This window comes from Dactylosporangium sp. NPDC005555, assembly GCF_040605635.1.
Classification (GTDB): domain Bacteria; phylum Actinomycetota; class Actinomycetes; order Mycobacteriales; family Micromonosporaceae; genus Dactylosporangium.
The window spans coordinates 1-98,123 of sequence record NZ_JBEXDG010000040.1; the positions used below are offsets into that span (position 1 = coordinate 1).

Below are 98,123 nucleotides of genomic sequence, written 5' to 3' on the forward strand. Positions count from 1 at the left end.
AACAACCCGGCCGCAAACAACGAAGCTGGACAGCAACCTTCACAGTCACCATCCAGCCCCATCCATCACCCTGAACGCTTAACTCACCGGCATTGACCCCTGACTACACGGACTCTTCCGGATCATGAGAAACGTCGGCGTCGTCGGTGGGAGTGGTGGAGGGGCGGGGGTTGCGGCCGGCCTGGCGCAGGGCCAGGCGCAGGGCGAACTCGATCTGCGCGTTGACGCTGCGCAGGTCGTCGGACGCCCAGCGGGCCACAGCGTCGTAGACCTGCGGGTCGAGGCGCAGGAGCAGCTTCTTGCGTTCGGCCACGAGCGGGGACCTCAGCTGTAGAGCGAGCCGGTGTTGACGACCGGCTGGACGTTGCGGTCGCCGCAGAGCACGACGAGCAGGTTGGCCACCATCTGGGCCTTGCGCTCCTCGTCCAGCTCGACGACCTCCAACTCCCGCAGCCGGTCCAGGGCGCTCTGCACCATGCCGACCGCGCCCTCGACGATTTTGAAGCGGGCGCCGACGATGGCGCTGGCCTGCTGGCGGGCGAGCATGGCCTGGGCGATCTCCGGCGCGTACGCGAGGTGGGTGATGCGCGACTCGAGCACCTCGACGCCGGCGAGGGCGGCGCGCTCGCTCAGCTCGACCGTGAGCTCCTCGCTGACGATCGTGCCCTCGCGGAGGCTGGTGCGGCCGTCGTCGTGGGCCTCATAGGGGTAGCTGGTCGCCAGGTGCCGGACGGCGGCCTCGGCCTGGACCGCGACGTACGAGATGTGGTCGTCGACGCCGAACGACGCCTTGAACGTGTCGACCACGCGCCAGACGACGACCGCCGCGATCTCCACGGGGTTGCCGTCGGCGTCGGAGACCTTCAGGCGGGCCGTCTCGAAGTTGCGCACCCGCAGCGTCACCCGGCGCTTCGAGCTGAACGGAACCGTCCAGTGGAAGCCGGTGCTCTGGATCGTGCCGATGTACCGCCCGAAGAACTGCACGACGCGCGACTCGTTGGGGTTGACCACCGTGAAGCCCGTCATGAGCAGCGCGGCAAGGGTGACCGTGACCGCGACGAGCGCGCCGGCGGTGTCCTCGGGCTGGCCGGCGACGAATGCGACCACGCCGCCGATCAGCACGAGCAGGGCGAGCAGGATCAGGAACCCAGGTGCGCGGAACGCTCGTCTTTCCATGACGATCCCCTAGCTATCGAAGTGATATCACAACGATACCGCACGATGCTGCCTCGTGGTGACCGCCGCCCAGCCGGCCGCGTAGACGAGCGTCACGGCGCCGCAGATCGCCACCAGGACGCGCGGGTCGACGCGGTCGACGAACGCGCCGACGATCAGCTGCGACACCGCGACCGACAGCAGCGCGAGCATCACGTCGGTGGCGAAGACCCTGCCCCGCAGCGCGTCCGGCACCTCGGCCTGCAGCGCGTAGTTGGACATCATCCAGTTGCCGCCGGCGGCCAGGTGCGCGAGCGTGACACAGGCCAGGACCAGCGGAAACCATGGCGACGTACTCGCGGCCAGGTAGGTCAGCCCGTACACCGACATCGACACGGCGAGCCCGGGCAGCAGCCACGAGGGGTGGGACAGCACCCGCCGCAGCACGAACGGGCCGATCAGCGCGCCGAGCCCCCGGGCGGCGAACAGCAGTCCCACGCCCAGCGGACCGACCCCGTAGGCGGCGGCGAGCAGCGGAAAGGTGGTCAGGACGCCGTTGCCGAGGCCGACGGCGGCCTTGACCGTGACCAGCGAGGCGACTTTCGGGTGTCCGCGGATGTACCGCACCGCCTCGCCGATCTCCGGTTTCACCGCCGCCAGCTGGACCTGCAACGGGCGGCGTACCCGCGCGACCTGGAGCGCGGAGAGGAAGCACAGCGCGCTGGAGACGGCGAAGCACCAGTACGCGCCGACCAGCGCCGACGCGATGCCGCCCAGGGACGCCCCGACGACGAGCATCGTGCCCCATGCCGACCCGGACAGGGCGTTCGCCGCGGGCAGGTCCTCGGCGTCGACCACGTTGGGCAGCGCCGCCGCCGCGGCCGGCACGAAGAACGCCTTCGCCACCGCGATGACCGCGATGGCGGCGACCGCCAGCCAGGCCGTCTCCGCCGTCCGCACCAGCAGCAGCGCGAGCGTGGCGACGGCCATGGCCAGCTCGGCGGCGACGAGGATCCTGCGCCGGTCGACCCGGTCGGCGATCACCCCGGCGTACGGCTGCAGCAGCGCGATCACGCCGACGTCCGCGGCGAGGATCAGCGCGCCCCACAGCCCGGACCCGGTCAGCTGCAGCAGCAGGGTGAGCAGCGGGATCTGCACGAACCAGTCGGCGCCGAGCCCGATCAGGTCCGCGGAGAACAGCCGGCGGAAGTCGCGGTTGCGGACCAGGATCGACAATGTGGGAGGCACCCGGCCCACCCTAGGGCGCGCTCCGGAAGCCGTGATCTCATTATCGGCATGGCCCTGCTGCCCACTCCCGTCACCGTCCGCGTCCCCGCGACCAGCGCGAACCTCGGACCAGGCTTCGACGCGCTCGGGCTGGCGCTGTCGCTGTACGACGAGGTCGAGGCGCGCGTGACCGGCGGCGGTGTGACCGGCGGCGTGACCGTCGAGGTGGTCGGCGAGGGCGCCGGCGATCTGCCGGGTGACGAGACGCACCTGGTCGTGCAGGCCATGCGGCGTGTGTTCGACGAGCTGGGGGAGCGGCCCGCCGGCCTGGCCCTGCGCTGCCGCAACCGCATCCCGCAGGCGCGCGGCATGGGCTCGTCGTCAGCGGCGATCGTGGCCGGGGTGACCCTGGCCAGAGCGCTCGTCGACGACGGTGCGGAGCGGCTCGACGAGGGCGGGCTGCTGCGCGTCGCCGCCGAGCTCGAAGGACACCCGGACAACGTGGCGCCGTGCCTGCTGGGCGGGATGACGATCGCGTGGACCGAGGACGCCGGTGCCGCCGCGGTGCGGGTGGAGCCGGCCGCGGCGGTCCGCCCCTTCGTCTTCGTGCCGGAGGAGCGCGGACTGACCCATGTGGCCCGGGCCGCCCTGCCGGCGACCGTGCCGCACGCCGACGCCGCCCTGAACGCGGGCCGCGCCGCGCTGCTCGTGCATGCGATCACCGTCGATCCGTCGCACCTGTTCGCGGCCACCGAGGACCGGCTGCACCAGGGGTATCGGGCGGCGTCCATGCCCGGTAGCGCCGACCTGGTCGCGGCGCTGCGGAGCGAGGGCGTCAGCGCCGTCATCTCCGGCGCGGGACCGAGCGTCCTGGCGCTGGCGACCGGCGGATGGGCGCCGTCACCGCTGCCCGGCTGGCGGGTGCTGCCGCTCGATGTCGATCTGGTGGGTGCGCTCGTCGGGGTTGACCTGGTGTGGGGTACGCTGGAACACGCCGATCGGGACCCTGTTGCCGCTGGCTAGGCGAGTTGATTACTCTCTAGTCCTACAGCAGCCGCTCCGTGCGGCGATCTCATGCGGGGCGGCGTGCTCCGATTTCCGTGGCACCCCTTACGCACGCCCGGCCGCCAACCCGCGTCTCCTGTGGTCGCGTGCGCACGGCTGGGCCAGGCCGCAGATGGTGGCGTCCGGCTCACCGCACAGTGCTGCAACACCTTCCGCACCGCCGCTGCAAGGCAGCGAGGCGGGAGCCCCCGGGCCGCCCGGCCACCGTGTCTCGTCTCCGGGCATCCCGGCCTAACGAGGGAAGGAATCCATTGAGCGACACCACCGACGTCACGTCGGATGTCTCGAGCGACCGCGCGGCGGTCGAGACCGACGGCACCGAGACCGGGGCGACGCGTCGGCGCCGCTCAGGCACCGGGCTGTCCGGCATGCTGCTGCCTGAGCTGCAGAGCCTGGCCGCCTCGTTGGGCATCTCCGGCACCGCGCGGATGCGCAAGGGCGAGCTGGTGACGGCGATCCAGGAGCGTCAGGCCGGCGACTCCCGGCCGGCCGCCGAGGCCGCTCCCGCCGCCAAGACCGCCTCCACGCGCGCCGCCCGCGCCGAGGCGCGCGCCGCCGAGCCGTCGGAGCAGGACTGGCCGTCCGCCACGCAGGGCGCGGCCGAGGCGCCCGCCGTCGTCACCCGGGCCCCGCGCCGGGCCACCCGGGCCGCAGGGCCGCCGGAGCCGCGTGCGGCCGCCGCCGAGGCTCCCGCCGCCGCGCCCGTCACCGAGCAGGCGCCCGCCGAGCCGGCCGCGGAGGCCACCGAGCGTCCGGCCCGCACCCGCGGCACCCGGGCGGAGCGGACCACCGTCGACCGGGCCGAGCGCACCACCGCCGACCGGGCGGAGCGGACCACCGTCGACCGGGCCGAGCGCACCACCGACCGCGTTGAGCGGGCCGAGCGTCCGGAGCGCACCGAGCGGGCCGAGCGTCCGGAGCGGGCCGAGCGCACCGACCGTGGCGATCGGGCCGAGCGCACCGAGCGCGCTGAGCGCACCGACCGGGCCGAGCGCACGGACAGGGCCGAGCGCACCGATCGGACCGACCGCAACGACCGGGCCGAGCGCGCCGGCGAGCGGACCTCGGAGCGCGGCGACCGCAACATCGGCGCTGACCGCAGCAGCGGCGGCGACCGCGCGGCCGGCGACCGCAACCAGCGCGGCACCTTCAACGCCGACGACGACGGCGACGACGACGGCACGGGCCGCCGCGGGCGGCGCAGCCGCTTCCGGGACCGCCGCCGGGGTCGCGACCGCGACGGCGAGCAGCTGCAGCCGACCGGCGCCGCGAGCGCCCGCGGTGGCAACGAGCCGCAGGTCAGCGACGACGACGTCCTCGTGCCGGTCGCCGGCATCCTCGACGTGCTCGACAACTACGCGTTCGTGCGGACCACCGGCTACCTGTCGGGCTCCAACGACGTGTATGTCGCGATGTCGCAGGTCAAGCGCTACGGTCTGCGCCGCGGTGACGCCGTGACCGGTGCCGTGCGCCAGCCGCGCGACGGTGAGCAGCGGCGGGACAAGTACAACCCGCTCGTGCGCCTCGACACGGTCAACGGCATGGACCCGGAGGAGGCCAAGCGCCGCCCCGAGTTCTACAAGCTGACCCCGCTCTACCCGCAGGACCGCCTGCGGCTGGAGACCGAGCCGCACATCCTCACCACCCGCGTCATCGACCTCGTCATGCCGATCGGCAAGGGTCAGCGGGCGCTCATCGTGTCGCCGCCGAAGGCCGGCAAGACGATGGTGCTGCAGTCGATCGCCAACGCGATCACCCGCAACAACCCCGAGTGCCACCTGATGGTGGTCCTGGTCGACGAGCGGCCCGAAGAGGTCACCGACATGCAGCGGTCGGTGAAGGGTGAGGTCATCGCCTCCACCTTCGACCGCCCGCCGACGGACCACGCCACGGTCGCCGAGCTGTCGATCGAGCGGGCCAAGCGGCTCGTCGAGCTGGGCCACGACGTCGTCGTGCTGCTCGACTCGATCACCCGGCTCGGCCGCGCGTACAACAACGCGTCGCCGGCGTCGGGCCGCATCCTGTCCGGTGGTATCGACTCGACGGCGCTCTACCCGCCGAAGCGGTTCCTCGGCGCGGCCCGCAACATCGAGAACGGCGGCTCGCTGACGATCATCGCCACGGCGCTGGTCGAGACCGGCTCCACCGGTGACACGGTCATCTTCGAGGAGTTCAAGGGCACCGGCAACGCCGAGCTCAAGCTCGACCGGAAGATCGCCGACCGGCGCATCTTCCCGGCGATCGACATCGACCCGTCCGGCACCCGTAAGGAAGAGATCCTGCTGGCGCCCGACGAGCTCGCGATCGTCATCAAGCTGCGCAAGGTGCTGCACGCGCTCGACTCGCAGGAGGCGCTCAACCTGCTGCTGGACCGGCTGAAGAAGACCCGGACCAACGTCGAGTTCCTCATGCAGATCGCCCAGACCACGCCGGGCGAGTAGCGAACCGCGGAAGCCCCCGTAGGACGTGTCCTACGGGGGCTTCCGGGTATCCGGTCCCATATGAGACGTGGAGACAAGATCCGCTGGCGCTCGCACGGCAAGACGGTCAACGGCACCGTGATACGCAAGGTCACCGGTCGGACCGAGGCGGCCGGCCGTACCGTCGCAGCCTCCGAGGACGAGCCGCAGTTCGTCGTCAAGAGCGACAGGACCGGCCGCGAGGCCGTCCACAGGCCGGAAGCGCTGAGCTAGAAGTTTCCTTCCGCGACCTGGAAGACGGTCAGGCCGAGGGCCCGCCACATCCGCACCACCTGCTGGCGGTCGTCGAAGACGCCCACCACGTGGTAGCGGCTGCGGATCTCCTTGTCGAAGATCTCCTGCTTCACGATGCTGTCGCGACGCTGGTCGCCGGTGACGCGCATGAACAGGCCCGCGTAGGGCACGCCCACGTGCTCCCGCAGCCACGCCGCCGTGTCGTCGCGGCAGTCGTCGGTGCGACCGGAGCAGAACACGATCTCGTGCCCTGCCGCGTGCATCGCCCGGACCGCCGCGATCACCGGCGCGTTGGGCAGGTCGAAGCGGACCCGGCTGACGTCGTACGGGCTGCGGTCGTTGATCAGGGCGACCGTGCCGTCGATGTCGACCAGGACCACCCGCGGCGCGTCCGGCGGTGGCTCGTACGTGACACCCGCGGCGTCGAGCACGGGCAGCGGCAGCGGCAGGACGCGGCCCGCCAGGTACCGCTGGTGCATCGAGCGGATGACGTCCTCGCCGACGTGGCCCGGCCCCTCGCGCAGCGCGTCGCGCCGGACGCACTCGTCGACCGGGACCTCGGTGAAGTCGCGCACCGTGAACGCCGCGCCGTGCTTCGCGGCCAGCTCCGCCAGCTCGCGCACGACCCGGCCGCGCAGGTTGGTGTCGTCGCAGACGACATGGGCCCCGCCGAGCAGCAGCGCGTCGATCGCCGCGTGGTGTGCCTGCGTGACCTCCTTCTCGGCACGCCCGCGCCGCGCGTCGTCGTCGATCCGCCCGCCGTGCATCATCGCGCGCAGGTCGTCGCGGTTGACACGGACAAGGCCCGCCTGGCCGCGCGCCCAGGTGGTCTTGCCCGAGGCGGGCAGGCCCCGGGTGATCGTCAGCGACGCCATCAGCTCTCCTCCGTCACCTTGGGCCGGATCCGCTGCCACAGCAGACCCCGGTAGTCCTTGTCGTCCAGCCGCAGGAACAGGCAGCTGCGCGCCGGGTGCTTCGCGACGGCGATCGCGAACTCCTTGCGCCCCCAGCCCTCCGGCAGGGCGGCGACCGTCGCCTCGTACGCGGCCTCGACGTCGGCGGCGAGCGCGGCCGCCTCCTCGCGCAGCCCGGTGGCGATCTTCGTCGCCCACGCGTGGAACTCGTCGGGCAGGGGCTCCAGCAGCACGTCGAGGGTGCCGTCCCCGGCCGCCTCCCACACGACGCGGGCGTTGAGCCCGGTCACGATCCGGTGCAGCCGCACGTACTCCGCATACTTGATCTTCAGCCGGGTGTCGGGGCCGGTGAAGTGCACGACCATGCCCTCGCGGTTGTCGCGGGGCGGCGCGGCGAGCGCGTCGGCGAGCGTCGCGTGGGCGAAGGTGTCCACGACCGGGCCCGGCCACCCCGGCACCGCGTCCGGGCCGTGGCTGCGCCCGGTGACGATGTCGACCGCGCCGAGGAGCACGAGGTCGTCGAGGCCGCCGTAGTCGAGCACGATCCGGTTCGACGGGTAGATGATCTCCACCAGCACCGTGAGACCTTCGGGCGGCGTGAAGCTGCCGGCGTACCGCGCACGGAACAGCGCCGTCGCGTGCCGCGCCTGCTCCGAGTCGAACGAGCCGCGGGTCGCGAACGCCCAGCCGTCCCGGGTCGGGTACATGATGCCGAGCGAACCGTCGGCCTTGTCGGTGACGCGGACCGGACCGTCGAAGTCCATCTCCGGCACGCCCGGCTGGCCGTGGTTGAAGAACTTCGTGAACGGCCGCGCGAGGACCTGGCCCGTCTCGGCGTGCACGACGAGGCCCCGGCACGCGAGCGTCGCCGCGTTCCAGACGTTGTCGTACTGCGCCTTTTCGGTGTAGTTGTGGATCAGCAGGGGCAGCGTGGGGTGGCGCTGGGTGCGCACGAAGCCGCCGCCGGCCATCTCGGCCAGCAGCGCCGGGTCGCACAGTGCGTCGATGTGAAGTGCGTCGTGGAGGTCCATAGCACGGGCCAGCGTAGGTGGGCCCGCCAACGGTCGCGACGGGTTAACGGGGCGGGAATGCGGGCGGGGTGGGTGGCGTTACAGACACCGGTTGAGGTGTCATGACCCGCTCATGGCAGACTTGACCGACGGCCAGACCAGGTTCCGGTTCACGCCATATGGCGACCCGGCGACCACCGACGAAAGGACCGCGGCCATGAAGCCGGACATCCACCCGCAGTATGCGACCACCGAGGTCACCTGTTCCTGCGGAAACGCGTTCACCACCCGCAGCACCGCCAAGGGCGGCGCGATCCATGTGGAGACGTGCTCCGTCTGCCACCCGTTCTACACGGGCAAGCAGCGCGTGCTCGACACGGCCGGCCGGGTCGCGAAGTTCCAGCAGAAGTACGCGAAGGCCGCCGCCAAGAAGGCCGAGAGCGGCAAGTAGCTGCACGTCCGGCGCCCGCACCGCCCCGTTTCCCCGGGGTTCGGTGCGGGCGCCGACTTCGTCCTTGGCTACTTCTCCTTTCCGGTTCTTCGTTTGGGGCGCGCGAGACATGAGCACCGACACCTCCTCCGGACAGCGACTGCAGGCGCTCCTCGCCGAGTATCAGGAGCTCGAGCAGAAGCTCGCCGACCCGAGCATCCACGCCGACCAGGCCCTGGCCCGCAAGACCGGCCGGCGCTTCGCCGAGCTGTCGCCGATCGCGAAGACCTCCGGCGAGCTCGACGCGGCCCGCGAGGACCTCACGGCCGCCCGCGAGCTGGCCGCGGAGGACCCGGCGTTCGGCGGTGAGGCCGACGAGCTCGAGGCGCGCATCCCGCACATCGAGGAGCGCCTCGCCGAGCTGCTCGCCCCGCGCGACCCCAACGACGCCAAGGACGTCATCCTCGAGGTCAAGGCGGGGGAGGGCGGCGAGGAGTCCGCGCTGTTCGCCGGCGACCTGCTGCGGATGTACATGCGGTACGCCGAGCGCCACGGCTGGCAGACCGAGCTGCTCGACTCCCAGGAGTCCGACCTCGGCGGCTTCAAGGACGTCGCCGTGTCGATCAAGACCCGCGGCATCCCCGACGCCGGCAACGGCGTCTGGTCGAGGCTCAAATGGGAGGGCGGCGTCCACCGGGTCCAGCGCGTGCCGGCCACCGAGTCCCAGGGCCGCATCCACACCAGCGCCGCCGGTGTCCTCGTGACCCCCGAGATCGAGGAGGCGGGCGAGATCGAGGTCGACGCCGGCGACCTGCGCATCGACGTGTTCCGCTCCTCCGGCCCGGGCGGTCAGAGCGTCAACACCACCGACTCGGCGGTCCGCATCACCCACCTGCCGACGGGCATCGTCGTCTCCTGCCAGAACGAGCGCTCCCAGCTGCAGAACAAGGACCGCGCGATGCGCATGCTCAAGGTCAAGCTGGCCGCCCTCGCCGAGGAGCAGGCCGCCGCGGCCGCCGGCGACGCCCGCCGCTCCCAGGTGCGCACCGTCGACCGCTCCGAGCGGATCCGGACGTACAACTATCCGCAGAACCGCATCTCCGACCACCGGATCGGTTACACGGCGTACAACCTGGACCTGGCCATGGCCGGCGACCTCGACAGCGTCCTGGACGCCCTGGCAGACGCCGACCGCAAGGCCCGGCTCGCGGGTGACGACCAGCTCAGCCGAGGGTGATGCGGGTCTAACGCAGACGTCACATAGCGGAAACGGTGCAGCGGCACGCTGGGTTCAGGTAGCGTTTCGACCCGAACGACCTTACCGATCGTGATCACCGCTGCCACCAGAGCCTCCGGAGGGACGCTATGTCATCGACGCCTGTCGACCTGTCCGCAGCCCCGCGCGTAGTGGTCGGCACCGCTGCCGACCTCATCTACAAGGTCGGCCTGTCGATGCTGGGCGCCGACCGCGTCCCCACCGCGAAGGCCAACGCGTGGGCCGCGGTGTGCGCCGACCAGGAGCGCGCCCGGATCCGCGAGGACAACGCCCGCATCCTGCACGCCACCCGCTGAGCTTCCGCGCCGTATTTCCGCCCCACCGCAAGCGGCGGGTGCCGCCCTTCTCGTGATCCGGAAGACCTTGTGTCGCCAGGGCGACGAGAACTCTTCCGGATCATGGGGAACCTCTGCCCCCTTCTCCGGCGGCGCAAATCCGAAATGTCGGTCAAGCAACAATGACATGACACCCGCTCTCGGCGGCACGCGGCGCAGTGGCCCCTGATCGCTCAGGATGCGGCGCGCGGGCGGGGGGTTTTCGCGCGGAGCATGGCGTGGTCGGCGGCCTCGAACGCCTCGGCGACCGACTCGAAGTCCTCGCCCGACAGGCCGGCCCAGCCGATCGTCACCCCCACCGGCGTGCCGGGCACCAGGGAGTGCCAGTCCTCGGCGGCGATGGCGGCGACGATGCGGCGCTGGATCTCGCGGGCCTCGGCCGCCGACGTGGTGGGCAGGACGACCACGAACTCGTCGCCGCCGTACCGCGCCACGAAGTCGCCCTTGCGCATGACGCGGTTGAGCACGCCGGCGACGCGCTGGAGGACGAGGTCGCCGGAGAGGTGGCCGTGGCGGGTGTTGACCTGTTTGAAGCCGTCCAGGTCGCAGACGCCCAGGACGGCGTGGCCGCCGGCGGCCACGAGCTTCTTGACGTGCTCCTCCAGGTACCGGCGGTTGGGCAGCCCGGTCAGGGGGTCGGTCTGGGCCTCGCCGCGGTGGAAGTCGACGCGGCGGACCAGGTCCTCGTGGTCCAGGAGCGCGGCGACGCCCTCGACGAAGAGGTCGCGGAGCCGGTCGGGCTGGATGTTGGCGACGTGGAAGGCGGCGCGGTCGGCGTGATACGCGGCGCGGTAGTCGCCGGTGCCGAGATGGGCCAGCGCGCGCAGGCGGTGCTGCTCGGCGGCGCCCAGGGAGTCGTCGCTGACGTGGGCGGTCTCCAGGCGGGCGACGGCCTCGATCGGGCGGCGCTCGGCGATCGCCTTGCACACGGCGCCGAGGGTGCGCAGGTCGCGGGCGCGGGTGGACATTCCGGCGGACTCCAGCAGCGGCCACGGGTCGACGTCGGTGACGAGGTCCTGGATGCCGAGGGTGCCCAGGCGCAGGACCGCGTAGCCGAGCGCGCCGCGGGCGATGGGGCGCAGCCGGTCGAGGTCGTTGTCCTTGTGCTTGCGCTCGAGGTCCATGACGACGTCGCGGAGGATGCGCCGGCAGCCCTCGCTGTCGCCGCGGTGGTCGAGCTCCACGGCGTGCAGGAGGCGGATCTGCGGGGTGGCGAAGTCGGTGTTGGCCGTGGCGACCCCGACCTCGGCGGCGACCTCGCGGGCCTTCTCCATCGCCGCGTTCGCGTGCTCGTGGAAGCCGGTGTACGAATACGCCATCGCCAGGTTGTGCCACGCCCAGGCGGTGGCCTCGTCGGTGAGCTCGACGGCGCCGAGGGCGCGGGAGCCGTGCACGAGGGCGCGCACGCAGCGGTCCAGGGAGCCGGCCCGCAGGGCGACGATCGCGGCGAGGGCCTGCAGCTCCCCGTACTGCGCGGGGTTCTGGACCTGACGGGCGGCGGCGAGACCGGTGTCGAGGGCGCCGGGATAGTCGTCGGCGCGGCCCATGTTGATCAGCGCGATGAGCCGCAGGGTGAGCGCCTCTACGCGGTCGTGCGGTGACTGGTCGCCGTCGAGGACGCGGTCGATGACCGTCATCGCCTCACCGAGGCGGTCGTCGAAAATCATCCGCCGGGCGCGGGACAGCTCCGACGTGCGGTCTGCCACCGCCATCGGACCCTCCTTCCGCGCGCCCCATGATTATGGGGTGCACAGCACCGAAGATGACATGCCCGGACCCCTGTTGCCCACGCTTTCCGTGGTGATCACATCCGCGACCGCCGTGCTGCGTGGTGCGGGGGTGGCCTCGCCGCGGGTCGACGCGGAGCTGATCGCCGCGCACGTGCTGGGGATCCCCAGGTCGCGCCTGCTGACGGCGCCGCCGCCGGACGCCGCGCAGGCAGCCGGGATCGACGAGTTGATCAAGAGGCGGGCCGAGCGGATCCCGCTGCAGCACCTGACCGGCACCGCCCCGTTCCACGGGCACGAGATCGCGGTCGGCCCGGGAGTCTTCGTCCCACGGTTCGAGACGGAGCTGCTCGTGGAGTGGGCGGGGCAGGAGAAGGCCAACCGGATCGTGGACCTGTGCGGCGGATCGGGCGCCATCGCGATCGCCCTCGAGACGCAGGACGCCGAGGTGTACTGCGTGGAGAAGAGCCGGGCGGCCCTGGTCTGGCTGCGGCGCAACGTCGCGGCGCTGGCGCCCGGGGTGCGGGTGGTCGAGGGCGACGTGACCGACCCGGCGACACTGCGCGACCTCGACGGGACGGTCGACCTGGTGGTGAGCAACCCGCCCTATGTCCCGGAGGGCGCGCCCGTCGATGTCGAGGTGGCGGCGCACGATCCGCATGACGCCGTGTTCGCCGGCGAGGACGGTCTCGCGCTCATGCCCGGACTCGTCGCCCGCGCCGCCGGCCTGCTGCGCCCCGGCGGCCGGCTGGGGATCGAGCACGACGACAGCCACGGCGAGTCGCTGCCGGCGCTGCTGCGGGCGACGGGGCACTTCGACGACGTGACCGACCACCGGGATCTGGCCGGGCGCCCGCGATTCGTCACCGCCAGGAGAAGTCACCGCCACGCGGGTGGCAGACTAGCCGCGTGATGCTCTACGACTGCAGCCAGCTTGCCGAGCGCGAGCGCGGAATCGCCGCCGCGATCGAGGCGGTGGGCCGGGGCGATCTCGTCGTCCTGCCGACCGACACGGTCTACGGCATCGGCGCCGACGCCTTCAAGACCTGGTCGGTCACCGCGCTCAACAATGCCAAGGGCAGCACCGCGCCGGTGCCGGTGCTCGTCGGGTCCCGGCACACCCTCGACGGCCTGGTCTTCGGGCTGCCGCAGGCGGCGCGGGACCTCGTCGACGCGTTCTGGCCGGGCGCGCTGACGATCGTGGTCGAGCACGCGCCGAGCCTGCAGTGGGACCTCGGCGGCGGCGACGGCACGGTCGCGGTGCGCATGCCGCTGCACCCGATCGCCCTCGAGGTGCTGCGCGAGACCGGCCCGATGGCGGTGTCGTCGGCCAACAAGCTGGGCCAGCCGGCGGCGGAGACCGCGACCGAGGCCCGCGACCAGCTGGGCTATGCGGTGAGCGTCTACCTGGAGGGCGGCCCGTGCCCCGAGCCGGTCGCCAGCACGATCATCTCGGTGACCAACAGCGAGCACCGGGTGCTGCGGGCCGGCGCGATCCCCGTCGAGAAGCTGCGTGAGGTCGTGCCGAGCCTGATCGGTCTGGACTGACGCCGGGATGAGCATGGCGCCGTTCAGCGTCCTGTGCGTCTGCATGGGCAACATCTGCCGGTCGCCGATGGCCGAGCGGCTGCTCGTCGCCGACCTCGCGGCCCTCGGCGCGGACCCGGACCTGGTCTACGTCCACGGCGCGGGCACCGGCGGCTGGCACGCGGGGCACCCGATGGACCCGCAGGCCGCGCGGCAGGTCGTCGCCCGCGGCGGGGACACGACCGGCTTCCGCGCCCGCAAGCTCCTGGCCGAGCACGTCGACGCCTCCGATCTGGTGCTGACCGCGACCGCCGAGCAGGTCGACTTCGTGGTGTCGCTGCGACCGGACGCCGCCGGGCGGACCTTCGTGTGGGGGCAGTTCGCCCGCCTCCTGCCGGCGGTGACCGCGCAACTGTCGTCGACCGGGGATGTCTACGAGCGGGGAGTGGCCCTGGTCGACCTGGTCGACAAGGCCCGCGACGAGGTCCGTGGCGAGGACGACCTGGCCGACCCGTGGGGACGCCCGGACGACTTCTTCGGCATCGTCGCCGACCAGGTCCAGGCCCTGACCCGGCCCCTGGCGAAGGCGCTGCTCAGCCGCTGACCATCTCCAGGGCCGGCTCCTTCTGCGCGGAGCGGGCGATGTTGCGCGCCATCCCGCCGAAGACGACCGCGTGGAAGGGAGCCACGGCCAGCCAGTACAGGTGCCCCGCCAGGCCGCGCGGCAGGAAGACGGCGCGCTGCTCGTACACCGTGCGGCCGTGCGGATCGAGCGCGACCCGCATCTCCAGCCAGGCCCTTCCGGGCATCTTCATCTCGGCGCGCAGCCGCAGCAGCTCGCCCGGCACGATCTCCTCCACCCGCCAGAAGTCCAGCGCCTCGCCGACGAAGAGGCGGTGCGGGTCGCGGCGGCCGCGGCGCAGCCCGACCCCGCCGACGAGCCGGTCCATCCACCCGCGGATCGACCAGGCGAGCGGGAAGGAATGCCAGCCGTTCCGCCCGCCGATCGCCTCGATGACGCGCCAGACCCGCTCAGGTGCGGCGTCGACCGGCCGGGTGCGCTCGTCGCGGTACACCGTGCCGCCGGACCAGGCAGGATCCGAGGGCAGCGGGTCGCTGGGCGCGCCGGGCAGCACCGCGTTGGCCCAGCGGGTCTCGACGTCGGCGTCGCGGATCCTGCGCAGGGCGAGGCGCACCGCGAGGTCGAAGCCGGCGAGCCCGTCGTGCGGGTCGGGCACGTATGCGGCGATGTCGTGCTCGTGGCAGACCGCCTCGTGGATGAGGCTGCCGACGAGCGGCCGGGCGATCCGGTTGGGCACCGGCGTCACCAGGCCGACCCAGTGCGACGACAGCCACGGCGTCAGCGCCCGCACCGGCAGCAGCACGCGCGGCGGGAGACCGGCGACCCGCGCGTAGCGGCGCATCATGTCGGCGTACGTGAGCACGTCGGGCCCGCCGATGTCGAACGCCCGGTTGAGCGGCACCGGGAAGACGGTCGCCGCGGCGACCAGGTAGCGCAGGACGTCGCGGATCGCGATCGGCTGGATCCGGTTGTGCACCCACCGCGGGGTGACCATCACGGGCAGCCGTTCCGTGAGGTACCGCAGCATCTCGAACGACGCTGAGCCCGACCCGATGATGACGGCGGCCCGCAGCACGACGGTCGGCACGCCGCTGCGCAGGAAGATGTCGGCGACCTCGCCACGGGACCTCAGATGCGCGGAGGCCGTTTTGTCGGGGACCGGTCCGCCGAGGTACACGACGCGCCGCACCCCGGCGTCCAGCGCGGCGACGGCGAGGTTGAGCGCGCTGAGCCGGTCGACGTCCTCGAACGCGGCCTGGCCGAGCGCGTGGACCAGGTAGTAGACGACGTCGACGTCGCGCATCGCCTCGGCGAGCCCCTTGTCCTCCGCGACGTCACCGGTGGCGATCTCGACCCGGCCGGCCCACGGCACGTCGCGCAGCCGCCGCGGGTCGCGGGTCAGGCAGCGCACGTCGTGCCCGGCGGCGAGGAGGCGGGGGACCAGCCGGCCGCCGACATAGCCGGTCGCGCCGGTCACGAGGCATCGCATGACTTCATGCTTACCCTGCGTGGCTGGGCCCTAGACTCGTTTTCATGGGCGACACCTACTGGGGGCCGGACTTCGACGCGCTCCGCGAGACCGACCCGCAGATCGCGGACGTCGTCCTCGACGAGCTGCGGCGGCTGCGTGGCGGCCTGCAGCTCATCGCGAGCGAGAACTTCACGTCGCCGGCGGTCCTCGCCGCGCTCGGCTCGACGCTGACCAACAAGTACGCGGAGGGCTATCCGGGCCGCCGCTACTACGGCGGCTGCGCGGCCGTCGACCGGGCCGAGGAGCTCGCTGTCGAGCGGGCCAAGGCGCTGTTCGGCGCCGAGCACGCCAACGTGCAGCCGCACAGCGGCGCGAGCGCCAACCTCGCCGCGTACGCGGCACTGCTCATGCCCGGCGACACCGTCCTGGCGATGGAGCTGCCGCACGGCGGGCACCTCACCCACGGCAGCAAGGTCAACTTCTCCGGCAAGTGGTTCAACACCGTGGGGTACCCGGTGCGCCGCGAGGACGAGCTGATCGACTACGACGGGGTGCGCGACCTGGCCCTCACCCATCGGCCCGCGATGATCATCTGTGGCGCCACCGCCTATCCGCGGCTGATCGACTTCGCCCGCTTCCGCGCGATCGCCGACGAGGTCGGCGCCTACCTCATGGTCGACGCGGCGCACTTCATCGGCCTGGTGGCCGGCGGGGCGATCCCGTCGCCGGTCGAGCACGCCGACGTGGTCAGCTGCACCACGCACAAGGTGCTGCGCGGCCCCCGCGGCGGCATGCTGCTGTGCCGGGAGGCGCTCGCGCAGCGCATCGACAAGGCGGTCTTCCCGTTCACGCAGGGCGGGCCGCTGATGCACGCGGTCGCGGCGAAGGCGGTCGCGCTGCACGAGGCCGCCCAGCCGGCGTTCGCGGACTACGCGGGGCAGGTCGTGCGCAACGCGCGGGCGCTCGCCGAGGGCCTCTCGGCGCAGGGGATGCGCCCGGTGTCCGGCGGCACCGACACCCACCTCGCGCTGATCGACCTGCGCGGTCTCGGCATCACCGGCCGCGACGCGGAGGAGCGCTGTGACGCGGCGGGCATCACCTTGAACAAGAACGCCATCCCGTACGACCCGGAGAAGCCGATGACCGCGTCGGGGGTGCGGGTCGGCACGCCCTCGGTCACCACGCAGGGGATGGGCGAGGCGGAGATGGCCGAGATCGCGTCGCTGATCGGTGCGGCGATCCGCGGCGAGCGGGTCGGCGACCGGGTGACCGACCTGGTCGGCCGGTTCCCCGCGTATCCTGCTCCTTCATGAGGAAGCGGCTGCAGCATCTGCCCACTGCGTTGATCGCGATGGGCATCCTGCTCGTGGTCGCCGCGCCCCTGGGCGGCTGGCGCGACGGCGCCGACGGCGCGCTCGGCGCCCTCGCCGGCCTGGGGCTGGTCGCGCTGAGCTACACGGCGTCCAGCCTGATCGTCGCGGTGACCGACCTGAAGGCCAGGCACATGCTCATGCCGGTGGCGCTCGGCACGTACATCCTGAAGTTCGCGATCATCGGTGTGGTCATGTGGATCGTCGCGGAGACCGGCTGGGGCGGGCTGCCGTGGCTGGGCGCGACGGTGATCGCCGGCACGCTGGTGTGGGTCGCCGCGCAGGCCGTCTGGGTCTGGCGGGCGAAGATCCCCTACGTCGAGATCGAGCCGTCCTAACAGGGATCCCTGCGTTCGCCGCTCTCGTCGGACAGCGGGGTGCTGCGCCTGGCGTCGAACACGGACGCCTCGACCAGCGTGCGGAACGTGCCGGCCGCGCAGGCGGCGCTCACCTTCCGCGTCCTGGCCGCCGCGGACTCCTCGCGGGTCGTGTAGACCGAGTTGCTGACGAAGGTGTCCTTGGCCACGGTGGTCCAGCCGCCGGCACCGCCGCGCTGCAGGTGCACGGTGACGGTGAGCCCGTCGGGGCCGGGGGAGTCGCAGCGGAACTGCGCCGCGGCGACGATCCTGCCGTCCTTCTCGACCGGACGCTGCGGTGAAACCGAACACACCACACGGCCGCTGCCGCCGCCCGTGGCCGCGCTCGGCCTGCTTTCGCCGCCGGTCTTCGTGACCACCACGGCCGCGAGAATCAAGAAAAACGCGATGACGGTGTTGCGCAAGGTCATCACCCCAGTACGCATTGTTATCCTGAGGCTTCAGCTAACCCTCTGGGGGTGACCGTGCGCAACATTCACTCACGCATCAGTCGTGTACTTGACGTTCGCCAAGCGTTCGGCGTAGTAACGTTGACGGCCGTCGGTTGATGGCATCCGGCCCTCAGAGCAACCCCCGCGCGACGAGCACGCGGGGGTCGATGCACGGGTGCCCCCGGCAGGCTGATATGGTCACCGCGTCATGGCCGGTAACCCGACACCCAAGCAGTCCGGATCGAGTGGCGCCAACGAAGGTTGGGCCGCCGTCGGATACCTCATCTCGGGCATCGCCGTGTGGGGCTTCGTCGGCTGGCTGATCGACGAATGGCTCAACGCCGGCGGCATCATCACGGCGATCGGGTGCGTGCTCGGCGCTGTTGGTGGCATCTACCTGGTCGTCAAGCGCCTCGGCGCCTGACGCATCGGTTGAATCGATAACGAGAGGGACGTGGTGAGCGGTCTGGTTTTGGCGGAGACGCCTTTCCCGCCCAGCGTGGAAGACATCTTCCCCCCCAGTCTCTGGGATGCGGCACCGTGGCTGACCAAGTTCAGCCTCTTCCTGTGGCTTGCCGTCGCGCTGGTGCTGATCTACTTCCTGGTGTCCTACCGTGAGCCCAAGATCGTCCCGACGAAGAAGCAGTGGCTCGCGGAGTCCATCTACGGATTCGTGCGGGAGGGCGTCGCCAAGGACGTCATCGGTCATCACGGGCTGAAGTTCGCGCCCTACCTGACCTCGCTGTTCTGCTTCATCCTGGTCGGCAACGTCTTCTCGATCATCCCGTTCATCCAGGTCTCGCCGATGGCGCACATCGCGTTCCCGGCCGCCCTGGCGATCTGCACCTATGTGCTGTACCTGTTCCAGGGCATCAAGAAGCACGGCTTCGCCGGTTACATCAAGCACGCCGTCTATCTGCCCGCCCCGTGGTACATGCAGTTCCTGCTGATCCCGATCGAGTTCCTGCAGGCCTTCATCCTCCAGCCGGTCACGCTTGCCCTGCGTCTGTTCGCCAACATGTTCGCCGGGCACATGCTGCTGCTGGTCTTCACGCTCGGCGGCTTCGCGCTGCTCAACGCGGAGAGCTTCTTCCTCAAGCCCATCTCGCTCGTGTCGTGGGCGATGACCATCGGGCTCACGTTCTTCGAGCTGCTGATCGCGGCGCTGCAGGCCTACGTCTTCACGCTGCTGACCGCCAACTACCTGGCCGGCGTCCTCGCCGACGAGCACTGAGCCGCTATACCCCCCCCGCTTTCGATAGCGAACAGCACCACCTTTTTCAGTTGTCCCGCGTGTGCGTCACGCGAGATCTCAGGAGGAATTCCACATGATCCTGGCAGCAGTCAACGGCAGCCTCAGCGCCATCGGCTACGGCCTCGCCGCCATCGGCCCCGGCATCGGCGTCGGCATCATCTTCGCGTCGTACATCCAGTCGACGGCTCGCCAGCCGGAGTCGGCCGGTCTGACCCGTACCTACATGTTCCTCGGCTTCGCCGTGGTCGAGGCGCTCGCCCTGCTGGGTATCGCCTTCGGCTTCGTCTTCAAGTAAGCCCCCGCCTCCACCAACATTTAGAGCGGGAGGTTTCCCATGCTGTTCCTCGCAGAAGGGGCAGAGCACAACCCGATCATCCCGATCTGGCAGGAGATCGTCGTCGGCCTGATCGCCTTCGGCGTCCTCTGCTACGTGCTGATGAAGTTCGTCTTCCCGCGCATGGAGGAGACCTTCCGCGCACGGGTCGACGCGATCGAGGGTGGCATCAAGCGCGCCGAAGAGGCGCAGGTCGAGGCGAACCGGCTGCTGGAGCAGTACAAGCAGCAGCTCGCCGAGGCCCGCACCGAGGCGGCCAGCATCCGTGACGAGGCGCGCGCCGACGCCACGGGCATCCGTGAGGACATCCTCGCGAAGGCCCGTGAGGAGAGCGACCGCATCATCGCGGCGGGCCGCGAGGCCCTGCAGACCGAGCGGCAGAGCATCGTCCGCCAGCTGCGCGCCGAGATCGGCTCGCTCGCGGTCGACCTCGCCGGTCGGATCGTCGGGGAGTCCCTCGAGGAGGAGGCCCGCCGCCGTGGCACGGTCGAGCGGTTCCTCGACGAGATCGGTGACAGTCCTGCCGGCACCGCAGGGCGGCGTTGATGGACACCATCAACCGGGAGTCCTACGGAGCCGCTGCCGACAAGCTCGCCGCATTCGCGGCGAGCGCTGACGTTCAGCGGGTCAGCGCGACCGCCGAGGAGATCCTCGCGGTCGCCGGTCTGCTGGGGCGTGAGCGGCGGCTGCGCCGGGCCCTGGCCGACCCGGGCCGCTCCGGCGAGGACCACGCCGCGCTCCTTCGCTCCGTCCTGACGGGCAAGGTGAGCGACGAGGCCCTCGACATCCTCGCGGCTCTGGTCACGGGCCGCTGGTCCGGCCCCGGTGCACTCCTGGACGGCGTCGAGCTGCTCGGGGTCACCGCGCTGCTCTCCGGCGTCGACCGCGCCGGCGACCTCGCCGACGTCGAGGACGAGCTCTTCCGGTTCGGCCAGATCGTCTCCGGCGACTCCCGCCTCGCCTCGGCGCTCGCCGACTCGACGTCGCCGCTGGAGGCGCGGGTCCAGCTCATCCAGGACCTGCTCGGCACCAAGGCCAAGCCGGCGACGGCGCGGCTGGCGGAGCTGGCGGCCGCCGGGTTCGGTGGCCGGGGCTTCGAGAGCTCGCTCACCCGCCTGATCGAGCTGGCCGCGAAGCAGCGCGACCACTCGGTGGCCTATGTGACGACCGCGGTCCCGCTGACCGAGGCCGACGAGCAGCGCCTGGCCGACCGGCTCGCCGAGCTGTATGGCCGGCAGGTCTCCCTGAAGGTCGACGTCGATCCGCGCATCATCGGTGGCGTGCGGGTCAAGGTCGGTTCGGACCTGTATGACGGCACGGTGTCGCGTCGTCTCGCCGAGGCGAAGACGGCACTCGCCAACTAAATCCCCGAAGCTTGATTCACTTCCAGATAGAAGGTTGAGGAATGGCCGAGCTGACCATCTCCTCGGACGACATTCGGGGCGCACTCGAGCGCTACGTGTCGTCCGTTGATTCACGGATCTCCCGCGAGGAGGTCGGCGTCGTCTCGTACGCCGGCGACGGCATCGCCCAGGTCGAGGGCCTTCCCTCGACGATGGCCAACGAGCTGCTCGAGTTCGAGGACGGCACGCTCGGCGTCTCGCTCAACCTTGACGTCCGCGAGATCGGTGTCGTCGTCCTGGGCGACTTCGAGAGCATCGAGGAAGGCCAGCAGGTCAAGCGGACCGGCCGGGTGCTCTCGGTCCCGGTCGGCGACGCCTTCCTGGGCCGCGTGGTCAACCCGCTCGGCGAGCCGATCGACGACCGCGGCGAGATCGCCAACGAGGGCTTCCGCGAGCTGGAGCTCCAGGCGCCCAACGTCATGGCCCGCCAGCCCGTCAAGGAGCCCCTGCAGACCGGCATCAAGGCGATCGACGCCATGACCGCCATCGGCCGGGGCCAGCGCCAGCTGATCATCGGTGACCGGAAGACGGGCAAGACCACGGTCGCGCTCGACACGATCATCAACCAGCGCGACAACTGGAAGTCCGGCGACCCGAAGAAGCAGGTCCGCTGCATCTACGTCGCCATCGGCCAGAAGGCCTCGACGATCGCCGCCACCCAGGGCATCCTGGAGGAGCAGGGCGCGATGGAGTACACCACCATCGTCGCCTCCCCGGCGTCCGACCCGGCCGGCTTCAAGTACCTCGCCCCCTACGCCGGCTCGGCCATCGGCCAGCACTGGATGTATGGCGGCAAGCACGTCCTGATCGTCTTCGACGACCTGACGAAGCAGGCCGAGGCCTACCGCGCCGTGTCGCTGCTGCTGCGCCGCCCGCCGGGCCGCGAGGCCTACCCGGGTGACGTCTTCTACCTGCACTCCCGGCTGCTGGAGCGCTGCGCGAAGCTGTCCGAGGAGCTCGGCGGCGGCTCGATGACCGGTCTGCCGATCATCGAGACCAAGGCCAACGACATCTCGGCCTACATCCCGACCAACGTCATCTCGATCACCGACGGTCAGGTCTTCCTCGAGTCCGACCTGTTCAACCAGGGTGTGCGTCCCGCCATCAACGTCGGCACCTCGGTGTCCCGCGTCGGCGGCTCGGCCCAGGTCAAGGGAATGAAGGACGTCGCCGGCCGCCTGCGGCTGGACCTCGCGCAGTACCGCGAGCTGGAGGCCTTCTCGGCGTTCGCGTCCGACCTGGACAAGGCGTCGCGGGCCCAGCTGGACAAGGGTGCCCGCCTGGTCGAGCTGCTCAAGCAGCCGCAGTTCTCCCCGTTCGCGGTCGAGGACCAGATCGTCTCGGTGTGGGCCGGCACCACCGGCCAGCTCGACGACATCCCGGTCAGCGAGGTGCGTCGCTTCGAGGCCGAGTTCCTGCAGTTCCTGCACAGCAACCGCAAGGACCTCATCGGCGGCATCGCCGAGTCGAAGAAGCTGCCGCAGGACGCGATCGACGGTCTGACCGACGCGATCAAGCACTTCAAGCAGAGCTTCGCGGTCAAGGGCGCGGACGCGTCGGTCAACGAGGCCCCGGCCAAGGCGCTGCAGGGTGAGCAGGCTCGCGAGACCGTCACCCGCCAGGTCCGGAAGTCGGGCTGAGCCATGGCCGGTCAGGTACAGGCACTGCGTCGGAGGATCCGCACGGTCAAGTCGACCAAGAAGATCACCAAGGCGCAGGAGCTCGTCGCCACGAGCCGCATCGGTAAGGCGCAGGAGCGGGTCGCCGCGTCGCGCCCCTACGCCGAGGCGATCACGGGCGTGCTGACGGCACTGGCGAGCAACACCAACGTCGACCACCCGCTGCTGGTGCCCCGCAACCCGGTCCGCCGGGCCGGGGTCCTGGTGGTGACCAGCGACCGCGGACTCTGCGGCGGCTACAACGCCAACGCGATCCGCCAGACCGAGCAGCTCATCGCACGTCTGCGCGCCGACGGCAAGCAGGTCGCGCTCTACGTCTCCGGGCGCAAGGGCGTGGCGTACTACCGGTTCCGCGGTCGCGAGATCGCGGGCAGCTGGACGGGCTTCTCCGAGCAGCCGCGCTTCGAGAACGCGCGGGAGATCGGCGAGACCCTGATCCAGGCCTTCGTCAACGGTGCGGACGACACGGCGGAAGGCCCCGGCCCCGACGGCATTTACGGTGTCGACGAGCTGTACATGGTCCACACCGAGTTCCGCTCGCTCATGACGCAGACCCCCGTCGCGCGCATCGTCGCTCCGATGGAGGTCGAGGAGCAGCAGGTCTCCGGGCCGCTGCCGGCGTACGAGTTCGAGCCGGAGGCCGAGGAGCTGCTCGAGGCGCTCCTGCCGAAGTACATCAACACGCGGATCTTCGCGGCGTTGCTGGACTCGGCGGCGAGTGAGTCGGCGGCCCGCCGTCGCGCCATGAAGAGCGCCTCAGACAACGCCGACGACCTGCTGAAGCGGTACACGCGCGAGATGAACTCCGCGCGGCAGGCGGCGATCACCCAGGAGATCAGTGAGATCGTCGGCGGCGCCAACGCGCTGGCGGCGGCGGGAAGTGATGTGTGATGACTGCACCAGCGAAGACCGCGGTCGGCCGCGTCGTCCGGGTCATCGGCCCGGTCGTCGACGCCGAGTTCCCGCGCGACGCCATGCCCGAAATCTACAACGCGCTGCACGTCGAGGTGACCCTCTCCGAGGGCACCAAGAAGCTGACGCTCGAGGTCGCGCAGCACCTCGGTGACAACCTGGTGCGTGCCATCTCCATGCAGCCGACGGACGGTCTCGTCCGCGGCGCCGAGGTGCGCGACACCGGCTCCGGCATCTCGGTGCCCGTCGGTGACATCACCAAGGGCCATGTCTTCAACGCCCTCGGCGAGGTGCTCAACGCCGACGAGTCGAAGCTCGAGATCAACGAGCGGTGGGAGATCCACCGCAAGGCTCCGGCCTACGCCGAGCTCGAGCCGAAGACCGAGATGCTGGAGACCGGCATCAAGGTGCTCGACCTGCTCGCGCCGTACGTGCGCGGTGGCAAGATCGGTCTGTTCGGTGGTGCCGGCGTCGGCAAGACCGTCCTGATCCAGGAGATGATCATCCGGGTCGCCCGGAACTTCGGTGGCACCTCGGTGTTCGCCGGCGTGGGCGAGCGCACCCGTGAGGGCAACGACCTCATCCTGGAGATGGCCGAGGGTGGCGTTCTGGACAAGACCGCCCTGGTCTTCGGCCAGATGGACGAGCCGCCGGGCACCCGTCTGCGGGTCGCGCTGTCCGCGCTGACCATGGCGGAGTACTTCCGTGACGTGCAGAACCAGGAGGTGCTGCTCTTCATCGACAACATCTTCCGGTTCACGCAGGCCGGCTCGGAGGTCTCGACGCTGCTCGGCCGTATGCCGAGCGCCGTTGGCTACCAGCCGACCCTGGCCGACGAGATGGGTCAGCTCCAGGAGCGCATCACCTCCGTCCGGGGCAAGGCCATCACCTCGCTCCAGGCGATCTACGTGCCCGCCGACGACTACACCGACCCGGCGCCGGCCACCACGTTCGCCCACCTGGACGCGACGACCAACCTCGAGCGGTCGATCTCGGACAAGGGCATCTACCCTGCCGTGGACCCGCTGGCGTCCTCCTCGCGGATCCTCGCGCCGGAGTACGTCGGCCTCGAGCACTACACGGTCGCCCGTGAGGTCCAGCGGATCCTGCAGAAGTACAAGGACCTGCAGGACATCATCGCCATCCTCGGTATGGACGAGCTGTCCGAAGAGGACAAGGTCACGGTCGGCCGTGCCCGGCGCATCGAGCGGTTCCTGTCGCAGAACACCTACGCGGCGGAGCAGTTCACCAACGTCCCCGGTTCGACCGTCCCGCTCAAGGAGACGATCGAGTCGTTCAAGAAGATCTCCGAGGGTGAGTACGACCACTTCCCCGAGCAGGCCTTCTTCATGTGCGGTGGGCTCGAGGACCTCGAGCGCAACGCGCACGAGCTCATGAAGTGACGTATTGATCTGATCGCAGAGGGCGCCCCGCTGTCGTGGGGCGCCCTTTCTGCTGCTTTTCAGCGAACTCCCCATCGCGAGGGCGTGACGTGCGTCACGCTCTGAAGTGTTGGACGCCGTCCCTCTGCCGATTCGCCGACCGCTACCGCATCGGCATTTCAGGACTCGTGCCAACGTGGTGAGGCCCACTGCTCGCCGCGCCGGATCATTGACTACACTCGGCAAAACCAATCGCGCACACCTTTCGTGCACACAAGGAGTAACTAGCGTGGCGAGGCAGCTGCACGTCGAGCTCGTAGCCGTCGAGGAAAAAGTCTGGTCCGGTGACGCCGACATGGTCATGGCGCGCACGACGGAGGGCGAGCTCGGTGTGCTTCCGGGCCACGCGCCGCTCCTCGGTCAGCTCGCCGAGCCCGGTCAGGTGCGCATCAAGCACTCCGGTGGGCAGGAGATCGCCTTCGACGTCTCGGGCGGGTTCCTCTCCGTCACGGCGACCGGGGTGACGGTGCTCGCGGAGACCTGCACCCCCGCATCCGCGCAAGCCGCGCACTGACCCGCGGGCGGCGTCGGTGAGGATCGTCGAGGGAATCGGCATCGGGGTCCTCATCCTGCTCGCCGCTCTGGCGCTGCTCTTCCTGCGCCGCGTGGTCATCGCCCGTCAGGGCGGCACGATCGAGCTGGGCGTCCGGCTGAGCACCATGGTGCCCGGCCGGGGCTGGTCCGCGGGCCTGGCCCGGTTCGCCGGCGACGATCTGCGGTGGTATCGCATCTTCAGCTTCTGGCCGGGCCCACGCCGGGTGCTCTCCCGGCGTGGGCTCTCCGTCGACCGCCGCCGCAGCCCTGATCCGGCCGAGCTGCTCGTGCTCCCGCCCGACTGGGTGATCGTGCGGTGCGTCAGCCGCCAGTCGCCCGTCGAGATCGCGATGGCGGAGCGGGCGCTGACCGGGTTCCTGTCCTGGGTCGAGGCGGCGCCTCCGGGTGAGTCGACCCCGGAGACGCGGCCGTACCGGTACCGCACCAACTAGACGCGGTTCGCTCCCGGCACCCACTTCACGTCGCCGTCGGGATTGGCGATCCTGCCGAGGATGAACAGCAGATCCGACAGCCGGTTGAGGTATTTCACGGCCAGCTCGTTCGTGTGCTCGGCGTCGACCTCCATGAGCGCCCACGCGCTGCGCTCGGCCCGGCGGGTCACCGTCCTCGCCACGTTGAGCAGCGCCGCGCCCGGGGTGCCACCCGGAAGGATGAACGAGTCGAGCTTCGGCAGCCGCTCGTTGAAGTCGTCGCACCAGCCCTCCAGGCGCGTCAGGTACTCCTCGGTGACCCGCAGCGGTGGGTACTCCGGGTTGTCCGTGACCGGATTGCACAGGTCGGCGCCAACGTCGAACAGGTCGTTCTGCACGACGGTCAGCACCGTGCGCAGCTCATCGGCCAGCCCGCCCATCGCCACGGCGACCCCGATCGCCGAGTTGGCCTCGTCGACGTCGGCGTACGCGGCGATGCGCGGATGGGTCTTCGACACCCGGGAGAAGTCGCCCAATCCGGTCGTGCCGGTGTCGCCGGTCTTCGTGTAGATGCGGGTGAGGTGAATGGCCATGGCCTTCACCGTACGGAATGCCCCTACGATGACCGACGTGGACGTGATCCGTGTGATGGGCGGCGCCAGGCTCGCCGGTGACGTGTCGGTGGTCGGCGCGAAGAACTCGGCCTTGAAGCTCATGGCCGCCGCCCTGCTGGCGACCGGGCGCTCGACGCTCACCAACGTGCCCCGCATCACCGACATCGCCATCATGGCGGAGGTGCTGCGCCGCCTCGGCTGCGAGGTCGAGCAGGACGAGGACCGCGTCATCATCGACGTGCCCGAGCAGCTCGGCACCGAGGCCGACTACGACCTCGTGCGCCGCCTGCGCGCCTCGATCTGCGTCCTGGGCCCCCTGCTGGCCCGCTGCGGGCACGTGCGCGTCGCGCACCCCGGCGGCGACGCGATCGGCTCCCGCGGCCTCGACATGCACGTTGAGGGCCTGCGCCGCATGGGCGCCGACATTTCCGGCGAGCACGGCTTCGTCATCGCCACCGCCCCGAAGCTGCACGGCGCCACCATCTGGCTCGACTTCCCGAGCGTCGGCGCCACCGAGAACCTGTTGATGGCGGCGGTCCTGGCCAACGGCCGCACCGAGATCGACAACGCGGCGCGCGAGCCGGAGATCGTCGACATCTGCCGCATGCTCACCGACATGGGCGCCGACATCTCCGGCGCCGGCTCCTCCCGCCTCGTCGTCGAGGGCGTCGCCGAGCTGCGCCCCGTCCTGCACCGCACCGTCGGCGACCGCATCGTCGCCGGCACCTGGGCCTTCGCCGCCGCCATGACCCGCGGCGACGTCACCGTGCACGGCATCGACCCGAGCTTCCTGGAGATCGCGCTGGACAAGGTCGCCACCGCCGGCGGCCAGGTCGACACGTCCGCCGACTCGTTCCGCGTCCGCATGGCCGACCGCCCCCGCGCCGTCGACGTGGTCACCCTGCCGTTCCCCGGCTTCGCCACCGACCTGCTGCCGATGGCGGTCGGCCTCGCCTCCGTCAGCGAGGGCTCGTCCCTCGTCACGGAGAACATCTTCGACGGCCGTTTCATGTTCATCAACGAGATGTCCCGCCTCGGCGCCGACATCCGCACCGACGGCCACCACGCCGTGGTCCGCGGCGTCGAACGCCTCTCGGGCGCCCCGGTCACCGCCACCGACATCCGCGCCGGCGCCGGCCTCGCGATCGCCGGTCTCTGCGCCGACGGTGTCACCGAGATCCGCCACGTGCACCACATCGACCGCGGCTACCCGAGCTTCGAGTCGGACCTCCGCGGCCTCGGCGTCGAGGTCGAACGCGCCGCCGCACCCCCCGACCAGTTCGACTTCTGATTCCCGCCTTTCGCCTTCGGCGACAGTGCTGTTACCCGCCTGTCGCCTTTCGGCGAGAGCTCGCCGCCCCACGCTCCGCGCGGGTCCCGCCGGGGGATTCTCACCCCGGACCCCCAATGCGCCGCGAGCGGCGCACTGCCGGCTTGCGCGGCAGCTTCCTGCGCATGCGCGCACCATCCGGTGGCTGGCCGCCGCGCAGTTCCCGTGATCCGGAAGACATTTCGTCGCCCTGGAGCCTGTTGCGAAATGGCCGTCTCACGTTCCGTGCTGAGAAAAACACGGCTGTGCGAGCCGGTCGCGGCCGATCGGTAGCCGTCGAGGGTCGCGACGACCGTCGACGAGACAGTTTTCCGCCAAAACGCAACAGGCTCCCTGGCGACATCAACTCTTCCGGATCACGGGAACTGTCGGCCTGACCGCTCCGCTCTCGACACTCCGCACGGCGCCGCTGCGCGGGGTCACCCGTGATCCGGAAGAGCCCGTGATCCGGAAGACTTCGTGTCGCTAGAGCAGCAAATAGTCTTCCGGATCACGGGAGACCGCACAGATCATGGGCAAGGCCGCCGCGGAGGTCGGCCACCGATGATGCCGCGTGAGCGGATCCCAGCCAGCGCGGCACGCGCGGACTGTGCGTCGCGCAGCGGCGCATTGGGGGGCTCCGGGGGTGAGAATCCCCCCGGCGGGACCCGCGCGGAGCGTGGGGCAGCCAGTTACTGCGCCAGTAGCAGGCGGGCGCGGTCGTACTCGTCGGCGAAGACGAGGACGCGGACCATGCCGTCGTGGCCGGTGGCCAGGGTGGCCCGGACGCCGTTGCGGCGGAGGCGGTCCCTGACGTCGCGGGCGAAGGCCAGGTCGCCGATCAGGGAGACCGAGCGCAGCAGGCCGTAGTCCGGGGTGGTCTCCGGGGAGGCGAAGCGGACGCCCGGGGGGCCGGCCCGTCGTTCGCCGATGCGGAGCAGCCGGATGATCAGGATCAGGGTGGCGAGTGCTCCGGCGGACGCCGCCCATCCCGCGAGGTACATGAGGGGCACGCTGACAGTCTGCCACTAGATGATCACCCTTCGGAGCCGGATAAGGTCAGCGGGTCGAGACGATGCGAAAGGGAGTCAAATGGCGGGTCGACTGGCGGTCATCGGAGCGGGGCTGATGGGGTCTGGCATTGCCCAGGTCGCCGCGCAGGCCGGGTGGGAGGTGACGCTGCGGGACCTGACCGGCGAGGCGACCCGGCGCGGTGTCGACGGCATCGAGAAGTCGCTGACCAGGTTCGCGAGCAAGGGCGTGATCGCCGAGGGCGACGTGCAACAGGCCCTCGCAAGGATCACCACCACCACGGACCTCGACGCGGCGGCGGAGGCCGACATCGTGGTCGAGGCGGTGTTCGAGCGGCTGGACGTGAAGCAGGAGCTGTTCGGCACGCTGGACAAGATCTGCCGGGCCGACGCCGTGCTGGCGACGAACACCTCCGCGATCCCGGTGACGCAGATCGCGACCGCGACCGCTCGCCCGGAGCAGGTCGTCGGGACGCACTTCTTCAGCCCGGTGCCGGTCATGAAGCTGTGCGAGCTGGTGCGCGGGTACAAGACCAGCGACGCGACGCTGGCCACCGCGAGAAGTTTCGCCGAGGAGATCGGCAAGACCTGCATCGTGGTCAACCGCGACGTCGCCGGGTTCGTCACCACCCGGCTCATCGCCGCGCTGGTCGTCGAGGCCGTGCAGTTGGTGGAGAGCGGCGTGGTGAGCGCCGAGGACCTGGACCTGGCCTGCAAGCTCGGCTTCGGCCACGCGATGGGGCCCCTCGCCACCACCGACCTGACCGGCGTCGACGTGCTGTACCACGCGGCGAAGAACATCCACACGGACACCGCCGACGCGAAGTTCTTCCCGCCGGAGCTGCTCGCCAGGATGGTCGTCGCCGGCGACCTGGGCCGCAAGACCGGGAAGGGCTTCTACGAGTATTCGTGAACGCCCACCGCGACGGATGCCCCCGGCAGCGTGAAGCTGAAGCGGCTCCCGCCGCCGGGGTTGTCCTCGACGGCGATCGAGCCGCCGTGCCGGTCGATGACGCGGCGGCAGATGGCCAGGCCGAGGCCGGTGCCGCCGTACGACTGGCCCGTGTGCGCCCGGTGGAACGACTCGAACACGTACGGCTTGTCGGCGTCGGGCACACCGATGCCGCGGTCGGCCACCTCGATCCGGACCCATCCCGCGCCGGCCGGTGACGCGCTGACGTCGACCTTCGGCGTCCGGCCCGGTTGCACGTACTTGAGCGCGTTGCCGACCAGGTTGTCCAGCACGTGCCGCAGCAACGCCGGATCCGCCTCGACCCAGGGCAGCGGGCCGACGTAGATGTCCGGCGGGGCAACGAGGTGGTTCACCCGTTCGCCGACGACCTCGACGACGAGCGCGCCCAGGTCCAGCGGGGCGGTCCTGAGGGCGGCGTCGCGGGCGGTGGTGTAGGCCAGCAGGTCGTCGATGAGCCGCCGCATCCGCACGACCCCGGCGCTGACCCGATCGACGCTGGCGCCGGCCTCCCGGGCCGGACCCGAGTCCACCAGCAGCGGCTCCAGGACGTCCCGCGCCATCTCGGCGTGCGCGGCGATGACGGTCAGCGGGTTCTTCAGGTCGTGCGCGACGATCCCGGCGAAGGCCCGCAGGTCGCCTTCACGCTCCCGTACCTCCGTGATGTCATGGAACACGGCAATGGCACCGCGGTGTCCGTCGACGTCGAGGGGCCGCCCGCTGACGGACAGCAGCGTGCCCTCGGGCCGGGCGGGGTTGCGGATGACCATCTCGACGCGGTCGGTCGACTCGCCGGACAGCGCGCGCACCAGGGGCAGCTCCTCGACGGGGAACTCGGTCACGCCGTCGGGCCGGAAGATGCCGTAGTGCGCATGCCAGCCGTCCACGCCGCCGGCGTCGTGATCGACACCGAGCATCGCCTTGGCCGCCGGGTTGTGCACCAGGAACGCGCCGCGCTCGTCGATCACGCCGACGCCGTCGCTGATCCGGTCGAGGATGCCGTTGAGCAGCGCCACCTGCCGCCGGGCGGTGCCCTCGGCGTCGCGGAGCTCGGCGGTGGCGGCGACGACCCGGGCCTCGGCGCGGGCCCGGCCGCCGGCGAGGGCCCACAGCATGAACACGACCAGCAGGGTCAGCATCGAGCCGCCGGTGCCGATGGCGACCGGGGCGGTGTTGGCGGGTCCGGTCAGCCCGGCGAGCCGGCCGGCGTCGGCGGTGGTGACGAGCCGCCACTGCCGGTTCGCGATCGGTATCGTCACCTCCCGGCGCAGGTCAGGGTCGGGCACCCGGTGCAGCGACGCGACGCGGGTGTCCTGGCCGCCGCCGTTGCCGGCCCACAGGTCGGCGTCGACCTTGCCCTGGGTGGCGTGGTCCAGGACCCCGCCGACGAAGTTCTGGCCGCGCAGGCCGAAGACGACCCAGCCCTTGAACGTCTTCGTGCCGGCGGCCGTCGGGTTGCCGTACACGGGAGCGGCGAGCGCGAACGAGAGCTGCTGCTGCGCGACGGGCAGGGACCGGTCCCGAAGCAGCACGTAGGTGTCGGAGACGGCCGTGGCGCCGGAGCGGCGGGCCTCGTTGAGCGCGGCGGTCGGCTCCGCGGACTGGGACAGGTCGGTGCCGGCCGCCGTGCCGGGTGCGCCGTCCAGCGGCCGGGAGAAGATCACGAAGAGGTGCTCCCGCCCGTTGCCCTTCGCGGTCAGGTCGAGGCCGGTGACGCCGCGGTCGCGCCAGTACCGCTCGACGTCGCCGAGCTGCCCGTCCTGTGCGGGCACGACGAAGACCATCGAAGTGGCACCGGGCAGGCCGGCGTCGCGCAGCGGGGCGGTGGTCGTGGCGAAGTCGTCGAAGGTCAGCGTCTCGTGCGCCCCGATGGCGGCAGCGATGGTGCGCAGCGTGTCGAGGTACCGGTGGACCTCGGTGCGCACGGCCGCCTCGGCGAGCGACGTGTCCCGGTCCATGACGGCGTTGGCGCGCGCCTGCTGGTTGCGCCGCAGCGAGTCGGCGGCGTGCCAGGACGCGGCCAGCCCGAGGGCGAGGACGGCCAGGATCGCCAGGATGCCGGCCGTGCCGGCATGCCGGACCGCCCTGGCCAGCCGACCCATCACCATGCCCTGATCGGCACCCGCCGGACAACCCTGAGAGGAAGGCGACCGCGACCGGCCCTGAGAGGAAACTAGCCCCGGTCGGTCCAGCGGAACGTGAAGATGCACAGCGCCAGGCCGATGACCACCCACGCCCCGAGCGCGATCGCGACGTGCCCGAGGTCCCAGGCCCCGCCGACCTCCTGCGCCGCGAACGAGTCCGGCAGGAACACCGAGCGCATGCCCTGCGTCATCCACTTCAGCGGGAACAGTGACGCGATGGTGCGCATCCAGTCGGGGATGCTCGTGTACTGGAAGAAGACGCCGGAGATGAACTGCAGCACCAACGCCACCGGGGTCACGACCGCCGGCGCGCCGCGTCCGGTGCGGGCGAGCGAGGAGAACGCGATCCCGCACAGCGTGCAGGCGCTGATCCCGAGCACCGCCACCCAGGCGAACGTCGCCCACTTCGCCGCCGTCGAGGGCAGCGGCAGGTCGTAGAAGACCGACGCGGTCACCAGCAGCACCAGGGTCTCCGCCGCGCCGATCGCCAGGACCATGACGACCTTGCCGATGAAGTACGCGGTCCGCGGCATCGGCGTGCCCCGCAGCCGCTTCAGGATGCCCTTGTCGCGCTCCATCGGGATCTGGATCGCCAGGGACTGGAAGCCGGTGGTCAGCAGCCCGGCGGCGATCATGCCCGCCGCGAAGTACTGGGTGAACGACACGCCGGGCGCGATCTCGGCGTCGAACACCGACCCGAAGATGACGAGCAGCAGCAGCGGGAAGAACAGCGTGAAGATCACCGACTCCCGGCTGCGCAGGAACTGCCTGATCTCCAGCCCGCCGCGGGCGAGGCCGAGCCGCAACGTGGTCATTCGCCGGCGCCGATCATCCGCAGGTACACGTCCTCGAGACTGGGTCTGGTGACGGTCAGGCCGGGCACCTCGCCGCCGAACCGTGCGGCGAGCCGGGCCACGACCGCGGTCGGGGTGTCGGTCTGCTCCTGGCGCGGCCCGTCGGGCTCGTCCCAGGCGACGGTCGCGGCCGAGGTGCCGCGGTTGCCGAGCCGCGCGGGGGTGTCCACGGCGATGAGCTTGCCGCCGACGAGCACGCCGACCCGGTCGGCGAGGGTCTCGGCCTCGTCCAGGTAGTGCGTGGTGAGCAGGATCGTGGTGCCGGCCGCGGCGAGTTCGCGGATCAGGCCCCAGAACTCGCGGCGCGCCTCCGGGTCGAAGCCGGTCGTCGGCTCGTCGAGGAACAGCAGCTCGGGCCGGCCGATGATGCCGAGCGCCACGTCGAGGCGGCGCTTCTGACCGCCGGACAGGACCCGGGTCCGGGCGCCGCGCTTGTCCGCGAGCCCGACCCGGTCGATGACGGCGTCCGGGTCGTCGGCGTTGCGGTAGTACAGCGCGAAGTGGTGCACGACCTCGCGCACGGTCAGGTCGTCGAACTCGCCGGTGCTCTGCAGCACGATGCCGACCCGCTGCTTCCACGCCGCGTCGCCGTGCTGCGGATCGACGCCGAGGACCGCCGCCTCCCCGGAGGTGCGCTTGCGGAACCCCTCGAGGATCTCCACGGTCGTGGTCTTGCCCGCACCGTTCGGGCCGAGGAGGGCGAACACCTCACCGCTGCGCACATCGAGGTCGACGCCATCGACGGCGACATGTCCCCGGTACCGCTTGTGGAGTCCGCGCACGGTGATCGCATCCGTCACGGCGTTCACTATAGGCACCGGGGGTCCGGTGAGGATTTTCACCGCCCGGTCCAAATTACCGTTCAGTAAGGTGCAGTTATGGCGAAGCTCCCCGAACGCGACCGCCCATGGGTCATGCGCACCTATGCCGGCCACTCATCGGCGGCCGCCTCCAACGCGTTGTTCCGGCGCAACCTCGGCAAGGGGCAGACCGGCCTGTCGGTCGCGTTCGACCTGCCCACGCAGACCGGCTACGACCCCGACGCCGAGCTCGCCCGCGGTGAGGTCGGCCGGGTCGGCGTGCCGGTCTCGCACCTCGGCGACATGCGCACGCTGTTCGACGGCATCGACCTCGGTCTCGCGAACACCTCGATGACCATCAACGCCACCGCGATGTGGCTGCTCAGCCTGTACGTGACGGTCGCACGCGAGCAGGGTGCGCCGCTGGCGGCCCTCGCCGGCACCACGCAGAACGACATCGTGAAGGAATACCTGTCGCGGGGCACCCACATCTTCCCGCCGGGGCCGTCGCTGCGGCTGACCACCGACACGATCGCGTGGACCGTGGCGAACTGCCCGAAGTGGAACCCGGTCAACATCTGCTCGTACCACCTCCAGGAGGCCGGCGCGACGCCCGTGCAGGAGCTGGCCTTCGCCCTCGCCACGGCGATCGCCGTGCTGGACGCGGTCCGCGACTCCGGGCAGGTGGACGACTTCGCCGCCGTCGCCGCCAGGATCTCGTTCTTCGTCAACGCCTCGGTCCGCTTCGTCGAGGAGACCGCGAAGATGCGGGCGTTCGGCCTGCTGTGGGACCGGCTGCTGACCGACAGGTACGGCATCGCCGACAGGTCCGCGAAGCGCTTCCGCTACGGCGTGCAGGTCAACAGTCTCGGCCTCACCGAGTCGCAGCCGGAGAACAACGTCCAGCGCATCGTGCTGGAGATGCTCGGCGTGACGCTGTCCCGGGACGCCCGGGCCCGCGCGGTGCAGCTGCCGGCGTGGAACGAGGCGCTCGGCCTGCCCCGGCCGTGGGACCAGCAGTGGTCGCTGCGCATGCAGCAGGTCCTCGCCTTCGAGTCCGACCTGCTGGAATACCCCGACCTGTTCGAGGGCTCGCACGTCATGGCCGCCCTCGTCGACGACCTCGTAGCCGGCGCGACCGCCGAGCTCGACCGGGTCCTTTCGATGGGTGGCGTCGTCGCCGCCGTCGAGTCCGGCTATCTCAAGAGCGCCCTGGTCGCCTCGCTCGCCGAGCGGCGCGGCCGGATGGAGCGCGGCGACGACGTGGTGGTCGGCGTCAACCGCTTCCCCGAGACCGAGCCGTCGCCGCTGGTCGCCGCCGGAGCCGCCGCGATCGAGCAGATCGACCCCGCCGTCGAGGCCGCCGCCGTCTCGTCGCTCGCCGCCTGGCGCGCCGCTCGTACCGACGCGGACGTCGAAAACACGCTGGCCGAGCTGCGGACCGTCGCGGGCGGCACCGGCAACCTCATGGAGGCCACACTCGACTGCGTCCGCGCGGGCGTGACCACCGGCGAATGGGCGGCCGTGCTGCGCGAGGTCTTCGGCGAATACCGCGCGCCCACCGGCCTGAGCGCCGCCGTCTCCGCCGGGACGCCCGGCACCGCGCTGGTGGCGGTCCGCGAACGGGTCCGGCGCACCGCCGAGGAGATCGGCGCCGGCCGGTTGCGGATGCTGGTCGGCAAGCCCGGCCTCGACGGGCACTCCAACGGCGCCGAGCAGATCGCCGTCCGCGCCCGCGACGCCGGCTTCGAGGTCGTCTACCAGGGCATCCGCCTGACCCCGGCGCAGATCGTCGCGGCGGCCGTCGAGGAGGACGTCGACCTCGTGGGCCTCTCGGTCCTGTCGGGTTCGCATCTGGCGGCGGTCGCGTCGGTCCTGGCGGGCCTGCGCGCCGAAGGGCTCGACGACCTGCCGGTGGTGGTCGGCGGGATCATCCCGCCCGAGGACGCCGTCGTGCTGCGAGCCTCCGGGGTGGCCCGCGTCTTCACCCCCAAGGACTTCGCGATCACCGACGTCGTCGACGAGCTGGTGACCGTCGTGCGGGAGGCGCACAAACTTCCCTGACCGCGTGCAACCTTTCCCCGGTTCGCCCCGTCGTAGCGCGGGGAAAGGGGGAGGTCGATGCACGAGGACTTCCGCGAGTTCGTGGCGGCGCGGATGGACCGCTGGCGCCGCACCGCGTTTCTGCTCTGCCGTGACTGGCACGCCGCCGACGACCTGGTGTCCATCATGGTCGGCAAGCTGTACTGGCACTGGGCCAAGGTCAGCCGCGCCGACAACCGGGACGCGTTCGCCCAGCGGGTGCTGACCCGCACCTGGCTCGACGAGCGCCGGAGGCCCTGGTCCCGGGAGCGGGCCAGCGGGCACCTGCCGGAGCCGGTGCACCGCCCGCACGACCGGGTCGACGACCGGGCCGCGCTCGACGACCTGTTCGGCTCGCTCGGCCCGCGCCAGCGCGCGGTGCTCGTGCTGCGCTACTACCTCGACCATTCCGTGGAGGAGACCGCCGACCTGCTCGGCGTCTCCATCGGCACGGTCAAGAGCCAGTCCGCTCGCCTGCCAGCGGTTGACCTACATCCTGCCGTCCTGCGGCCGGGTCGACGACGCGGTCCGTCCGGCACTGGGCCTGACCCGTCCCGGCTGGGAGCTGCGGTGCGCGCAGCGGGGCGGCCGGGCCGTGTCGATCCTCGTCACCAACCAGACCGGTGCGCCTGCCGACCCGCTGCCGCAACCGGAGCCGCCGACGACGCCGGAGCCGATGCTCCCGATCGTCACCGCGCTGCTGTCCAGCGTGCAGTGAGCCCCTGCGGTCAGGTGGGCCGGTAGCCCTGGGACTGGGCCCACCTGGCCGCGGCCTGCTCCTCCTTGCGCCGCTTCCGGCGCCGCATCATCCACCAGAACGCCACGAACAGCAGCACGATGAACAGCAGCACCAGCACCGGCAGGATGATCGCGACCAGCGACATCGACACGGCGGCGATGTCCTCGATGGTGCTCGCCACCGGCGCGCCGAAGCCCGCCGTGCTGGCGTTGATCACCGGTCTGGCCGCCGCCTTCATCCCGTGCACGCCGAGCGATATCGCCCCGCCCACCACGATCGGCACCCATTGGTTGCTGCTGAAGAACGAGCCCGGATCGGTCACCGTCACCGTCTCGGAGCTCGACGCCGCGCCGAACGCGAGGCCGCCCGCCGTCGGCCGCACGAACGTCTGGATCACGTCGTTGACATGGTCGACCACCGGCACCTTGTCGGCGACGAACTCGATCGCCAGCAGCACCGCGACGATCGCGAGCGTCCACCCGTTCTCCATCCACGACCAGTTGCCCGGCAGCGTGATGAGATCGGTGTACCTCGCCAGCACGCCGATGGCGAGCAACGGGATATAGGCGTTGAGCCCGGCCGACGTGGCCAGGCCGAGGCCCGTCAATGACTCCAGCACGCCCCAAGCATGACATCGACACGCCACTTCGGCGCTGTGGCCACCGCCGGGCTAGGCTGTCGCGCGTGCGTCTCGTCATCGCCAAGTGCTCGGTCGACTACATCGGCCGGCTCACGGCCCACCTGCCGCCCGCCATCCGCCTCATCATGGTCAAGTCCGACGGGTCGGTGCTCGTGCACTCCGACACCGGCGGCTACAAGCCTCTGATGTGGATGACCCCGCCCTGCCGGCTCGAGGAGGCTCCGGGTCTCTGGCGCGTGCTCAACAAGGGCGGTGAGGAGCTGCAGATCACCGTCGAGGAGATCCTGCACGACGGCGCGCACCCCCTCGGCATCGACCCCGGCCTGGTCAAGGACGGTGTCGAGGCCCACCTGCAGGTCCTGCTCGCGGCCCACCCGCAGACCCTGGGCGAGGGCTTCACGCTCGTGCGCCGCGAGTACATGACCGCGATCGGCCCCGTCGACCTGCTCTGCAAGGACGCCCTGGGTGCCTCCGTCGCCGTCGAGATCAAGCGCCGCGGCGAGATCGACGGCGTCGAGCAGCTCACCCGCTACCTGGAGCTTCTCGGCCGCGACCCGCTGCTCGCCCCGGTCCGCGGCATCTTCGCCGCCCAGGAGATCAAGCCCCAGGCAAGGGTCCTCGCCGAGGACCGCGGCATCCGCTGCGTGGTCCTCGACTACAACACCCTGCGCGGCATGACCAAGGACGAACTGACCCTGTTCTAGCTGTTTCCCGCCTGTCGCCTTCGGCGATAGCTCGCTGCCCCACGCTGCGCGCGGGTCCCGCCGGGGGATTCTCACCCCGGACCCCCAATGCGTCGCTCCGCGACGCACTGCCGGCTTGGCGCGGCAGCCTCACACGCATGCGCGTGGCATCCTCGGTGGCTGGGCGCCGCCCGCCGCTTTCCTATGATCCGGAAGACTTTTCGCTGCTCTGGCGACGAAATCTCTTCCGGATCATGGGTTACGCGGGCGGGGTTACTTGGAGCGGCCGTGGACGAATTTCATGACCTTCAGGACCTGGGCCATGGTCTTCGGGGTGCGGTCGAAGGTCATGATCGCCAGCAGGGTCGGGCCGCGGCGCTTCACGATGGCCTTCGCCCTGGTGAACTCGCGCAGGCCGTCCTCGCCGTGGATGCGGCCGAAGCCCGAGCCGCCCACGCCGCCGAAGGGCAGGGACGGCATGCCGGCGAAGGTCAGGGCCGAGTTGACCGAGGTCATGCCGGAGCGGACGCCGCGGGCCAGCTCCAGGCCGCGGGACTTGGAGAAGATGGCGCCGCCCAGGCCGTAGCCGGTGCCGTTCGCCAGGGCGACGGCCTCGTCGGCGTCCTTGACCCGGGCGACGGTGAGCGTCGGGCCGAAGGTCTCCTCCTGCACGGCGGCGGCGTCCTCCGGCACGTCGACCAGGATCGTCGGGCTGACGAAGGGCGGCCGGACCGCCTCGGCGCCGCCCAGCACCGCCCGGGCGCCGCGGGTCAGCGCGTCCTCGATGTGCCGGCGGATGATGTCGATCTGCGAGGGCATGGTGATGGGGCCGATGTCGGCGGTGCCCTCCTCGCCGACCGTGAGCTTCGCCGCGCGCGCCACCACGCGGCCGAGGAACTCGTCGTAGACGCGGTCCGCCACGTACACCCGCTCGATGCCGACGCAGGTCTGACCGGCGTTGGTCAGGCCGCCCCAGACGCAGGCGTCGGCGGCGGCGTCGAGGTCCGCGTCGGCGGCGACGATCATGGCGTCCTTGCCGCCGCACTCCAGCAGGACCGGGGTGAGGGACTCGGCGGCGGCCGCCATGACCTTCTTGCCGGTCGCGGTCGAGCCGGTGAAGGCGATCTTGTCGACCCCGGAGCGGCACAGCGCCCCGCCGACGTCGCCCATGCCGTGCACGATCTGCAGGACCGGGTGCTCCGGCACCACCTCGGCGAAACGGTCGACCATCCACTGGCCGACCGCGGGCGTGTACTCGCTCGGCTTGAACACGACGGCGTTGCCGGCGGCCAGGGCATACGCGATGGAACCCATCGGCGTGAGCACCGGGTAGTTCCAGGGTCCGATGACGCCGATCACGCCGAACGGGAGGTATTCCAGGTAGGAGCTGTGCTCGGCGAGCAGGATCGACGAGCCGACCCGGCGCCGGCCGAGGACCTTCCGGGCGTGGTGCGCGGCCCAGGCGACGTGGTCGATCGCGGCGATCGCCTCGACGAGCCCGTCCGCGGTGGGCTTGCCGCCCTCGCGGTGCATCAGCTCGGCGAGCTCCTCCAGGCGGTTGGTCAGCACGCTGCGGAAGGCGAGCAGCCGCTTGCGGCGACCGGCGAATCCGAGTCCGGCCCACCAACCGGCCGCGTCCCGGGCCCGGCTGACCGTGTCGGTGACATGATCGGGGGAGGCCACGGGGAAGCGGCCGACCTCTTCGCCGCTGGCGGGGTTGGTCGAGATCAGCGAGCCCTCGTCGATGGCGGGGACGCCGGGAGTTCGCGTGGCGGTCATGGCGCGAGTGTAAACCCGGAAATTACTCACGAGTAGCCCCGAAATCCATGTCGAGAGCGCCTGCGCCGCGACGACCATCGGGCACCTGCCACAAGGAGGAATCATGAAGGTCGAAACGCTCACGGTGCCCGGGGCCACCCTGCGCTACGAGGTCCGCGGCAACGGCCCGGTCCTGCTGCTGATCTGCGGCGGCGTGTACGACGCGGAGGGCTTCGCCGGCCTCGCCGAGGCGCTCGCGGAGGACCGTACCGTCGTCACCTACGACCGGCGGGGCAACTCCCGCAGCCCGCTGGACGGACCGCCCGCGGTGCAGTCGGTCGAGGAGCACGGCGACGACGCGTACCGGCTGCTCGCCGCCGTCGGCGTCACCGAGGACGAGCCGGCCGAGGTGTTCGGCAACAGCTCGGGCGCCGAGATCGCCCTGGAGCTCGCCGCCCGGCATCCCGAGCTGGTCCGCACGGTGGTGGCGCACGAGCCACCCGCGTTCGAGCTGCTCGCCGACGCCATGCGCTGGCGCGACCTGATGCGCGAGGTGGAGGCGACATTCCACCGCGACGGCTGGGGCGCGGCGATGGCCGTCTTCGGCGAAGGCATGGCGATGGCGGGGGAGCCGGCCGCCGCCCCTCCGAGCCCGGAGTTCATGGCACGGATGCAGGGCAACCTGCCGTTCTTCGCAGGCTACGAGGTGCCGGCCTTCGGCGTGTGGGTGCCCGACCTCGACTCGCTGCGCGCAGGCCCCGTCCGGGTCGTGCCGGCGGTCGGCGCGGCCAGCGCCGGCGAGCCGCCGCATCGCGTCGGTGTGGAGCTCGCGGACCGGCTCGGGGTCGAGGTCGCGCAGTTCCCAGGCGGCCATGGCGGCCACGGCAACCCCGCCGCCTTCGCCCCCCGCCTGCGTGAGGTCCTGAGCGACTAAGGGGCGTGCTCCTTGAGGATCCGCTCGGCGACGGTCATCGGATCGGCGAGCCGGCCCTCGGCGTGCGCGTCGATCCACCGCTGCTGGCCCGGGAAGTAGGTGCCCGAGGCGGCGGCGCGGCGGATGCTGCCCTGCATGCCGGTGTCCATCTGCCCGGGGTCGACGCTGGCGACGGTGATCCGCTCGTCGCCGGCGACCTGCGAGGCGACCGCCTCGAAGAACGTCTCGCCGCCGGCCTTCGTGGTGCAGTAGAGCGACCAGCCGTCGATGATCCGGTGCGCGGCGCCGGAGGAGATGAAGAGCAGCCGCAGCCGCGCGTCACGGGGTGCCGCGCGCAGGAAGCTGTTGGTCAGCACCACCGGTGCGGTCAGGTTGACCGCGATCGCGTGCGTGATCGCCTCGGTGCTGAGCTTGCCGACGGCGCCGATCGGCTCGACGACGGCGGCGTTGTGCAGCAGCACCGCCTCGTCCGCGTCGCGCAGGAAGCCGCGCAGCGTGTCGTGGTCGGGCAGCCAGTGCGCGTCGGCCACGTCGGTCGAGAAGAGCGTGATGTCGCCGGGCCGGTCGTCGCGGCTCTGGTGCTGCTCGGGCCTGAAATGCCTGCCGACCGCCAGGATCCGGTCACCGCGCGCGTTGCACACATCGAAGAGGGCGGCGCCCAGGCCGCGGGACACTCCAGTGATCACGACGGCACGCATGCGGTCACTCTATTCCTGTCCGGCCGCGCGCCGACAGGCTCTGTGGTTCCGATGCTGTGACGGCTTTCCGCTCGCACAGCGTGGTCACCCGGAGTGACTTCGGCGGCGGGTGTACGACCGGCGCAAAGGCCGCTCAGGCACGCGCCTTCGGCACCGGCGGACCCTTGGGCGCACCGGGACAACTGGAGCCGAGGTTGTCGGCGACCGCTCCGAGCGCGTCGGCGAGCGCCTGCGTCTGTGCCTCGTCGAGGTGGTCGAAGATGAGCCGCCGCACGTCGGCGAGGTGGGCGGGGGAGACCTCCTCGGCGCAGCGGCGGCCCGCCCCGGTGACCCTGGCGATGCTGACCCGCCCGTCGCACGCGTCGCCGGTGACCTCGACGTAGCCGAGGTCGACGAGCTTGCGCATGCGGTGGCTGAGCCGGCTCTGCGACATGTTCATCTGCGCCGCGAGCTCCGACAGGCGCAGCCCCTCGTCCTCGCCGCTGAGGGCCGCGAGCAGCCCGTACTCCACGTGCACCAGGCCGTGCGGGCGGAACGTGCGCTCCAGCTCCGGGAACCCGACGAGCACGACGGCCAGCAGCGACATCCAAGCGCGCCGCTCGGTGTCGTCCAGCCATCGTGTCTCGTCGTTCATGCCCTCCATGGTGCCTTCCATGGTGCCCTTTTGTCAGAACCGGCCGATCGCGATGACCAGGGCGATCGCGCCGAGCACCAGATTGACCGGGACGACGCCGTACTCCTTGGCGCGCACGTGGTCCACGACCGCCAGCAGCATGATGACGAGCAGGCCGACGGCGGCGATCGGGGTCAGGACGGGCGCGATGCCGGTCGCCCACGGCAGGATCAGGCCGAGGCCGCCGAGCAGCTCCGTCACACCGATGAACTTGATGGTCCCGGCGCCGTACCGCTGGGTCCACGTCATGTTCGCGGGCAGCTTCTCCTTCGGCTGGGTCGCCTTCATCAGCCCGGCCGCGATGAAGGCGGCGCCGAGCAGGCCCTGCAGGACCCACAGCACGATGTTCATGGTCGTCGTCTCCCTAAGTGTTTGAACCTTCAAGCAGATGATGCGGGGTTGGTACTTGAAGCGTCAAGCACTGACTTCTGCATCCCCGGCGGGTGAGTGGGGTTCACCTCTGGGCGGCACACGGTGGGCCGCATGAGTACGACATCGACAACGGGACGCCAATCGGGCTGGGTCACCGGCTTCGCCGTCTTCGGCGGCAGCATGATGGTCGTCATCGGCATCTTCCAGATCGTCGTCGGCCTGACGGCGATCTTCGAGGACACCTTCTACGTGCTCACCGACAACTACCTCTTCGGCTTCGGCGTCGAGACCTGGGGCTGGATCCACCTGGCGCTCGGCGTGCTGGTCGCCGCCGGCGGCGTCGGGGTACTGGCCGGCCAGGTGTGGGCGCGGGTGCTCGGCATCGTCCTCGCCGCGATCAGCGCGGTGGCCAATTTCCTGTTCCTGCCGTACTACCCGCTGTGGTCGATGCTCATCATCGCGGCGGACATCGCAGTCATCTGGGCCCTCACGAAATACGACCGGAACATGTGGGCCGACACCATGTGACAGGCAAATCGAGGGTGCCACGATGCGGTGATGCACGTCACCACCCGTGGCCCGGTCGACGGCCCTCCGGTCCTGCTCATCCACGGCAACTGCTCGTCATCCGGGTTCTGGGAGCCCTTGCTGCGCCACCTGCCGCAGGACTGGCGGATCGTCGCGCCTGACCTGCGGGGGTACGGCGCGAGCCCCACCCTCCCCGTCGACGCCACGCGGGGCGTCCGCGACTTCGCCGACGACCTCGTGCCGCTGCTGCTGGGGTTCGACCGGCCGCCGGTCGTCGTCGGACACTCGCTGGGCGGCGGGGTGGCGCTGCAGCTGCTGCTCGATCACCCTTCTTCGATCGCGGCGCTGGTACTGGAGGCGCCCGTCTCCCCGTACGGCTTCGGCGGCACCCGCGACCTCACCGGCACTGCGACCACGCCGGACTTCGCCGGTACCGGCGGAGGATCGGCCAATCCGGACTTCGTGCGGCTCCTGGCGGCGGCGGACCGCGGCACCGACGAGCAGGCCTCTCCGCGCAACGTGATGCGCGCCTTCTACGTCGCCGACCCGTCGTCCCTCGGCGACGACGAGGAGCTGCTGCTGGACACCATGCTCAGCACCGCCGTCGGTTCCTCGAACTACCCGGGCACCGGGTCCACCAGCGACAACTGGCCCGGTGCCGGGCCCGGCGAGCTCGGCGTGCTCAACACGCTGTCACCGCGCTGGCTCAACCTCTCCGGCATCGTCGACCTCCCGGTCAAGCCCCCGATCACCTGGATCCGCGGCGACCAGGACGCGATCGTGTCCGACGCCTCGTTCTTCGACCTCGCACAGCTCGGCAAGCTCGGCCTCGTCCCCGGCTGGCCCGGCGAGGAGGACTGCCCGCCGCAGCCGATGATCGGGCAGACCAGGGCCGTGCTGACCGCGTACGGGCCGTACACCGAGATCGTCTACGAAGGCTGCGGCCACTCGCCGCACGTGGAACGCGCCGCCGATTTCGCCGCGGCGCTCGCCTCGGTCGTGGCCTCCGCGTAGCGCTGGCGCCAGTGGTCGCCGCCGCCTAGCCTGACCATCGTGGATGTGACCGACAGCTCCGGGCTCGTGGCCTTCATCTCCGGCGCCGCGGTGCTGATCGGGGTGCTCGGCGTCGTGATCCCCATGCTCCCCGGCCTGCTGCTGTGCTGGGCCGGGGTCATGGTGTGGGCCGTCTTCGGCGGCCACGGCGCCATCGGCTGGACCGTCGCGGCCGCGGCCACCGTCGTGCTGGGCCTCGGCTTCGCCGCGAAATACCTCGTCCCGGGCCGCAACCTCAAGCGCGCCGGCGTGCCCAACCTGACCCTGTTCCTCGGCGGCGTCCTGGGCATCATCGGCTTCTTCCTGATCCCGGTCGTCGGCCTCGTGATCGGCTTCGTCCTCGGCGTCTTCATCGTCGAGCGCATCCGCCAGAAGGACAACAGCCTCGCCTGGCAGTCGACCAAGCACGCGCTCAAGGCCGCCGGCGTATCGATGCTGATCGAGCTCGCCACCGCCCTGATCATCGGGGGGATCTGGATCGGCGGGCTGCTCGCCGCCTGACGGTTTTTGTCGGTGGGTCGGCCTAGCATGTCGGCATGGAGATCGGGCAGCACATCGATGCGCTGGAGCGTGCCGGGCTCGACTTCGTCGACGCGGCAGAGAAGGCGGGCCTCGACGCCCCCGTGCCGACCTGCCCAGACTGGACGGTCCGCGACCTGGTCCAGCACGTGGGCTATGTCCACCGCTGGGCGACGGCCTATGTCCGCGACGCCCGCCCCGCCGTCCTCACCGACGACGAGGAGGAGCACGCCATCGGCGCCATGCCCGCCGACCCTGACCTCGTCCCCTGGTTCCAGGCCGGCCACCTCGCCCTCGTCGACCAGCTCCGCGCCGCCCCCACCGACCTGACCTGCTGGCACTTCCTCCCCGCCGACTCCCCGCTGTCCTTCTGGGCCCGCCGCCAGGCCCACGAGACGATCATCCACCGCGCCGACCTCCACGCCGCCGCCGGCCGGCCCGACGGCGTCGACCGCGACCTCGGCGTCGACGGCATCGACGAGCTGCTCATGGCCTTCTATGCGGCCCGCGGCCGTCGCCTGCGCACCGACGAGCCCGCCACCCTCGCCGTCGAGGCTGCCGACGCCCCCCACTCCTGGACCGTCCGGATGGGCCCCACCGGCGCCGAGATCACCCGCGGCACCCCCACCACCGCCGACTGCACCCTGCGGGGCCCCGCAGGCGACCTGTATCTCGCCCTGTGGAACCGCCGCACCACCACCGACCTCCACGTCCGCGGCGACGAGTCCGTTTTGTCCCTCTGGCGCGAGCGAGCCACCATCCGCTGGACCTGAGTCGCCGCCTCCGCGTCACCGCTTCCGTCCCACCGCGGCTGTTTCCGGTTTTCTGGCCGGCCGCTTCAGGTGGTCGAGCCCGCCGGCCCGAAGATCACTGCCCGAACCCGGGTACTCCCCGGTCCGGCCATCGACACTTGCCTATTTATCATGATCCGGAAGAGATGTTGTCGCCCTGGCGGCGAAAAGTCTTCCGGATCATCAAAGAGGGCGACGACGACCTCGAGATCGACGGGGCGCACGGCCGTGGTGCCACTCGTACGCCACCGAGGCGGACGTGACCGGATCCCAGCCTGCGCGGCACGCGCGGCTGTGCGCCGCTTGCGGCGGGGGTGGGCATCCCCGGTGCGGCGGCTTGCCGCCGCAGCCGGCAGAGCCAGATATCCCACAGCGCGTGAGGAGGGGATGACGTGGGAGACTCGCCAGTAACCTGAGCGGTCGTTAGGGAGGTCGTGCGATGGGGCGCGAGTTTGGTTCCGTGGGCGTGGTCGGGCTGGGCACCATGGGCGCCGGCATCGTCGAGGTCTTCGCGCGCAGTGGGCTGGCGGTGACCGCGGTCGAGATCAGTGACGTCGCGCTGCACCGGGGTGAGGCGACGATGCGCGGGTCGCTGGACCGGGCCGTCGCGAAGGGCAAGCTGTCCGCGGACGATCGGGACGCGCTGCTGGGGCGGGTGACGTTCGCCGTCGGGTTGGCCGCGCTGCACGAGGTGGACCTGGTGATCGAGGCGGTGCCCGAGCATCTGGACCTCAAGCAGCGGATCTTCGCCGAGCTCGACCGGGTGTGCAAACCCGAGGCGATCCTCGCGACCAACACGTCCAGCCTGTCGGTCACCGAGATCTCGGTGGCGACGGGCCGGCCGAACCAGGTGATCGGCATGCACTTCTTCAACCCGGCGCCGATCATGAAGCTGGTCGAGGTGGTGCGGACGGTCGTCACGTCGCAGGACGTGGTGGCGGACATCGAGGCGCTGTGCGAGCGGCTCGGCAAGGTGGACGTGACGATCACGGACCGGGCCGGGTTCATCGCCAACGCGCTGCTGTTCGGGTATCTCAACCAGGCCGTGTCCATGGTCGAGGCGCGGTATGCGACCCGCGAGGACATCGACGCGGCCATGAAGCTCGGGTGTGGGCTGCCGATGGGGCCGCTCGCGCTGATGGACCTGATCGGGCTCGACACGGCGTACGAGATCCTCGACACGATGTACCGGCGCGGCGGCCGCGACCGCAGGCACGCCCCGGTGCCGCTGATCAAGCAGATGGTGACGGCGGGGCTGCTCGGGCGGAAGTCCGGGCGGGGGTTCTACACGTACGAGAAGCCGGGCTCGCCGGTCGTCGTGGCCGACGAGCTGACGCCGTCGAAGGACGCCGAAGCGGGCCAGGCGGCACTGAGCGTCGCGAAGGTCGGCGTGGTCGGGTCGGGCACGATGGCGACAGGCATCATCGAGGTGTTCGCCAAGGCCGGGTTCGAAGTCGTCTCGGTGACCCGCGGGGCGGAGAAGTCCGCGAAGGTGTGCGAGCGGCTGAAGACGTCGCTCAACAAGGGCGTCGTGCGCGGCAAGCTCACCGAGCAGGACCGGGACGCCGCGATCGGGCGGGTCACGTGGTCCGCGACGCTCGATCATCTCTCCGACGTCGACCTGGTGGTCGAGGCGGTGGTCGAGGAGCTGTCGGTGAAGAAGGCGCTGTTCGCGTCGCTCGACGAGATCTGCAAGCCGGGGGTCGTGCTCGCCACGACGACGTCGAGCCTGCCCGTCATCGAGTGCGCGGTGGCGACCGAGCGGCCCGCGGACGTGGTGGGGCTGCACTTCTTCAACCCGGCGCCGGTCATGGGGCTGGTCGAGGTGGTCCGCACGATCCGGACGTCCGAGGCGACGGTGGCGACGGCGACCGCGGTGTGCCGGGCCCTCGCCAAGCACGCGGTGGTGTGCTCCGACCGGTCCGGGTTCGTGGTCAACGCGCTGTTGTTCCCGTATCTCAACGACGCGGTGAAGATGGTCGAGGCGTCATACTCGACCGCCGACGACATCGACTACGCGATGAAGCTCGGTTGTGGATACCCGATGGGGCCGTTCGAGCTGCTCGACGTCGTCGGTCTGGACGTCTCGCTCGCGATCCAGCGGGAGCTGTATCTGGAGCTGCGCGAGCCCGGCTTCGCCCCGGCGCCGCTGCTGGAGCACCTGGTGACCGCGGGGTACCTGGGCCGGAAGGTGGGCCGGGGGTTCCGCGACTACTCGAAACGGTGATCATCGGTACGCTGGAACGGTGAGCCCACGTCGCAACCATCCCCGCCGCGACGCCGCGCCCGAGCCGATCGATCTCGAACGGGTCAAGCGCGGCGTCGAGGGGGTGCAGACCTGGAGCGACGGCGAGTGGCAGGTGCGCAACATCCCGGCGAGCGCCGCGACGAAGGCGTACCGGTGCCCGGGCTGCGACCACGAGATCGCCCCGGGTGTGCCGCACCTGGTGGCCTGGCCCGCCGACGGCCGCGGCGACCTCGGCGACCGCCGCCACTGGCACACCGGCTGCTGGCGCGGCCGCGAACGCCGCATGCCCAACATCCAGCGCAGCCGCAGCGCCCCGCGCTACGGCTGACGGGTGTACGGTTCGTCCGCGGAAACGCGGCAAGGCCGAAGCCGGAAGGCCTGGTCGTATGACGCAACGCGTTGGGTCGATTACGAAACTCATGATTGTTTTTTCGGGAATGCTACGGTGAGAAAGCTCGCGTCCACCTCAACGGCCCTGGTGCGCCGCGGAAGTGACGGCCGAAGCCGGAAGCAGGAGAACCAGGAAGCGGAAGCCCGGTAAGCGGGGACGGCGAAATGCCGCCACGCACCTCGCGCCAGACTCTGGAACCCGCCGCGACCACCGACAGCGGGAAGCCCGGAAGTCGGAAAGCGGGTCAGTGGATGGGCTGGTCCGACTCCGAGTCCGCCGGGACGGCCGAGATCGGGGCGGGCAACGAAGGCGCGGGAATGTGGACGGTGCCGGTCGGGGCAGGCCAGCCGGACAGCCACGTCGCCCGCTGGCGCCACACCTCGCGCCAGCCTGCGCCGGGGATGGCGCGGAGCAGCACGCCGGCGGAGATGAGCAGGCGGGCGAGCCTGGCGCGGCCGGGGGACCACCGCAGGCGGATGAAGGTGGTCTTGCCGCGCAGGACCATGATGCGCTTGTTGACCGTGCTGGAGGCGGCGCCGCCGACGTGCAGGAGCTGGGCCTCGGGCACGAGGACGGGGCGGGCGCCCAGGTCTCGGGCGCGGGCGCTGAGGTCGATGTCCTCGCTGTACATGAAGTAGTCGGGGGTGAAACCGCCGAGCTGCTCCCACAGCGGCCGGTCGATCAGCAGCAGGCACCCGGACACGGCCGGCACCTCGCCGCCGATGGCGCGGTCCAGGCCGGGCAGCTCGTCGGGGTTGAACAGCGGCGAGGTGCGGCGCAGGGACGACAGCGCGGTCGCGAAGCAGACGTAGCCCCACAGGCTGGGCAGCGCGTGGACGGAGTGGCCGTCGTCGGTGTGGTCGGCGCGCAGCGTCCGGCCCGTGTAGATACGGTTCGAAGGGTGGCCGCCGGCGTACTCGACGAGGGTGCGGATCACGTCGCCGACGGGCTCGGTGTCGGGGTTGATGAGCAGGATCCAGCGGCCGGTGGCGTGTGCGGCGCCGAGGTTGACGGCGTTGCCGAAGCCGAGGTTGACCGGCTGGCGCAGGACCCGGACCTCCGGGTAGGCGTGCCCGATCGCGGCGGCGGAGTTGTCGGTCGACGCGTTGTCGACCACGATGATCTCGATCGGCACGGCGGTGCCCGCCTGCAGGCCCGCGAGGTTCTTGAGCGTCAGCTCGCGGGTGTTGTACGAGACGAGGACGACGCTGACGACTGGCTCAAGGCTCACTGTTGTGCTCCGACTGCTCCGCGGGTGGATGTGTCGTGGCCCCAGCCGACGTCGCGGCGGCGCGCGGCGCGCGACGCGGCGACGGTGAGTGCGACGTAGCCCACCGCCGCCGGCAGGAGCCAGGGCCGGGGGAGCACCACGTCGCGCAACCACGAGGAGCGCGCCGCCGGGCGGGCGGCACCTGCGGCGCGCAGGGCGGCGTTACCCGCTCGTACCCTGGCCAAACGCTTCACGAGGTCCGAAGTGCGCCGCGGCGTCTCGACGACGGCGACGACGGCGGGCGTCTCGGCCTTCTCGCCGGGGCCGAAGAGCCCGTCGAGGAAGAGATCGTCGGCGACCACCTCGGGGAAGGTGCCGAACCTGGCGCGGCCCGCCTCGGACAGCGCGATGACGCCGCGGCCGTAGAGCGCGTCGCGGTACGCGGGAAGCCGGCCGTTGATCGCGCTGTGCGCCTTCACAGCCAGCGGGCGGCCGCGGGTGTCCAGGGCCCGGTGCGCGGTCGCGGCGAGCAGGCCGGGTGTATCGGACAGGAAGCCCGCCAGCACGCGCAGATCCGCGGCGGTCAGCGGGATGTCGGCGTCGAGGTAGACGCGGGGGAAGCCCACGGCGACCGCGTCGCCGGCGTTGAGCGCGCCCGACTTGCCCGGCTCCGGGCGGTCGATGACCCGCACACCGGGGCGGCTCGCGGCGATCGCGGCCGTGTCGTCGCCGCAGCCGTTGGCGACGACGGTGATGTCGATGTCGGGGGCGAGGATGCCGTCGAGGCAGCGTCCGATGACCGCCGCCTCGTTGTGCGCGGCGATGACAACAGAGATCACCGAGGGCTCCGTTCGGGGCGGGACAAGGAGTTCTGGATGGGGCGGGGCGGGACGACGCAGATCACCGGAACGCTCCAGGAAGGATCAACGCTGCTGTTGCAGTGCGCCGACGGCGGCGCCGCGGGTGGTGCGGGCCGGGTGCGTGAAGCGCCACATCGCGCCGGCGGCACCGAGCTGCAGGGCGAGCACGACCACGAAGGTGCTGAACGAGAACGAGTCGAACGTGAGGCCGGTGAGGGCCGCGATGAGCGGCACCGCCGAGATCGCCGCGCACAGGTGCCGGTCGACCTCGTTCTCCGCCCGGCGGAACGCGATGATCGCGAGGAACACGCCGGAGAAGTGCAGCACGACCATCCCGGCGATGCCGAGGTAGCCGTTGTTCATGAGCGTCATCAGCCACTGGTTGTCCAGGTAGCGGTAGAGCTCGGGGATGAACGTGCCGGTGCCGCGGCCCAGCCAGGGCCGCTCGGAGGCGTACTGGAAGACGATGGCGTAGTCGTCGGTGCGGCCCTTGATGCTGGGGTCGTCCTCGGCGTTGCTGAACAGGGAGCGCAGCGTGCCGAGCAGACCGGGCCGGATCACGGACAGCAGGGCGAGCAGGCCGACGCTGATGACGACGACGTTGAAGCGGAAGCGCCAGTTCCACGCGGGCCACATGCACAGCAGCGCGATGCCGACGGCGAGGATGCCGGTGCGGGACAGCGCGAGGGGGATGGAGCCCGCGATCAGCAGCGTGGTGACGAGGAAGATGCGGCGCTCGAGCTTCGTGCTGGCGTAGCGGGCGTAGTGGATGCCCAGCGGCACCGCGAACGCCATGACGACGCTGAACTCGATGAAGTGCCCGGTGGTGCCCGCGACCCGGATGAGTCCGCCGCCGCCGCGGTCGGCGAGGCCGACCAGCTCGCCCTGCAGGGTCAGGCCGGGGATGACGATGCTCTGGGTCAGGTCCTTCTTGGTGACGAACTGCATGATGCCGAGCACGGCGTTGATGCCGGTGCAATACACCAGGACCCGTTGCACGTCGTCGAGGCGGTCACGGGTCGGCACGCCGTCGGCGGTCATGAAGACGATGCCCATGAACGCGAGCGCGCCGAGCAGCGCGCGGTCGGCGGAGTTGGCCTCCAGCACGGGCAGGCCGCGGAACTGCCCGGCCGCATAGGACAGCAGCAGCGTCAGCGCATAGACCACGAACGCCCAGCGCATCGGCTGCGGGCCGATCATCGCCAGGCGCGGGTGCAGCTTGGACAGCATCCACCAGACGGCGAGCAGGAGCCCGATCAGCAGGCCGGGCCGGCCGACCGAGGTCAGGTCCGGCACGACGAGCCGGGACGGCAGCAACTGGATCAGGATGACGACCAGGACCAGCAGCGACGCGGCGTCGATGTGGCTGCGCCGGCGGCGGGAGGCGTAGGTCCGCTCGTCGACGAGGACCGGCAGCAGGTCGGGGGAGGGCCGGTAGCCCTGGGCCCACTTCCGCTTCGGTTTGCGCTTGAAGATCCGCAGGTCGTCAGGCGCCACCGCTTGGGGCGGCGCCTGACGCGTGCGGCTCTCGCCGGCGACGGTGCTGGAGGTCAACGGTTACGCGCCTCGTTGTCCTTGTCGCGCCCTTCCCGGCCGGCCCATGGGGTGTTGCCGAGGGGCAGGATGATCGTGGCGTCGTCGGGCTCGACCCCGCGGCGGTCGTCGTCCGGGGCGATCTCGGGCTGCCGGTAGGCCACGGTGAGGCCCGGCCCGGCTGCGTTGCTGTTGTTGCCGTTGCTGGTCGCGACGGTGCTCTTGATCCGGCCGACGCTGAGCACCGCGGTCTCGTCCTGTTTCGCGACGGCTTCCCCGCCGCCGGGCGGTCCACCGGCGCCGTTGGCGCGGGGGGAGGGCAGCCGGTCGGTGTCGGCGATGAGGTCGTCGCCGTCGCCGGACTCGAGGTCGCCCTGCCGGCGGCGCAGCAGCTGGGCCCGCGCCCGGCGGCGCAGGATGTTGTCGCCGATGATGGTCACCGCGGCGGTGAGCAGCAGACCGACGCCGACGATGACGACCGCGGCGCGCTTGACCTTGGAGGAGACCACCTCGATGGTGTCGCCGCCGTCGAGGACCTGGGTGCTGATCGCGCGGCCCGCCTTGGGCTTGTAGCGCGCCTGCATCTCGTCGACCTCACGGGTGATCTGCTTCTGGAGGCGCTGCACCGTCGCCTGTGCGGCCGCGGCCGTGGTCGCCGTCGCGGTCACGGTGAGGATGCTGGAGCGGTCCTCGGCGGCCACCTCGAAGGTGGTCGAGAAGCCCTCGCCCTCGATCTCCTTGTGGGTCTGGTTGGTGTTCAGCGAGATCGACAGGGCCTTGGCCATGATGTCCTCGCCGACCTCCACCCACGTGTTGGTCGACTGGAGCTCGGCCGGGGTGAGAGGCGTGCGGTCGGCCGGCGGGATCAGCATGATCTGACCGGTCGATGTGTAGTCGGGTTTGATCGTCAGCAGCGCCCAGCTGGTCGCGGCGAGGGTCAAGATGATCATCGGCGCCATCAGGTACCAGCGGCGACCCATCAGCTTGGCGAGATCCCAGAGGTCCACGTCATCCCCTCATACAAGCGCGGTCGCCGGTCGGGCCGTATGCAATTGCGCTCATCACTGTCGTTGTTCTGCCTGACTGACGTCTGCGGGTGCGGCTTGCCGAACGATCGCCGATCCCGCTTTGTACCTCTCCCGGCGGGTGGACAGCAACTCATCCCATAGTCGGACATACGCCGCCGCCTGGTGCTCCCAGGCCAAGGTGTTGCGGAACCGCGCGAGCGCGACATTGCGCATCGACGCGCGAGCCACCGGGTCGTCGAGCAGGCGGTGCAGGGCGACGGCGAACTCCTCGGGGGTGCCGTTCGGGACGTAGACCCCGGCGTCACCGGCGCTGCGCCGGGTCTCCCGCATGTCCACGCCGACGACCGGGAGCCCCCGGGCGAGGTATTCGACGGTCTTGGCCATTGTCGACACCTCGGCGTGCGCGCTGCGCGGATCTGGCTGCAATCCGACGGAAGCGGTGCGCAGCAGCCGGTCGATCTCCTCGACGCCGAGCCAGCCGGTGAACTCCACGACGTCCTCGAGCTTCCGCTCGACCGTGAGTGCCTTGAGACTCTCCAGGCACTCACCGTCACCGGCGACGACCAGGCGCCAGCCGAGCCGGCCGCGCAGGTCGACCAGCCGCTCGGCGGCCAGGATCGCGTTGTCGACGCCGTCCTGCGCGCCGAGGACACCGAGGTAGACGATGGTGTGGTCGTCGATGTCGGCCGGGGCCGAGGCGACGGGCCGGACCTCGGCGGACGACGGGCCGTTGCGGACCACGACGACCCGGGACGGGTCGCAGCCGCCGCGGCTGATCGCGAGCTCCCGGTAGGACTCGTTGGTCGACACGACGGCCGAGGCGGCGCGCTGCGACCACTTCTCGAAGCGCAGCAGGATCCTGTCCAGCACCGAGCCGGGGCGGCCGCCGCGGGCCTGGTACACCTCAGGGGACAGGTCGTGGTGGTCGAACACCCACGGCCGGCCCAGCATCCGCATGAGCAGCGCGAGGGGGAAGAACACGTCCGGCGGGTTGCACACCTGGGCGGCGACGGCCCGGTCGCGGAGCACGGCGGCCAGCAGGTGCCAGCCGATGCACGCGAAGGACCAGGCGAACTCGATCGCGAAGGACACCGCGCCGCCGGACGACTCGTACATCTTGTAGGAGCGGACCTTGGCGTCGACGGTGCCGGGGACCTGGGTGATCTTCTGCCCGCCCCGGGGACAGATGACCGTCACCCGGTAGCCGGCCGCTTCGAGGGCCTTGACCTCGCGGATGACCCGCCGGTCGCGCTCGACCGGCAGATTCGCCACCGCGATCACGACGTGGAGTCGCGAATCCTTCACCGTGCCACCGATCGGTTGAAGACGACCCCGACGGTCCGCCAGAGGATGGTGATGTCGTACCAGACCGACTTCTTCTCGACGTAGAGGACGTCGAGCTCGAGGGCGGCCTTGAAGTCCAGGGTGCTGCGGCCGGACACCTGCCACAGGCCGGTCATGCCGGGCCGGGCCGCGAAGCGCCGCTCCGCCTCCGGCGGGAACAGGTCCGCCTCCCAGGCGAGCACCGGGCGCGGGCCGACGAGCGACATCTCACCGCGGACCACGTTCCACAGCTGGGGCAGCTCGTCGATGCTGGTGCGCCGCAGGAAGCCGCCGATGGGCGTGATCCGCGGGTCGTTGACCAGCTTGTAGACGCCCTGCTCGCCGCCGTCGACGTCGTCGTCGGAGGTGAGCATCTTCTTGACGAACTCGCGGTGCTGCGCGTCGCTGTTCTTGTTGCTCATCGTGCGGAACTTGATGATTTTGAACGTGCTGCGGTGCAGGCCCAGGCGCTCCTGCCGGAACAGCATCGGGCCCTCGCTGGTCCACTTGACCGCGAGCGCGACCACGAGCAGCACGGGCGACAGCGCGGCCAGGATCGCCAGGGCGACGAGCCCTTCCAGGAGCTGCCGCAGCGACCGCTTCGGGATGAGCGAGCGCCCTTCCCGGTGCCCCTGGATCAGGCCCCAGCCGCTGCCGACCTTGCGCAGCACCCGTTGCGGCATCGGTATCTCGACCGTGGCGTCATCGGCGACGCCCGGCTCGGCCGCGGGCTGCGGCAGGGATGAGATCACGACGGTGGCGTCGTCCGGGGCCTCGTCTTCGAGCGAGACGTCGGACGACGGGACATTGAGTGTTGCGTCGACGGCCTGTGGCGCGGTCAACAGCGACACCTCCTCACTGCACGTTGGTGCGACAACGAACGAGCGAGCTGATCAAGATCAGAGCGCGGTGATCGCCTTCGCGAGGTGGTCCGCGACGTAGGCGACCTCTTCGTCCCGCAGGTGGGGGAAGAAGGGAAGAGAGACGATCTCGGTGGCGGCCTGCTCGGCCGCCGGGAGGCTGACGGTCTGGTCGGTAGCGTATGCGTGTTGACGATGGCAAGGAACCGGGTAGTGGACCCCGGTGCCGATACCGGCCTCGTCGAGCTGGCGCCTGACAAATTCCCTGGCCGACTCACGGCCCTGGACCCGCGCCACGAGCAGGTGCCACGCACTGTCCACGCCGGGCAGCGGTGCCACCATCGGGATGCCGTGCGCGGCGAGCGCCTCCGTGTAGACCGACGCGACGCGCCGGCGCTGCCCGGTGGCGGTGTCCAGATCGGCAAGCTTGCGGCGCAGGACGGTCGCCTGCAACGCGTCGAGCCGGCTGTTGCGCCCGATGTAGCGGTGTTCGTAGTGGTCGGTGCCTTCGGACCGGCCGTGGTTGGCCAGCGACCGGATTCGCGAAGCGAGCTGCGCATCATCGGTGACGACCGCACCACCGTCGCCCCAGGCGCCGAGGTTCTTACCTGGGTAAAAACTAAAGGTTCCGGCGACGCCGTAGGAGCCGGCTCGCACCTTCTCACCCGGGGTGCCATCCTGAGCACTCTGCGGAGCCGGAGCGTTCGCGCCGTGCGCCTGCGCGGAGTCCTCGATCACGGCGAGGCCGTGCTTCGCCGCGAACGGCAGCACGTCGCCCGGCGGCACCATGTGCCCGTACAGATGCACCGGGATCACCGCGGCGGTCCGCTCGGTCACGCCGGCCTCCAGGGAGGCGGGCGTGACGAGGAGGCTGACCGGGTCGACGTCGACGAAGACCGGGGTGGCGCCCGTGGCCGCGACGGCGGAGGCGGTCGCGATGAACGTGTTGGCCGGCACGAGGACCTCGTCGCCACCGCCGATGCCGAGCGCCCGCAGCGTGAGCTCGATCGCGTCGGTGCCGTTGGCGACCCCCACGGCGTGCGTGGTGCGGCAGTACGCCGCGAAGTCCTGCTCGAAGGCCTCGACGGCCGGCCCGCCGATGAAGCGGGAGTTGCCGGCCAGCGCCCGCACCTCCGCGACGACGTCCTCGACGATCGACGCGTGCGGGGTGGCGAGGTCATTGAACGGGATGCGCACGGACGTGGAGTCCTTTCTCGACAAGGAAAACGGGTCAGACGGTCGCGGGCTGGGAGATGTCGACGGTCCGGCCGGTCGCCATCGACTCGGCGGCGGCCTCCAGGACCTCCACCACGGCCAGGCCGCGGCGGCCGTCGACCTGTGGGGTCCGGCCGGTCAGTGCCGACTGCACGAAGTCCCGGTCGACCTCGCCCAGCGGCTCGGTCATCGGGATGTGCGGCGCGGTGATGCCGCCGTAGCGGTACGACATCGGCACGGTGCCGTCCAGCGGGGCGCCCTGGACGCCCTTGTCGTAGATCCGCAGCCGGCCCTCGTCGAGCATGTCGTCGTAGACCGCCATGCGCTGGCTGCCGACGACCGTCACGCGTCGCACCTTCGACGGGTCGAGCCAGCTGACGTGGATGTTGGCGGTGGCACCGATCGCGCCGTACTCCAGGCGCAGGTAGGCGACGTCCTCGAAGGGCGTGCCGGCGTGGCTGGCGCCCCAGGCGCTCACCGCGGTCGGCGTGCTGCCCAGCACCATGTTGATGATCGAGATGTCGTGCGGCGCGAGGTCCCAGACGACGTTGACGTCGGGCTGGTAGAGGCCGAGGTTCAGCCGGGCCGTGTCGATGTAGTAGATCTTGCCGAGCTCCTCGGCGGCGACCATGTCGCGCAGGTGCTTGACCACCGCGTTGTGCTCGAAGGTGTGCCCGGTGGCGAGGGTCAGCCCGTTGGCGTCGGCCATCGCGACCAGCTCGCGGGCCTCCGCGGTCGAGGCGGTCATGGGCTTCTCGACCATGACGTGCTTGCCGGCGGCGAGCAGCCGCTTCGCCAGGGGTGCGTGCGAGCGCGGCGGCGTGGCGATGATCGCGGCGTCGATCAGGTCGATGACCTCGTCGAGGCTGGTGACGCAGAGCGCGCTTGGATACATCCGGCGCAGCGGCTCGATCCGCTCCGACTGCGCGTCGATCGCGACCACCAGGGACACCTCGGGAAGCGACGACAGCACCCGGACGTGCTTAGCCCCCCAGTAACCACAGCCGATGACGCCAACCTTCATGACCGACCCTGCTCCCGAAGAATGAATACGTCGCGGCGCGCCCCCCACGGGCAGTCGCCTAGCGACACTGGCGGATAACGCGTCAGCGGGGCAAGTGGGCACTGGCAAACTCGCCGTGTCGCATTCTTTACATGCCTCTTTTAACGAAACATGAAATGCCGCTTGACGCGTTTAAAAACAACAAAAAAGGCAATTAGTTCAATTGGTACCAAGGTTGCGAAACGGACAGAAGCGATCTCTTGTTTCGCAGCTCAGCGTACCTGTGGGCTCCGGAATGTGAATCTCGTTCCGGGGTGCAGTGACCTCCGTCGTTCCGACAGGCAAGCCTGTCCGAACGGTCGAGGAAAATCAGTCTTTAACTCTGGAGTGGATCATAGTTCGCCTGATAATTGCTTGTCCTGTGATGCCGACTTTGCGATGGGGTCATTTTCTGTCGACATAGTCACACGGCAGCGCAACGTGCCATCCGGGTGCCGCGAGCGGAGTCACCTCGACACTCACCGTCCCCGCCGGATCGGCCGCGCAGGCCGCCTCCGCACCCCGCAGACCCGTGTGCCAGTCCGGCCCGTCCGCCCTGGCGTTGTCCACCCGGAAGTTCACCGCGCACACGACCAGCAGCAGCGCCGCGAGCACCCGCACGCCGATCACGTCGTTGAGCAGAGCGACGAGGGTGACCAGCACCAGCAGCGCCGGCGCCACGTTGTACCGCGGGGTGGCGATGCCGCTCAGCGCGACCGGAGCGACGTAGACCAGCGCGCTGTGCACCCCGGCCGCGATCACCAGCGTCCAGCGCGGGCGGACGACCTTGCGCAGGCCGAGGACCAGCACCGCGCCGAGGAGCAGCCACGCGAGCGCGGCGAAGAGCAGGCTGCGGGTGCTGACCGTCTGACCGACCCAGCGCTCGCCGAACAGGGCCGTCGGCACCGCGCGCAGCACGAAGCCGGTCACCGCCCGCACCGGGTCCGGCGCCAGGCCCTCCCGCTCGCTCGCCCCGGTCAGCAGGCCGAGCACCTGCACCGCGAGCGGCACCACGAACGCGACGGCCTTCACCACGGCGTACCGGTCCCGGTGGAACCACAGCACGAACGCCACGAGCGGCAGGTAGACCCCGGTCAGGATGTCGCTGCCGACCACGAGCACGATCCCGGCGCAGGCGAGCACCTTCCCCGCGGTCGAGGCGGGCCGGCACAGCAGGAACCAGAACAGCACGTAGAGGCCGGTCCAGTGCAGGTTCGCCGGGGAGTTCAGCACGTCGCCCTGCGCCATCGGCAGCACCGCGACCGGCACCGACACCACCAACCGGCCCACGACCGAGCCGATGTACTCCCCGCTGAGGCCGTACGCGGCGATCGCGAAGACCGTGGTGACCAGCGCCGCGCCGATCGCGAGCGCGGCCGCGGCCTGCGCCGGCGGCACCAGCGCGGCGACGCCGGCGACGAGCCGGGCGACGAGGTGGTAGTAGCCGGCGTAGGACGTCGTGAACGCCCCGGCGCCGTCCCGCACCGCCTGGGTCAGGAAGATCTCGCCGTCCTCGGCCCAGATCGTGTCGAGCGCGCCGGGCCCCGGCTGCCGCAGGATCGAGGCGACCGTCCCGGCCGCGAGCGCTCCGACGACCAGGGCGGCCTTGAGCAGAGGGCGCCCGGGGCGCTGGACTTCTTCCCGTTGTTCGAGGACTGCGACCACGGGTGTACCCCTTAGACGTAAGGGCGGAAGACGGGCTTCACGGCGCGGCCGACCAGATACGCCTCGACGCCGTCGCTCAGCGCCTTCGCGTAGACGGCCAGGGCGCCGTCGACCGCCTCGATCGTGCGGTCGATGTCGGCGTCGGTGTGCGAGTAGCTGACCACGAACGACGGGGCGATCACGCCGCGGCGGATCAGCTCCTGCAGGAACAGGGTGCGGAACGGCTGGGACCGCTCGCCGCGCTCGTCCTTGGTCAGGTAGATCAGGTTGCTGTCGCGGCCCGCCACGCCGACGAAGTCGGCGACCCCGTGCGCCGCCGCGGCCGCCGTGACGCCCTCGGCGAGCCGCCGCCCCTGCCGGTGCAGGTGCTCGATGACCGGTTCGTTCTCGTACACGTCGAGCACGGCCATCGTCGCGGCGAGCGTGTGCGTGTCGGCGCCGTACGTGGTCGACAGCAGGAAGACCCGCTCCCGGTCGGTGAGCAGCCCGCCGAGCGCCATGATGTCGGGCCGGCCGACGAGCGCGGCGACCGCGAAGCCGTTGCCGAGCGCCTTGCCGTAGCTGGTCAGGTCGGCCCGGACGCCGTGCACGTGCGCCGCGCCGCGCACGTGCCAGCGGAAGCCGGTGATGATCTCGTCGAAGATCAGCACGATGCCGTGCCGGTCGCACAGGGCCCGCAGCCCTTGCAGGAAGCCCGGCGCGGGCGGCTCGGTCGCCTCGACCTCCTGCACGAGGCAGGCGATTTGTCCGTCGTGCCCGGCGATCAGCGCCTCGACGCTGTCGAGGTCGTTGTAGCGGTACCGGACGGTCAGGTCCCGGACCGCGCCGGGGATGCCGCCGGGCATGCCGGTCGTGCCGATGAACCAGTCGTCGGTGGAGAAGAACGGGTGGTCCGCGCAGATCGCGACGAGGTCCCGGCCGGTGAAGGCACGGGCCAGCTTCACCGCGGCGCTCGTCACGTCGGAGCCGTTCTTCGCGAACTTCACCATCCGGTCGGGCTCGCCGAGCACGGTCCGCAGCCGCTCCGCCGCGGTCAGCTCGATCGTCGCCGGGCGGCTGAAGTTGAGCCCCTCCGCCATCTGCCGGGCCGCGGCCCGCACGACCGGGGCGTAGCCGTGGCCGAGCGTGACCGAGCGCAGCCCCATGCCGTATTCGACGAACTCGTTGCCGTCGGCGTCCCACACGTGGCAGCCGCTGCCCCGGACGATGAAGCCCGGCGCCTCTTCGGGGAACTGGTCGTCGCCCTTCGCGTACGTGTGGGCGCCACCGGGGATGACCGCGTGGGCCAGGGGCCGTAGCCGGTTGGATTCGTCGAACAGCAAGACCGCTCCTACTTCTTTCCGAGCTTTCGCATGACCATCCCCCGCGTACGTGTGTCCAGGGCGAGCAGCAGACCGCCGGAGATGCCCGTGGCGAGCACGCCGTAAACCACCAGTTTCAGCAGCCACGGACCGTCGAACAGACCGAACCGGTCGATCAGGAACGGCACCAGGAAACCCACGGCGCCCGCGACGAACGCGGGCACCGTCGGACCGAGGATCTGCCAGGTGTTGACCTTCAGCACCCGCACGAAGGTGATGTACATCATCAGGATCGTGATCGACAGCTCGACCGCGGACATGCCGATCGCGATCGCGGCGACCTGCGCCCGGTCGTCGGTGGAGCCGTTCAGCAGCTGCCCGATGTAGTAGAACGTGGTGACGCCGACGGCCAGCTGGAACCACGACAGCGCGGTGTTGATGCCCGGTCGGCCGACCGCCTGCAGGGCCGGTCCGAGCAGCACGCCGTAGACGTTGACGATGCCGACGATGCACAGCAGCTGCATGCCGGTGCCGGCCGGCGACCACTCGGGACCGAGCAGCGCGACGAGCGGCTTCGCCGTGGCGGCGAGGATGCCCAGCGCAGGCAGCCCCGTTACGGCGGACACGTGCAGCATCTTGGCCAGCCGGTCACCGAGTTCGACCGGCCTCTTCTGCAGCCGGGCCAGCTCTGGCAGCGACACCTGCTGCAGCGACCGGCTGGTCACCTCGGTCAGCATGTCGGGCAGGCGCTGCGCGATGCGGTAAAGGCCGGTCGCGTTCGCGCCGAAGAACTTGCCGATCACCAGCACGTCCATGCGGATCGCGAGGAACACGCCGACGCCGCCGAGCGCGGTCTGCGACGAGAAGCCCCACAGGTCCTTGGCCGCCTGGCGGGGCAGCCGCCAGCGAGGGCGCCAGTCGGTGACCGTCCACAGCACGATCGCGCCGACACCGGCGGTCACCAGTTGCTGGGCCACCAGGGCCCAGGCCTGGTAGCCGGCGAACGCCATGGCGATGCCGACCACGCCGCCGATCGCGGTCGCGATGAGCGTGCGGATGGCGAGCGGCCGGAAGGTCATCTTCCTGCGCAGGATCGCCTCGGGGACCACGGTCAGGCCCTGCAGCAGGATCATCGGCGTCAGCGCGATGCAGATCATCGTGAGCTGCGGCTGGTTGTTGAACGCCGCCCACAGCGGTGCCAGGCTGGCGGCGAGCGCGGTCAGCGCGAGGCTGCCGCAGATGACCAGCCAGAACCCGGCGTCGAGGTGGTCGGGGTCGAGCTTCTCCCGCTGGATGATCGTGGTGAGCAGGGTCTGCTGGAGCAGCATCTGCGTGATCATCACGAACAGCAGCGCGGTCGTGACGACGCCCAGCGCGTGCGGGCCCAGCATTTTCGCCAGCACGAACGTGACGATCGTCGTGGTGCCCAGCCGGCCGGCGGTCAGCGCGTAGGACCAGAAGATCGCCGACTTGAGGCGATTGCGCGGCGCCTCCTCGGCGTCCTCGGACAGGACGGCCGGCGGTGGGGTCAGAGCGCTGATCTCGGCGGTACGGTCAAGATCGACGGTGCGGTCGAGCGGGTCGACGCTGTTGTCGACGCTCTGACTCATGCGAACTCCCTAGGCCTGCGGCTGCTGCTGGTCGTTGGGCTGTTCCCACGGCGGCGGGGCGATCGGCGTCCGCGTGATCGAGCGGCGGATCCGGCCCAGCTTGGCCCGTCCGCGCCGGGTGCCCCACGAGGTCAGGAACGCGCCGGTGGCGGCCGCCCGCTCGGTCACCGGCAGCTCGTTGCTCATGAGCGCCTTGGTGATCTCCCAGGTCATCCTGGTGTGGTGGCTCTGGTCCGAGGCCGGCTTGCGCTTGCGGGGCTTGCCCTTGGCGTTGCTTTTCGCGGCGCCGGGCTCCAGCCACTCGAGCACCTCGTCGGTGTCGCGCTGGGCGCCGAACGTGTTGGTCGCGTGCATCCGGCGGTAGAACAGCCGCTGCGGCACCTGGATGAACTCGCCGCGCAGCGCCAGCTCGTGCAGCATGCGCACGTCGCTGGACAGGAACGGCCCGAGCAGCCGGGTCCTGCGCAGCACGTCGGTGCGGATGACGCCGAAGACCTCGTTGCAGAGGTTCCACTTCCGCGCGTACCAGCTGACCCGGCCGCGCGAGCGCAGCGTGGACGTGTCCATGGCGTCGTCCCACGGGCCGATCTCGTTGCCGTCGCTGTCGATCAGCACCGTCTGCGGGAAGGCCAGGATCGCCTCGGGGTGCGTGTCGAGCGCCTCCACGCACCGGCTGATCAAGGTCGGCGCGGCGAGGTCGTCGTGCGCGGCGAGCCGGAACAGCTCGCCGCGGGCCAGCTGCACGACCCGCCGGAAGTTGCCGGCCTCGCCGAGGTTCTCCGGGTTGCGGTACACCCTGACCCGCTGGTCCTTGGCGGCGTAACGCTCCAGGATCTCCCAGGTGCTGTCGGTGGACAGGTTGTCGCACACGACGATCTCGAAGTCCGGGTGGTCCTGGGCGAGCATCGACTCCAGCGCGAGAGGCAGGTACTTCTCGACGTTGTACGTCGTCATGCCGATCGTCACTCTGGGCAGGGATTCAGGCATGGCTAGGCCACCAGGATCTCTGCGGTCACGCCGAGGTCGGCGAGGGACTTCGCGATCTCTTCCTTGTACGCCGGGTTGGTGATCACCACGGCCTTCGGCTGCAGCGTCGTCAGCGTCGACGGCGGGTCGACCCGGTGCCCGGTGACCGGCAGGAACCGGCCCCACTTGCGCGGGTTGAGGTCGACGACGCCGTGCAGGCCGAGCTCGCGGTCGGCGAGGGCCAGGAACTGCACGCCGCGGGAGCCCGCGCCCCACAGCACCGGCCGGGCGCCGTCGGCGTTGAGCTGCGCGATCGTGCTCCGCCAGCGCTCGCGCTCGGCGTGGTGCCGCTCCGCGAAGCCGGCGATCGCCGCGAGCTGCTTGTCGCGGGCCCGCATCGAGGGCAGCTCGCCGGTGTGCGCGACGTGACCGCCGGCGCGGGGCCGGTTCGCCGACACCTCGATGTACCGGAACATGCCGGAGAACAGCGTGCCCGTCGACTCGACCGTCCAGCCCGCCCGGCCGAAGATGCTCGCGAGGGAGTACGCGTCGAAGTAGGACACGTGCGGGTAGATGACCTCCCAGCCGGCGGTGGCGAGGTCGTACACCGCGTCGGGGACCTCGACATAGCCGAAGACCTCGCGCCCCTTCGCCTGCTCCCGCAGGTCGACGAGGAACTCGTGCGGGTCGTCGAGGTGCTCGAACCAGTGCCGCGAGGTGAAGAAGTCGTACTCCGGCAGGCCGGACCCGCGCGGGGCGAGCCCGCTGTGGAACGTGGTCAGCCCGTTGGTGCCGGTCTCGCCCGCGTACATCGCGTCGTAGCCCACGCCGCTCGCACCGCTGACGTGGGTCAGCTCCTTGAGGAACTCGCCCTGGCCGCAGCCGATGTCGAGCACGAGTTTGCCGTTGAGGTCGTAGCGCTCGCTGAGGCTCTGCACCAGGTCCGCGGAGAAGCGCTGGAACGCGGGGGAGAAGTGCAGGTTGGTGTCCATCGTCGTGTCGTAGACGAGTTTGTCCTGCTCGAACGCGATGTTGCGCACGTAGGCGCAGCGCGGGCAGTGCGCCAGCTCCATCCGGCCGACAGGGGACGCGACGGCGTCGCCGTGCGCCTCCCAGTGCACCCCGCACAGGACCGGGATGTCCCCGAGGCCGGCGAACGGGACGAGCCGCTCCTCGCCGCAGGCATCGCACAAGCGGCTCACGCGGTCCACCTCAGGTCGTTGTCGAGCTTGCCGGCGGCCATGAGCGACTTGATCCGCTTGATCCGCTGGTGGGTCTCGCTGCCGAACTGCTCGATCGTCAGGCCGTGCCGCTGGTACTGCTCGATCAGCTGCTCGACGCCGAGCTTGACGGTCCACCTCGGCTGGAACTCCGGCACCTCGGCGGCGATGAGGTCGCACGTGACCCGGTAGTTGCGCAGATCCGTGCCGGCGCCCTCGGCGAACGTCACCTCGCTGCCCTCGACCACCTCGGCGACCAGGTTGGCTACGTCGCGGATGAGGTAGTTCTCGCTGCTCTTGCCGATGTTGTACGCCTTCGCGTGCACGCGGGACCGGTCGACCTCCAGCAGCGCCAGGAAGGCGGCGGAGATGTCCTCGATGTGCACCAGGGGCCGCCACGCCTTGCCGTCGGACAGCAGCCGGACCTGGCCGGTGAGCAGCGCGTGCGCGGCGAGGTCGTTGACGACCAGGTCCCCGCGCAGCCGGGGCGAGAAGCCGTACGCCGTGGAGTTGCGCAGGAACACGGGCGAGAAGTCGTCGTCAGCGAGCTCCAGCAGGCCCTGCTCCGAGAGGATCTTCGACTCGCCGTAGGGCGTCACGGGCTGGAAGCCGGCCGTCTCGTCCAGCGGGGTGTCGTCGGCGCCCTTGCCGTAGAGCGAGCAGGACGACGAGAAGAGGAACCGCTGCACCCCTGCGGCCTTCGCGGCCTTCGCCAGGCGGATCGTCGAGCGGTGATTGACGTCATACGTCAGGTCGGGGTTGAGGTTGCCCAGCGGGTCGTTGCACAGCGCCGCGAGGTGCATGACCGCGTCGAACCCGGTGACGTGCGACGGCTCGACGTCGCGGAGGTCGACGCGGAGCGTCTTGACCTCCTCCGGCGCCGGTCCGAGCACGCAGTCCGCGAACAACCCCGTGTCCAGACCGACCACCTCGTGCCCGGCCTGCCGGAGTATCGGCACCAGCACACTGCCGATGTATCCGTCGTGACCGGTGACGAGTACGCGCATGGCAAAGCTCCCGAACGCTCGGCGGGTGGAAGGAGAGTCTATGAGGGACCGAAAGTGCCCTCGGTGGTGTGTCGGACTTCTTACTCTGACGTTGAACAGCAGTCTTCTGTGACCGCTAGCTTCTTGGCTTGGATTCTGCCTTAGGCTGACGCGTCCACATCTTGCTCCAGCCGGATAGCTTTCGCCGTGTAGCTGGAGCCTAGCGCCAACGATTATTTTGGGGGGACGCATGCCCGTTGTCTCGTGCCGGCTCTGTGGCGCCGAGCTCACCGAGACCTTTGTCGACCTCGGTATGTCACCACTCTGCGAGAGCTATGTGCCCGCGGACAAGGTCGACGCACCGGAGATGTTCTACCCGCTGCACGTACGCACCTGCGCAGAGTGCCTGTTGGTGCAGCTCCCGGCCTACGTGGCGGGTGAGGAGATCTTCTCCGACTACCTCTACTTCTCCTCCTATTCATCATCCTGGGTGGAGCACGCCCGGCGGTACTCCGTCGCTATGATCGAGAAGCTCAACCTAACGGCCGACAGCCTGGTCGCCGAAGTGGCCAGTAATGACGGGTACCTTCTGCAGCATTTTGTGGCCGCGGGTATTCCGGTGGTCGGCGTCGAGCCGGCGGGAAATGTCGCAGCGGTCGCCCGCGAAAAGGGGATCAGGACCGAGGTGTGCTTTCTCGGGCCGGAAACCGGCGAATCGGTCGCGGCGCAGTACGGTCGCGCGGATCTGGTTGCCGCAAATAATGTTTATGCCCACATTCCGGACATCATTGGCTTCGGTCAAGGTCTCGCGAATTTGGTCAAATCGGACGGATTGGTCACGCTGGAGTTCCCGCACCTGCTCCGCCTGATCGAGCGGCGGCAGTTCGACACGATCTACCACGAGCACTACCAGTACCTGTCCCTGCTCACCGCGTCCCGGGCCCTGGCCAAGGGCGGCCTCACCGTCGTCGACGTCGAGGAGCTCTCGACCCATGGCGGGTCGCTGCGGGTGCACGCCAAGCATTCGGAAACCGCGGGTGAACCTTCGGTGGCGGTCAAGGCCGTCCTCGACGCCGAGGCCGCGGCCGGCCTGCACACGTTCGAGGGGCACAAGGGCTTCGCCGACGAGGTGTTCACCATCAAGCGCGACCTGCTCGACTTCCTCATGAAGGCGCGCTCGGAGGGCAAGCGGGTCGTCGGCTACGGCGCCCCCGGCAAGGGCAACACGCTGCTCAACCACTGCGGCATCCGCGAGGACCTGTTGGAGTACACGGTCGACCGGTCGCCGCACAAGCAGGGCATGTTCCTGCCCGGCACGCACATCCCGATCCACGCGCCGGAGCGCATCGCCGCCGACCGGCCCGACTACGTCCTGGTCCTGCCGTGGAACCTGCGCACCGAGATCAGCGCGCAGCTCTCGTACGTGCGCGACTGGGGCGGCAAGCTGGTCTACCCGATCCCGGCACTCGACGTCGAGGAGTAGTTTGTCGTGAAGGTCGTCCTGTTCTGCGGTGGTCTCGGCATGCGGATGCGCGAGGGCACCAGCAACGTCCCCAAGCCGATGGCGATGATCGGCGACCGGCCGCTGCTGTGGCACGTCATGCGCTACTACGCCCACTTCGGACACACCGACTTCGTCCTCGCCCTCGGCTACGGCGCCGCGGTCGTCAAGGACTACTTCCTGCACTACGACGAGACGCTGTCCAACGACTTCACGCTCGTCGGCGGCAACCGTGACGTGCAGCTGTTCTCGACCGACATCACCGACTGGAACATCACGTTCATCGACACGGGCCTCAAGGCCACGATCGGCGAGCGGCTCATGCGCGTGCGCAAGTACGTCGAGGACGAGCCGATGTTCCTGGCCAACTACGCCGACACGCTGACCGACGCGCCCCTGCCGGAGATGGTGGAGCGTTTCCGGGGGTCCACCGCGGCGGTCAGCATGCTCGCCGTGCCGCCGGTCTCCACGCACCACGTGGTGGAGATGGGCGAGGACGGGTCCGTCTCGCGGGTCCGGGACTTCCGCGAGCTGATGACCTGGGAGAACGGCGGCTACTTCATCATGCGGCCGGAGATCTTCGACGTCCTGCGCGACGGCGAGGACATGGTGCCGCACGCCTTCGACCGGCTCATCCCGGACCGCAAGCTGCTGGCGCAGCAGTACGACGGGTTCTGGCGCGCGGTCGACACGTTCAAGGACCGGGCGGAGATGGAGGAGGCCTACAACCACGGCAACTGCCCGTGGATGCTGTGGGACGCCTCCCGCCGCCCGTCCCTGGTCCCCACGCAGCGCTCATGACCGGTCCGGAGCGCAGCGGAGGAGCCGGTCATCATGGGCGCAGGTTGAGGTCAGGCGGCCGGAGCGGAGCGGCGGCCGAGTGATCGGATTTTCGCTGGCCGGCGCGCGGTCCGTTGTCGCCCTGGGTGCACACCCGGACGACATCGAGATCGCCGCCGGTGGCCTGCTGCTGTCCCTGCCCTCGGGGGTCCGGGTCGACTACGTCCTGGCGACAGGGGTGCCTGCCCGCCAGGACGAGGCCCGGGCGGCCGCGACGGCGTTCCTGTCGCAGGGCACCGTCGCCTTCCATCTGCACGGCCTCCCGGACGGCCGGCTGCCCGCGCACTGGGACGCCACGAAGGAGATCGTCGAGGCCGCGGCCCGGCTCGGCAAGCCCGACCTGGTCCTCGCGCCGTCGACCGATGACGCGCACCAGGACCACCGGCTGCTCGGGTCGCTCGCGTCGACCGCCTTCCGGGACTCGCTCGTCATGCACTACGAGATCCCCAAATGGGACGGCGATCTCTCGCGGCGCAACGTGTACGTGCCGCTGACGGTCGAACAGGGGCGGCGCAAGGTCGCCCTGCTGCACGAGCACTTCCCGTCGCAGAAGGCCCGGGACTGGTGGGACGACGAAGTGTTCCTCGGACTCGCCCGCATCCGTGGCATGGAGTGCCGGTCGCACTACGCCGAGGCGTACACCGTCACGAAGGCTGTGCTTTCGTTCTAAGGGCTGTGCGTGACGGGCTTGCCGCCGTCGAGGAAGACGTTGGTGGCCTCCCAGGTGACGCCCGGGAGGTCCTCGTTCGACGCGGCGCCGTAGCGGCTGTTCTGCACGAACACGTTGTTGCGGAACACGACCTTCTCCGTCTTCGTGTCCGGTCGCAGGTTCACCGTGTAGTTGCCGCCGCTGAACAGGTTGTCCTCCACCAGGAGGTCGCTCAGGATCGGCGCGGTCTCCGAGCCGAGCTGGAAGCCCGCGTTGAACGGGTCGTTGGTGGTCGCGTTGAACGCCTCGAGGGTGTTGTGCCGCACGATCATGCCGGTGCCGCCGGTCGTCTGCAGGATGTCCTGGTGGTCCTTCTCGTCGGTGAAGACCAGGCCGTGGATCCAGCTGTCCTCGATCACCGCGCCGTCGGAGACCCGGGGACCCTCGTTGAGGTTGTGCATGTTGACGCGGCGCAGCGTGTAGTGGCCGAAGCCGACCCCGAGCCCCTCGCCGTCGCCGGTGATCTCGCTGTCCTCGACGAGGAGACTGGCATCGGTCACGAGCTCGTCGAACACCCGGATGATCATGCCACCCTTGTTCTTGCAGTTGATCTTCGACCGTTTGATCGTGACGTTCTTGGCCTTGATCTCGACGCAGTCGGTGAGGATCTTCCCGTCGATGACCGTGTCGGGCTCGGTGATCACATACTTCCCCGTGTACGGGGTGAGCGTCGTCCCGGCCGGCACGCCCGTGTTGTCGGGGCCGGGCCACGGCTTCGCGGCCTTGACCGGGCCCGCGACCAGGCCGGTGCCGGCCGTCGGGTGCTTCTTGCCGGACTCGGTGAAGGCGTAGCTCGCCTTGTACGGCCGGTCGTCGACGGTCGAGTCCGTGACCGTCGCCGGCGCGCCCGCGTAGTGCTGGAAACCGGTGCCGCAGCCGTGGACCTTGACCTTCGTCGCGGTGTACCCACCGTTGCCGACGCCCGTCATGTCCTTGCTGCCGCAGAACACCTCGGTGTTCTGCACCACGGTGCCGCTCACGCCGGGGAACACCTTGATCGCGATCGTGCCCGTGTGCCGCACCGTGGTGTTGACCACCTTGACGTTGTTCGCCTTGATGTACAGCGCCGTCGTCAGCTGCTGGCCGTCCACGACGGTGCCGTCGGTGCTGATGACGGTGGCCTTCTCGTCGGCGGTGCTGGACTGGCTCTCGGCACCGCCGCCCGACGTGAGCTGCAGGACCGCGACCGTGCCCGCGGCGATCACGACCACCGCCGCGACGCCGATCGCGACGCGGGTGGTGAGCCGGCCCTGCCGGGAGGGTGGAACGCTGTGCCGTCCGGGGCGGTCTCGTTGCACCTGCTCCGTGCTGCTCACGCCGTCACCTCCGCTTCGCTCCGGCGCCGCCGTGAGCGGAAGCTGCAATGCTGGTGATCGGTCTCTCCGCTTCGCTCCGGACCGCTCACGCCGTCACCTCCGCCGCGCTCGGGCGCCGCCGTGAGCGGAAGCTGCAATGCTGGTGATCGGTCTCTCCGCTTCGCTCCGGACCGCTCACGCCGTCACCTCCGCCGCGCTCGGGCGCTGCCGTGAGCGGAAGCTGCAATGCTGGTGATCGGTCGCTCCGCTTCGCTCCGGACCGTTCACGCCGTCACCTCCGCTTCGCTCCGGCGCCGCCGTGAGCGGAAGCTGCAATGCTGGTGATCGGTCGCTCCGCTTCGCTCCGGACCGCTCACACTATCTCCCCCTGAACCGTGACTCGGCGCGCAGACCCGCGGACGATACGTGATTCTCCATCACGTCCTCAACCTGAGTGTCGGCTTTCCGCGCATCGCGCACAGGGACTTTCGGCAGTTCGGTGCTACTCGGCGGCGACCTTCACCTTGCCGTTGCCGTTGGCCTTGCTCTCCGCGGTGGGTGCCGTGGCGGGTGCGGTCTCGGCCTCGCGCCGGGCGGCTTCGAGGATCGCCTCCGCGGCCTGCTCGGCGTCCGCGACGGTCTTCGCGGCCTGGTCGGCGGCCTCGGTGCCGGCGGCATCCGCCAGCTCCTCGATCTCTGTGGCACGCCGCTGCGCCGCCTCGACCTGCTCCTGAGCCTTCGCGGCCTTGTCCTCGGCCTGCTTCGCCCTGTCCTGCGCCTGCTGTGCCTGCTGCTCGGCCTGCTCGGCTTGCTGCTCGGCCTGCTTCGCCTTGACCTCGGCCTGCCCGGCTTTGTCCTCGGCCTGCCTGGCGCGCTGCTCGGCGGCCGTGGTCTTCTCGCTCAGGGCCTCGGCGTCGGCGGTCTGCTGGCGCAGCTCGGCCAGGCGCGCCTCGGCGGCCGCGACCTGGGTGGTGAGGTCCGTCTCCTGCGACCGCAGCCCGGCCAGCTCGGCGCTCAGCGCCGTCTCGGCCTGGGCGGCCTTGCTGGTGAGCGCCGTCTCCTGCTCGCGCAGGTCGGTGAGGCGGGCCTCGGCGTCGGCGGCCTCCTGGATCCGCTCGCGGGCGGCGGCCTCCTGCGTCTGAGCCTCGGCCAGGCGGGCCTGCGCCTCGGCGAGCTTCGCCGTGATGGTCTCGAGCTCGGCCTGCTTGGCGTCGCCGGTCTTCGCGGCGGCCTCGGCCGCTGCCTTCGCCGTGGCGATCGCCTCGGCGGTGGCTTTGTTCGCCGCGTCGGCCTTGGCGATCGCCTCGGCCTCGGTCTTCGCGGCCGCCTCGGCCCGCGTCGTGGCCTCGGCCGCCGCCTGGGTCGCGGCCTCCGCCTTCGCGGCGGCCACCGCGGTCGCCGCCTCGGTGCGCACCGTGTCGGCCTCGGTCAGCGCGGTGGTGCGCAGTGTGTCCGCTTCGGTCTGCGCGCTGGTGCGGAGCGTCTCGGCCTCGGTCCGCGCCCTGGTCACCGCGTCCGCCGCCGTGGCCTTCGCGGTGGTCACGGCGTCCGCGGCCTCGGCGCGCAGGGCGTCGGCCTCGGTCTGCGCGGTGCTGCGGAGCCCGTCGGCCTCCGCCCTCGCGGTGGCGGTGGCCTCGGCGAGCTCCCGGTCCGCCGTGGCACGCAGCTCGGCGAGCTCCGCGTCGTGGGCGGCGCGCAGATCGCGCAGCTCCTGGTCGATGGCGGCGCGGGCGGCGGCGGCCCGCTCCGCGGCCTCGGCGCCGGCCTTCTGCGCCGCCTCGTCGGTGCGCTTCTGGTGGGCGTCGGTCGCGGCGGTGTGTGCCTCGGCGGCCGCGGCCTCTGCCTTCGCCACCGCGGTGTCGGCGATGGCCTTCGCCTGCGCGGCGGCCTGCTCGGTGACGGCGGCCGCGGACTGCTCCGCCTGCGCGGCGACGGCGTCGGCCGTCTCGCGGGCCTGGGCGGTGACGGTCGCGGCGTGCTCCTCGGCCTGCTGGGCGACGGTCGCCGCGGCCTCCTGCGCCTTCGCCGCGACGGTGGCGGCGGTCTCCTGGGCCTGGGCGGTCACGCTGTCGGCCTGCTGCTGCGCCGCCGCGGTGACCGCGGCCGCCTGCTGCTCCGCCTGTGCCGTGAGCGCGGACGCCTGGGCCTGCGCCTCCGCGGTGACGGTCGCCGCCTGCTGCTCCGCGCGGGTGGTCACGGCGGATGCCTGGGCCTGGGCCTGCGCGGTGACGGTGCCGGCCTGCTCCCGCGCCTGGGCGAGGATCGTGGCGACCTGCTGCTCGGCCTGGGTGGTGACGGTGGTGGCGTGCTCCTGCGCGGCCGTGGCGTGCTGGTCGGCCTGGGCGCGGACCTGCGTCGAGTGCTGCTCGGCGGCGGCGCGCAGCGCCTGCAGCTCCCGCTCTGCCTGGAGCCGGGCCTCGTCGAGCTGGGCGGTGACGGCGGCGGTGATGCGCTGCGCCTCGGCGTGGGCGTGCGCGACGATCCGCTCGGCCTCGGCCCGCGAAGCGGCGGCCCGCTCCCCGATCGCGTGGGTCTCCGCCTCCAGGGCGGCGCGACGCTCCGTAACCGAACGCTCCTCCTCCGCACGGCGGGCGCCGAGGGCGAGCTCGAAGTCCTCGTTGGCCTTGGCGGCCCGGCCGCGGGCGTCGGCGAGCAGCCGCTCGGCCTCGGCGCGCAGCCCGGCGATGTCCTGCACGGCATTGGCGCGGATCGACTCGGCCTGGTCCTCGGCGAGGCCCAGGATCTGCTCGACCCGGGCGCCCAGATGACGGAATGAGACGTCGCCCACAGGGCCGCGCCGGCGCAGGTCAGCGAGCTCCATCTGCAGGTCCTGCACCTGTGACGCGAGCGCCTGGACCTGACCCCAGACCTCTTCGTTCTCCAGCTTCAGGGCATGGATCTCGTTCTCCGACTGGGTCCAGTACCTGTCGACCTGGCCGCGGTTGTATCCACGCAGCGCGGTCTCGAAGTCGGGCTCTGAGGAGACGCCGCCCGGGCCGGTGTCGAAGAGGTCGCCGTCTGACATAACACCCATCCTCACACGCAACGTCCCGCCACGCGCAATTACACACCGCGCATGACGGGACGTGCGATCGAACTCCCCGTGAATGATCGAGAAGCGGCCGGATCACCGCGCCCCGCGAACGTCAGGCGGTGACCTTGTCGCCTTCGCCGGACTTGGCCTTCTTGGCGTCGGCCGGGCCGCCCTGCTGCGGGGGCTGGACCGACGGCATGATCCCGGCGAGGCCGGACAGCATCTGACCGAGCTGCGAGGTGACCGCGTCCTTCTGGCGCGTGAGGTCCTCGACCTCGCGACGGGCCCGCTGGGTGGTCTCCTCGGCCTCGGCACGCGCCTCGCTGAGCTGGCGGTGTGCCTCGGCGCGGGCCTCGTTGACCGTCTTCTCGGACAGGTTCTTGGCCTTCTCGAGGGTCTCGGCGGCGCTGCGCTCGGACTCGACCCGGCGCGCCTCGGCCCGCTGCTCGATCTCCTTCGCGCGGTCCTCGGCGGCCCGGGCGCGGCTCTCGGCCTCGGTGACCAGCTTCTGTGTCGCGGCGACCGCGGAGGCGTGGCGGGCGGACTCGTCGCGCTCCGCCTTCTCCTGCCGCTCGGCCAGCTCCAGTGCCAGGGACTGCAGGTCCTTGTCGCGCTTGTCCCGCGCGTCGGTCAGCAGCTTCGTCGCCTCGGCGCGCTTCTCCTCCGCCTCGCGGGCGGCCTTGGCGCGCAGCTGGGTGATCTCCCGCTCGGCGGTGGCCCGCAGCGTCGCCACCTCGCGCTCGACGGTCGCCTTCAGCTCGGCCACCTCGTGCGCGGTCGCGGTGCGCAGCTGCTTGGTCTCGCGCTCCGCGTCGGCGCGCAGCGTGTCGGCCTCGCGCCGGGCCTGGACCCGGACCTCGGCGGCCTCGCGCTCGGCGGCGGTGCGCAGGTTGCCCGCCTCGCGCTCAGCGGTCGCCTTCATGGCGGCGGACTCGGCCCGCGCCTTGTCGGTGATCTCGCGAGCCTCGAGCCGCGCGGCGGAGTTGATGCCCTCGGACTCCCGCTTGGCCTCGCCCCGGTGGTCGTTGGCCTGCTCCTCGGCGAGCCGCAGGATCTGCTCGACCCGCGTGCCCAGCCCCGACAGCGTCGGCCGGTTGTTCTCCTCCAGCTGCTTGTTGGTGTCGCTCAGCTTCTGCTCCATCGTGCCGAGCCGCTGCTCGGTCTGACGGATGCGCCGCTGGGACTCCGCGAGGCGGCCCTCGGCCTCTTCGCGAGCCTGGTTGGCCTGCTGGAGCTGCGCGTTGAACCGCTGCAGCTTGGCGTCGACCTGGGCACGGTCGTAGCCGCGCAGGACGACACTCAGCTCTTCGTGATCCGAGCCGTTCTGAAAGAAGTCAACCGAGGACTGCTGCTGGGGCATTGGCACATACTTGCAGACCACGGGGGGGCTTTCGCAAGGGTGCAACGGCACTCTTCCGAGATGGTCGCAAGGTCATCTTCACCCAGGCAGGACACGCCACGTTTTTGTCACGCTTTGTCGGCGTGTCGAGTAGCCGTACGGCCAGGTCAAGGTCACCGAACGGTGCGCCGGTCGAGACAATGCCCATACCGCCCCTCAGCTCGGACGACACGCCCCCACCAGGCCAGGAAGACAAAAACCGCGGCGGGAGGCCACAACGCTGTGGCGCTCCCGTCGCGGGGTCCGGTGGGGCGGCGGGCGGCGGGTTACTGGTTACGGAACCGGTTGATCGCCGTCTCGTGCTTCGCGCGCAGTTCGGGGTCGCGCACGCCGAGGCCCTCGGCCGGGGCCAGGCAGAGCACGCCGACCTTGCCCTGGTGGGCGTTGCGGTGCACGTCGTGCGCGGCCTGGCCGGTCTGGTCCAGGGCGTAGGCGCGCGACAGCGTCGGGTGGATCCTGCCGAGCGCGATCAGCCGGTTCGCTTCCCACGCCTCGCGGTAGTTGGCGAAGTGGCTGCCGATGATGCGCTTCAGGTTCATCCAGAGGTACCGGTTGTCGTACTGGTGCATGAATCCGGACGTCGAGGCGCAGGTGACGATCGTGCCGCCGCGCTTGGCGACGTAGACGCTGGCGCCGAAGGTCTCGCGGCCCGGGTGCTCGAACACGATGTCCGGGTCGTCGCCGCCGGTCAGGGAGCGGATCTCCGCGCCGAACCGGCGCCACTCCGCGGTGTCCTGCGTGTGCTCGTCCTTCCAGAAGGTGTACGACGAGCGGTCGATCACCAGCTCGGCGCCCATGGCCCGGCACAGGTCGGCCTTCTGCGGGCTGGACACGACGCAGACCGGGGTCGCGCCGCCGTTGAGGGCGAACTGCGTGGCGTAGGAGCCGAGGCCGCCCGACGCGCCCCAGATGAGGACGGTGTCGCCCTGCTTCATCTGCGCGCCGTGGTGGGAGACGAGCTGCCGGTAGGCGGTGGAGTTGACCAGCCCCGGGCAGGCCGCCTCCTCCCACGACAGGTGCGCCGGCTTCGGCATGAGCTGGTTGGCCTTGACCAGGGCCAGCTCGGCGAGGCCGCCGAAGTTGGTCTCGAAGCCCCAGATCCGCTGCTGCGGGTCGAGCATCGTGTCGTCGTGCCCGGTCGCGTCCTCCAGCTCGACGCTGAGGCAGTGCGCGACCACCTCGTCGCCGGGCTTCCACTTGCTCACGCCCGGGCCGACCTTCAGCACCACGCCGGCGGCGTCGGAGCCGACCACGTGATACGGCAGGTCATGGCGCTTCGAGAGGTCGTTGAGCCGTCCGTACCGCTGCAGGAAGCCGAACGTCGACACCGGCTCGAAGATCGAGGTCCAGACGGTGTTGTAGTTGACCGCGCTGCCCATGACCGCGATCAGGGCCTCGCCGGGCCCGACCTCGGGGGTCGGGACCTCCTGCACGTGCAGGGACTTGCGGGGGTCCTTGTCGCGGGTGGCGAGGCCGTCGAACATGTCGGTCTCGTCGGCGCGCACGACCACACCCCGGTACGACGAGGGCACCGGCAGGCCGGCCACGGCGCGCAGTTCGGCCGCCGGGTCCGCGGCACCTTCCGCCTGCATGATCGCGTCGAGGATCTGCTGCACCGATGGCTCCTAACGTCAGGGGTGAAGGCATCAAGGGTGAGACCGTGAAAGGCGGAGTGCCTATGGGGCTCGGCGACACATCTCGATGCCCTGCGTCGGACGTTACTGAACGGTAGCTAAATCAGGAACCGGCCTGTGAAGAAGTCCACTGACCACGTCAGGAGTGGTTGCTCGAAGCTGCGCGAAAGGGCTCCACCAGCTCCACGAGTACGCCTCCGGCGTCCTTCGGATGCACGAAATTGATGCGTGAATCCGACGTGCCGCGCCGGGGTTCGTCGTACAGCAGCCGGACGCCCCGGGAGCGCAGCTCGGCGCAGGTCGCATCGACATCGGCCACCGTGTAGGCGAGCTGCTGCATGCCCGGACCGCTGCGGTCCAGGAACTTCGCGATCGTCGAGGACTCGTGGAGCGGGGCGAGCAGCTGCAGGCAGCCGCCGGCGGTGGTCGGCCCGACCGACAGCATGGCCTCACGCACCCCTTGCTCCTCGTTGGTTTCCTGATGGACGCAGCGCATGCCGAAGACGCGGGCATAGAACTCGATCGCCGCGTCGAGATCAGCCACGGCGATACCGACGTGATCGATGCGGAGAATGCCGACGGGTGAGATATCCAACTGCGGGCCGGAGGACGTCATGGCGATAGTCTGAACCCTAGTAATCGTTCAGTCGCGACGGTGCGATGTGAACCATCTCTCGGAAGGCCTCCCGATGACTGAATCGGTGATCGTCAGCGGCGCCCGCACGCCGATGGGGCGACTGCTCGGCGCGCTCAAAGACTTTCCCGCGACCAGGCTCGGCGGTGTCGCGATCAAGGCGGCGCTCGAGCGTTCGGGCGTGGCGCCCGAACAGGTGCAATACGTGATCATGGGCCAGGTGCTGACCGCCGGCGCCGGCCAGATGCCCGCCCGCCAGGCCGCCGTCGAGGCCGGCATCCCGATGTCGGTGCCGGCGCTGACCGTCAACAAGGTCTGTCTCTCGGGCCTCGACGCGATCGCCCTCGCCGACCAGCTCATCCGGGCGGGCGAGTTCGACATCGTCGTCGCCGGCGGCATGGAGTCGATGACCAACGCCCCGCACCTGCTGGTCGGGCAGCGCCAGGGGTACAAGTACGGCGACGTCGTCATCAAGGACCACATGGCGCTGGACGGCCTCACCGACGCCTTCGACCAGGTGTCGATGGGCGAGTCGACCGAGCGGCACGTCGCGCGGCTCGGCATCACCCGCGAGGCGCAGGACGCGTTCGGCGCGGCCAGCCACCAGAAGGCCGCCGCCGCGCAGAAGGAGGGCCGCTTCGCCGACGAGATCGTGCCGGTGGAGATCCCCCAGAAGAAGGGTGACCCGCTGCTGGTCACCGACGACGAGCAGATCCGGCCCGAGACCACGGTCGAGACCCTGGCCAAGCTGCGGCCCGCGTTCAGCAAGGACGGCACCATCACCGCCGCCACCTCCTCGCCGATCTCCGACGGCGCCTGCGCGGTCGTCGTCATGAGCAAGGCGAAGGCGGAGGAGCTCGGGCTGACCTGGCTCGCCGAGATCGGCGCGCACGGCAACGTCGCGGGCCCCGACAACTCGCTGACCAGCCAGCCGTCCAACGCGATCAGGCATGCCCTGGACAAGGCCGGCCTGACCGCCGCCGACCTCGACCTGGTCGAGATCAACGAGGCGTTCGCCGCGGTGGGCGTGCAGTCGACCGCGGACCTGGGCGTCGACCCGGCGATCGTCAACGTCAACGGCGGCGCGATCGCGCTCGGCCACCCGATCGGCATGTCCGGCGCCAGGCTCGCCCTGACGCTCGCGCTGGAGCTGCGCCGCCGCGGCGGCGGCCTCGGTGCCGCGGCCCTGTGCGGCGGCGGCGGCCAGGGCGACGCGCTCCTGCTCCGCGTCCCCAAGCAGTGACCCGGACGCACCAGACGCCCGAGACAGTGATCACCCGGAACCGTGTGACGTCGGAAACGGCGATCACGCGGCCCCGGGTGGTCGAGACGGCGATCACGCGGCGCCAGGCGGTCGAGACCACGATCACGCGGTGCCGGGTGGTCGAGACCACGGTCACGCGGCGCCGGGTGGTCGAGACCACGGTCACGTGGCGGCAGGCGGTCCGGACGACGACCGCACGGGGCCCGGCGGCGCCGGAGACGGCGGCCGGCCGGGACCGCGCGGCGCCCGGAGCGTCGAACCCCCTGAGGCGCGGAGCGCCTGGAGCGGCGATCATCCAGTACATGCGGAACATCAGTGACGAGAGCAAGGAACGGCAACCGTGAGCGTCCGGCGGTCGCGGGACGTCCCGGAGCTGGTCGCGAAGGCGCGGGAGGGCGACCCCCGCGCCGTCGCGCGTCTCGTGTCGCTGGTCGAGGACGGGGACGAGGTGCTGCCGCAGGTCGCGGCGGCTCTCGCCCCGCACGCCGGCGCCGCCCACGTCATCGGGCTGACCGGCTCGCCCGGCGTCGGCAAGTCGACCACCACCAACGAGCTGGTCCGCGCGTTCCGCAAGCAGGACAGGCGGGTCGGGGTGCTCGCGGTCGACCCGTCCAGCCCGTTCACCGGCGGGGCGATCCTCGGCGACCGCGTCCGGATGCAGGACCACGCCACCGACCCGGGCGTCTACATCCGCTCCATGTCCAGCCGGGGGCACCTCGGCGGGCTGTCGGCGGCGACCCCGCAGGCGGTGCGGGTCCTCGACGGCGCCGGCTGCGACCCCGTCGTCGTGGAGACCGTCGGCGTCGGGCAGGCCGAGGTCGAGATCGCCGGCCTCGCCGACACGACCCTCGTGCTGCTCGCGCCCGGCATGGGCGACTCGATCCAGGCGGCCAAGGCCGGGGTGCTGGAGATCGCCGACATCTTCGTCGTGAACAAGGCGGACCGGGACGGCGCCGACGCCACGTACCGCGACATCCAGGGCATGATCGGGCTCGGCGAACGCGCTCCCGGCCAGTGGCGCCCCAAGGTCCTGCGCTGCGTCGCGGTCAGGAACGAGGGCATCGACGAGATCGTGGCGACGATCGCCGAGCACCGCGCGCACCTGCACGACACGGGCGAGCTGCGCCGCCGCCGCGAGAAGCGGGCCGCCGCGGAGATCGAGGCGATCGCGCTGGGCACGCTGCGTGGCCGGATGGAAGCCCTGCGGGACGGCGCCGTGCTGGCCGGTCTCGCCAGGAAAGTCGCGGACGGTGACCTTGATCCGCACTCCGCGGCGAGCGAGCTGGTGACCATGACCGAAAAGCGGAACGACCGCTAAGGTCTGCGGGTCAACCTTCAGCTCGACCAGCACAGGGGGCACATCTTGACGGCCTGGACCGTCATGCTGCGTGGCATCAGGTACCGGGCCGGCCGGTCGTTCGTGGTCTTCGTCCTCGCCGCGACGGCGAGCACGGCGGCCGTGCTCGCACCCGCGTACAGCCGTGCCGCGCAGCAGTCCGTGCTCACCGACGGCCTGTCCGCCGCGTCCACCGACGCGACCGGGCTGACCGTCGGGGCAAAGGGCACCGCAGACAGCGCCGCGTTCATGGACCTCGCCGAGATCCGGCTGGCCGTGAACACCGCGCTCACCAAGGACCAGCTGCTCGCCGACCGGCTCGACCTGCCGGTCGCGGCCATCGACACCGAAGTCACCCTCGGTGACCTGACCGGCAAGCTCGCGTACCGCGACAACGCCTGCCACCACCTGAGCATCGACGGCGACTGCCCCGACGAACCGGGCCGGATCGCGGTCAGCCGGCGCACCGCCGCGGCCCGCGACCTGAAGACCGGGGACAAGCTCACCGTCCACCTCGGGCCGGCGACCGGCGGGCACGACAAGACGTTCACGATCAGTGGCCTGTACACGCCGACCGACGCCGACGCCGCGTACTGGGGCCGCACGTCCTACTTCAACGCCGGCGACAGCACGGCCGACGCGCTGTTCTCGATGACCGAGGACGACCTGCGCCAGGAACGCACCGCCACCCTCGCGACCCGCCTGGAATACCCGCTGCGCGCCGACCGGGTCAGGCTCGACGACGTCGCCGGGCTCCGCGACGGCATCCAGACCCTGGGCGACCGGCTGCGCGGCCAGGAGCTGGAGGTCACCACGACCCTCCCGGCGGTGCTGCGCGACATCGACGCCGACCGGGCCAGCATCGGCCGGACGGCGCCGGTCATCGCCGTGCCGCTGCTGCTGCTGTGCTGGTTCGTGCTCTTCCTGCTCGTCGCGTCGCTCACCGAGGAGCGGGCGCCGGAGATCGCCCTGGCGAAGCTGCGCGGCTACCCGGCCGGGCGGGCCGGCAGGTTCGGCCTCGGCGAGGTGCTGCTGCTGACCGTGGCCGCCACGCCCGCCGGGATCGCCGCCGGGCTGCTGCTCGTGCAGGTCGCCGCCGGCGCGCTGCTCGCCGACGGGGTCCGGGTCGAGGTGCGCTGGCCGGTGTTCGCCGCCGCGGGCGTCGCCCTCGCCGCCGGGATCGCCGCCACCGTGCTCGCCGGCCGGCAGACCCTGGCCCGGCCGGTCCTCGGCCTGCTGCGCCGGGTCCCCGAGCGCGGCGGCCTGCGGGCCGGGGTCGCGGACGGCGTCGTCGTGGCGCTCGCCGCGGCCAGCCTCGCCGCCGCCGTCAGCGACCGCGGCTCGCCCCTGGCACTGCTCGCGCCGCCGCTGATCGCGGTCGTCGTCGGCGTCGCCGCCGCCCGGCTGCTCGGCTTGTGGTCGCACGCCCGGCTGCGCATCGCCCGCCGGCGCGGCCGGATCGTGCCGCTGCTGTCCGCCGCGCAACTGTCCCGCCGCCCCGGCGGCCGGCGGCTCGTCGTCGTGGTCACGGTCGCGGTGGCGCTGCTGACCTTCGCCGCGACCGCGTGGGACGCCGCGGCGCAGGCCCGCCGCGACACCGCCGCCGACACCGTCGGCGCGCAGCGGGTCCTCACCGTCGCGGCCGACCACCCGTCCGCCCTGCAGGCCGCCGTCGACAAGGCCGACCCGGGCGGGCACTCCATGGCCGTCGTCCGCGCCAGCCAGCGCTTCGACAACGTCCCCGTCGAGCTGCTCGGGGTCCAGTCGGGCCGGCTCGCGGACGTCGCGGTGTGGCGCGGGCACTCCCGGGCCGACGTCGGCGAGCTCGCCGCCCGGCTGCACCCGGACGTCGCGGCGCCGCTGCGGCTCGGCAAGGACGTCGCCGCCGAGATCACCGTCGACGCGCTGCCGGCCCGGCCGGCGCTGCGGGTCGCCGCGATCGTCGCCGCGCCGGGCCAGCCGCCCCGCACGGTCGCGCTCGGCGGGCTGACGAAGGGGACGAGGTCCTACCACGCCACCCTCACCGGCTGCGCCGGCGGCTGCCGGCTCGTCGGCCTCGCCATCGGGCGGGCGGCGGGCGGCAGCGAACCCTTCGCCGTCAGCGTCGCCGTCCGCGGCCTGAGCAGCGACGGCGGGCCCCTGGCACCGGGCTTCGACCTCTCCGGTCGCTGGCAGCCCCGCCAGAGCACGGTCAGCGTCCGGCCCGGCGCCGCGCTCGGTGTCGACGTCGCCGGCAGCGACACCGCCGACGCCGTCGTCGAGCACGTCGACACGCCTGACGCGCTGCCCGCGGTCCTCGCCGGCGGCGCACCCACCGACGACGCGGCCGCGGCGACGTTCAAGCTGCCGGGGTTCTCCGAGCAGCCGCAGCCGTTCACGGTCGCGGCGCACGCCGGCAGCCTGCCCAGGGCCGGCCGGCGCGGCGTGCTGTTCGACCTCGACTACGCCACCCGGATGGCCGAGCGTGGCGCGAGCCTCGCCGACAACGCCACCCTCCGCTACGAGGTGTGGGCCTCCGCCGCCGCGCCCGCCGACCTCGACCGGCGGCTCGCCGCGGCCGGGGTGCAGGTGCTGCGGACCGAGACCATCGACGGGCGGCTGGCGCAGCTCGCCCGCCGCGCGCCGGCCCTCGGCCTGTGGCTCTACCTGCTCGCCGGCGGCGCCGCGATCCTCCTCGCGATCGGTGTCGTGCTGCTCACCGCGTACGTCGGGGTCCGCGCCCGCCTCTACGAGCTCGCCGCGCTGCGGGTCGCCGGGGTGCGGGCCGGGCAGCTGCGCAGGGCGGTGTTCCAGGAGTACCGGGCGCTGCTCGGCGTCCCGCTCGTCGTCGGCCTCGCCGCCGGGCTGCTCGGCGCGATGGTGATGCTGCCGGGAATCCCCCTGGTCACCGTCGGGGTCGCCACGCCGATCGCCTGGCGCCTCACCATGGGCGCCCTTCCCATCGCTGTCGCGGCCATCGTCATCGGTCTGGCGGCGTCGGTACTGATGGTGCTCCGCCTCCTCGGCCGGGCCACGCCGGAGCAACTGCGGGACGGTGTGCAGTGAGTGGGCTTGCGGTGAGGTGTCGGGGCCTTGTTTACATCTACCGGCTGGAGGGCTACGACGTCGTGGCCCTGTCCGGGGTCGATCTCGACATCTCCGCCGGGGAGTCGGTCGCCCTGCTCGGCCCGTCCGGGTCGGGCAAGTCGACCCTGCTGTCGCTGCTCGCCGGCCTCCTGCCACCGTCGGCGGGCCGGGTCAGCGTCGGCGAGCACGACCTCGCCCGCGCCACGCCGGCCGAGCTGCAGCACCTGCGGGCCACCGACGTCGGTGTCGTGCTGCAGGGCGCGTCACGGAATCTGCTGCCGTACCTGACGGCCGAGCAGAACGTCCGCTTCGCCCAGCGTGGCGTCCCCGGCGACCGGCGCCGGGAACTGCCCGACCCGCGCGAGGTGCTCGCGACGGTCGGTCTGAGCGGACGGGGACGCAACCGTCAGCGGCCGCAGCGACTCTCTCCTGGTGAGCGTCAACGGTTGGCGCTCGCCGTCGGGCTGGCCGCCCGCCCGGGACTGCTGCTCGCCGACGAGCCGACCAGCCAGCTCGACACCCGCGCCCGCGACGAGGTGCTCCTCGCCCTGGACGCGGTGCGCCGGGCCGGCACGACGGTGGTCGTCGTGACGCACGACCCGGACGTCGGCCGGCGGATGGGCCGCACCGTCACCATCCGGGACGGGCGGGTCGGCGCCGAAGGCCGTCGCGGAGAGGACTTCGCGGTGGTCGGTCGCGACGGTACGGTGCACCTGCCGCAGGAGGTGCTGCGCATGCTGCCGCCCGGTTCGCTGGTCGGCGTCGAGCCGCAGCCCGACGGCACGGTGCTGCTCGTGCCCGCCCGGTCTCAGACGTTGTTGGAGGACATGCAGTGAAGACGTTGACGGTCGACGGCGTCACGGTGGCGTACGAGCGCGACCACCCCGTGCTGCGCGACGTCTCGGTGGTGGTCTCCCCGGGTCAGATCCTCGCCGTCACCGGTCCGTCCGGTGCCGGCAAGACGACCCTGCTGTGGGCGATGGCGGGGCTGCTGAGGCCCGCCGCCGGCGTCGTGGCCGTCGACAGCACGCCGCTGCGCGACCGCGACCACGCCGTGGCCGAGAAGGTCGTGCTGATCCCGCAGGACAACGGGCTCGCCGCGATCCTCACCGCGCAGGAGAACATCCAGGTCGCGATGATCGCCGGCGGCGCGGCCCCGGCCGACGCCCGGCGGGCGACCGTGTCGTCGCTGGAGCGCCTCGGCCTCGGCGGCCAGGCCGACCAGCTCGTCGAGGAGCTGTCCGGCGGCCAGCAGCAGCGCGCCGCGATCGCCCGGGGCCTGGCCCTGCACGGCGCCGTGGTGCTCGCCGACGAGGTGACCAGCGAGCTGGACTCCACCAACCGGCAGAAGGTCATGGAGCTCCTGCAGGAGGAGGCCCGCCGCGGCGCGGCGGTCGTCTTCGCCACCCACGACCCGGAGGCCGCGGCCGCCTGCGACCGCGAGCTGCACCTGTCCGACGGTGTCGCTCAACTGGTCCGTTAGGTACTCCCTGCGTTGGCCGGGCGCGAGTACGCTCGCGCTCGGCCACCGACCTAGGGGAGTTTTGACATGACCGACGTGACCGCGGGTCTCCCCGCACAGCGCACCGACGTGGACGACCCGGACATGACCGGCGACGCCCTCGCGATCGAGCCCGCCACCCCGGGATCCGTGGCGGGCACCACCGCCGACCGGGTCTCGGCCTTCGCCAGCGAGACCGCCGACCGGGTCGGGGAGTTCGCCACGACGACCGCCGCCGCTTCCGGGCGGATCGCCTCGCAGGTCGTCGACCGGCTGCGCAACAACGCCGAGCTCACCGCCGAGCGCGGCACCACCACCATCGCCGACGAGGTGGTCGAGAAGATCGCCGGCATCGCCGCCCGTGAGGTCCCCGGCGTCTACGACCTCGGCGGCGACGTCGCGCGGGTCTTCGCCTCGGTCCGCGACCGGATCGGCCTCGGCGACGACGAGCGCGAGAACGGCAACCGCGGTGTGAGCGTCCGGCTCGAGGGCACCTCCGCCGCCGTGCGGGTCACGCTCGTCATCGAGTACGGCTTCGTGCTGTACTCCGTCGCCGAGAAGGTCCGCGCCAACGTCATCGGCGCGGTCGAGAACCTGCTCGGGCTCGAGGTCACGTCGGTGGACATCGTCGTGGACGACGTCCACGTCAGTGACAAGCTTCCGGAGTCGCAGGAAGCCTCGGCCGCGTAGGGTAAACGCGGCGTGACGGAGGGTGGGAGTTGCCCCGCCCTCCTGAGCGATCGTTCAGGAAGCGCATACCATCGACGGTGAGACGGACACCCCGATCACCCCGAGGAGCGCCGACACCCGATGGACGCCCACGACATCGCCGAGGGCCGCGCCCGCTGGCAGCGCCGCTATGACGAGGCCCGCAAGCGCGACGCCGACTTCACCACCCTGTCCGGGACCCGGCTCGACCCGGTCTACGGGCCGCCCGAGGGCGCCGACGTGCCGGGCTTCGAGCGCATCGGCTGGCCCGGCGAGTTCCCGTACACGCGCGGCCTGCACCCCACGGGGTATCGCGGCCGCACCTGGACCATCCGCCAGTTCTCCGGCTTCGGCAACGCGCAGCAGACCAACGCGCGCTACAAGATGCTGCTCGGCGCGGGCGGTGGCGGGTTGTCCGTCGCCTTCGACATGCCGACGCTGATGGGCCGCGACTCCGACGACCCGCAGTCCCTCGGCGAGGTCGGCCACTGCGGCGTCGCCATCGACTCCGCCGCCGACATGGACGTGCTCTTCGACGGCATCCCCCTGGCGGACGTCACCACCAGCATGACCATCTCCGGCCCGGCCGTCCCCGTCTTCTGCATGTATCTGGTGGCCGCCGAGCGCCAGGGCGCCGACCTCGCCGGGCTCGACGGCACCCTGCAGACGGACATCTTCAAGGAGTACATCGCGCAGAAGGAGTGGCTCTTCCCGCCCGAGCCGCACCTGCGCCTGATCGGCGACCTCATGGAGTTCTGCGGTCGTGAGATCCCGCGCTACAAGCCGCTGTCCGTCTCCGGCTACCACATCCGGGAGGCCGGCTCGACCGCCGCGCAGGAGCTCGCCTACACCCTGGCCGACGGCTTCGGATACGTGGAGCTGGGCCAGTCCCGCGGCCTCGACGTCAACAGGTTCGCGCCCGGGCTCAGCTTCTTCTTCGACGCGCACATCGACTTCTTCGAGGAGATCGCGAAGTTCCGCGCCGCCCGGCGGATCTGGGCCCGCTGGCTGCGCGACGTCTACGGCGCCACCAGTGAGAAGGCGCTCTGGCTCAAGTTCCACACGCAGACGGCCGGCGTCTCGCTGACCGCGCAGCAGCCGTACAACAACGTCGTGCGCACCGCGGTCGAGGCGCTCAGCGCGGTCCTCGGCGGCACCCAGTCGCTGCACACCAACGCCCTCGACGAGACCCTGGCGCTGCCCACCGACGAGGCCGCCGAGATCGCCCTGCGCACGCAGCAGGTGCTGATGGAGGAGACCGGCGTCACCAACGTCGCCGACCCGCTCGGCGGCTCCTGGTATGTGGAGGAGCTGACCGACCGCATCGAGGCCGAGGCCGAGGCGATCTTCCAGCGGATCCGGGACATGGGCGGCGACGGCACGATCACCGCGGGCATCCTGCGCGGCATCGAGGACGGCTGGTTCATGTCGGAGATCGCCGACAGCGCGTTCGTCTACCAGCAGGCCCTGGAGAAGGGCGACAAGCGGGTCGTCGGCGTCAACGTGCACACCGGGTCGCTGACCCGGGAGCTGGACATCATGCGGGTCTCGCACGAGGTCGAGATCGAGCAGAACAAGCTCCTCGGCGCCCGCCGCGCCGAGCGGGACAACGCCCTCGTGGAGCAGCGGCTCCAGGAGATGGTGGCGGCCGCTCGTACCGGCGGGAACATGATCCCGGCGATGCTGGACGCGTGCCGGGCCGAGGCGACCCTCGGCGAGATCTGCGGTGCCCTCAAGGACGAGTGGGGCATCTACCGGGAGCCGGCCAGGTTCTAGCCGGGGCTGACGCCAGCCGGTCGCGTGGGGGTTCCCGCCTCCCACGCGCCGCGCTCAAGCCTGTGACCTAACCGCAATGCAACCGGCCCCTTCCCCGGTTGGTCTACCTACGAACCACCTTGACCGACGGGGGAGGGGCCTTGCTGGCACTCGTGCTCGCAGCGTTGCGGGCCAGGCGGACCCAGGCGCTGACGTTGCTGCTGCTGAGCACGCTCGCGGCGGCCGCGGCGGCCGCCGCGCCCTGGTATGTCCTGGCGTCCACCGAGCGCATCGCGACCCGCCACGTGGAGTCCGCGCCGATCCAGGAGCGGTCCCTGGAGACCGTCGGCGAGGGCGCGATCGAGGGTGGGTCCGTCGCGGCGCACCTGGCGGCCAACGAGCGCCTCACCCGGTCGGTCGTGGAGCTGGAAGGGTTCACCTCGTACACGTCCGCTTACCTGGTCGGCTCGCTGATCGCGTCGGCGGCGCAGGACGACGGCCGCACCATCGGCGTGAAGCGCGAGACCGACTCCCCGCTGACGCTGCGCACCGGCGCGTGTGAGCACGCCACCATCGAGGGGCGCTGCGCGACCGCCGCGGACGAGGTGATGCTCAGCTACCGCACCGCCCATTGGCTGGGCGCCGAACCCGGCGACAAGGTCTCCTACGAGGCGACCAACCTCGTCGGCTCGTCCCAGTTCACGGTCGTCGGCATCTACCGGCCGGACGACCCGGCCGACCCGTTCTGGAGCAGCAACGCCCAGCTGATCGCGGTCGACCTGCCGCCCGGCGCGCCGCCGGAGATCACCGAGCCGGTCGACGACGCGATCCTCGCCGGCCCGGCCGTGTTCGACCAGCTGAAGCCCGAGAAGGCGCGCTTCGTCGTCGACCTGGTCGCCGAGCCGAGGCTCTTCGTCGACAACTCCCCGTCGGAGGTCCGCGCGTTCCTCGACGCGGCGTCGGTCAAGGCGGCCAACAACCGGCTCACCATGTACACCAGCATCTATTCCACCGTCGACCGGGTCGAGCGGGACCGGCAGCTGCTGAGCCTCGGCGTCCCCGTGGGCGCGTTCCAGCTGCTGCTGCTGTGCTGGTTCGCGCTGTACCTCGCGGTCAAGTACACCGGTGACGAACGCCGCCCGGACGTCGGCCTGGTCAAGCTGCGCGGTGCGACGCGCGGCCGGACCTGGGCGCTCGTCGGCGGGCAGAGCGCGGTGCCGATGCTGGCCGGGGCGGTGCTCGGGCTCCCGCTCGGTTACCTGGTGGCCACCTCGGTCACCGGCACGATCGACGACCCGGCGGTCGTCTCGCAGGCCGTGTCGCTGTCCGTCGGCGCGGTGATCGTCGCCGTGGTCGGTGCGATGTTCGCCGCGCTGCTGGCGGAGCGGCGCTCGCTGGGTGCGACGGTCGCCGAGCTGCTGCGGCAGGCCCCCGGCAAGGCCCGCGCGTGGCGCGACCTGTTCGACCTGGTGCTCGTGATCGTCGCGGGGGTCGCCGTGTACCAGGTGAGGACCCGCGCCTCCGGGGACGCGGCAGGGCTCGCGCTGCTGGCGCCCGGCCTCGCCGCGCTGGCCTGCGCCCTGGTCGCGTCCCGGGCGATCACGGCGGTCGCCGGCCGGCTGGTCGAGGGCGCCCTGCGGCACGGCCGCCCGGCCCGCGCGCTCACCGCCATCTACCTGGCCCGCCGGCCCGGCGTCCACCGGCTCGCCGCGCTCATGATCGTGACCGTGGCGCTGCTCGGGACGTCGTTCATCACCTGGGACACCGGTCGCAGCGCCGGACGCGCCCGGGCCGAACTGGAGGTCGGCGCCGACCGGGTGCTCACCGTCCGCGCCGAGAACCGGCTCGCCCTGCTCCAGGCGGTCCGCGCCGCCGACCCGTCCGGTAGGCAGGCCATGGCGGTCGTGCAGTCGCTGCGCTCCGCCCAGGACCGGGTCCTGCTCGTGGACAGCCCGCGCCTGCCCGCGGTGGCCGTCTGGCGCCCCGAATACGGGATGACCGCCGAACAGGCCGCCGCCGCCCTGCACCCCGAGGCGCCCGACCCGGTCATGGTCACCGGCGGCGAGCTGACGTTCGACCTCGACGTGGTGATGACCGCGCCCGAGCGGGGCCGGACGCTCTTCTTCGAGGCCGTCCTCGCCGACTCCGCCGGCAACCGTCTCGTGGCCCGGGTCGGCCCGCTCGTCGACGGCGCCGCGGTGCTCAAGGCCCCGATCGCCGCCTGCGCCACCGCACCCGGGTGCCGGCTGAGCTCCCTGGCCATCATGCAGAGCACGCTGGATCAGAAGGTGTTCTTCGCCGCCCGCCCCGGCATCGACGTCACCGTCCGGGGCCTGTCGGCCGGGTCGCCGGTCCTCGGCGCGGACGCCCTGGCCGACCGGACCCGATGGCGGCTCGCCGTCTCCCCGGCGCCGCCCAACCTCATCGTCACGCCGACCGGCGCCGGTCTGCTGCTGCGGGTCGCGCCGATCCGGCCCGGCCCCGCGTCGGACGCCGGCGTCTACCCGGTCGACACGCCCGCGCCGATCGCCACGATCCGGGCCAAGCGGCTCCAGCAGCGCATCGCCGGGGACCAGCGGGTCACGTACGGCTCGGCGTCGATCGCCGAGCGCATCGTGGGCGACGCGACCCGCCTGCCCCGCCTCGGCGACCAGGGCGTGCTCGCCGACCTCGAATACGCCGACCGGCTCGGCGCCGACTTCGGCGCGGGCGAGTCGCTGCAGGTCTGGCTCGCCCCCGGCGCGCCGCGCGACATCGTCGACCGGCTGCGCGAGCAGGGGCTGATCGTGCAGGGCGAGGAGAGCATCGACGCCACCGCCGCCCGCTACGCGTCCTTCGGCCCGCCGCTGACCCTGCAGTTCATGCTGCTGTCGGCGGTCATCGGGGTGGCGCTCGCGATCGGCGCGGCCACGGTGGTCGCCGCCGTCGAACGCCGGCCGCGGGCCAGGGAGCTCAACGCGCTGCGCGTCCAGGGCGCGCCCGCCCGCGTCGTGCAACGCGTGGCCGTCGAGGGGTACCTCATCCTCGTCGGCGTCTCCGTCCTGACCGGGGCGCTGCTCGTCGTGCTGATCCAGGCCTACATCGGCGACGTCCTGCCCTACTTCGCCGATGGATGGAGCACGCCGTGACCGGGCCGCAGTGCAGTGTCGGATCGGGCCGGCGCCGGAGCGTAGCGGAGGTGGCGGCGTGACCGGGCCGGAGCGTAGCGGAGTGGCCGGGCACCATGGGCTCAGTTCTGGATCAGGCCGGCGCCGGAGCGTAGCGGAGGTGACGGCGTGATCGGGCTGGTCATGTCGATGATCCGGGCGCGGCCCGGGCAGGCCGTCACCGCGTTCGTCCTGGGGATGCTCGCCATGGCGGCCGCGGTGAGCGCGCCGGTCTACATCACCACCGCAGACCGTGCGGTGGTGGCGAGCGAGGTCGAGGCCGCGCCCGTCAACGAGCTGGTCGTGCAGGCCCGCCGCGAGACGAAGGCCGGCGACCGCTCCTTCGAGGACCTCGCCCCGAAGGTCTTCGTCTTCCCCGGCTTCTCGACCGTCTTCAGCGCCGAGACCAACACCTACGTGCAGAGCCCCGTCGCGGGCGCCGACCCGGTCGCGCCGCGGTTCGTGTACCGCGACGGGGCGTGCGAGCACGTCCGGATCGTCGAGGGTCGCTGCTTCATCAGCCAGAGCGAGATCATCCTCAGCAAGCCCACGCTCGACCAGCTCAAGATCAAGGTCGGCGCGGTCCTGGACGTCGACTGGAGCACGTTCGACGCCGAGGGCCAGGAATGGATCCCGCTCGGCAAGCCCACGGCGATGTCGGTCATCGGCGCGTACGAGCCGATCGACGCGACCGACCAGTACTGGGCGGACTTCGGCTACTTCGACGACCGCCCGTCGGCCCGGCGGGTCACCGCCCCGATCCTCGCCAACAGGCTCACGCTGGAGTCGATCGAGCGGATGACCGAGCGGCAGGCCCTCGACGTCGTCATCGACCACGCCGCGATCACCGGCGAGAGCCTGGTCGCGGTCAACGCCGCCGTCGAGAGCGGCCGGGCCCAGCTCGCCGGCCTGTCCGGCTCGCCGACGGTCAAGGCGGACCTGCCGCACCTGCTGGCCCGCATCGAGCGCGACCGGAGCCTGGTCGCCCAGGTCGTGCCGGTCGGTGCGGTGCCGCTCGTGCTGCTGTGCTGGTTCGTGCTGTTCGTCGCCGTCGCCTCGGCGACCGCCGAGCGCCGGCGCGAGCTCGGCCTGATGTCCCTGCGCGGCGTCACGTTCCCGCGCCGCTGGTGGCTCGCCGCGGGCGAGAGCATCGTGCCGATCCTGCTCGGCGCCGCCGCCGGGTTCGTCCTCGGCCACTACCTCGTCCGGCTCGCCGCCTGGCTGCTGCTGAGTGCCAGCGGCGACGTACCGCTGACGGAGGGCGCGAACCTGTGGGCCGTCATCGCCCTCGGTGGTGCCCTCGGGGCGGCGGTCCTCGCCCAGCGGGCCGAGCTCGCCAAGAAGACCATCGACCTGCTCCGCAACGTGCCCAGCCGGCTGTCGCGGTGGGGCGCCCCGGTCTTCGAGGTCGCCGTCGTGGTCCTCGCCGTCGTCGCCGTGCTGCAGCTGCGGGAGGGCGATAGCGGGCTCACCGGTTTCGCGGTCTTCGGACCGTCGCTGGTGGTCATCGCGTTCGGCCTGCTCGCCGCCCGCGGCGTGCTGCCCCTCGCCGAACGCAACGGCCGGCGGGCCCTGCGCCGCGGCCGGATCGGCCCGACGCTCGCCGCGTACGCGATGGCCCGCCGCCCGGGCAGCCAGCGCATCCTCGCCCTGTTCGTGGTCGCGATCGCCCTCGCCTGTTTCGCGGCGACCGCGGCGACCGCCTCCGACGACAACCGCGACCTGCGGATCCGGGTCGAGCTGGGCGCCGACCGGGTCCTCACCGTCGAGCCGGTCAGCCGCACCGAGCTGCTCAGCAAGGTCCGGGAGCTGGACCCCGCCGGCGACTTCGCCATGGCCGCCGCGATGCTGCCGCGGTCGGAGGACACGGCGGTGCCGCGGGTGCTCGGCGTCGACAGCGAACGCCTCGCCAAGGTCGCGCTGTGGAACGACACCGGGCTCACCGCCGCCGAGGCCGCCGCACTGCTGCGGCCCGACGTCCCCAGCGAGAGCATCGTCCTGGACAACAAGGACGTGACCCTCGACGTCACCGTCAACAACCTCGCCGACGCGTTCCGGGTCAGGTTCATCGCGGTCGTGATCCCGCTGGACGGCTCGGCCGCCGGTGAGGTCGACTTCGGCGCACCGCAGCTGGGCCGGCACACGTACATCAGGAACCTCCCGATGTGCGTCAACAGGTGCCGGCTCGCCGCGCTGCGGATCCGGCAGCCGGAGGACCGCGGCTTCGACGCCACGATCACCCTGCACTCCATGGCCCAGCGCGGCGAGACCATCACCGACTTCAGCGACCCCGAGCAGTGGCGGGTCCCGGAGACCCCCGGCCCCAAGCTGATCGTGCCGGACCTCAGGTCCGCGGACGGCGGGCTGCGCATGGAGGTGACCGGCTACAAGGGCGCCGACGTCGCGTACACGCTCATGCCGACCGACGCGCCGTCGCCGATGCCGGTCGTCATGGGACGCGCCGCAGGCATGGGCGACTTCATGGCGGGCTTCGACGGGGCCAGGATCGCCGCCAGAACCGTCGGCGAGGTGGGCCAGGCCCCCCGCATGGGCTCGCAGGGCGGCCTCGTCGACCTCGACTACGCCGAGCGGCTCTCCTCCGGCGGCGCGGACACGATCACCCCGCAGGTCTGGCTCAACGAGAAGGCCCCCGCCGACATCCTCGAGCGGATCGAGGTGCTGGGCCTGAAGATCATGAAGGACCAGCGGATCCGCCCGCTGCGCGCCGCTCTCGACGAGCAGGGACCGGCGGTCGCGCTGCGCTTCCACGAGCTCGCCGCCGGGCTCGCCGTGCTCCTGGCCGGCGGGGCCCTGTGGCTCGTCGCCGGCCTGGACCGGCAGCGCCGCCGCGGCGAGCTGCGGGCGCTGCGGGCCCAGGGCGTCGGCCGCCGCGACGCGTCCGCCAACGGCTACCTGGCGCTGGTCGGCACCGCGGCGGTCATCGGGCCGTTCGCCGCGATGAGCTGCTGGCTCCTGGTGCGCGAACATCTTCCGGTGTTTACTGACGACCCCGGCACCTTCCCGGTGCCGATCTGGCCGTCGCCGCTGCCGGTCGCCATCGGGTGGCTGGCGGCCGTGCTGATCCTCGCCGGCGTGGCGCTCCTCGCCGGTGCCCGACTCCGTGCCGCGACCAGACAGCGATAAGGGGACTGCTCATGAACGGGTTGGCGGTGGCCTGCCGGCGGGTCGTGCACATCTACCGGGCCGAGGCCGGTGACGTCGTGGCGCTCGCCGGCGTCGACCTGTCGATCGGGCCGGGGGAGACCCTCGCTCTCGTCGGTCCGTCCGGCTCCGGCAAGTCGACGCTGATCGCGCTGCTCGCCGGGCTCATGCGGCCCTCCGCGGGCCGGGTCAACATCGGCACGTACGACATGGGCAAGCTCTCCGACGGCGAGATCGCCCGCCTGCGCGGCACCGAGATCGGCGTCGTGCTGCAGGGCGCGGCCCGCAACCTGCTGCCGTACGCGACGCTGCACCGCAACATCTGGCTCGCCCAGCGGCGCGCCGCCCGCACCGAGGGCATCAAGCTCGACGACCCGGACCGCATCCTCGACCTCGTCGGGCTGCCCGGCCTCGGTCGCTCCCGCATCGACGAGCTCGCGCCCGGCGCCCGCCAGCGCGCCGCCCTCGCCGTCGGCATCGCCGCCGGGCCCGGCCTGCTGCTCGTCGACGAGCCCACCAGCCAGCTCGACACCGCCGGCCGCGACGAGGTCCTCGAGGCCCTCGAGACGGTCAACCAGGAGCGCAACACGACCATCGTCGTCGTCACCCACGACGGTGACGTCGGCACCCGCCTCGGCCGCGCCGTGACCATCCGCGACGGCCGTGTCGGCGCCGAAGGCCGCGACGGCCAGGACTTCGCGGTCGTCGCCGGGGACGGCACCGTGCAGCTGCCGCCCGAGGTCCTCGGCGACTTCCCGCCCGGCACGCTCTTCACCGTCGAGCACATCGACGGCGCCGTCACACTGGTGGCGGGGGGATCCGACCGGTCACTTGCGGCGGACCACTTGGGACACGTGCCAAACTAGCTCCATGAGCGACCCAAGGCAGACCCAGTCGATCTTCACCCGCGGGGCGGTGGACCTCGGCGCCCTGTCCCGGAGCAATCAGGCCGCGGCGCAGCGATCTGCCCAGCCTGCCGCCGCGCCCAGCTCCGCCTACGTGTTCGACGTCACCGAGGCCAACTTCCAGGACGCCGCGCTGCAGCGTTCGGTCACCACGCCGGTCGTCCTGGACTTCTATGTCGACGGAAGCCAGCCGCACCAGCAGTTCTCCCCGCTGCTGGAGAAGCTGGCCGCCGACGGCGAGGGCGCCTGGCTGCTCGGCCGTGTCGACATCGAGGCCAATCCGCGGCTCGCCCAGATGTTCCGCATCCAGGGCATCCCGTTCGTCGTGGCGATCGTCGGCGGGCAGCCCGTCGACGCGTTCAACCAGATGCTGCCCGAGTCGCACCTGCGCCAGTGGATCGACGCGGTCCTCAAGGCCGCCGGCGTCGAGGTCCAGCGCGGCGACGACCCGCGGCTGCTCGCCGCCGACGACGCCCTCATGGACGGCGACCTCGACGCCGCCGAGCAGGCCTACCGCGCCATCCTCGCCGACACGCCGGCCGACCCGATCGCCGAGTCCGGGATCGCGCAGGTCGCCCTGCTGCGCCGCACCAGCGGCCTCGACCCGGCGGCCGTGCTCGAGGCGGCCGGCGTCGACATGGCCTCGCAGCTGCTCGCCGCCGACATCGAGGTGCTGACCGGCCAGGCCGACCTGGCCTACAAGCGCCTCATCGACCTTGTCCGCCGCACCCCGGGCGACGAACGTGAGACGGTGCGCAAGCACCTCGTCTCGCTGTTCACCGTCGCGGGGCCCGACGACCCCGCGGTCGCCAAGGCCCGCCGGGCGCTGGCGAGCGCGCTGTTCTGAGCCGGGGCGGGATGCGCCGGATCGCCGTCGTCGACGCACCGAGCAACCTGGGTTTGCGGCCACCGACCGCAACCTCGGTCCCCGGCTGCGCGAAAGCACCCGGGGCGCTGCGTGACAGCGGCCTGCTGGCCCGGCTGGGCGCCCGCGACGCGGGGTGCATCACCCCGCCCCGCTACGACCCGGCCGGCTGGCAGCCCGGCGACGGCGTCGCCCAGGCGGACGAGATCGCGGTCTTCGTCCGCCGGCTCGCCGACCGTATCGGCGCCATCCTCGCCTCCGGTGACTTCCCCGTCGTCCTCGGCGGGGACTGCTCGATCCTGCTCGGCGCCGGCCTGGCGATGCGGAGGCATTCCGCCGAGCTCGCCGGCCGGGTCGGGCTCGTCTACGTCGACGGGCACTCCGACTTCCGCCACGAGGGCAACGCCTCCTATGTCGGCGCCGCCGGGGGTGAGGCGCTCGCCCTGGCCACCGGCCGGGGGCAGAGCAACCTCGCCTCGATCGAGCAGCGCCGGCCGTATTTCCGCGACGTCGACGTCGTCCTGCTCGGCATCCGGACGCACGACGAGTATCGCCTCGACCTGCAGGCCGCCGGCATCGTGGCCCGCGCGGTGCCGGAGCTGCGCTCCCACGGCGCCGCCCGCTCCGCCCAGTGGGCCCGCGACCAGCTGCGCGACTGCGCCGGCTTCTGGGTGCACGTCGACGTCGACGTCCTCGACCCGGCGGTCATGCCGGCGGTCGACGCGCCCGACGTGGGCGGGATCGCCTACCGGGAGCTGGAGATCCTGCTCAGCTGCCTGGTCTCCGACCCGCGCTGCGTCGGCGTGCAGGTCACCGTCTTCGACCCGGACTACGACCCCGACGGGCAGTTCGCCCGCGAGGTCACCGACGTGCTGGTCGCCGGCCTGGAGCCGCTCATCACGTCGTCGGCGCTGGCTGCCACCGACCTGACCCCGGTCGTCTCCGCCCCGCCCCTGCAGGCGCCCTTCGCTCCCGCGGCCCTTGCGCCGGCACCGTTCGAGCCGGTCGCGGAGCCGACCGTCGAGGCGCTGCCTTCCGGCGCGGCGGCGCCGTCATCGTCGGCCGAGGAGACGCCGGCCGACGGCGAGGCACCGTCGGACGAGGAGCCCGCCGCGGACCCGCCGGCCGGGTCGGTCGACGAGTTCGTTGCGGACCTGCCGGCCGAGTCGGATGACGAGCCGGCTGATGACGTCCGGGGTGACCTGGCGGAGGACCCGGCGCCCACACCTGCCGACGACCCGGCGCACGGTCCCGTTGGAGACCCGCTGGCGGCGGCGTCCCCAGGTTACGCGCAGGCGGTGGTCGATGCCTCCGGGGAGCCGGCGCCCGGTTCTGCCGGCCATCTCGCGCACGACGCCGCTGACGACCCGGCGGCCGGGCTCGCGCCGGCGTCCCCCGACCCGGCACACGCGTCGGTCGATGCCTCCGCCGGGGGTGAGGACGCCGGGCCCGAGCAGCCGCCCGTGGCGTGGGTCGACATGCGGACCGGGGCGGTGGTCGACCTGGCCGCAGGCCGGGGTGCCGGTCGTGCGGAGCCGGAGAAGGCCGATGCGCCGAGGCTTCCGGCGTACAGTCGCGGCGCGGTGATCGGGATCACCACCCGCAGACCGATCGAGCCGTCCGCCGAGGACGCGGACGGTGGCTGGGTGACCGTCGGCGGTGCTGCCGAGGTGCCGGACGAGCCTGTGGACCCGCCCGTGGAAGACACCGCGCAGCCCGCCGAGGAGGGCGGTGCGCTGCCGTTCGGGCGGCCCGGGCGCAAGGGGCGCAGGGCGCCGCGGCTGGCGCTGACGCTCGCCCCGATCTCGGCACCGCCCATGTCGGGGCGGCTCGCCCGGCGCGGCGACCCGCAGGACGACGGCGGGGCGGCCCAGGAGCCCCGGGAGCGGGACGTCGTGCCGTTCGTGCCGGCGCAGTCCAGGACGGCCCGCGAGGTCACCGACGTGCCGGAGTCGCCGCTCACGGATGTGGTGCCGGCCGCTCGTACACCTGACGACGAACGAACACCGAAGTCCTGACACGGCGCGGCCCCACCCGCCGGTGGCGAGTGGGGCCGGGGTGCGTGCGTCAGCCGATGGTCTGGAAGAACTTCCCGGCGATCGGGACGGCGGCCGCGGTGCTCGCGCCACCGTTCTCGACGAAGACGCAGAAGGCGATGTCGCCGCGGTACCCCATGAACCACGAATGCGTGTGAGCGGGATCGTTGTCGTATTCCGCGGTCCCGGTCTTGCCCCGCAGGTCGCCGGGGAGGTTCTTGAGCTGGTCGGCGGTGCCGGCCGTGACGACCTCGCGCATCATCTGCCGCAGCGCGTCCAGGGAGGCCTGGTTGAGCTGCGGGCCGTCGGCGGCGGGGCTCTTCGGCGCGGGGTCGAGCACCAGCTGCGGCTGCTTCCACTGACCGCGGGCGATCGCGGCGGCGGCACCCGCGAGGGCGACCGGCGAGGAGAGCGTGGTGCCCTGCCCGAACGCGGCCGCGGCCTGCTCGGACTTGGAGCCGTTGGCGGAGACCTTGCCGGTGAAGACGTCGACGCCGAGGTCCCACGGGATGCCGATGCCGACGCTCTGCGCGGTCTTCGCCAGGCCGTCGGGGGCGAGCTGCGGCGCGAGCGACGCGAACGCGGTGTTGCACGACTTGGCGAAGTCGACCCGGAACGGCACGTCGCCGAGCTCCATGTCGTGGGAGTTCCTGAACGTGCGGCCGTCGACGGTGAGGTTCTTCGGGCAGGGGACCACCGTCTCGCCGGTCGTGCCCTTGTCGAGCACGCCGAGCGCGGTGATCGTCTTGAACGTCGAGCCGGGCGGGGTCTGCCCGACGAGCGCGAAGTTGTTGCCAGCCGCGCCGGGGCCGTTGGCGACGGCGACGATCGCGTTGTCGCTGACCCGGATCGCGACGAGGGCCGAGCGGCGGGTGTCGAGGGCGAGCGCCGCCTCGGCCGCGTTCTGCATGTTGACGTCGAGCGTCAGCTTGACCGCCGCGCCCGCCGCCGCCTCGGTGCTGAAGAGCTTCTTGTCGGGGGTGCCGGTGGGCATCGGCACGACGACCGAGACGCCCGGTTTGCCCTGCAGTGCCGGGTCGTACTTCTGCTGCAGCCCGGACAGGCCGACGACGTCGCCGATCTTGTACTTGCCGGGGTTCTTGTCCATGATCTCCTTCGTCACCTCGCCGGACGTGCCGATCAGCGCGCGGGCGAACTGTGCCGAGGGACCCAGGGTCTGCGTCGAGTTGCGGGTGACGACGCCGGGCGTCGAGTTGAGCTTGTTGGCGATTGTGTCGTAGATCTCCTTGCGGAGCGTCACGACCTCCACGAACGCGTCGGGCTTCGCGGCCTTCACCTTGTTGGCCAGGCCGGACAGATCGACCTGCACCTTGGCTGTGGTGAACGCCTCACCGAGGTTTTTCGTGACGATGTTGATGTCGGTGACAGAGCGTGGCTGGACGCCGATGATGACCACGGGCTTGCTGCTCACGATCGGCTGGCCGGAGCCGTCGAGAATGCTGCCGCGGGGGCCAGCGGACTTCCGCACGGCGATCTTGTCGGTGGGCTCCAGTGCCGGGTTGATGGTCTTGGCGTCCCAGACGACGGTCCACTGCTTGTCGACGCGCCTGGCCTTGACCGTGGTGTCGTATTCCCACGTCGACTCGGCGACCGGCCATCTGACCGTCACGACGGCGCTGGCCTCGTCCTTCTTGACCGCGGGCGCGCCCTTGACCGCCAGCTTGGGCGGGGTGGCGGCGAGATCGCCGGCGACGGTGGTCCACAGCTTCTGCGCCGCGTCACCGCTGAGGGCTTTGCCGTCCGTGCCCACGAATTTCATCCCGGCGATGTTGCCCTGCTCCCACGCGGCGAGGAACGTCTTCAGCGCGTCGTCCGGCGGCTTGCTGGAGCAGGCGGGCAGGGCGCCCAGCAGCGCCAGCCCGGCGAAGAGGGCGATCATGCGACGAAACGAAACGGCCATGTGGGCGATTCTGCGCCATGAAAGCCACGATCCGCACTCCCCAAGATCGGTAAAGTTGGACAATTAGTACGGGGTCGTCCTGGTCGATCGGGTAACCGACGCGGGGCCGATCAGAAATGTCGGAGGTACGTCTTAGGCTGTGCGGGACAACCCACAGCGTCGTGGGTGAGGGGAGAACTGACCGATGAACCGGCCCACGGCAACGGTGCGCACTGCGGTCGCCGAGCCAACGATCGAGGACGACGAGTTAACGCAGCCAGTGCCCAACGCTGAGCATCTCGTCGCCGAGGCGGTGGTCCTCGCCGCCGCGCAGGACACCGATCCCGCCCTGGTCGCGAACTACTGGCGTCTCGTCCCCGACGAGGAGCTGGCCAGCTGCCAGGTGTCGAAGATGGTCGCGGCCACACGGTCGCACCTCGAGCTCGCCCAGCAACGGGTCCCGGGGGAGCTGAAGCTCCGCATCGGGCTCAGTGTGACCGGCGGCACATCGCTGGAGATCGTCACCGACGACATGCCGTTCCTGGTCGACTCCGTCACCAGTGCACTGTCGTCCCGCAACCTCGACGTCAACCTGCTCGTCCACCCGCTCGTCGTCGTACGGCGGGCGCCGCTGGGTGCGCTGGAGGAGGTCCGGGTCGGCCTCGAGCCCGAGGACGCCGACCCCGGCGACATCGTCGAGAGCTGGATCCGCATCGAGATCGACCGGATCCGTGACGAGGACGACGTCGAGACCGTCCGCACCGACATCGCCCGCGTGCTCAACGACGTGCGCGAGGCGGTCGAGGACTGGCAGAAGATGCGCACCCAGGCGCTCACTCTCGCCGACGAGCTCGGCAGCGCGCAGCTACCGGTGCCCGACAAGGACATCACCGACTCCGTCGAGCTGCTGCGGTGGCTCGCCGACGACCACTTCACGTTCCTGGGCTTCCGGCAATACAAGCTGACCAAGGGCGAGCACGGCGAGGATCTGCTGCAGGCGGTCCTGGGCACCGGCCTGGGCATCCTGCGCGCCGACCAGCCGCACCCGCGGGTGCTGAGCTCCATGACCGCCGAGGCGTATGCCAAGGCGCTGGAGAAGCGGCTGCTGATCATCACCAAGGCCAACTCCAGGGCGACCGTGCACCGCTCGGCGTATCTGGACTACATCGGCTTCAAGCTCT

At 71.3% G+C, this 98,123-nt stretch carries 86 protein-coding genes and 2 pseudogenes; 50 read left to right on the forward strand and 38 right to left on the reverse strand.

Annotation, left to right across the window (positions count from 1 at the left end):
• Positions 1 to 103: 103 nt before the first annotated feature.
• The 3 genes from ABZS58_RS34060 to ABZS58_RS34070 are packed head-to-tail and all read right to left on the reverse strand — an operon-like array spanning position 104 to position 2,403.
• Positions 104 to 313, reverse strand: a complete 210-nt coding sequence (locus tag ABZS58_RS34060) for a hypothetical protein (protein ID WP_354787364.1) — start codon at positions 311 to 313, stop codon at positions 104 to 106.
• A gap of 11 nt (positions 314 to 324) precedes the next feature.
• Positions 325 to 1,176 carry an SPFH domain-containing protein gene (locus ABZS58_RS34065; RefSeq protein ID WP_354787365.1) on the reverse strand — a complete coding sequence of 284 codons (852 nt, stop codon included), beginning with the start codon at positions 1,174 to 1,176 and terminating at the stop codon, positions 325 to 327.
• A gap of 27 nt (positions 1,177 to 1,203) precedes the next feature.
• Positions 1,204 to 2,403: an MFS transporter gene (locus ABZS58_RS34070; RefSeq protein WP_354787366.1), complete on the reverse strand. Its 1,200-nt coding sequence runs from the start codon at positions 2,401 to 2,403 to the stop codon at positions 1,204 to 1,206.
• A gap of 48 nt (positions 2,404 to 2,451) precedes the next feature.
• On the opposite strand from ABZS58_RS34070, the gene thrB reads away from it, so the two are divergent.
• The 3 genes from thrB to ABZS58_RS34085 all read left to right on the forward strand — a co-directional run bounded on the left by thrB (position 2,452) and on the right by ABZS58_RS34085 (position 6,140).
• Positions 2,452 to 3,405 carry a homoserine kinase gene (gene thrB / locus ABZS58_RS34075; protein WP_354787367.1) on the forward strand — a complete coding sequence of 318 codons (954 nt, stop codon included), beginning with the start codon at positions 2,452 to 2,454 and terminating at the stop codon, positions 3,403 to 3,405.
• 293 nt (positions 3,406 to 3,698) lie between these two features.
• Positions 3,699 to 5,888, forward strand: coding sequence for a transcription termination factor Rho (gene rho / locus ABZS58_RS34080; protein WP_354787368.1), 2,190 nt, complete (start codon positions 3,699 to 3,701; stop codon positions 5,886 to 5,888).
• A gap of 60 nt (positions 5,889 to 5,948) precedes the next feature.
• Positions 5,949 to 6,140 (forward strand): DUF2945 domain-containing protein, encoded by a 192-nt coding sequence (locus tag ABZS58_RS34085; RefSeq protein ID WP_354787369.1) that lies wholly within the window; start codon positions 5,949 to 5,951, stop codon positions 6,138 to 6,140.
• Here the strand turns inward: ABZS58_RS34085 and ABZS58_RS34090 are convergent.
• Positions 6,137 to 7,036 carry an AAA family ATPase gene (locus tag ABZS58_RS34090; RefSeq protein WP_354787370.1) on the reverse strand — a complete coding sequence of 300 codons (900 nt, stop codon included), beginning with the start codon at positions 7,034 to 7,036 and terminating at the stop codon, positions 6,137 to 6,139. The genes ABZS58_RS34085 and ABZS58_RS34090 overlap by 4 nt on opposite strands.
• The gene (locus ABZS58_RS34095) at positions 7,036 to 8,106 is read right to left on the reverse strand and encodes an RNA ligase (RefSeq protein ID WP_354787371.1); all 1,071 of its coding nucleotides are present in this window, start codon (positions 8,104 to 8,106) and stop codon (positions 7,036 to 7,038) included. The genes ABZS58_RS34090 and ABZS58_RS34095 overlap by 1 nt, the downstream gene beginning before the upstream one ends.
• Positions 8,107 to 8,302: 196 nt before the next feature.
• On the opposite strand from ABZS58_RS34095, the gene rpmE reads away from it, so the two are divergent.
• The 3 genes from rpmE (at position 8,303) to ABZS58_RS34110 (ending at position 10,087) form a co-directional block, all read left to right on the forward strand.
• The gene (rpmE, locus tag ABZS58_RS34100) at positions 8,303 to 8,536 is read left to right on the forward strand and encodes a 50S ribosomal protein L31 (protein WP_354787446.1); all 234 of its coding nucleotides are present in this window, start codon (positions 8,303 to 8,305) and stop codon (positions 8,534 to 8,536) included.
• Positions 8,537 to 8,645: 109 nt separating this feature from the next.
• Entirely contained in the window at positions 8,646 to 9,752 is a 1,107-nt protein-coding gene (prfA, locus tag ABZS58_RS34105) for a peptide chain release factor 1 (RefSeq protein WP_354787372.1), read from the forward strand.
• Positions 9,753 to 9,880: 128 nt separating this feature from the next.
• Positions 9,881 to 10,087 (forward strand): hypothetical protein, encoded by a 207-nt coding sequence (locus ABZS58_RS34110; protein ID WP_354787373.1) that lies wholly within the window; start codon positions 9,881 to 9,883, stop codon positions 10,085 to 10,087.
• Positions 10,088 to 10,299: 212 nt separating this feature from the next.
• Here ABZS58_RS34110 and ABZS58_RS34115 read toward each other — a convergent pair whose 3' ends face one another.
• Positions 10,300 to 11,838 carry a GGDEF domain-containing protein gene (locus ABZS58_RS34115; protein ID WP_354787374.1) on the reverse strand — a complete coding sequence of 513 codons (1,539 nt, stop codon included), beginning with the start codon at positions 11,836 to 11,838 and terminating at the stop codon, positions 10,300 to 10,302.
• A 55-nt stretch (positions 11,839 to 11,893) separates the two neighbouring features.
• On the opposite strand from ABZS58_RS34115, the gene prmC reads away from it, so the two are divergent.
• From prmC to ABZS58_RS34130, 3 genes are read left to right on the forward strand one after another with little or no spacing between them, the layout of a single operon-like run.
• Positions 11,894 to 12,766 carry a peptide chain release factor N(5)-glutamine methyltransferase gene (gene prmC / locus ABZS58_RS34120; RefSeq protein WP_354787447.1) on the forward strand — a complete coding sequence of 291 codons (873 nt, stop codon included), beginning with the start codon at positions 11,894 to 11,896 and terminating at the stop codon, positions 12,764 to 12,766.
• Positions 12,766 to 13,401 (forward strand): L-threonylcarbamoyladenylate synthase, encoded by a 636-nt coding sequence (locus ABZS58_RS34125; protein ID WP_354787448.1) that lies wholly within the window; start codon positions 12,766 to 12,768, stop codon positions 13,399 to 13,401. Before prmC ends, ABZS58_RS34125 begins: the two co-directional genes overlap by 1 nt.
• A gap of 13 nt (positions 13,402 to 13,414) precedes the next feature.
• Positions 13,415 to 13,984 carry a phosphotyrosine protein phosphatase gene (locus ABZS58_RS34130; protein ID WP_354787449.1) on the forward strand — a complete coding sequence of 190 codons (570 nt, stop codon included), beginning with the start codon at positions 13,415 to 13,417 and terminating at the stop codon, positions 13,982 to 13,984.
• Here the strand turns inward: ABZS58_RS34130 and ABZS58_RS34135 are convergent.
• Positions 13,974 to 15,452 carry an SDR family oxidoreductase gene (locus tag ABZS58_RS34135; RefSeq protein WP_354787375.1) on the reverse strand — a complete coding sequence of 493 codons (1,479 nt, stop codon included), beginning with the start codon at positions 15,450 to 15,452 and terminating at the stop codon, positions 13,974 to 13,976. The genes ABZS58_RS34130 and ABZS58_RS34135 overlap by 11 nt on opposite strands.
• A gap of 44 nt (positions 15,453 to 15,496) precedes the next feature.
• Here ABZS58_RS34135 and glyA point away from each other — a divergent pair, with 44 nt between their 5' ends.
• Positions 15,497 to 16,747, forward strand: a complete 1,251-nt coding sequence (gene glyA / locus ABZS58_RS34140) for a serine hydroxymethyltransferase (RefSeq protein ID WP_354787376.1) — start codon at positions 15,497 to 15,499, stop codon at positions 16,745 to 16,747.
• Positions 16,744 to 17,142, forward strand: coding sequence for a hypothetical protein (locus ABZS58_RS34145; RefSeq protein ID WP_354787377.1), 399 nt, complete (start codon positions 16,744 to 16,746; stop codon positions 17,140 to 17,142). The genes glyA and ABZS58_RS34145 overlap by 4 nt, the downstream gene beginning before the upstream one ends.
• Here ABZS58_RS34145 and ABZS58_RS34150 read toward each other — a convergent pair.
• Entirely contained in the window at positions 17,139 to 17,591 is a 453-nt protein-coding gene (locus ABZS58_RS34150) for a hypothetical protein (RefSeq protein ID WP_354787378.1), read from the reverse strand. The genes ABZS58_RS34145 and ABZS58_RS34150 overlap by 4 nt on opposite strands.
• Positions 17,592 to 17,820: 229 nt before the next feature.
• Here ABZS58_RS34150 and ABZS58_RS34155 point away from each other — a divergent pair, with 229 nt between their 5' ends.
• The 10 genes from ABZS58_RS34155 (at position 17,821) to ABZS58_RS34200 (ending at position 25,623) form a co-directional block, all read left to right on the forward strand.
• Complete coding sequence (locus tag ABZS58_RS34155; RefSeq protein WP_354787379.1) at positions 17,821 to 18,036, forward strand: AtpZ/AtpI family protein; 216 nt, start codon at positions 17,821 to 17,823, stop codon at positions 18,034 to 18,036.
• A gap of 33 nt (positions 18,037 to 18,069) precedes the next feature.
• Positions 18,070 to 18,846: a F0F1 ATP synthase subunit A gene (gene atpB / locus ABZS58_RS34160; protein ID WP_354787380.1), complete on the forward strand. Its 777-nt coding sequence runs from the start codon at positions 18,070 to 18,072 to the stop codon at positions 18,844 to 18,846.
• 94 nt (positions 18,847 to 18,940) lie between these two features.
• Positions 18,941 to 19,162, forward strand: a complete 222-nt coding sequence (gene atpE, locus ABZS58_RS34165) for an ATP synthase F0 subunit C (protein ID WP_354787381.1) — start codon at positions 18,941 to 18,943, stop codon at positions 19,160 to 19,162.
• A gap of 39 nt (positions 19,163 to 19,201) precedes the next feature.
• On the forward strand, positions 19,202 to 19,747 hold the full coding sequence (locus tag ABZS58_RS34170) for a F0F1 ATP synthase subunit B (protein ID WP_354787382.1): 546 nt from the start codon (positions 19,202 to 19,204) through the stop codon (positions 19,745 to 19,747).
• On the forward strand, positions 19,747 to 20,565 hold the full coding sequence (locus tag ABZS58_RS34175) for a F0F1 ATP synthase subunit delta (RefSeq protein WP_354787383.1): 819 nt from the start codon (positions 19,747 to 19,749) through the stop codon (positions 20,563 to 20,565). Before ABZS58_RS34170 ends, ABZS58_RS34175 begins: the two co-directional genes overlap by 1 nt.
• A 41-nt stretch (positions 20,566 to 20,606) precedes the next feature.
• Complete coding sequence (gene atpA / locus ABZS58_RS34180) at positions 20,607 to 22,244, forward strand: F0F1 ATP synthase subunit alpha (protein ID WP_354787384.1); 1,638 nt, start codon at positions 20,607 to 20,609, stop codon at positions 22,242 to 22,244.
• Positions 22,245 to 22,247: 3 nt separating this feature from the next.
• On the forward strand, positions 22,248 to 23,174 hold the full coding sequence (locus ABZS58_RS34185) for a F0F1 ATP synthase subunit gamma (protein ID WP_354787385.1): 927 nt from the start codon (positions 22,248 to 22,250) through the stop codon (positions 23,172 to 23,174).
• Positions 23,174 to 24,598, forward strand: a complete 1,425-nt coding sequence (atpD, locus tag ABZS58_RS34190) for a F0F1 ATP synthase subunit beta (RefSeq protein WP_354787386.1) — start codon at positions 23,174 to 23,176, stop codon at positions 24,596 to 24,598. Before ABZS58_RS34185 ends, atpD begins: the two co-directional genes overlap by 1 nt.
• Before the next feature lie 268 nt (positions 24,599 to 24,866).
• A complete protein-coding gene (locus ABZS58_RS34195) occupies positions 24,867 to 25,151 on the forward strand; it encodes a F0F1 ATP synthase subunit epsilon (protein WP_354787387.1) in 285 nt (94 codons plus the stop codon).
• Between the two features lie 16 nt (positions 25,152 to 25,167).
• Positions 25,168 to 25,623 (forward strand): DUF2550 domain-containing protein, encoded by a 456-nt coding sequence (locus ABZS58_RS34200; protein WP_354787388.1) that lies wholly within the window; start codon positions 25,168 to 25,170, stop codon positions 25,621 to 25,623.
• On the opposite strand, the gene ABZS58_RS34205 is transcribed toward ABZS58_RS34200, so the two are convergent.
• Positions 25,620 to 26,195, reverse strand: coding sequence for a cob(I)yrinic acid a,c-diamide adenosyltransferase (locus ABZS58_RS34205; RefSeq protein ID WP_354787389.1), 576 nt, complete (start codon positions 26,193 to 26,195; stop codon positions 25,620 to 25,622). The genes ABZS58_RS34200 and ABZS58_RS34205 overlap by 4 nt on opposite strands.
• A gap of 28 nt (positions 26,196 to 26,223) precedes the next feature.
• Between ABZS58_RS34205 and murA the strand changes: the two genes are divergently transcribed.
• On the forward strand, positions 26,224 to 27,507 hold the full coding sequence (murA, locus tag ABZS58_RS34210) for a UDP-N-acetylglucosamine 1-carboxyvinyltransferase (RefSeq protein WP_354787390.1): 1,284 nt from the start codon (positions 26,224 to 26,226) through the stop codon (positions 27,505 to 27,507).
• Between the two features lie 710 nt (positions 27,508 to 28,217).
• Here the strand turns inward: murA and ABZS58_RS34215 are convergent.
• The gene (locus ABZS58_RS34215; protein WP_354787391.1) at positions 28,218 to 28,538 is read right to left on the reverse strand and encodes a hypothetical protein; all 321 of its coding nucleotides are present in this window, start codon (positions 28,536 to 28,538) and stop codon (positions 28,218 to 28,220) included.
• A gap of 79 nt (positions 28,539 to 28,617) precedes the next feature.
• On the opposite strand from ABZS58_RS34215, the gene ABZS58_RS34220 reads away from it, so the two are divergent.
• Positions 28,618 to 29,469, forward strand: coding sequence for a 3-hydroxyacyl-CoA dehydrogenase family protein (locus tag ABZS58_RS34220; RefSeq protein ID WP_354787392.1), 852 nt, complete (start codon positions 28,618 to 28,620; stop codon positions 29,467 to 29,469).
• Here the strand turns inward: ABZS58_RS34220 and ABZS58_RS34225 are convergent.
• The 3 genes from ABZS58_RS34225 to ABZS58_RS34235 all read right to left on the reverse strand — a co-directional run bounded on the left by ABZS58_RS34225 (position 29,454) and on the right by ABZS58_RS34235 (position 33,324).
• The gene (locus ABZS58_RS34225; RefSeq protein ID WP_354787393.1) at positions 29,454 to 31,634 is read right to left on the reverse strand and encodes an ATP-binding protein; all 2,181 of its coding nucleotides are present in this window, start codon (positions 31,632 to 31,634) and stop codon (positions 29,454 to 29,456) included. The genes ABZS58_RS34220 and ABZS58_RS34225 overlap by 16 nt on opposite strands.
• A gap of 65 nt (positions 31,635 to 31,699) precedes the next feature.
• A complete protein-coding gene (locus ABZS58_RS34230) occupies positions 31,700 to 32,485 on the reverse strand; it encodes an ABC transporter permease (protein WP_354787394.1) in 786 nt (261 codons plus the stop codon).
• Complete coding sequence (locus ABZS58_RS34235; protein WP_354787395.1) at positions 32,482 to 33,324, reverse strand: ABC transporter ATP-binding protein; 843 nt, start codon at positions 33,322 to 33,324, stop codon at positions 32,482 to 32,484. Before ABZS58_RS34235 ends, ABZS58_RS34230 begins: the two co-directional genes overlap by 4 nt.
• Before the next feature lie 78 nt (positions 33,325 to 33,402).
• Here ABZS58_RS34235 and ABZS58_RS34240 point away from each other — a divergent pair, with 78 nt between their 5' ends.
• Positions 33,403 to 35,388 carry a protein meaA gene (locus ABZS58_RS34240; RefSeq protein WP_354787396.1) on the forward strand — a complete coding sequence of 662 codons (1,986 nt, stop codon included), beginning with the start codon at positions 33,403 to 33,405 and terminating at the stop codon, positions 35,386 to 35,388.
• 57 nt (positions 35,389 to 35,445) lie between these two features.
• A complete protein-coding gene (locus ABZS58_RS34245; RefSeq protein ID WP_354787397.1) occupies positions 35,446 to 36,150 on the forward strand; it encodes a SigE family RNA polymerase sigma factor in 705 nt (234 codons plus the stop codon).
• Here ABZS58_RS34245 and ABZS58_RS34250 read toward each other — a convergent pair.
• Complete coding sequence (locus tag ABZS58_RS34250; RefSeq protein WP_354787398.1) at positions 36,135 to 36,764, reverse strand: DUF4126 domain-containing protein; 630 nt, start codon at positions 36,762 to 36,764, stop codon at positions 36,135 to 36,137. The genes ABZS58_RS34245 and ABZS58_RS34250 overlap by 16 nt on opposite strands.
• 65 nt (positions 36,765 to 36,829) lie before the next feature.
• Here ABZS58_RS34250 and nucS point away from each other — a divergent pair, with 65 nt between their 5' ends.
• Positions 36,830 to 37,489 (forward strand): endonuclease NucS, encoded by a 660-nt coding sequence (nucS, locus tag ABZS58_RS34255; protein ID WP_354787399.1) that lies wholly within the window; start codon positions 36,830 to 36,832, stop codon positions 37,487 to 37,489.
• A 252-nt stretch (positions 37,490 to 37,741) separates the two neighbouring features.
• On the opposite strand, the gene ABZS58_RS34260 is transcribed toward nucS, so the two are convergent.
• Positions 37,742 to 39,247 (reverse strand): aldehyde dehydrogenase family protein, encoded by a 1,506-nt coding sequence (locus ABZS58_RS34260; RefSeq protein WP_354787400.1) that lies wholly within the window; start codon positions 39,245 to 39,247, stop codon positions 37,742 to 37,744.
• 103 nt (positions 39,248 to 39,350) lie between these two features.
• On the opposite strand from ABZS58_RS34260, the gene ABZS58_RS34265 reads away from it, so the two are divergent.
• A complete protein-coding gene (locus tag ABZS58_RS34265) occupies positions 39,351 to 40,160 on the forward strand; it encodes an alpha/beta fold hydrolase (protein WP_354787401.1) in 810 nt (269 codons plus the stop codon).
• Here the strand turns inward: ABZS58_RS34265 and ABZS58_RS34270 are convergent.
• The 3 genes from ABZS58_RS34270 to ABZS58_RS34280 form a co-directional block, all read right to left on the reverse strand.
• A complete protein-coding gene (locus ABZS58_RS34270; RefSeq protein ID WP_354787402.1) occupies positions 40,157 to 40,858 on the reverse strand; it encodes an SDR family NAD(P)-dependent oxidoreductase in 702 nt (233 codons plus the stop codon). The genes ABZS58_RS34265 and ABZS58_RS34270 overlap by 4 nt on opposite strands.
• 133 nt (positions 40,859 to 40,991) lie before the next feature.
• Entirely contained in the window at positions 40,992 to 41,492 is a 501-nt protein-coding gene (locus ABZS58_RS34275; RefSeq protein WP_354787403.1) for a MarR family winged helix-turn-helix transcriptional regulator, read from the reverse strand.
• Between the two features lie 33 nt (positions 41,493 to 41,525).
• Positions 41,526 to 41,882 carry a DoxX family protein gene (locus ABZS58_RS34280; protein ID WP_354787404.1) on the reverse strand — a complete coding sequence of 119 codons (357 nt, stop codon included), beginning with the start codon at positions 41,880 to 41,882 and terminating at the stop codon, positions 41,526 to 41,528.
• A gap of 132 nt (positions 41,883 to 42,014) precedes the next feature.
• Between ABZS58_RS34280 and ABZS58_RS34285 the strand changes: the two genes are divergently transcribed.
• The 6 genes from ABZS58_RS34285 to ABZS58_RS34310 all read left to right on the forward strand — a co-directional run bounded on the left by ABZS58_RS34285 (position 42,015) and on the right by ABZS58_RS34310 (position 47,370).
• On the forward strand, positions 42,015 to 42,431 hold the full coding sequence (locus ABZS58_RS34285) for a hypothetical protein (protein ID WP_354787405.1): 417 nt from the start codon (positions 42,015 to 42,017) through the stop codon (positions 42,429 to 42,431).
• Positions 42,432 to 42,461: 30 nt separating this feature from the next.
• Positions 42,462 to 43,445, forward strand: coding sequence for an alpha/beta hydrolase (locus ABZS58_RS34290; protein ID WP_354787406.1), 984 nt, complete (start codon positions 42,462 to 42,464; stop codon positions 43,443 to 43,445).
• Positions 43,446 to 43,484: 39 nt separating this feature from the next.
• On the forward strand, positions 43,485 to 43,985 hold the full coding sequence (locus tag ABZS58_RS34295) for a DUF456 domain-containing protein (RefSeq protein WP_354787407.1): 501 nt from the start codon (positions 43,485 to 43,487) through the stop codon (positions 43,983 to 43,985).
• A gap of 35 nt (positions 43,986 to 44,020) precedes the next feature.
• Positions 44,021 to 44,776: a maleylpyruvate isomerase family mycothiol-dependent enzyme gene (locus tag ABZS58_RS34300; RefSeq protein WP_354787408.1), complete on the forward strand. Its 756-nt coding sequence runs from the start codon at positions 44,021 to 44,023 to the stop codon at positions 44,774 to 44,776.
• Positions 44,777 to 45,233: 457 nt separating this feature from the next.
• Positions 45,234 to 47,021: a 3-hydroxybutyryl-CoA dehydrogenase gene (locus tag ABZS58_RS34305; protein ID WP_354787409.1), complete on the forward strand. Its 1,788-nt coding sequence runs from the start codon at positions 45,234 to 45,236 to the stop codon at positions 47,019 to 47,021.
• A 19-nt stretch (positions 47,022 to 47,040) separates the two neighbouring features.
• On the forward strand, positions 47,041 to 47,370 hold the full coding sequence (locus ABZS58_RS34310) for a hypothetical protein (RefSeq protein ID WP_354787410.1): 330 nt from the start codon (positions 47,041 to 47,043) through the stop codon (positions 47,368 to 47,370).
• Between the two features lie 307 nt (positions 47,371 to 47,677).
• On the opposite strand, the gene ABZS58_RS34315 is transcribed toward ABZS58_RS34310, so the two are convergent.
• The 14 genes from ABZS58_RS34315 to ABZS58_RS34380 all read right to left on the reverse strand — a co-directional run bounded on the left by ABZS58_RS34315 (position 47,678) and on the right by ABZS58_RS34380 (position 64,273).
• Positions 47,678 to 48,664 (reverse strand): glycosyltransferase family 2 protein, encoded by a 987-nt coding sequence (locus tag ABZS58_RS34315; RefSeq protein WP_354787411.1) that lies wholly within the window; start codon positions 48,662 to 48,664, stop codon positions 47,678 to 47,680.
• A complete protein-coding gene (locus tag ABZS58_RS34320; protein WP_354787412.1) occupies positions 48,661 to 49,482 on the reverse strand; it encodes a glycosyltransferase family 2 protein in 822 nt (273 codons plus the stop codon). The genes ABZS58_RS34315 and ABZS58_RS34320 overlap by 4 nt, the downstream gene beginning before the upstream one ends.
• 84 nt (positions 49,483 to 49,566) lie before the next feature.
• Positions 49,567 to 51,057: an O-antigen ligase family protein gene (locus tag ABZS58_RS34325; RefSeq protein WP_354787413.1), complete on the reverse strand. Its 1,491-nt coding sequence runs from the start codon at positions 51,055 to 51,057 to the stop codon at positions 49,567 to 49,569.
• A complete protein-coding gene (locus ABZS58_RS34330) occupies positions 51,054 to 52,043 on the reverse strand; it encodes a hypothetical protein (RefSeq protein ID WP_354787414.1) in 990 nt (329 codons plus the stop codon). The genes ABZS58_RS34325 and ABZS58_RS34330 overlap by 4 nt, the downstream gene beginning before the upstream one ends.
• A gap of 54 nt (positions 52,044 to 52,097) precedes the next feature.
• Positions 52,098 to 53,369, reverse strand: coding sequence for a glycosyltransferase family 4 protein (locus ABZS58_RS34335; RefSeq protein ID WP_354787415.1), 1,272 nt, complete (start codon positions 53,367 to 53,369; stop codon positions 52,098 to 52,100).
• Positions 53,366 to 54,229, reverse strand: a complete 864-nt coding sequence (locus ABZS58_RS34340) for a sugar transferase (protein WP_354787416.1) — start codon at positions 54,227 to 54,229, stop codon at positions 53,366 to 53,368. The genes ABZS58_RS34335 and ABZS58_RS34340 overlap by 4 nt, the downstream gene beginning before the upstream one ends.
• 57 nt (positions 54,230 to 54,286) lie before the next feature.
• Positions 54,287 to 55,444 carry a DegT/DnrJ/EryC1/StrS family aminotransferase gene (locus ABZS58_RS34345; protein WP_354787417.1) on the reverse strand — a complete coding sequence of 386 codons (1,158 nt, stop codon included), beginning with the start codon at positions 55,442 to 55,444 and terminating at the stop codon, positions 54,287 to 54,289.
• Positions 55,445 to 55,478: 34 nt separating this feature from the next.
• Entirely contained in the window at positions 55,479 to 56,486 is a 1,008-nt protein-coding gene (locus ABZS58_RS34350) for a Gfo/Idh/MocA family oxidoreductase (protein WP_354787418.1), read from the reverse strand.
• A gap of 423 nt (positions 56,487 to 56,909) precedes the next feature.
• Complete coding sequence (locus tag ABZS58_RS34355; protein ID WP_354787419.1) at positions 56,910 to 58,169, reverse strand: hypothetical protein; 1,260 nt, start codon at positions 58,167 to 58,169, stop codon at positions 56,910 to 56,912.
• Between the two features lie 11 nt (positions 58,170 to 58,180).
• The gene (locus ABZS58_RS34360; protein WP_354787420.1) at positions 58,181 to 59,491 is read right to left on the reverse strand and encodes a glutamate-1-semialdehyde 2,1-aminomutase; all 1,311 of its coding nucleotides are present in this window, start codon (positions 59,489 to 59,491) and stop codon (positions 58,181 to 58,183) included.
• Between the two features lie 8 nt (positions 59,492 to 59,499).
• Positions 59,500 to 61,080, reverse strand: coding sequence for a lipopolysaccharide biosynthesis protein (locus ABZS58_RS34365; protein WP_354787421.1), 1,581 nt, complete (start codon positions 61,078 to 61,080; stop codon positions 59,500 to 59,502).
• 9 nt (positions 61,081 to 61,089) lie between these two features.
• Positions 61,090 to 62,067, reverse strand: coding sequence for a glycosyltransferase (locus tag ABZS58_RS34370; protein ID WP_354787422.1), 978 nt, complete (start codon positions 62,065 to 62,067; stop codon positions 61,090 to 61,092).
• A gap of 2 nt (positions 62,068 to 62,069) precedes the next feature.
• On the reverse strand, positions 62,070 to 63,248 hold the full coding sequence (locus ABZS58_RS34375) for a class I SAM-dependent methyltransferase (protein ID WP_354787423.1): 1,179 nt from the start codon (positions 63,246 to 63,248) through the stop codon (positions 62,070 to 62,072).
• On the reverse strand, positions 63,245 to 64,273 hold the full coding sequence (locus ABZS58_RS34380; protein ID WP_354787424.1) for an SDR family oxidoreductase: 1,029 nt from the start codon (positions 64,271 to 64,273) through the stop codon (positions 63,245 to 63,247). The genes ABZS58_RS34375 and ABZS58_RS34380 overlap by 4 nt, the downstream gene beginning before the upstream one ends.
• A gap of 229 nt (positions 64,274 to 64,502) precedes the next feature.
• Here ABZS58_RS34380 and ABZS58_RS34385 point away from each other — a divergent pair, with 229 nt between their 5' ends.
• The 3 genes from ABZS58_RS34385 (at position 64,503) to ABZS58_RS34395 (ending at position 67,263) form a co-directional block, all read left to right on the forward strand.
• On the forward strand, positions 64,503 to 65,735 hold the full coding sequence (locus ABZS58_RS34385) for a class I SAM-dependent methyltransferase (protein WP_354787425.1): 1,233 nt from the start codon (positions 64,503 to 64,505) through the stop codon (positions 65,733 to 65,735).
• A 6-nt stretch (positions 65,736 to 65,741) separates the two neighbouring features.
• Positions 65,742 to 66,554, forward strand: a complete 813-nt coding sequence (locus ABZS58_RS34390; RefSeq protein ID WP_354787426.1) for a sugar phosphate nucleotidyltransferase — start codon at positions 65,742 to 65,744, stop codon at positions 66,552 to 66,554.
• Between the two features lie 79 nt (positions 66,555 to 66,633).
• Positions 66,634 to 67,263, forward strand: a complete 630-nt coding sequence (locus ABZS58_RS34395) for a PIG-L family deacetylase (protein WP_354787427.1) — start codon at positions 66,634 to 66,636, stop codon at positions 67,261 to 67,263.
• Here the strand turns inward: ABZS58_RS34395 and ABZS58_RS34400 are convergent.
• The 5 genes from ABZS58_RS34400 to mce form a co-directional block, all read right to left on the reverse strand.
• Positions 67,260 to 68,618, reverse strand: a complete 1,359-nt coding sequence (locus tag ABZS58_RS34400) for a hypothetical protein (RefSeq protein WP_354787428.1) — start codon at positions 68,616 to 68,618, stop codon at positions 67,260 to 67,262. The genes ABZS58_RS34395 and ABZS58_RS34400 overlap by 4 nt on opposite strands.
• Before the next feature lie 481 nt (positions 68,619 to 69,099).
• Positions 69,100 to 71,622 carry a hypothetical protein gene (locus ABZS58_RS34405; RefSeq protein WP_354787429.1) on the reverse strand — a complete coding sequence of 841 codons (2,523 nt, stop codon included), beginning with the start codon at positions 71,620 to 71,622 and terminating at the stop codon, positions 69,100 to 69,102.
• 121 nt (positions 71,623 to 71,743) lie between these two features.
• Positions 71,744 to 72,991: a cell division protein DivIVA gene (locus tag ABZS58_RS34410; protein ID WP_354787430.1), complete on the reverse strand. Its 1,248-nt coding sequence runs from the start codon at positions 72,989 to 72,991 to the stop codon at positions 71,744 to 71,746.
• Positions 72,992 to 73,296: 305 nt separating this feature from the next.
• A complete protein-coding gene (ccrA, locus tag ABZS58_RS34415) occupies positions 73,297 to 74,646 on the reverse strand; it encodes a crotonyl-CoA carboxylase/reductase (protein WP_354787431.1) in 1,350 nt (449 codons plus the stop codon).
• 157 nt (positions 74,647 to 74,803) lie between these two features.
• Positions 74,804 to 75,280, reverse strand: a complete 477-nt coding sequence (gene mce, locus ABZS58_RS34420; protein WP_354787432.1) for a methylmalonyl-CoA epimerase — start codon at positions 75,278 to 75,280, stop codon at positions 74,804 to 74,806.
• Between the two features lie 73 nt (positions 75,281 to 75,353).
• Here mce and ABZS58_RS34425 point away from each other — a divergent pair, with 73 nt between their 5' ends.
• The 13 genes and pseudogenes from ABZS58_RS34425 to ABZS58_RS34485 all read left to right on the forward strand — a co-directional run.
• On the forward strand, positions 75,354 to 76,541 hold the full coding sequence (locus ABZS58_RS34425) for an acetyl-CoA C-acetyltransferase (protein ID WP_354787433.1): 1,188 nt from the start codon (positions 75,354 to 75,356) through the stop codon (positions 76,539 to 76,541).
• Positions 76,542 to 76,585: 44 nt separating this feature from the next.
• A complete protein-coding gene (locus ABZS58_RS34430) occupies positions 76,586 to 76,906 on the forward strand; it encodes a hypothetical protein (protein ID WP_354787434.1) in 321 nt (106 codons plus the stop codon).
• Positions 76,903 to 77,880: a methylmalonyl Co-A mutase-associated GTPase MeaB gene (meaB, locus tag ABZS58_RS34435; protein WP_354787435.1), complete on the forward strand. Its 978-nt coding sequence runs from the start codon at positions 76,903 to 76,905 to the stop codon at positions 77,878 to 77,880. The genes ABZS58_RS34430 and meaB overlap by 4 nt, the downstream gene beginning before the upstream one ends.
• A 45-nt stretch (positions 77,881 to 77,925) precedes the next feature.
• The gene (locus ABZS58_RS34440) at positions 77,926 to 80,943 is read left to right on the forward strand and encodes an FtsX-like permease family protein (RefSeq protein ID WP_354787436.1); all 3,018 of its coding nucleotides are present in this window, start codon (positions 77,926 to 77,928) and stop codon (positions 80,941 to 80,943) included.
• Complete coding sequence (locus ABZS58_RS34445) at positions 80,940 to 81,800, forward strand: ATP-binding cassette domain-containing protein (protein ID WP_354787437.1); 861 nt, start codon at positions 80,940 to 80,942, stop codon at positions 81,798 to 81,800. Before ABZS58_RS34440 ends, ABZS58_RS34445 begins: the two co-directional genes overlap by 4 nt.
• A complete protein-coding gene (locus ABZS58_RS34450; protein WP_354787438.1) occupies positions 81,797 to 82,447 on the forward strand; it encodes an ATP-binding cassette domain-containing protein in 651 nt (216 codons plus the stop codon). The genes ABZS58_RS34445 and ABZS58_RS34450 overlap by 4 nt, the downstream gene beginning before the upstream one ends.
• A gap of 66 nt (positions 82,448 to 82,513) precedes the next feature.
• Positions 82,514 to 83,155, forward strand: a complete 642-nt coding sequence (locus ABZS58_RS34455) for an Asp23/Gls24 family envelope stress response protein (protein WP_354787439.1) — start codon at positions 82,514 to 82,516, stop codon at positions 83,153 to 83,155.
• Between the two features lie 120 nt (positions 83,156 to 83,275).
• Positions 83,276 to 84,949, forward strand: coding sequence for a methylmalonyl-CoA mutase family protein (locus ABZS58_RS34460; protein ID WP_354787440.1), 1,674 nt, complete (start codon positions 83,276 to 83,278; stop codon positions 84,947 to 84,949).
• Positions 84,950 to 85,089: 140 nt separating this feature from the next.
• Complete coding sequence (locus tag ABZS58_RS34465; protein WP_354787441.1) at positions 85,090 to 88,056, forward strand: FtsX-like permease family protein; 2,967 nt, start codon at positions 85,090 to 85,092, stop codon at positions 88,054 to 88,056.
• Between the two features lie 147 nt (positions 88,057 to 88,203).
• Positions 88,204 to 91,218 carry an ABC transporter permease gene (locus tag ABZS58_RS34470; protein ID WP_354787442.1) on the forward strand — a complete coding sequence of 1,005 codons (3,015 nt, stop codon included), beginning with the start codon at positions 88,204 to 88,206 and terminating at the stop codon, positions 91,216 to 91,218.
• Positions 91,219 to 91,229: 11 nt separating this feature from the next.
• The gene (locus ABZS58_RS34475; RefSeq protein WP_354787443.1) at positions 91,230 to 92,102 is read left to right on the forward strand and encodes an ATP-binding cassette domain-containing protein; all 873 of its coding nucleotides are present in this window, start codon (positions 91,230 to 91,232) and stop codon (positions 92,100 to 92,102) included.
• Positions 92,103 to 92,106: 4 nt separating this feature from the next.
• Positions 92,107 to 92,988, forward strand: a complete 882-nt coding sequence (locus ABZS58_RS34480) for a tetratricopeptide repeat protein (RefSeq protein ID WP_354787444.1) — start codon at positions 92,107 to 92,109, stop codon at positions 92,986 to 92,988.
• A gap of 11 nt (positions 92,989 to 92,999) precedes the next feature.
• A pseudogene (locus ABZS58_RS34485) lies at positions 93,000 to 93,902 on the forward strand (arginase family protein); the annotation flags it as partial.
• Between the two features lie 1,171 nt (positions 93,903 to 95,073).
• Here the strand turns inward: ABZS58_RS34485 and ABZS58_RS34490 are convergent.
• Positions 95,074 to 96,963: a penicillin-binding transpeptidase domain-containing protein gene (locus tag ABZS58_RS34490; RefSeq protein WP_354787445.1), complete on the reverse strand. Its 1,890-nt coding sequence runs from the start codon at positions 96,961 to 96,963 to the stop codon at positions 95,074 to 95,076.
• A 184-nt stretch (positions 96,964 to 97,147) separates the two neighbouring features.
• Between ABZS58_RS34490 and ABZS58_RS34495 the strand changes: the two are divergent.
• Positions 97,148 to 98,123 (forward strand): annotated as a pseudogene (locus ABZS58_RS34495) (NAD-glutamate dehydrogenase); the annotation flags it as partial.

Bases quoted from the DNA above. Each gene is read 5' to 3' on its own strand.
- ABZS58_RS34065 (WP_354787365.1), bottom strand. From the start codon at position 1,176: ATGGAAAGACGAGCGTTCCGCGCACCTGGGTTCCTGATCCTGCTCGCC.
- thrB (WP_354787367.1), top strand. From the start codon at position 2,452: ATGGCCCTGCTGCCCACTCCCGTCACCGTCCGCGTCCCCGCGACCAGC.
- ABZS58_RS34085 (WP_354787369.1), top strand. From the start codon at position 5,949: ATGAGACGTGGAGACAAGATCCGCTGGCGCTCGCACGGCAAGACGGTC.
- ABZS58_RS34090 (WP_354787370.1), bottom strand. From the start codon at position 7,036: ATGGCGTCGCTGACGATCACCCGGGGCCTGCCCGCCTCGGGCAAGACC.
- ABZS58_RS34095 (WP_354787371.1), bottom strand. From the start codon at position 8,106: ATGGACCTCCACGACGCACTTCACATCGACGCACTGTGCGACCCGGCG.
- rpmE (WP_354787446.1), top strand. From the start codon at position 8,303: ATGAAGCCGGACATCCACCCGCAGTATGCGACCACCGAGGTCACCTGT.
- prfA (WP_354787372.1), top strand. From the start codon at position 8,646: ATGAGCACCGACACCTCCTCCGGACAGCGACTGCAGGCGCTCCTCGCC.
- ABZS58_RS34110 (WP_354787373.1), top strand. From the start codon at position 9,881: ATGTCATCGACGCCTGTCGACCTGTCCGCAGCCCCGCGCGTAGTGGTC.
- ABZS58_RS34115 (WP_354787374.1), bottom strand. From the start codon at position 11,838: ATGGCGGTGGCAGACCGCACGTCGGAGCTGTCCCGCGCCCGGCGGATG.
- prmC (WP_354787447.1), top strand. From the start codon at position 11,894: ATGCCCGGACCCCTGTTGCCCACGCTTTCCGTGGTGATCACATCCGCG.
- ABZS58_RS34125 (WP_354787448.1), top strand. From the start codon at position 12,766: ATGCTCTACGACTGCAGCCAGCTTGCCGAGCGCGAGCGCGGAATCGCC.
- ABZS58_RS34130 (WP_354787449.1), top strand. From the start codon at position 13,415: ATGGCGCCGTTCAGCGTCCTGTGCGTCTGCATGGGCAACATCTGCCGG.
- ABZS58_RS34135 (WP_354787375.1), bottom strand. From the start codon at position 15,452: ATGCGATGCCTCGTGACCGGCGCGACCGGCTATGTCGGCGGCCGGCTG.
- glyA (WP_354787376.1), top strand. From the start codon at position 15,497: ATGGGCGACACCTACTGGGGGCCGGACTTCGACGCGCTCCGCGAGACC.
- ABZS58_RS34145 (WP_354787377.1), top strand. From the start codon at position 16,744: ATGAGGAAGCGGCTGCAGCATCTGCCCACTGCGTTGATCGCGATGGGC.
- ABZS58_RS34150 (WP_354787378.1), bottom strand. From the start codon at position 17,591: ATGACCTTGCGCAACACCGTCATCGCGTTTTTCTTGATTCTCGCGGCC.
- ABZS58_RS34155 (WP_354787379.1), top strand. From the start codon at position 17,821: ATGGCCGGTAACCCGACACCCAAGCAGTCCGGATCGAGTGGCGCCAAC.
- atpE (WP_354787381.1), top strand. From the start codon at position 18,941: ATGATCCTGGCAGCAGTCAACGGCAGCCTCAGCGCCATCGGCTACGGC.
- ABZS58_RS34170 (WP_354787382.1), top strand. From the start codon at position 19,202: ATGCTGTTCCTCGCAGAAGGGGCAGAGCACAACCCGATCATCCCGATC.
- ABZS58_RS34175 (WP_354787383.1), top strand. From the start codon at position 19,747: ATGGACACCATCAACCGGGAGTCCTACGGAGCCGCTGCCGACAAGCTC.
- atpA (WP_354787384.1), top strand. From the start codon at position 20,607: ATGGCCGAGCTGACCATCTCCTCGGACGACATTCGGGGCGCACTCGAG.
- ABZS58_RS34185 (WP_354787385.1), top strand. From the start codon at position 22,248: ATGGCCGGTCAGGTACAGGCACTGCGTCGGAGGATCCGCACGGTCAAG.
- atpD (WP_354787386.1), top strand. From the start codon at position 23,174: ATGACTGCACCAGCGAAGACCGCGGTCGGCCGCGTCGTCCGGGTCATC.
- ABZS58_RS34205 (WP_354787389.1), bottom strand. From the start codon at position 26,195: ATGGCCATTCACCTCACCCGCATCTACACGAAGACCGGCGACACCGGC.
- murA (WP_354787390.1), top strand. From the start codon at position 26,224: ATGACCGACGTGGACGTGATCCGTGTGATGGGCGGCGCCAGGCTCGCC.
- ABZS58_RS34220 (WP_354787392.1), top strand. From the start codon at position 28,618: ATGGCGGGTCGACTGGCGGTCATCGGAGCGGGGCTGATGGGGTCTGGC.
- ABZS58_RS34225 (WP_354787393.1), bottom strand. From the start codon at position 31,634: ATGGTGATGGGTCGGCTGGCCAGGGCGGTCCGGCATGCCGGCACGGCC.
- ABZS58_RS34230 (WP_354787394.1), bottom strand. From the start codon at position 32,485: ATGACCACGTTGCGGCTCGGCCTCGCCCGCGGCGGGCTGGAGATCAGG.
- ABZS58_RS34240 (WP_354787396.1), top strand. From the start codon at position 33,403: ATGGCGAAGCTCCCCGAACGCGACCGCCCATGGGTCATGCGCACCTAT.
- ABZS58_RS34245 (WP_354787397.1), top strand. From the start codon at position 35,446: ATGCACGAGGACTTCCGCGAGTTCGTGGCGGCGCGGATGGACCGCTGG.
- ABZS58_RS34260 (WP_354787400.1), bottom strand. From the start codon at position 39,247: ATGACCGCCACGCGAACTCCCGGCGTCCCCGCCATCGACGAGGGCTCG.
- ABZS58_RS34265 (WP_354787401.1), top strand. From the start codon at position 39,351: ATGAAGGTCGAAACGCTCACGGTGCCCGGGGCCACCCTGCGCTACGAG.
- ABZS58_RS34270 (WP_354787402.1), bottom strand. From the start codon at position 40,858: ATGCGTGCCGTCGTGATCACTGGAGTGTCCCGCGGCCTGGGCGCCGCC.
- ABZS58_RS34275 (WP_354787403.1), bottom strand. From the start codon at position 41,492: ATGAACGACGAGACACGATGGCTGGACGACACCGAGCGGCGCGCTTGG.
- ABZS58_RS34280 (WP_354787404.1), bottom strand. From the start codon at position 41,882: ATGAACATCGTGCTGTGGGTCCTGCAGGGCCTGCTCGGCGCCGCCTTC.
- ABZS58_RS34285 (WP_354787405.1), top strand. From the start codon at position 42,015: ATGAGTACGACATCGACAACGGGACGCCAATCGGGCTGGGTCACCGGC.
- ABZS58_RS34290 (WP_354787406.1), top strand. From the start codon at position 42,462: ATGCACGTCACCACCCGTGGCCCGGTCGACGGCCCTCCGGTCCTGCTC.
- ABZS58_RS34300 (WP_354787408.1), top strand. From the start codon at position 44,021: ATGGAGATCGGGCAGCACATCGATGCGCTGGAGCGTGCCGGGCTCGAC.
- ABZS58_RS34305 (WP_354787409.1), top strand. From the start codon at position 45,234: ATGGGGCGCGAGTTTGGTTCCGTGGGCGTGGTCGGGCTGGGCACCATG.
- ABZS58_RS34350 (WP_354787418.1), bottom strand. From the start codon at position 56,486: ATGAAGGTTGGCGTCATCGGCTGTGGTTACTGGGGGGCTAAGCACGTC.
- ABZS58_RS34365 (WP_354787421.1), bottom strand. From the start codon at position 61,080: ATGAGTCAGAGCGTCGACAACAGCGTCGACCCGCTCGACCGCACCGTC.
- ABZS58_RS34370 (WP_354787422.1), bottom strand. From the start codon at position 62,067: ATGCCTGAATCCCTGCCCAGAGTGACGATCGGCATGACGACGTACAAC.
- ABZS58_RS34380 (WP_354787424.1), bottom strand. From the start codon at position 64,273: ATGCGCGTACTCGTCACCGGTCACGACGGATACATCGGCAGTGTGCTG.
- ABZS58_RS34385 (WP_354787425.1), top strand. From the start codon at position 64,503: ATGCCCGTTGTCTCGTGCCGGCTCTGTGGCGCCGAGCTCACCGAGACC.
- ABZS58_RS34405 (WP_354787429.1), bottom strand. From the start codon at position 71,622: ATGTCAGACGGCGACCTCTTCGACACCGGCCCGGGCGGCGTCTCCTCA.
- ABZS58_RS34410 (WP_354787430.1), bottom strand. From the start codon at position 72,991: ATGCCCCAGCAGCAGTCCTCGGTTGACTTCTTTCAGAACGGCTCGGAT.
- mce (WP_354787432.1), bottom strand. From the start codon at position 75,280: ATGACGTCCTCCGGCCCGCAGTTGGATATCTCACCCGTCGGCATTCTC.
- ABZS58_RS34425 (WP_354787433.1), top strand. From the start codon at position 75,354: ATGACTGAATCGGTGATCGTCAGCGGCGCCCGCACGCCGATGGGGCGA.
- ABZS58_RS34455 (WP_354787439.1), top strand. From the start codon at position 82,514: ATGACCGACGTGACCGCGGGTCTCCCCGCACAGCGCACCGACGTGGAC.
- ABZS58_RS34460 (WP_354787440.1), top strand. From the start codon at position 83,276: ATGGACGCCCACGACATCGCCGAGGGCCGCGCCCGCTGGCAGCGCCGC.
- ABZS58_RS34475 (WP_354787443.1), top strand. From the start codon at position 91,230: ATGAACGGGTTGGCGGTGGCCTGCCGGCGGGTCGTGCACATCTACCGG.
- ABZS58_RS34480 (WP_354787444.1), top strand. From the start codon at position 92,107: ATGAGCGACCCAAGGCAGACCCAGTCGATCTTCACCCGCGGGGCGGTG.
- ABZS58_RS34490 (WP_354787445.1), bottom strand. From the start codon at position 96,963: ATGGCCGTTTCGTTTCGTCGCATGATCGCCCTCTTCGCCGGGCTGGCG.